Annotated in this window: 102 protein-coding genes and 1 pseudogene (1 of these 103 only partly in view); 58 read left to right on the top strand and 45 right to left on the bottom strand. The window is 71.5% G+C overall.

Going from position 1 to position 114540, the window contains the following annotated elements; genetic code table 11:
* The 5 genes from ACF1A1_RS34915 to ACF1A1_RS34895 form a co-directional block, all read right to left on the bottom strand.
* Positions 1 to 277, bottom strand: the beginning of a protein-coding gene (locus ACF1A1_RS34915; protein ID WP_392005495.1) for a trypsin-like serine protease. Its footprint begins 1490 nt before the window's first position; only the first 277 of its 1767 coding nucleotides appear in the window; its start codon is at positions 275 to 277; the stop codon falls past the left edge of the window.
* Positions 278 to 614: 337 nt separating this feature from the next.
* Positions 615 to 788, bottom strand: a complete 174-nt coding sequence (locus ACF1A1_RS34910; RefSeq protein WP_392005590.1) for a hypothetical protein — start codon at positions 786 to 788, stop codon at positions 615 to 617.
* A gap of 149 nt (positions 789 to 937) precedes the next feature.
* Positions 938 to 1945, bottom strand: coding sequence for an RNA polymerase sigma-70 factor (locus ACF1A1_RS34905; RefSeq protein WP_392005493.1), 1008 nt, complete (start codon positions 1943 to 1945; stop codon positions 938 to 940).
* 293 nt (positions 1946 to 2238) lie between these two features.
* The gene (locus ACF1A1_RS34900) at positions 2239 to 3438 is read right to left on the bottom strand and encodes an NAD(P)/FAD-dependent oxidoreductase (RefSeq protein ID WP_392005491.1); all 1200 of its coding nucleotides are present in this window, start codon (positions 3436 to 3438) and stop codon (positions 2239 to 2241) included.
* A gap of 414 nt (positions 3439 to 3852) precedes the next feature.
* Complete coding sequence (locus ACF1A1_RS34895; protein ID WP_392005489.1) at positions 3853 to 7347, bottom strand: DNRLRE domain-containing protein; 3495 nt, start codon at positions 7345 to 7347, stop codon at positions 3853 to 3855.
* 399 nt (positions 7348 to 7746) lie between these two features.
* On the opposite strand from ACF1A1_RS34895, the gene ACF1A1_RS34890 reads away from it, so the two are divergent.
* On the top strand, positions 7747 to 16026 hold the full coding sequence (locus ACF1A1_RS34890) for a ricin-type beta-trefoil lectin domain protein (protein WP_392005584.1): 8280 nt from the start codon (positions 7747 to 7749) through the stop codon (positions 16024 to 16026).
* Between the two features lie 108 nt (positions 16027 to 16134).
* A complete protein-coding gene (locus tag ACF1A1_RS34885; protein ID WP_392005487.1) occupies positions 16135 to 16659 on the top strand; it encodes an SUKH-4 family immunity protein in 525 nt (174 codons plus the stop codon).
* 53 nt (positions 16660 to 16712) lie between these two features.
* Here the strand turns inward: ACF1A1_RS34885 and ACF1A1_RS34880 are convergent, their stop codons facing one another.
* Both ACF1A1_RS34880 and ACF1A1_RS34875 read right to left on the bottom strand, forming a co-directional pair.
* A complete protein-coding gene (locus ACF1A1_RS34880) occupies positions 16713 to 16928 on the bottom strand; it encodes a DUF397 domain-containing protein (RefSeq protein WP_392005485.1) in 216 nt (71 codons plus the stop codon).
* An 8-nt stretch (positions 16929 to 16936) separates the two neighbouring features.
* Positions 16937 to 17791 carry a helix-turn-helix domain-containing protein gene (locus ACF1A1_RS34875; protein WP_392005483.1) on the bottom strand — a complete coding sequence of 285 codons (855 nt, stop codon included), beginning with the start codon at positions 17789 to 17791 and terminating at the stop codon, positions 16937 to 16939.
* Positions 17792 to 17994: 203 nt separating this feature from the next.
* Here ACF1A1_RS34875 and ACF1A1_RS34870 point away from each other — a divergent pair, with 203 nt between their 5' ends.
* Positions 17995 to 18396, top strand: a complete 402-nt coding sequence (locus ACF1A1_RS34870; RefSeq protein ID WP_392005481.1) for an ATP-binding protein — start codon at positions 17995 to 17997, stop codon at positions 18394 to 18396.
* Between the two features lie 33 nt (positions 18397 to 18429).
* Positions 18430 to 18792: a hypothetical protein gene (locus tag ACF1A1_RS34865; RefSeq protein ID WP_392005479.1), complete on the top strand. Its 363-nt coding sequence runs from the start codon at positions 18430 to 18432 to the stop codon at positions 18790 to 18792.
* Positions 18793 to 18813: 21 nt separating this feature from the next.
* Here ACF1A1_RS34865 and ACF1A1_RS34860 read toward each other — a convergent pair whose 3' ends face one another.
* Positions 18814 to 19773, bottom strand: a complete 960-nt coding sequence (locus ACF1A1_RS34860) for a D-2-hydroxyacid dehydrogenase family protein (protein ID WP_392005477.1) — start codon at positions 19771 to 19773, stop codon at positions 18814 to 18816.
* 204 nt (positions 19774 to 19977) lie between these two features.
* Here ACF1A1_RS34860 and ACF1A1_RS34855 point away from each other — a divergent pair, with 204 nt between their 5' ends.
* Positions 19978 to 20871, top strand: coding sequence for a glycosyltransferase family 2 protein (locus ACF1A1_RS34855; protein ID WP_392005475.1), 894 nt, complete (start codon positions 19978 to 19980; stop codon positions 20869 to 20871).
* 150 nt (positions 20872 to 21021) lie between these two features.
* Here ACF1A1_RS34855 and ACF1A1_RS34850 read toward each other — a convergent pair whose 3' ends face one another.
* On the bottom strand, positions 21022 to 22707 hold the full coding sequence (locus ACF1A1_RS34850; protein ID WP_392005474.1) for a bifunctional 3'-5' exonuclease/DNA polymerase: 1686 nt from the start codon (positions 22705 to 22707) through the stop codon (positions 21022 to 21024).
* Positions 22708 to 22815: 108 nt separating this feature from the next.
* Positions 22816 to 23547, bottom strand: a complete 732-nt coding sequence (locus ACF1A1_RS34845; RefSeq protein WP_392005472.1) for a Clp protease N-terminal domain-containing protein — start codon at positions 23545 to 23547, stop codon at positions 22816 to 22818.
* A gap of 184 nt (positions 23548 to 23731) precedes the next feature.
* Between ACF1A1_RS34845 and ACF1A1_RS34840 the strand changes: the two genes are divergently transcribed.
* Positions 23732 to 24841 (top strand): DUF2786 domain-containing protein, encoded by a 1110-nt coding sequence (locus tag ACF1A1_RS34840; RefSeq protein ID WP_392005470.1) that lies wholly within the window; start codon positions 23732 to 23734, stop codon positions 24839 to 24841.
* A gap of 42 nt (positions 24842 to 24883) precedes the next feature.
* On the opposite strand, the gene ACF1A1_RS34835 is transcribed toward ACF1A1_RS34840, so the two are convergent.
* The 4 genes from ACF1A1_RS34835 to rpmB all read right to left on the bottom strand — a co-directional run bounded on the left by ACF1A1_RS34835 (position 24884) and on the right by rpmB (position 27237).
* Positions 24884 to 25414 (bottom strand): DUF4232 domain-containing protein, encoded by a 531-nt coding sequence (locus ACF1A1_RS34835; RefSeq protein ID WP_392005468.1) that lies wholly within the window; start codon positions 25412 to 25414, stop codon positions 24884 to 24886.
* Positions 25415 to 25662: 248 nt separating this feature from the next.
* Positions 25663 to 26133 (bottom strand): hypothetical protein, encoded by a 471-nt coding sequence (locus ACF1A1_RS34830; protein ID WP_392005466.1) that lies wholly within the window; start codon positions 26131 to 26133, stop codon positions 25663 to 25665.
* A gap of 506 nt (positions 26134 to 26639) precedes the next feature.
* On the bottom strand, positions 26640 to 26945 hold the full coding sequence (gene rpsN, locus ACF1A1_RS34825) for a 30S ribosomal protein S14 (RefSeq protein WP_392005464.1): 306 nt from the start codon (positions 26943 to 26945) through the stop codon (positions 26640 to 26642).
* Positions 26946 to 27000: 55 nt separating this feature from the next.
* Positions 27001 to 27237 carry a 50S ribosomal protein L28 gene (gene rpmB / locus ACF1A1_RS34820; RefSeq protein WP_392005462.1) on the bottom strand — a complete coding sequence of 79 codons (237 nt, stop codon included), beginning with the start codon at positions 27235 to 27237 and terminating at the stop codon, positions 27001 to 27003.
* 62 nt (positions 27238 to 27299) lie between these two features.
* On the opposite strand from rpmB, the gene rpmG reads away from it, so the two are divergent.
* The 5 genes from rpmG to ACF1A1_RS34795 all read left to right on the top strand — a co-directional run bounded on the left by rpmG (position 27300) and on the right by ACF1A1_RS34795 (position 30185).
* Complete coding sequence (gene rpmG, locus ACF1A1_RS34815) at positions 27300 to 27464, top strand: 50S ribosomal protein L33 (protein WP_003999141.1); 165 nt, start codon at positions 27300 to 27302, stop codon at positions 27462 to 27464.
* A gap of 8 nt (positions 27465 to 27472) precedes the next feature.
* Positions 27473 to 27727, top strand: a complete 255-nt coding sequence (locus tag ACF1A1_RS34810) for a type B 50S ribosomal protein L31 (protein ID WP_392005460.1) — start codon at positions 27473 to 27475, stop codon at positions 27725 to 27727.
* Entirely contained in the window at positions 27724 to 28920 is a 1197-nt protein-coding gene (locus ACF1A1_RS34805; RefSeq protein ID WP_392005458.1) for a CobW family GTP-binding protein, read from the top strand. The genes ACF1A1_RS34810 and ACF1A1_RS34805 overlap by 4 nt, the downstream gene beginning before the upstream one ends.
* A gap of 4 nt (positions 28921 to 28924) precedes the next feature.
* Entirely contained in the window at positions 28925 to 29158 is a 234-nt protein-coding gene (gene rpsR / locus ACF1A1_RS34800; protein WP_392005457.1) for a 30S ribosomal protein S18, read from the top strand.
* Positions 29159 to 29924: 766 nt separating this feature from the next.
* Complete coding sequence (locus ACF1A1_RS34795) at positions 29925 to 30185, top strand: DUF397 domain-containing protein (protein ID WP_392005455.1); 261 nt, start codon at positions 29925 to 29927, stop codon at positions 30183 to 30185.
* A gap of 96 nt (positions 30186 to 30281) precedes the next feature.
* Here the strand turns inward: ACF1A1_RS34795 and ACF1A1_RS34790 are convergent, their stop codons facing one another.
* A complete protein-coding gene (locus ACF1A1_RS34790; RefSeq protein ID WP_392005453.1) occupies positions 30282 to 30767 on the bottom strand; it encodes an ATP-binding protein in 486 nt (161 codons plus the stop codon).
* A gap of 375 nt (positions 30768 to 31142) precedes the next feature.
* On the opposite strand from ACF1A1_RS34790, the gene ACF1A1_RS34785 reads away from it, so the two are divergent.
* From ACF1A1_RS34785 to ACF1A1_RS34765, 5 genes are all read left to right on the top strand, one after another.
* Positions 31143 to 31967: a helix-turn-helix domain-containing protein gene (locus ACF1A1_RS34785; protein ID WP_392005582.1), complete on the top strand. Its 825-nt coding sequence runs from the start codon at positions 31143 to 31145 to the stop codon at positions 31965 to 31967.
* A 109-nt stretch (positions 31968 to 32076) separates the two neighbouring features.
* On the top strand, positions 32077 to 33537 hold the full coding sequence (locus tag ACF1A1_RS34780; protein WP_392005452.1) for an aldehyde dehydrogenase family protein: 1461 nt from the start codon (positions 32077 to 32079) through the stop codon (positions 33535 to 33537).
* 185 nt (positions 33538 to 33722) lie between these two features.
* Positions 33723 to 34364 carry a PadR family transcriptional regulator gene (locus tag ACF1A1_RS34775; RefSeq protein WP_392005450.1) on the top strand — a complete coding sequence of 214 codons (642 nt, stop codon included), beginning with the start codon at positions 33723 to 33725 and terminating at the stop codon, positions 34362 to 34364.
* 93 nt (positions 34365 to 34457) lie between these two features.
* Complete coding sequence (locus ACF1A1_RS34770; protein ID WP_392005448.1) at positions 34458 to 35414, top strand: ATP-binding cassette domain-containing protein; 957 nt, start codon at positions 34458 to 34460, stop codon at positions 35412 to 35414.
* Complete coding sequence (locus tag ACF1A1_RS34765) at positions 35411 to 36169, top strand: ABC transporter permease (RefSeq protein WP_392005447.1); 759 nt, start codon at positions 35411 to 35413, stop codon at positions 36167 to 36169. Before ACF1A1_RS34770 ends, ACF1A1_RS34765 begins: the two co-directional genes overlap by 4 nt.
* Here the strand turns inward: ACF1A1_RS34765 and ACF1A1_RS34760 are convergent, their stop codons facing one another.
* Together ACF1A1_RS34760 and ACF1A1_RS34755 are read right to left on the bottom strand one after the other, a co-directional pair.
* Positions 36170 to 37567, bottom strand: coding sequence for a glutamate decarboxylase (locus ACF1A1_RS34760; RefSeq protein WP_392005445.1), 1398 nt, complete (start codon positions 37565 to 37567; stop codon positions 36170 to 36172).
* A 49-nt stretch (positions 37568 to 37616) separates the two neighbouring features.
* Positions 37617 to 38898 (bottom strand): annotated as a pseudogene (locus ACF1A1_RS34755) (ion channel protein).
* Between the two features lie 223 nt (positions 38899 to 39121).
* Between ACF1A1_RS34755 and ACF1A1_RS34750 the strand changes: the two are divergent.
* Positions 39122 to 39886 carry a MerR family transcriptional regulator gene (locus ACF1A1_RS34750; RefSeq protein ID WP_392005443.1) on the top strand — a complete coding sequence of 255 codons (765 nt, stop codon included), beginning with the start codon at positions 39122 to 39124 and terminating at the stop codon, positions 39884 to 39886.
* 15 nt (positions 39887 to 39901) lie between these two features.
* Here the strand turns inward: ACF1A1_RS34750 and ACF1A1_RS34745 are convergent, their stop codons facing one another.
* Positions 39902 to 40267, bottom strand: coding sequence for a YbjQ family protein (locus ACF1A1_RS34745; protein WP_392005441.1), 366 nt, complete (start codon positions 40265 to 40267; stop codon positions 39902 to 39904).
* Positions 40268 to 40398: 131 nt separating this feature from the next.
* On the opposite strand from ACF1A1_RS34745, the gene ACF1A1_RS34740 reads away from it, so the two are divergent.
* The gene (locus ACF1A1_RS34740) at positions 40399 to 41322 is read left to right on the top strand and encodes a DedA family protein (RefSeq protein ID WP_392005440.1); all 924 of its coding nucleotides are present in this window, start codon (positions 40399 to 40401) and stop codon (positions 41320 to 41322) included.
* 133 nt (positions 41323 to 41455) lie between these two features.
* Here ACF1A1_RS34740 and ACF1A1_RS34735 read toward each other — a convergent pair whose 3' ends face one another.
* On the bottom strand, positions 41456 to 43117 hold the full coding sequence (locus ACF1A1_RS34735; protein WP_392005438.1) for a threonine/serine exporter ThrE family protein: 1662 nt from the start codon (positions 43115 to 43117) through the stop codon (positions 41456 to 41458).
* A 114-nt stretch (positions 43118 to 43231) separates the two neighbouring features.
* A complete protein-coding gene (locus ACF1A1_RS34730) occupies positions 43232 to 43723 on the bottom strand; it encodes an inorganic diphosphatase (RefSeq protein ID WP_121791090.1) in 492 nt (163 codons plus the stop codon).
* A gap of 79 nt (positions 43724 to 43802) precedes the next feature.
* Between ACF1A1_RS34730 and dacB the strand changes: the two genes are divergently transcribed.
* The 6 genes from dacB (at position 43803) to folE (ending at position 51960) form a co-directional block, all read left to right on the top strand.
* Complete coding sequence (gene dacB / locus ACF1A1_RS34725) at positions 43803 to 45449, top strand: D-alanyl-D-alanine carboxypeptidase/D-alanyl-D-alanine-endopeptidase (protein WP_392005436.1); 1647 nt, start codon at positions 43803 to 43805, stop codon at positions 45447 to 45449.
* Between the two features lie 510 nt (positions 45450 to 45959).
* The gene (locus ACF1A1_RS34720; protein ID WP_392005434.1) at positions 45960 to 47090 is read left to right on the top strand and encodes a zinc-dependent metalloprotease; all 1131 of its coding nucleotides are present in this window, start codon (positions 45960 to 45962) and stop codon (positions 47088 to 47090) included.
* A gap of 224 nt (positions 47091 to 47314) precedes the next feature.
* Entirely contained in the window at positions 47315 to 48367 is a 1053-nt protein-coding gene (gene tilS / locus ACF1A1_RS34715) for a tRNA lysidine(34) synthetase TilS (protein WP_392005432.1), read from the top strand.
* A 61-nt stretch (positions 48368 to 48428) separates the two neighbouring features.
* Positions 48429 to 48989 carry a hypoxanthine phosphoribosyltransferase gene (gene hpt, locus ACF1A1_RS34710; protein ID WP_392005580.1) on the top strand — a complete coding sequence of 187 codons (561 nt, stop codon included), beginning with the start codon at positions 48429 to 48431 and terminating at the stop codon, positions 48987 to 48989.
* A 182-nt stretch (positions 48990 to 49171) separates the two neighbouring features.
* Complete coding sequence (gene ftsH, locus ACF1A1_RS34705) at positions 49172 to 51211, top strand: ATP-dependent zinc metalloprotease FtsH (protein ID WP_392005430.1); 2040 nt, start codon at positions 49172 to 49174, stop codon at positions 51209 to 51211.
* 143 nt (positions 51212 to 51354) lie between these two features.
* The gene (folE, locus tag ACF1A1_RS34700; protein WP_392005428.1) at positions 51355 to 51960 is read left to right on the top strand and encodes a GTP cyclohydrolase I FolE; all 606 of its coding nucleotides are present in this window, start codon (positions 51355 to 51357) and stop codon (positions 51958 to 51960) included.
* 97 nt (positions 51961 to 52057) lie between these two features.
* On the opposite strand, the gene ACF1A1_RS34695 is transcribed toward folE, so the two are convergent.
* From ACF1A1_RS34695 to ACF1A1_RS34670, 6 genes are all read right to left on the bottom strand, one after another.
* On the bottom strand, positions 52058 to 52543 hold the full coding sequence (locus ACF1A1_RS34695) for a DUF3180 domain-containing protein (RefSeq protein WP_392005426.1): 486 nt from the start codon (positions 52541 to 52543) through the stop codon (positions 52058 to 52060).
* A 69-nt stretch (positions 52544 to 52612) separates the two neighbouring features.
* On the bottom strand, positions 52613 to 53224 hold the full coding sequence (gene folK / locus ACF1A1_RS34690) for a 2-amino-4-hydroxy-6-hydroxymethyldihydropteridine diphosphokinase (RefSeq protein WP_392005425.1): 612 nt from the start codon (positions 53222 to 53224) through the stop codon (positions 52613 to 52615).
* The gene (gene folB / locus ACF1A1_RS34685) at positions 53221 to 53580 is read right to left on the bottom strand and encodes a dihydroneopterin aldolase (protein WP_392005423.1); all 360 of its coding nucleotides are present in this window, start codon (positions 53578 to 53580) and stop codon (positions 53221 to 53223) included. Before folB ends, folK begins: the two co-directional genes overlap by 4 nt.
* Positions 53581 to 53863: 283 nt before the next feature.
* A complete protein-coding gene (locus tag ACF1A1_RS34680) occupies positions 53864 to 54367 on the bottom strand; it encodes a nuclear transport factor 2 family protein (protein WP_392005422.1) in 504 nt (167 codons plus the stop codon).
* Positions 54364 to 55374, bottom strand: coding sequence for a dihydropteroate synthase (gene folP / locus ACF1A1_RS34675; RefSeq protein ID WP_392005420.1), 1011 nt, complete (start codon positions 55372 to 55374; stop codon positions 54364 to 54366). Before folP ends, ACF1A1_RS34680 begins: the two co-directional genes overlap by 4 nt.
* Before the next feature lie 187 nt (positions 55375 to 55561).
* Positions 55562 to 57373: a phosphatidylglycerol lysyltransferase domain-containing protein gene (locus ACF1A1_RS34670; protein WP_392005418.1), complete on the bottom strand. Its 1812-nt coding sequence runs from the start codon at positions 57371 to 57373 to the stop codon at positions 55562 to 55564.
* Between the two features lie 232 nt (positions 57374 to 57605).
* Between ACF1A1_RS34670 and ACF1A1_RS34665 the strand changes: the two genes are divergently transcribed.
* Both ACF1A1_RS34665 and ACF1A1_RS34660 read left to right on the top strand, forming a co-directional pair.
* Complete coding sequence (locus ACF1A1_RS34665) at positions 57606 to 58730, top strand: alpha/beta hydrolase (protein WP_392005416.1); 1125 nt, start codon at positions 57606 to 57608, stop codon at positions 58728 to 58730.
* A 153-nt stretch (positions 58731 to 58883) separates the two neighbouring features.
* Positions 58884 to 60518, top strand: a complete 1635-nt coding sequence (locus tag ACF1A1_RS34660) for a hypothetical protein (RefSeq protein WP_392005414.1) — start codon at positions 58884 to 58886, stop codon at positions 60516 to 60518.
* 78 nt (positions 60519 to 60596) lie between these two features.
* Here the strand turns inward: ACF1A1_RS34660 and ACF1A1_RS34655 are convergent, their stop codons facing one another.
* Both ACF1A1_RS34655 and ACF1A1_RS34650 read right to left on the bottom strand, forming a co-directional pair.
* Positions 60597 to 61940 (bottom strand): PH domain-containing protein, encoded by a 1344-nt coding sequence (locus ACF1A1_RS34655; RefSeq protein WP_392005412.1) that lies wholly within the window; start codon positions 61938 to 61940, stop codon positions 60597 to 60599.
* Positions 61937 to 62440, bottom strand: coding sequence for a PH domain-containing protein (locus tag ACF1A1_RS34650; protein WP_392005410.1), 504 nt, complete (start codon positions 62438 to 62440; stop codon positions 61937 to 61939). Before ACF1A1_RS34650 ends, ACF1A1_RS34655 begins: the two co-directional genes overlap by 4 nt.
* Positions 62441 to 62471: 31 nt before the next feature.
* Between ACF1A1_RS34650 and ACF1A1_RS34645 the strand changes: the two genes are divergently transcribed.
* Entirely contained in the window at positions 62472 to 63623 is a 1152-nt protein-coding gene (locus tag ACF1A1_RS34645) for an NADH-quinone oxidoreductase subunit D (protein WP_392005408.1), read from the top strand.
* Between the two features lie 11 nt (positions 63624 to 63634).
* On the opposite strand, the gene ACF1A1_RS34640 is transcribed toward ACF1A1_RS34645, so the two are convergent.
* Positions 63635 to 64720 (bottom strand): SAM-dependent methyltransferase, encoded by a 1086-nt coding sequence (locus ACF1A1_RS34640; RefSeq protein ID WP_392005407.1) that lies wholly within the window; start codon positions 64718 to 64720, stop codon positions 63635 to 63637.
* 118 nt (positions 64721 to 64838) lie between these two features.
* Between ACF1A1_RS34640 and ACF1A1_RS34635 the strand changes: the two genes are divergently transcribed.
* The 3 genes from ACF1A1_RS34635 (at position 64839) to ACF1A1_RS34625 (ending at position 67581) form a co-directional block, all read left to right on the top strand.
* Entirely contained in the window at positions 64839 to 66041 is a 1203-nt protein-coding gene (locus tag ACF1A1_RS34635; RefSeq protein ID WP_392005405.1) for a sensor histidine kinase, read from the top strand.
* A gap of 101 nt (positions 66042 to 66142) precedes the next feature.
* Entirely contained in the window at positions 66143 to 66811 is a 669-nt protein-coding gene (locus tag ACF1A1_RS34630) for a response regulator (protein ID WP_392005403.1), read from the top strand.
* A gap of 50 nt (positions 66812 to 66861) precedes the next feature.
* On the top strand, positions 66862 to 67581 hold the full coding sequence (locus ACF1A1_RS34625; RefSeq protein WP_392005401.1) for an AAA family ATPase: 720 nt from the start codon (positions 66862 to 66864) through the stop codon (positions 67579 to 67581).
* A gap of 40 nt (positions 67582 to 67621) precedes the next feature.
* Here ACF1A1_RS34625 and ACF1A1_RS34620 read toward each other — a convergent pair whose 3' ends face one another.
* Complete coding sequence (locus tag ACF1A1_RS34620; protein WP_392005399.1) at positions 67622 to 68728, bottom strand: DUF5937 family protein; 1107 nt, start codon at positions 68726 to 68728, stop codon at positions 67622 to 67624.
* Positions 68729 to 68887: 159 nt separating this feature from the next.
* Between ACF1A1_RS34620 and ACF1A1_RS34615 the strand changes: the two genes are divergently transcribed.
* Entirely contained in the window at positions 68888 to 69103 is a 216-nt protein-coding gene (locus ACF1A1_RS34615; RefSeq protein ID WP_392005397.1) for a hypothetical protein, read from the top strand.
* Positions 69104 to 69113: 10 nt separating this feature from the next.
* Here the strand turns inward: ACF1A1_RS34615 and ACF1A1_RS34610 are convergent, their stop codons facing one another.
* Positions 69114 to 70331: a threonine aldolase family protein gene (locus tag ACF1A1_RS34610; protein ID WP_392005395.1), complete on the bottom strand. Its 1218-nt coding sequence runs from the start codon at positions 70329 to 70331 to the stop codon at positions 69114 to 69116.
* Between the two features lie 293 nt (positions 70332 to 70624).
* On the opposite strand from ACF1A1_RS34610, the gene ACF1A1_RS34605 reads away from it, so the two are divergent.
* The 10 genes from ACF1A1_RS34605 (at position 70625) to ACF1A1_RS34560 (ending at position 79113) form a co-directional block, all read left to right on the top strand.
* Entirely contained in the window at positions 70625 to 71554 is a 930-nt protein-coding gene (locus ACF1A1_RS34605) for a Rossmann-like and DUF2520 domain-containing protein (protein WP_392005393.1), read from the top strand.
* Positions 71551 to 72543, top strand: coding sequence for a pantoate--beta-alanine ligase (panC, locus tag ACF1A1_RS34600; protein WP_392005391.1), 993 nt, complete (start codon positions 71551 to 71553; stop codon positions 72541 to 72543). Before ACF1A1_RS34605 ends, panC begins: the two co-directional genes overlap by 4 nt.
* Positions 72540 to 74255 carry an L-aspartate oxidase gene (locus ACF1A1_RS34595; protein ID WP_392005389.1) on the top strand — a complete coding sequence of 572 codons (1716 nt, stop codon included), beginning with the start codon at positions 72540 to 72542 and terminating at the stop codon, positions 74253 to 74255. Before panC ends, ACF1A1_RS34595 begins: the two co-directional genes overlap by 4 nt.
* 5 nt (positions 74256 to 74260) lie before the next feature.
* Positions 74261 to 75253, top strand: coding sequence for a carboxylating nicotinate-nucleotide diphosphorylase (gene nadC, locus ACF1A1_RS34590; protein WP_392005387.1), 993 nt, complete (start codon positions 74261 to 74263; stop codon positions 75251 to 75253).
* Positions 75254 to 75268: 15 nt separating this feature from the next.
* Positions 75269 to 76066: a type III pantothenate kinase gene (locus ACF1A1_RS34585; RefSeq protein ID WP_392005385.1), complete on the top strand. Its 798-nt coding sequence runs from the start codon at positions 75269 to 75271 to the stop codon at positions 76064 to 76066.
* Positions 76067 to 76420: 354 nt separating this feature from the next.
* Positions 76421 to 77161 (top strand): hypothetical protein, encoded by a 741-nt coding sequence (locus ACF1A1_RS34580; RefSeq protein ID WP_392005383.1) that lies wholly within the window; start codon positions 76421 to 76423, stop codon positions 77159 to 77161.
* A gap of 106 nt (positions 77162 to 77267) precedes the next feature.
* Positions 77268 to 77447: a hypothetical protein gene (locus ACF1A1_RS34575; protein WP_392005381.1), complete on the top strand. Its 180-nt coding sequence runs from the start codon at positions 77268 to 77270 to the stop codon at positions 77445 to 77447.
* Positions 77448 to 77585: 138 nt separating this feature from the next.
* On the top strand, positions 77586 to 78008 hold the full coding sequence (locus tag ACF1A1_RS34570; RefSeq protein WP_392005380.1) for a BlaI/MecI/CopY family transcriptional regulator: 423 nt from the start codon (positions 77586 to 77588) through the stop codon (positions 78006 to 78008).
* Between the two features lie 9 nt (positions 78009 to 78017).
* Entirely contained in the window at positions 78018 to 78551 is a 534-nt protein-coding gene (locus tag ACF1A1_RS34565) for an amino-acid N-acetyltransferase (protein WP_392005378.1), read from the top strand.
* Positions 78552 to 78777: 226 nt separating this feature from the next.
* Positions 78778 to 79113: an Lsr2 family protein gene (locus ACF1A1_RS34560; protein ID WP_344387920.1), complete on the top strand. Its 336-nt coding sequence runs from the start codon at positions 78778 to 78780 to the stop codon at positions 79111 to 79113.
* Here ACF1A1_RS34560 and ACF1A1_RS34555 read toward each other — a convergent pair.
* Positions 79092 to 79730 (bottom strand): SCO3374 family protein, encoded by a 639-nt coding sequence (locus ACF1A1_RS34555; RefSeq protein WP_392005376.1) that lies wholly within the window; start codon positions 79728 to 79730, stop codon positions 79092 to 79094. The genes ACF1A1_RS34560 and ACF1A1_RS34555 overlap by 22 nt on opposite strands.
* Before the next feature lie 430 nt (positions 79731 to 80160).
* On the opposite strand from ACF1A1_RS34555, the gene ACF1A1_RS34550 reads away from it, so the two are divergent.
* Positions 80161 to 82686, top strand: a complete 2526-nt coding sequence (locus ACF1A1_RS34550; protein ID WP_392005374.1) for an ATP-dependent Clp protease ATP-binding subunit — start codon at positions 80161 to 80163, stop codon at positions 82684 to 82686.
* 101 nt (positions 82687 to 82787) lie between these two features.
* Here the strand turns inward: ACF1A1_RS34550 and ACF1A1_RS34545 are convergent, their stop codons facing one another.
* Positions 82788 to 83429, bottom strand: a complete 642-nt coding sequence (locus ACF1A1_RS34545; RefSeq protein WP_392005372.1) for an HAD family acid phosphatase — start codon at positions 83427 to 83429, stop codon at positions 82788 to 82790.
* Positions 83430 to 83949: 520 nt separating this feature from the next.
* Between ACF1A1_RS34545 and ACF1A1_RS34540 the strand changes: the two genes are divergently transcribed.
* Complete coding sequence (locus tag ACF1A1_RS34540; protein ID WP_392005370.1) at positions 83950 to 84543, top strand: M23 family metallopeptidase; 594 nt, start codon at positions 83950 to 83952, stop codon at positions 84541 to 84543.
* Between the two features lie 34 nt (positions 84544 to 84577).
* On the opposite strand, the gene ACF1A1_RS34535 is transcribed toward ACF1A1_RS34540, so the two are convergent.
* Entirely contained in the window at positions 84578 to 85171 is a 594-nt protein-coding gene (locus ACF1A1_RS34535; protein WP_392005368.1) for a TetR/AcrR family transcriptional regulator, read from the bottom strand.
* 167 nt (positions 85172 to 85338) lie between these two features.
* Between ACF1A1_RS34535 and ACF1A1_RS34530 the strand changes: the two genes are divergently transcribed.
* On the top strand, positions 85339 to 86928 hold the full coding sequence (locus ACF1A1_RS34530) for an MDR family MFS transporter (RefSeq protein WP_392005366.1): 1590 nt from the start codon (positions 85339 to 85341) through the stop codon (positions 86926 to 86928).
* A gap of 605 nt (positions 86929 to 87533) precedes the next feature.
* Here the strand turns inward: ACF1A1_RS34530 and cseC are convergent.
* The 5 genes from cseC to ACF1A1_RS34505 form a co-directional block, all read right to left on the bottom strand.
* Complete coding sequence (gene cseC, locus ACF1A1_RS34525; RefSeq protein ID WP_392005364.1) at positions 87534 to 88877, bottom strand: two-component system sensor histidine kinase CseC; 1344 nt, start codon at positions 88875 to 88877, stop codon at positions 87534 to 87536.
* Positions 88878 to 88890: 13 nt separating this feature from the next.
* Positions 88891 to 89592 (bottom strand): two-component system response regulator CseB, encoded by a 702-nt coding sequence (gene cseB / locus ACF1A1_RS34520; RefSeq protein WP_392005362.1) that lies wholly within the window; start codon positions 89590 to 89592, stop codon positions 88891 to 88893.
* Between the two features lie 374 nt (positions 89593 to 89966).
* On the bottom strand, positions 89967 to 90629 hold the full coding sequence (locus ACF1A1_RS34515; RefSeq protein ID WP_392005360.1) for a hypothetical protein: 663 nt from the start codon (positions 90627 to 90629) through the stop codon (positions 89967 to 89969).
* On the bottom strand, positions 90614 to 91156 hold the full coding sequence (locus ACF1A1_RS34510; RefSeq protein WP_360335196.1) for a SigE family RNA polymerase sigma factor: 543 nt from the start codon (positions 91154 to 91156) through the stop codon (positions 90614 to 90616). The genes ACF1A1_RS34515 and ACF1A1_RS34510 overlap by 16 nt, the downstream gene beginning before the upstream one ends.
* A gap of 301 nt (positions 91157 to 91457) precedes the next feature.
* Entirely contained in the window at positions 91458 to 92453 is a 996-nt protein-coding gene (locus ACF1A1_RS34505) for an A/G-specific adenine glycosylase (RefSeq protein ID WP_392005358.1), read from the bottom strand.
* Positions 92454 to 92767: 314 nt separating this feature from the next.
* Here ACF1A1_RS34505 and ACF1A1_RS34500 point away from each other — a divergent pair, with 314 nt between their 5' ends.
* The gene (locus ACF1A1_RS34500) at positions 92768 to 93589 is read left to right on the top strand and encodes a hypothetical protein (protein WP_392005356.1); all 822 of its coding nucleotides are present in this window, start codon (positions 92768 to 92770) and stop codon (positions 93587 to 93589) included.
* An 82-nt stretch (positions 93590 to 93671) separates the two neighbouring features.
* Here the strand turns inward: ACF1A1_RS34500 and disA are convergent, their stop codons facing one another.
* Both disA and radA read right to left on the bottom strand, forming a co-directional pair.
* The gene (gene disA, locus ACF1A1_RS34495; protein ID WP_392005355.1) at positions 93672 to 94796 is read right to left on the bottom strand and encodes a DNA integrity scanning diadenylate cyclase DisA; all 1125 of its coding nucleotides are present in this window, start codon (positions 94794 to 94796) and stop codon (positions 93672 to 93674) included.
* 80 nt (positions 94797 to 94876) lie between these two features.
* On the bottom strand, positions 94877 to 96286 hold the full coding sequence (radA, locus tag ACF1A1_RS34490; protein ID WP_392005353.1) for a DNA repair protein RadA: 1410 nt from the start codon (positions 96284 to 96286) through the stop codon (positions 94877 to 94879).
* A gap of 250 nt (positions 96287 to 96536) precedes the next feature.
* On the opposite strand from radA, the gene ACF1A1_RS34485 reads away from it, so the two are divergent.
* A complete protein-coding gene (locus tag ACF1A1_RS34485) occupies positions 96537 to 98264 on the top strand; it encodes an RNA polymerase sigma factor (RefSeq protein ID WP_392005351.1) in 1728 nt (575 codons plus the stop codon).
* Between the two features lie 93 nt (positions 98265 to 98357).
* Here ACF1A1_RS34485 and ACF1A1_RS34480 read toward each other — a convergent pair whose 3' ends face one another.
* On the bottom strand, positions 98358 to 99242 hold the full coding sequence (locus tag ACF1A1_RS34480; RefSeq protein ID WP_392005349.1) for a hypothetical protein: 885 nt from the start codon (positions 99240 to 99242) through the stop codon (positions 98358 to 98360).
* Between the two features lie 95 nt (positions 99243 to 99337).
* Between ACF1A1_RS34480 and ACF1A1_RS34475 the strand changes: the two genes are divergently transcribed.
* The 4 genes from ACF1A1_RS34475 (at position 99338) to ilvD (ending at position 104043) form a co-directional block, all read left to right on the top strand.
* Positions 99338 to 100270, top strand: coding sequence for a Ppx/GppA family phosphatase (locus ACF1A1_RS34475; protein ID WP_392005347.1), 933 nt, complete (start codon positions 99338 to 99340; stop codon positions 100268 to 100270).
* A 268-nt stretch (positions 100271 to 100538) separates the two neighbouring features.
* Positions 100539 to 101363 carry a sugar phosphate isomerase/epimerase family protein gene (locus ACF1A1_RS34470; protein WP_392005346.1) on the top strand — a complete coding sequence of 275 codons (825 nt, stop codon included), beginning with the start codon at positions 100539 to 100541 and terminating at the stop codon, positions 101361 to 101363.
* Positions 101360 to 101965 carry a TetR family transcriptional regulator gene (locus ACF1A1_RS34465; RefSeq protein ID WP_392005344.1) on the top strand — a complete coding sequence of 202 codons (606 nt, stop codon included), beginning with the start codon at positions 101360 to 101362 and terminating at the stop codon, positions 101963 to 101965. The genes ACF1A1_RS34470 and ACF1A1_RS34465 overlap by 4 nt, the downstream gene beginning before the upstream one ends.
* Positions 101966 to 102189: 224 nt before the next feature.
* Entirely contained in the window at positions 102190 to 104043 is a 1854-nt protein-coding gene (ilvD, locus tag ACF1A1_RS34460) for a dihydroxy-acid dehydratase (RefSeq protein WP_392005342.1), read from the top strand.
* Between the two features lie 103 nt (positions 104044 to 104146).
* On the opposite strand, the gene ACF1A1_RS34455 is transcribed toward ilvD, so the two are convergent.
* Complete coding sequence (locus tag ACF1A1_RS34455) at positions 104147 to 106339, bottom strand: PQQ-binding-like beta-propeller repeat protein (protein ID WP_392005341.1); 2193 nt, start codon at positions 106337 to 106339, stop codon at positions 104147 to 104149.
* Positions 106340 to 106521: 182 nt separating this feature from the next.
* Between ACF1A1_RS34455 and ACF1A1_RS34450 the strand changes: the two genes are divergently transcribed.
* The 7 genes from ACF1A1_RS34450 (at position 106522) to proC (ending at position 111314) form a co-directional block, all read left to right on the top strand.
* Positions 106522 to 106836, top strand: coding sequence for an SH3 domain-containing protein (locus tag ACF1A1_RS34450; protein WP_392005339.1), 315 nt, complete (start codon positions 106522 to 106524; stop codon positions 106834 to 106836).
* Positions 106837 to 106881: 45 nt separating this feature from the next.
* On the top strand, positions 106882 to 107403 hold the full coding sequence (locus tag ACF1A1_RS34445) for an EamA/RhaT family transporter (protein ID WP_392005337.1): 522 nt from the start codon (positions 106882 to 106884) through the stop codon (positions 107401 to 107403).
* 87 nt (positions 107404 to 107490) lie between these two features.
* Positions 107491 to 107760: a hypothetical protein gene (locus ACF1A1_RS34440; protein WP_392005336.1), complete on the top strand. Its 270-nt coding sequence runs from the start codon at positions 107491 to 107493 to the stop codon at positions 107758 to 107760.
* An 84-nt stretch (positions 107761 to 107844) separates the two neighbouring features.
* Entirely contained in the window at positions 107845 to 108609 is a 765-nt protein-coding gene (locus ACF1A1_RS34435; protein WP_392005334.1) for a class I SAM-dependent methyltransferase, read from the top strand.
* A 155-nt stretch (positions 108610 to 108764) separates the two neighbouring features.
* Positions 108765 to 109583 carry an ABC transporter ATP-binding protein gene (locus tag ACF1A1_RS34430; RefSeq protein WP_392005332.1) on the top strand — a complete coding sequence of 273 codons (819 nt, stop codon included), beginning with the start codon at positions 108765 to 108767 and terminating at the stop codon, positions 109581 to 109583.
* Positions 109580 to 110359, top strand: a complete 780-nt coding sequence (locus ACF1A1_RS34425; protein WP_392005331.1) for an ABC transporter permease — start codon at positions 109580 to 109582, stop codon at positions 110357 to 110359. The genes ACF1A1_RS34430 and ACF1A1_RS34425 overlap by 4 nt, the downstream gene beginning before the upstream one ends.
* Before the next feature lie 142 nt (positions 110360 to 110501).
* Entirely contained in the window at positions 110502 to 111314 is an 813-nt protein-coding gene (proC, locus tag ACF1A1_RS34420; RefSeq protein ID WP_392005329.1) for a pyrroline-5-carboxylate reductase, read from the top strand.
* 21 nt (positions 111315 to 111335) lie between these two features.
* Here the strand turns inward: proC and ACF1A1_RS34415 are convergent, their stop codons facing one another.
* A complete protein-coding gene (locus ACF1A1_RS34415) occupies positions 111336 to 111920 on the bottom strand; it encodes a cysteine hydrolase family protein (RefSeq protein WP_392005327.1) in 585 nt (194 codons plus the stop codon).
* 75 nt (positions 111921 to 111995) lie between these two features.
* Between ACF1A1_RS34415 and ACF1A1_RS34410 the strand changes: the two genes are divergently transcribed.
* Positions 111996 to 112994 (top strand): GlxA family transcriptional regulator, encoded by a 999-nt coding sequence (locus tag ACF1A1_RS34410; protein ID WP_392005325.1) that lies wholly within the window; start codon positions 111996 to 111998, stop codon positions 112992 to 112994.
* Here the strand turns inward: ACF1A1_RS34410 and trpS are convergent.
* A complete protein-coding gene (trpS, locus tag ACF1A1_RS34405; protein ID WP_392005323.1) occupies positions 112934 to 113959 on the bottom strand; it encodes a tryptophan--tRNA ligase in 1026 nt (341 codons plus the stop codon). The genes ACF1A1_RS34410 and trpS overlap by 61 nt on opposite strands.
* Positions 113960 to 114540 lie beyond the last annotated feature (581 nt).

Below are 114540 nucleotides of genomic sequence, written 5' to 3'. Positions count from 1 at the left end.
AGATGGTGGTCTCCTTGCCGCCGATGATGCGCGTGGACGGCGCGGTGGTCTGGGCCGACCGCGGCGCGGTGACGAGCTTCTGCTTGCTCGCCTCGTCGGCCTTCATCGCCTCGACCGTGCGGGAGCGCAGTTCGTTCTGGGAGAGCGGAGCGGCCTTCTGCTGGGAGGCGGTGATCTCCGGACGCTCGCCGGCTTCCGCGGCGTGCGAGCCGGACATCATCAGCGCCGTGCCGCCCAGGGCGAGCGCGGCGGCGACGGCCGGTACCGCAAGTTTCATGCGGCGCTTGTGCCGACCACCACGGGTGCGTATCTGCACGCGGTAACCCCTCGGGTTGTACCGGCAGAGCGCAAACGCCCCACCGGTGGAAACTGGGTCATCGGTGGGGCGCGAAGAACATGCGGGCAGGCCTGAGCTGAGACCCCCCGGCCTCTCACGGCACTGCGGTGGAATCCCCCCCCACCTCGATTGGGTGATGATACGCGCGTCAACTGGCGATTTGCCAGTGGCGGGTGGGGTCACGGACAAAACGAGTTCGCCCCGTCACCTTTGAGGTGACGGGGCGAACTCGTCACGCGGTTGCACGGCTGCGTCGAGCCGCGTACCGAAGACGACATCAGTCGCCGTTGCCGGGCGCGGGCGTCGTCTTCTGGATCCGCATCGGGAACTCGACGTTCGACCTGGTCTGCTTCATCTTGTCGAGGAGCAGCTCGAGCGCCTGCTGCTGGGCGAGCGCGTGCAGCGCCCGCAGACATTCGATGGGGTCGGAGCAGACCAGGTCGGATGTCATCTGGCCTGGTCTTTTGTGTTGTGCATCCCTGATGCTCGGTCGGGCTGCGGGGACGCGGGGCGAGGAGGGGAGCGCTGGCCTCGTCTCCGCCGCCGCCCACCCCGAGCGCGTCGTCGACGGCTTCAAGGAGGACCCCTCCGATCGAAGCGTCAGGAACTCGTGGCCAGGGCGATATCGATTCTGTTGTGGCTGCATGTGCCACTGTGCTCGTCGAGGCGAGCGGTGTGTGTTTCGCATGTGGCTTTCCGTTGCCGTCGGTGTTCATCGCAGGCGAGTGGGGTCTCCGATTCGATGTGGGACAGCTTTTCCGGGTTGCGGACGTAGTAGAGGCCGGTGATGTGGGTGTCCTCGACGCGGACCGCCACGACGCCGTCGATCCGGCCGTCCAGGCGTACGACGAGTGCCGGGTTGCCGTTGACCACGGTGGGGTGGCACGTGATCGTGCTGTCGGTCTTGCCGGAGCCGCCGATGATGTAGCGGGCCACCTTGTCGGCGCCGGTGATCGGGCGTCGGGCGGCCTGCTTGATGCCGCCGCCGTCGCTCAGCAGGACGACCTCGGGGGCGAGCACGTCAAGGAGGCCCTGTAGGTCACCGGTCTCGAACGCGCGCTGGAACGACTCCACCGCCGCCCGGGTCTGGCTCGGGGAGACCACCTGGCGGGGGCGGCGGGCATCGACGTGCCGGCGGGCGCGGTGCGCGATCTGGCGGACGGCCGCGGGGCTCTTGTCGATGGCGGCCGCGATCTCGTCGTAGCCGACGTCGAAGACCTCGCGCAGCACGAAGACGGCGCGCTCCGTCGGCGACAGCGTCTCGAGGACGAGCATGAGCGCCATCGACATGCTCTCGGCGAGTTCGACGTCCTGGGCCACGTCCGGCGCGGTGAGCAGCGGCTCGGGCAGCCAGGGGCCGACGTACGCCTCCTTGCGGCGCGTCATGGTGCGCAGCCGGTTGAGCGACTGGCGGGTCGTGATGCGGACCAGGTAGGCGCGCCGGTCTCGCACCTGCGCCATGTCGACCTCGACCCACCGCAGCCAGGTTTCCTGGAGGACGTCCTCGGCGTCGGCCGCCGATCCGAGCATCTCGTACGCGACGGTGAAGAGCAGGTTGCGGTGGGCGAGGAACGTCTCCGTCGCCGGGTCAGTGGCGTGGTCGCTCATGTCTCGACCCTTCTCCTTCACGGCCGGCCCTGGTTGCCGCCGGCAGTCACGCCGGCATCCAGAGCACGGTCCTTGTCGTGGGCAGCCGTTCGGACCGACCCATCTGTCCGGTGCGGTCGGGAGTGGGACACCACCCGGCGCACGGCTGTGACACGCCAGGTCGACGACGATCCGTTGCTCGCGGGGCCGCTGATGAACGCATGCGTGCGGCGGTGCCCCGAGACGAGGGGCGTCGTCGCACGCATGCGCTCCGCATCCTTTGTGGCCGCACCGGATCGACCACGAGTGCCGGGCTAGGCCGCCCGTCCGGCGGTGACCGGGGCCTCGCCGGGCTTGGCCTGGAGCAACTGCCGGCGCTTGTCGTCCTTGACCCAGCGGTTGCGCCTACCGGGCTTGCGCGCCTCGTACGCCAGTTGCTCGACGGTGTGCTTGACCACGAACTCCTTGAGCTTCGCCCCCGGGCGGCCGCCGAGGTAGAGCCTTATCGCGGTGTCGTTCCTGCGGGCGAACTGGAAGATGCCGGCGCGGCGCCCCAGGCTGATGCACTGGCCGGCGAACCCCACGTCGACGGTCGCGGGCCGCGCGCCCGCGATGCGGCTGAGCACCGTCTCGGCGGCCTGCGGACCCAGCTGGATCGCGGACTGGCAGCCCATCCGGAACGGCAGGCCCGACGGTGCCGCCGAATCCCCGGCCGCGACGATGCGCACGTCGTCCACGCTCGTCAACGTCTCGTCGGTGAGCAGGCGGCCCAAGGCGTCGGTGCTCAGCCCGCTGCGCGTGGCCAGGTCCGGCACGCCGAACCCGGCGGTCCAGACGGTCACCTCGCTCGGCACCTCGCGGCCGCCGCCGAGCCGCACGGCGTCGCGCGTCACCGCCGTCACCTTCGTGTCGGGGCCTTCGAGCACGGTCACCCCGAGCCCGGCCAGCCGCCCGGCAACCGAGCGTCGCCCCCGGGGATGCAGGTACGGGCCGAGCACCCCGCCGCAGACCAGGGTCACGGTACGGCCCGCCTCGGCCAGCTCGGCAGCGGTCTCGATGCCGGTGGGACCGGCTCCGACGACCGTCACCGCGGCCGTTGCCGACGCGGCGTCGACGACCGGCCGCAGCCGCTCCGCCTCCTCCAGGGTGGCGATCGGGTACGCGAACTCCGCCGCCCCGGGCACCCGCGGGTCGGCGCTGCCACTGCCCACCGCGTAGATCAGGTAGTCGTAGCCGACCGTGCCGCCCGACGCCAGCGTCACGCCGCGTCCGGCCGCGTCGATCCGTGTCACGGTGTCGACCACCAGCCGGACGCCGTCGGCCAGGACCTTCCGGAAGTCGACGACCGCGTCGTCGGACCCGCCGACCAGTTGGTGCAGGCGGAGCCGCTCGACGAAGGTCGGGCGCGGGTTGATCAGGGTCACGGTCACGTCGTCGCGCTGCGTCAGACGATTGGCCGCCATGACGCCGGCGTATCCGCCGCCGATCACGACCACATCGGTGTTCCCGCTCACGGTGTCTCCTCCGTTTCTTGGGGGTCGACCTCAAGACACCGGAGGACCCCACCGCTGTGACACGGTGTGAGGCAGATCACGATGGAAGGGCTCGGTCACCCGAGCCAAGGGGCTTGGGAGAGCTCTGTCTTCCCGCCCGTCTGCTTCTGATTTCCGGGCAGTGTCCGAACGCCGGCCGCCGGAAAGGGCTTTGCCCCCGGTTCACGGAAGGGGCTCCGCCCCCACTTCGCGGAAGGGTTCCGCCGGGCTCCGCCCCCGGTCCATGGAAAGGGCTCCGCCCCCCTGCACGGAAAGGGCTCCGCCCCCCTGCACGGAAAGGGCTCCGCCCCCCTGCACGGAAAGGGCTCCGCCCCCACCCGGCGGGGTGGGGGGCGGAGCCCTTTCCGTCACTGACGTGCGCGTGCGCGCCCGAGGTCAGCCCAGTCGCTTGATCGTGTCGTAACCGCTCGACCTCAGCGTGGTCGCCGAGCCGAGGCTGGTGGCGCCGCCCTCGTAGAGGAGCAGGGCTCCGGCCGCGTTGGTCGCCCAGATGTCGGGGATGTCGTTGTCGGTGGCGTCGGGCGTGCCGTAGAGCAGGGGGAAGGCGGCGCGGGTGAAGGTGCCGGAGACGTAGGTGTCGTCGCCGTCCAGGCTCCAGGCCGACTGGCCCAGGCTCTTGAGGACCGTGCCCACGCCGTCGCTGTCGAGGATGCCCTTGCGCAGGATGATGTTGCCGGCCGCGGTGCGGTAGGTCATGTCTGCCGCGCCGTCGTCGTTGTAGTCCGCGATGGCCACGAAGTCCCGCTCGGCGTCGGCCCAGGCGGTGGTGGTCATCTGGGTGGCCTCGCTGAACGACCCGCCCGTGTAGCCGCTGAAGACCCACAGCTCGGCGCCGTCGACTCCGGCCGCCGCGAACAGCTCGGGCTGGCCGTCGCCGGTGATGTCGCCGGCCGACTTGATCTCCGAGAAGGTGGAGGGGGCGGGCGCGTTGGCGGGCAGGCGCACCTCGACACGCTTGCTGACGTCGATGGCGCCGTAGCCGTCGCCGGGGTAGATGAACAGGCGGCCGTCGGGGGTGCGTACGACCCAGTCGGTGGCGCCGTCGGCGGGGGCGAAGTCGCCGTTGTGGGTGACCAGGGCGTACGTGCCGGTGCCGTCCCAGATGTGCGGGGCGGTGCCGCCGTCCTTGATCAGGGTGCCCTTGTTGTGGGTGCCGAACGCGCTGGACATCCACTGGCCGTACTGGGACACCGAGTCGATCCAGAGGTTGCCGGCGGCGGTGACGTGCGCGAGGTCGGGGCTGCCGTCGCCGTTCAGGTCGCCGGGGCCGTCCGGGGTCGAACGCGGCTGGACGTAGAAGAAGTACTTACGGGGGTTGGGGGAGATGTTGCCCGCCGAGTCGACGGACTTCACGTACAGGGTGTTGGGGCCGGCGGCGGGCGGCTTGATGCCGGTGATGGTGGCCGTCTTGATGGGTGTGGTGCAGGCCTTGGTGAGGCCGCCCGTGGTGCCCTGCGTTCCGGCGCAGGCCCAGCCGGCGTAGTCGGTGAGGTTGATCGAGTAGACGAACTTCACGATGTCGGCTTCCGTGGAGGAACCGACGGCGAAGGTGAAGCTGCCGGTGTTGCCGAAGGGCTTGAGGGACCAGACGTCGGGCTCGCTGTCCCCGTCGTCGTCACCGGGGAACTCCGTCGAGACGACCGGGGCGGGGGAGTCGGGCAGGTCGGTGTCGTAGGTGAAGCGGCACACGCCGTCACCGCCGGTGGGTGCCCACCCGCTGCTGACCTTGGCGTCCCAGGCGCGCACCCGCCACGAGTACGTGATGCCGTTGGACAGGTAGGACTTGATCGAGATGCCGCCGACCTCGCCGTCGTCCACGGCCTTGGTGAAGGTCCTCGTCGTGGTGTCCTGCTTGCCCGTCTGCCAGAGCTGGAACTCCAGCTTGGCGAGGTCGCTGTCCGGGTCGGTGGCCTTGCCGCTGATGGTGATGGTGTCGGCCTTGCCGATCTTGATGTACGGGGACGCGCTGGTGTCACAGGAGCCGGGGCTCATGGTGACGGACGTCGGGGTGTTCGGCTTCCGGTTGTAGGTGATGCTCAGCGTCGGGGAGCCGCCGCCCTCGGCCTGGAACTTCTTCCAGGAGTAGGTGTCCGTCTCCAGGCTGCTGGAGGACGTCGTCGGCGCGGAGGACGAAGTGGAGGCGACCAGGCCCAGGTTGAAGCTGGTCCAGCCGTTGTCGGCGGCCTCCTGGGCCATCGAGGTGATGGTGAAGTTGACGTAGGCGTCCGGGCAGGAGCTGTTGGACTTCCAGCCGTACGCGAAGGACTTGGAGGTGATCTTCCGCTTCCAGGCGGGCTGCCGGTTCCAGGTGGTCTTGGAGCTGAAGCCGTCCGTGCGCCACAGCTGCACCGTGCGCTTGCTGCACGACCAGGAGTGGGTCTCCAAAACCTTCAGGGTGCTGCTGGAGACGTCCGCGCCCTTGATGGAGTTCTTCAGCTGCATGCGGAAGAACGAGCGGGCGGTGCCCCAGGTCTGCGCCTCGAAGCCGACACGGGCTTCCTTGGTGTCCTCGTTGTAGTTGGCGCCGTCGTAGAAGCTGGAGTTCGGGTACCGCTTGTACACCGTGGTCCAGTTGGCGCGGATGCCGGTCGTGGAGGGGTCGAGGAACAGCGGGTAGGTCAGGCCCTCGGTGTCCGCGAGGTAGGTGCCCGGCGGGGTGATGGTCAGCACGCCGTCCTGGTAGGCGGCGGCGGCCGTGGCCGCGTGGGCGCCCTCGCCGGGGCCGTTCACGGCGGGCAGGGCGAGGGTGTCGGTGGCGGCGGCGGGCACGCCGTAGGCGGCGGGTTCGGCGCCCGGTTCCGTGGTCCGCGGTGCGTCCGGGTCCTCGTTCGGGACCTTGTCGGCGGCGTCGCCGGTGTCCTCGCGCGCGGGCCCCTCCTCCACGATCTCCGGGTCCTCGTTGGTGCCGGTCGCGGCTTCCGGGTCGGTCGCGGCGGTGTCCGCGGCGTGCGTGCCGGCGGAGTCCCACAGGAACGGCGTGGGGGAGACGGCGACCTCGGTGCCCGCGCTGTCCTTGGCCATCAGCACGTCGGTGGCGGGGTCGAGGGTGAAGGAGAGGGTGGGCGAGGTGACGCGGTAGCGCGGCGGCTCGGCGGCGAGCTTGGCGGCGGCCTCGGGCGTGTGCACGACCAGGACGTGGGTGTAGCCGGTGTCACGCGCGGACAGCATCAGGTCCACGCCGGGCAGGACGCCCTCGTACAGGGCGCGGTTGTCCTCGACGACCGGCTCGGGCAGCGTGCCGGGCCAGTCCATCCGGATCTCGTTGCCGTCGGCGGTCATGGTCAGCAGCGGCGTCCAGGAGGGCGCGTCGTCGATCTGCCGCGCCGTGCCGCTCCGGCTGCCGGTGCGGAAGACGGCCGACTGGACGGTGCTGCCGGAGGTGCGTGCCGCCGCCTTGCCGGCCGGGGCGCGGTCGGGGTCACCGGCTGCGAAGGTCACCGGATAGGGGCTGTTGACGGTGCGCCAGCCCTTGCCGCCGCGCTTCAGCGTGGTGTCGATCGGCGCCCATTCTCCCTTGGCGTTCTTCGCGCGCAGGGGGGCGACGGATGACGTGTAGGTGAACGTCCCGTCGGGGTTGGCGTACGTCGTGGAGAACTCGTCGGCCAGCGTGGCGACTTCGACCTGCTTGCCGCTCTTGCGCGCCCGGAGCTGGGCCTCGTCCTCGTCGACCGGTTGCGCGGCGCGCTTGGTCCTGGCGTCGGAGGCGCCCGGGCTGTCGTCCCGCAGCGCGAGCACGGCCGCGCCGCCGGCCAGCACCGCCAGCGCGACGGCGGCCGCGATCGGTCGCCGGACTCGCCATCGTCCGGGGGGACTTGGCTCGGATGTCGTCGCCGGTGCGGTCGCTCCGGCGGCGCTGTCGTGGTCGCTCACGGGCCCTTCTCCAACAGGCTGGGCCGCGGTGCGGCGGTACCGCTTGCGGCATGGCTCTTCCGGGGGTGCCCTCGGGCCTGGTGACAAGCCGTGATGAGCGCGCGACGCGCCGGATTGGGCGGTTGGAGTATGAACAGCTCATCCCGGCCAGATCAACACCCCTCGGACGGTCCACCGTTGGCAACGTCCGCGCAAAGAGTCCCGGAAGACTCCTGGGGTGATTTTTTGCCGCTCTTTGTCTTGAATTGATCAGTGACATAGCTAACACACATTCAGCACACCTTGACGCGGATCTTCACGGTGTCTTTATTTCGTGCTCAGTCTGTAAGTCGTTGATCACCATGTGCCATCGGTCCGAACGTTTCTGATGGTTTGTGACTCGGGAAGGGTCGATTGGCCGTGCGTGCGGTGCTGTCGTGGTCCGGCAGGGGTTCGCTGGCGAGAACGCCGCAAGAGCGCCTGATCCGTCGTAGAACTCGGGTCGGCCTGATAGCCGGCCTCGTCCTTGCCCTCAATGTCACCCTCCTGCCCAGCGCGATGGCGTTCGGCCCCGGCGACCCCCGTACGGCGGTCGACCTCGCCGACCTCCAGGAGACGGACGCCGTACCGGTCGACGCCGACAAGACCGACAATCTCGAAGAGCTCGCCGGCAACGCCGCGACCGAACCGAAGCAGGCGTACACACCGGCGGCGGTCGCCGAGGTGCCCGAGGCCACCGGCATCAAGACCGTCGACAACCTCGCCGCGGGCGGCACGACCGAGGTCGCCCGGTCGGCCGACGGAACCCTGAGCGTCGGCGTCGGAGCGCCGGACGGTGCGACGCCCGCGCAGGTCGACGCCCTCGAAGGCCAGTGGTCCGTCGCCGCCGCATCCGAGGACCAGGCCCTGGCCAACGGCGCCCAGGGCCTGATGCTCGCCGTCGACGCGCCGGACACCGCCACGGGAAACGCGGTCGTCTCCCTCGACGCCACCAAGCTCGCGGAGACCTACAGCGCCCAGTGGCTGGACCGGCTCTCCTTCACCCTCATGCCGTCCTGCTACGCCACCACGCCCGAGCTGGAGGAGTGCTCCACGGGCATCCCGGTGACCACCGACGTCGAGCGCACCGGCGACACCGTCACCGTGCCGCTGGACGCCGGCGACTCCTCGGGCTCCGAGGCGGACCCCGGTGAGGACAGCGCGACCGACGAGGTCACGCAATCCACGGACGCCACCGCGCAGGTCCCGGAGACCCTGGTCAACGTCACCCTGGACACCGCCGCCCTCCAGACGGTCTCCGGCAGCGCCTCCACCTCGACCACCAACCCCGCCGTGAGCACCGGGAACGACTCCACGGTGAGCTCCGCGGTCTGGCGCGGCGGCCGTGCCGCCGACGCCGTGCAGCAGATCGCCGACTCCTCCGGCGGCGGACTGCTCGTCGGCAGTTCCTACGGCGCCGGCTCCGGCGGCGACTTCGGCGCCAGCCCCATCGTCTCTGCGGGTTCCTGGACGGCCGGCGGCTCCTCCGGCGCCTTCACGTACTCGTACACGATGGCCGGACCGCAGGTCCCCGCGGGCCCGGCTCCCAACGTCACCCTCAGCTACAACTCGCAGACCTCGGACGGCCGTACGTCCTCCACCAACAACCAGGTCTCCTGGGTCGGCGAGGGCTGGGACTACAACCCCGGCTCCATCACGCGCACCTTCGTGGGCTGCGCGGCCGACACGGCCAACGCCAACAACAAGGGCCACTTCACCGGCGACCAGTGCTGGGGCTCGTCCAACGCGGTGCTCTCCCTCAACGGGACCACCACCGAGCTGGTGCGCGACGACACCACCAAGGAGTGGAAGGGCGCCCGCGGCGAGAACATGCGGGTCGAGCTGCTGACCGAGGCCGACTACAAGGAGGTCATCGCCAAGGCGCTCGGCAAGCAGGCCGCGGACATCACCTTCAGCTCCAACAACGGTGACGACAACGGCGAGTTCTGGCGCGTCACCACCGACGACGGCACCCAGTACTTCTTCGGTCTCAACCGGCTGCCCGGCTGGTCGTCCGGCAAGGACGAGACCAACTCGGTGCTGAACGTGCCGGTCGCCGGCAACCACGACAGCGACCCCTGCTACCAGGCCAAGTTCGCGGACTCCTTCTGCAACCAGGGCTGGCGCTTCCAGCTCGACTACGTCGTGGACACCACCGGCAACGCGATGACGCTGTGGTGGGAGAAGGAGAAGAACGCCTACGCGCGGAACATGAAGGAAGCCGGCGCGGTCGCCTACGACCGGGGCGGCTACCTGACCCACATCGACTACGGGCAGCGGGCCGGCACCCTCTTCTCCGAAGAGCCCCTCGGCCGGATGAAGTTCACCGCCAAGGAGCGCTGCTTCGACGACCCCGCCCTCAAGGTGGAGTGCTCGAACGCCAACTTCGACTCCAAGCAGTCCGACCGCACCCGGCCCTGGCTCGACACCCCCGCCGACCTCGCCTGCGTGACCGGCAAGAAGTGCACCACGTACGGCCCGACCTTCTGGTCGCGCAAGCGCCTGGCCTCGGTCGACGCGTGCACCCAGCGCGAGCAGGGCGTGCGCCTGACCGAGTACTCCTCCGACGCCGACGGCAACGAGACGGGCCAGCGCAACGCCTGTGGCGTGGACGGCGACTCGGCCACCACGACGCTGCTGTCCAAGGTGGACTCCTGGACCCTGAAGCAGTCCTTCCCCTGGAACCTGACGGGCGAGTACACCGCGCTCTGGCTGGAGTCCATCGCCCGCACCGGCTACGCGGTGGACGGTTCCACCTCCCGCCTCAACCCGGTCTCCTTCGGCCACAACGAGACGGCGCTGCCCAACCGCGTCAAGGAGAGCTCCTCCGACAGGAACCCGCTGTTCGCCCGGCTGCGCATCCAGGACGTCGTCTCCGAGTACGGCGGCCGCACGCACGTCGACTACAAGGCTCCCGAGGGCAAGTGCCTCAGCGGTGCGGACCGCCCGGCCATCGACAAGAACCACTCGCTCTGCTACCCGGCGTACTGGCACGCCGACGGCGAGCTGGAGGACAAGCGCCTCTCCTGGTTCCACAAGTACGTCGTCGACAAGATCACCGAGTTCCCGCGCCTCGCCGACGCGCAGGACATCGTGACGACGTACGAGTACTCCACCGACGGTGACGCCGTCGACGGCGCGCTGTGGGCCAAGAGCCAGTCCGAGTTCTCCCGCCCCAAGAAGCGCACCTGGGACGACTTCCGCGGCTTCCCGACCGTCACCACGACCACCGGCACCACGGACGCCGTGGGCGGCAGCGTCGCCTCCAAGTCGGTCACCCGCTACTTCCGCGGCATGAGCGACGACGTCCTCGCCGACGACACCCCGGGGACGGCGTCCGACGACGTCAAGCGCTCCGTCGTGACGACCGACATCACGGGCGCGACGCTCAAGACCGACCGCAAGGCGTACGCCGGCATGGTCGCCGAGTCGCTGACCTACCCCGACGCCGGCGCCGACACGACCACCGGCTGGATCTCCCGCACCGTCAACATCCCCGACGACCCGGTCCGCCTGGCCACCCGCAACCGCACCGACGGTCCGGACGTCGTCTCCGAGCGCGTCACGCTCGGCAGGACCTCGACCATCACCAAGGCCTCGGGCAAGGGCGCGGACGGCGCGACCCTGCGGACGGTGACCACCGAGACCGACTACGACGCCACGTACGGCCTGCCGACCAAGGTCCGCGAGTACGGCGACGTGGCCGCCACCGGCGACGAGTCGTGCACCGTGACCTCGTACGTACACAACACCTCGGGCACCAACCACCTCGTCGGCCTGGTCGCCCAGACCGTCACCACCACCGGCACCAGCACCTGCTCCACGGACCTGTCCAGCTCGACGGGCTCGACCCTGGTCAGCGCCTCGCGCATGTTCTACGACGGCGCGACCTCGCACACCGCCACGCCCACCAAGGGCCTGGTGACCAGGACGGTCGCGCCGACCGGCGCCGGCACGGGCTGGGAGACGACCAACCCCGAGTCGCGGACGGAGTACGACTCGACCGGCCGCGTCGTCAAGGTCACCGACCCCACGGGCGTGGTCAACCTGACCAAGTACACGCCGGACAGCGGCCAGGTCTACCGGATCGACACGGTCACCGGCAGCAAGGTCGTCGACGGCGCGGAGACCGGCTTCACCCAGATCACCACCCTGGAGCCCGGCCGCGGCACCACCATCAGGTCGACCGACGCCAACAACCGCTCCACGACGTACGAGTACGACCCGCTCGGCCGCGCCGTCGCCGCCTGGGACCCGACCCAGCCGACCACGGACGACCCGACCGTCAAGTACACCTACAACACGGACCCGGGCAAGCCGGTGTCCGTGGTCGCGGAGTCCCTGTCGGAGAACCCGAGCGCCGCCGCCGGCGACGGCGCGTACGAGAGCTCCACCACGATCTACGACGGCCTGGGCCGCGAACGGCAGAGCCAGACCCCGGCGGTCGACGGCGGCCGCCTGATCACCGACACCCTGCACAACGCCGCCGGTCAGGTGCGCTACACCCGCAACGCCTACTACATGGAGGGCGACCCGGACACCGAGCTGGTCGTCCCCGCCTCCGAGTCGCTGGTCCCCAACGCCACCTCGTACACGTACGACGGCCTGGGCCGCGTGCTCACGGTCACGCCGGTGCACAGCTCCTTCGCGCAGACGGGTCAGACGTACTACAAGAGCGACGGGACGGTGGCGCACACCAGCACCGACCGCCGCACCCGCTACGAGTACGGCCTCGACTACACGGTCATCCGCCAGCCGAAGGGCACGCCCGCCTCCCGGGTGTGGACGGACGCGCTGGGCCGCACCGTGCGCCAGGACACCTTCAGCGACACCTCGCTGACCGAGGCCGGCGCGATCAGCACGACCTACGCGTACGACCTCCGCGGCGACATGGTGACCAGCACCGACGACGTCGGCCACACCCGCACCTGGAAGTACGACGCGCTGGGCCGGGTCACCGACACCACCGACCCGGACACCGGCGCCACGCACACCGACTACGACGCGTACGGCCGAGTGGACAAGTCGACCGACGCCCGTGGCCAGACCGTCTCGTACACCTATGAGCGCCTGAACCGCGTCGAGCAGGTCAAGGTCACCCCGAAGGGCTCCACCACCGCCACCCTCGCCCAGTCGTACGTGTACGACGCCGCGACCGGCGGCAAGGGCCAGCTCTCCTCGGCGACCCGCTACACCGACGGCAAGGCGTACACCACCTCCGTCGCCGGTTACACGGCCGACTACCAGCCCACGGCGATGACCACGGCCCTGCCCCCGGGCTCCACCGCGGGCCTGACCGCCGAAGGCTTCGCCACCCAGTACACCTACACGTACGACTACAACAGCGACGGCCAGCTGGAGAAGTACACCGCCCCGGCGGCCGGCGGCCTCAGCGCCGAGGCCGTGATCACCCGGTACAACAAGGCCGGCCTGCCGACCTCGGTCTCCGGCCAGGACTGGTACACGTCCGAGGTCTCCTACTCGCCCTACGGCCAGGTGCTCCGCTCCACCGTCGGTGAGCAGGGCCGCCGCCTGTGGCAGGAGAGCACCTTCAACGAGTCGACCGGTGAGCTGCTCACCAGCAGGCTCGTCCGGGAGGACGCGACCGACAAGACGCTCGTCCCCGACAACTATGTGAGCACCCGCTCCTACGCGTACGACCCGTCGGGCAACGTCACGTCCATCAAGGACAAGACGGGCGCGGCCACCGACCAGCAGTGCTTCAAGTACGACACGCTGGGCCAGCTGAAGGAGGCGTGGACGACGCCGGGCGGCGGCGCCTGCGTCGCCACGGGCAAGACCACCGCGGAGCCGGTCTACTCCGACCGCACGGTCAACGTGTCCTCCGGCAACTCCGGCTACTGGCAGTCGTACGAGTACGACGTCCTCGGCAACCGCACCAAGAAGACGGCGTACAAGGCCGACCCGACCTTCGACGCGACGACCGGGGCGCGCGTCACCAAGGGCGACGTCGTCACCGACTACAAGTACGGCACCAGCGACACGGCGAAGAACGACCAGCCGCACACGCTGACCTCGTCCACCACGACCACGACCACCACGCCGGCGACGGGGTCGGACCTGACGGTCACGACGCGCTCGACGCAGACCTACGACAGCGGGGGCCGGCTGGAGACCCGCTCCACCGGCGGTGACACGGCCCAGACCCTGACCTGGACGTGGGACGGCAAGGTCGAGTCCGTGACCGGCTTCGGCGCGGACGGCTCCGGGGCCTGGGTGGGCACCGGTGACCTGTGCCTGGACCTCGCCGGTTCCAGCACCACCGCCGGCACCGCCATCCAGATCTACGTCTGCAACGGCAGCAAGGCGCAGAACTTCCGGCTCCAGGCCACCGACACCAACAACGACGGCACGGTCGAGGACGCCACCATCGGTCAGCTGGTCGTCGGCGGACAGTGCGTCCAGCCGAGCAGCGTCGCCGCCGGTTCGGCCGTCCAGATCAAGGCCTGCGACAAGACCGTGGCGGCGCAGCGCTGGCAGACCCTGAGCACCGGCCAGATCAAGGTCGCCTCGACGGAACTGTGCCTGTCGGCCCCGGCGTCGACGGTCGGCACGGACCTCACCCTCGCGGCCTGCAACTCGACCGTGGCCACCCAGCTGTGGAAGCCCGCCTCGAAGACGAGTTACGTCTACGACGCCATGGGCAACCGCCTGCTGGAGCGCACCAGCGCGGGCGCGGTGCTGAACCTGCCCGACACGAAGGTGTCCCTGACCACCGCGGGCAGGGTCCGCTACGCCGAGCGCTCCTACGAGGGCGTCGGCGGCCCGACGGTGATCCGCTACCGCGAGAACAGCAACACCACGGCCGGCGTCAGCGAGCACCTGTTCGCCCAGTCGACCGACCTCAACGGCACCCCGCTGGCGGAGGTCCGCCTCGACAGTGGCATGGCCGTGCGCGTCGCGAAGAAGGACCCGTGGGGCGAGGACCGCGCCGCGAACCTCTCTCCGCGCTCACACACCGGTTTCCACACGGGTGACGACGACGCCGAGACGGGTCTGACCCACCTGGGCGCCCGCGAGTACGACCCCGGAACCGGCCGCTTCATATCGGCGGACCCGGTCCTCGACCAGAGCGACCCTCTGCAGGCGAACGGCTACTCGTACGCCAACAACAACCCCGTGACGCACGCGGACCCGAGCGGTCTGACGTCCTCGGCCTCCAGCTTCGACGCCTCGATCGCGGCGCTGGACAAGAAGATCGCCGAGTACCAGAAGACCCTGAACCGCTCCATCGGCGACGTGATCCTCGCGACCGGCTGGGCCGTGTTCAAGGAGTTCATCGGCTGGAACGACGTCGTCGGCTGCTTCTCCCAGGGCGACCTGTGGGCCTGCGGCAGCCTCCTGATGGACGCCATCCCGTGGACCGCCGTCTTCTCCAAGGGCAAGAGGATGTGGGGCGCCTTCAAGGCGACCCTGGGCGCGGTGAAGGCGTTCCGCGCGGCGAAGCGGGCGGCCGAGGCCGGCATCAAGGCCGCGAAGGCGGCCAAGGCGGCGCTGATCAAGGCCAAGAAGGCCGCGGAGGCGGCTGCCGCTGAGGCCAAACGCAAGGCACGCGCGGCGGCCAAGGCGGCGGCCGAGGCGGCCAAGAAGAAGGCCCACACCGGCTCCAAGGGCGCCAGAGGCAACCCGGTCCAGGTCAAGGCCCGCACCCAGGCCCAGACCAAGGGCACGAAGGGCGGCGGCAAGGCCGAGAACAAGTCCGGCGGCTCGCGGAACGGGTCCGGCAAGGAGGACTCGGGCGGAGACGGTGGGTCCGGCGGTGATGGTGGTGGAGAAGGAGCCACCTGTAACAGCTTCACGCCGGAAACCAAGGTCCTGATGGCCGACGGCACCGCCAAGCAGATCAAGGACGTCAAGGCCGGTGACAAGGTCCTGGCGACCGACCCGGAGACGGGCGAGACCGCGGCGGAGACGGTCACTGCCGAGATTCTGGGCAAGGGCGTCAAGCATCTGGTCAAGGTCACCATCGACACCGACGGCAAGAAGGGCTCGAAGACCGCCGAGGTCACTGCGACGGACAAGCACCCCTTCTGGGTCCCGGAACTCGGCGACTGGATCGACGCAACCGACCTCAAGTCGGGCGAATGGCTGCGCACCAGCGCCGGCACGCTCGTGCAGATCACGGCGGTCAAGCGTTGGACGGCGCTGGATGCGACGGTGCACAACCTCACCGTCAGCATGCTGCACACGTACTACGTGCTGGCGGGGGCCACTCCGGTCCTGGTACACAACGTCAACAGCTGTCAGGTTGATTACGGATCGACAGATCTGAGCATGATGGCAATTGACGCCCGAAAGGCGAATGGCTGGACGAGAAGTGCGCGCAATGTCTCCGTCTGGGAATACAAGGACGGCAACGGAGATTTGCAGACGGTCGTGACAAGAAGTGGGCCGAAGCATGCCGAGAGGAAGGCCTGGGATCAGCTTCAGGCGCTGGGCGTGGATGCTGGCTCCGTCACGCGCGTGTACACAGAGCTTGAGCCCTGCACCTACGGATACTGCACTGTCTTCTTGAATCAGTTCACGAACGCCTCGGTGACGCACAGCTTTGAATATGGCGCCACCTCTGCGTCGCGACGATCAGGAATCAATGCGCTCAAACGGGGGCTGACGAAAATCAGGAGAGGGGTCTTCGACTGACTCCGCATCCTTCCTGAGTGAGGCGAAGCCGGACCGACGAGGTGAAAACGCCACCTCGCTGGTCCGGCTTCACTGGCGTTTGGCGGCCTGGATGATAGAGTCCGCGCTATGGGTCAAGGTAATCTTGCAACGGTCGGCGACGTCGTCAGGGCTGTTGACGCCAGCCGTATTCGTGACATCTCCGATGCACTTATGGCGGTCCTGAAAGATTCCGCGCTTCCTAGTGCCGTTGAGGGGATGTTCTATACAGATCCGTCCGTCATGCTTGCTCCGGTCGAGGTGCGTGGGCTGACGCACCTCACGCTGGGTAAAAATGAGGAGGATATTGCTGGGCGATACCTCCTCTCGGAGGCGGGAGAGGTGTTTATCCAGGGGCCGGAGGGGGATGAGCTGCGCTTTGTGAACGCAAGGCTGGATCACTTCTTCGCGTTCATGAGTGCATGGAACGGATTCGTGTCGAATCCCGCCCCGGTCGATTCTTCAGGTGATGTGGACGAAGATGCCGTGATTGAGGAGGGGATGCGCTTGAAGGAATCCCTGGAGAGGGTGGATGGAGCGGCATTCTCCGACGAGGAGACGTGGTGGTCGAACGTCTTCGACGAAGTTGAGTTGGGCGTGTTGGGGCCGCTCTGATGGTGGCTTCCCTGGGCATGCCTGTCTGCATGTTGCTCGCGTTGCAGCAGAGGTCAGACTGCTTCGCAGGGGGTGGGCGTGGTCACGGCTTCCGTGCGTATGCCTGCGAGGAGGTGGGCGACGGTCGCCGGCGTGGTCGTGAGGACCGTGGCCGGGGTGTCGCTCTCGCGGAGGTGGAGGGTGGTGGGGGTGGCGGCGAGTTCGAGGCAGTTGGAGCCGTCACCTCCACCGGAGAAGGATGACTTCTGCCAGCTGTCGGGACGGGACATGGCGCGCCTCACAGTTCCTTTGCGAGTCGGTGGATGAAGTCACGCGAACGCTCAGGTTCGAGTGACACGGCCTCGATTTTACGGAAGAGCGTTCGAAAGGCTCCCAGTTGGGATGCGGAATCGACGAACGCTGTCCCGTTGGCCCCCGCGTCACGTACGACCGTGTCCAACTTGGGCACCGCACCACCCGCATACATCATCGTGGCCCATGCTCCACCGAAGCCGTCCAGGTCGAAGGGGATGACCCGTACGGTGAGGTGGTCTGCCGCGGAGAGTTCCAGGGCACGGGTGAGCTGAGCGCGCATGGCGGCTCGGTCCCCGACTCTGATGCGCAGCGCGGCCTCATGGATGACAGCTTCGTAGGGGATGGGCGTCGGCCCCTCGATGACCTCCCTTCGCTTCACACGGTGCTGTACTCGCAACTCGATCTCCGAGCGCGGCAGCTCAGGAACTCGGTACGAAAAGACACCGCGGGCGTAGTCCTCCGTCTGAAGAAGGCCTGGGATGTTCAGGAACTCCAGGTCCAGCCGGTAGGTCGCATGATGCTCCAGCTCGGCGATGTCCAGGAACGGAGTGGGCAGCTTGCCCCGGTACTCCTCCCACCAGCCCCGAGTGCGGTCGGTCGCCATTACGGTCAGCGCCTCGATCAACTCCTCGTCCTCGCAGGAGTAATGGGCGGCGAGGCTGCGTAGACGCTCCTCGCTCACCCCGGCGGTTCCGGCTTCCATCTGGCTCATCTGCGCCGAGTCGGATCCGATCAAGGCGGCTGCTTCACGCGCCTTCAGACCGGCAGCCTCGCGAAGTTTTCGCAGTTCAGCACCCAAACGTTCCTGGCGTGCCGTGGGCTGCCGCCTGCGTGGCATCGCTGCCTCCTCGTCGCCAACTGCGCTGCACAAGTGACCCGTTCGAGGGGCAGATTACGGCAACGGCTTGCGGCGTCCCAAATTTTACTCGTACCGTCGGTGGCGCATCGCTCACTCTGCGGAAGCGCACCGCCCCGTCCAGCCACGACGGCTGCGGCACTGCCACCGCGCCCTCAATCACCCACACCGAACGGAGTTCCGTCATGTCCGAACCCTGGGAGTACTCCCTCTACATCCCTACCGACCCCAGAGCCGTCACCGTCTCCCGCCGCACCCTCCGCCTGATCCTCACCCTCCATGGCCTGACCCACCTGGCCGACACCGCCGAGCTGCTGGCCTCGGAGCTGGTCTCCAACGCCGTACTGCACACCAAGGGCCCCGCCTGCCTGCGCGTCCGCCACCGCGACGGCGTCCTGCAGATCGGTGCCTGGGATGCCGACCCCGAACCTCCCGAGCCGCCGGGCAAGTTCGAGGAGCTGGCGAACGCCGAGAGCGGGCGGGGCGTCGCCCTCGTGCGTGCCTGCGCCGACGTGTGGGGCTGGCATCCGCTGTCCCGCCTGGGGCACCGCGGCAAGCTGGTGTGGTGCGAACTCCCGGCGGCGTAGCTCGTTGATCACGTCGGACAGAAAGGAGAGCCGATGGTCGGCTCGTCGCACGAGGCGCGACACCAAGGTCCGGCAGGTGAGGAGGGACGTGACGTCACCGTCGGTGCCCAGGGAGACCGGCGGGTTCCCTGGCGGCTGCCTGAGTACATCTGGCAGGACTGGATGCGCCAGATGTGGCTCGAACTGGCGGAAGAGGCCTTCAGAGAGGGCTACGAGGAAAGTTTCCGTGCGCGTCTGGAGCAGTCGGTGATTCTCCGGCTCTTCTTCTGGCGGAGCATCGAGGTGCCGCCGTCCGTCAGGAAGAAGGTGCGGGAAACCGAAGACCTGGCGCAGCTCCGGCTCTGGCGTGAACGCGCCTACCACGTCACCGACCCGGAACACCTCTTCCAGCCCTGAGGACCTCGGGTGCTCGGCCCCTCAGCCCAGCACCCGCACCGGCGCCCCCGCCAGATACGCCCGGATCCCCTCCACCGCCTGCCCGTAGTACCGCTCGTAGTTCGCGCGCGACACGTACCCCAGGTGGGGAGTCGCCAGCAGGCGTGGAGCCGTCCGCATCGGATGGTCGGCCGGCAGCGGCTCCACGTCGAAGACGTCGACCCCCGCCCCCGCGATCCGCCCCTCCCGCAGCGCCGCCAGCAGCGCGTCCTGGTCGACGATCGCCGCCCGCGAGGTGTTGATCAGGTACGCCGTCGGCTTGAGGAGAGCCAGCTCGGCCGCCCCGATCAGCCCTCGCGTCCGCTCGCTCAGCGCGAGGTGGACGGAGACGAAGTCGCTCACGGAGAGCAACTCCTCCTTGGAGGAGGCGCGCCGCACGCCGACCTCCGCCGTCCGCTCCTCCGTGAGGTTCTGGCTCCACGCGCTCACCTCCATGCCGAAGGCCAGCCCCACCCGGGCGACGAGGCTGCCGATCTTCCCCAGGCCCAGCAGACCCAGCCGGCGCCCGTGCAGGTCGGCGCCCACCGTCGACTGCCACGGGCCGCCCTCCCGTAGCGCGGTGTTCTCCTGCACCAGCCCACGCGCGAGGCCCAGCAACAGTGCCCACGTCAGCTCCACCGGTGGGGTCGACGAGCTCTCCGTGCCGCACACGGTCACGCCGTTCGCCTTCGCCGCCGCGTAGTCGATCACCGAGTTGCGCATGCCGGAGGCGATCAGCAGGCGCAGTCGGGGGAGCCGGTCCAGCACGGTGGCCGGGAAGGGGACGCGCTCGCGCAGGGTCACGACACAGTCGAAGCCGGCCAGAGCGGAGACAAGTTCGTCCTCACTCCCGAAGTGCTCGGTGAAGGAGACGACCTCCAGCTCCTCGCCCGGCACCGACCAGTCGGCGACCGACGTCGCGACGTTCTGGTAGTCGTCGAGTACGGCACAGCGGAAGGGCATGGCGGGTCCTTCGGGCGCGCGGATGCGGGCGGGCGTTTCATCTGATCATCTCCGGACGGCCTTCGTCGGCGAAACCGCCGCAAACTCGGCGCGAAGTGAAGCAGTGCCCAGGCAACCTCCCCATCTGAGGCAACATCTAGGTGAACGACGGGCCCCACGGGAACGGGCCGTGGCCGCCGTCGCGGGCCGGACGGAGTGTGGGACGTGGTGGAGCCGAGGATCGCCGTTGCCGTGGTGACGATGGGCAATCGGCCCGCCGAGGTCGACGCCCTGCTGGAGTCCGTGGCCAAACAGGACCTCCCGCCCGCGCGCATCGTGATCGTCGGCAACGGCTGCCGGCTGCCCGAGTTCGCCCGCCGGCTCTCCCTGCCCGGCGAGGTCACCGTCATCGAGACCGACGAGAACCTCGGCTGCCCCGGCGGCCGCAACGTCGCCCTCGCCCGCCTCCGCGAGTACGGCGACGTCGACGTGGTCGTCGACCTGGACGACGACGGACTGCTCGTCGACGCCGACGTCCTGCGCCGCGTACGCGACCTGTACGCCGCCGACCCGCGCCTGGGCATCGTCGGCTTCCGCATCGCCGACGAGAACGGCGAGACCCAGCGCCGGCACGTGCCCAGGGTCGGCGCCTCCGACCCGATGCAGGGCGGATACGTCACCGGCTTCCTCGGGGGTGGCCACGCGCTCAGCATGGCCATGCTCGCGGAGACCGGCGACTGGCCCGCCGAGTTCTTCTTCGCGCACGAGGAGACCGACCTGGCCTGGCGCGCCACGGACGCCGGCTGGAAAATCCTCTACGCGCCCGAACTGCTCCTCCGGCACCCCAAGACCTCGCCCGCCCGGCACGCCATCTACCACCGCGTCACCGCCCGCAACCGCGTCTGGCTGGTCCGGCGCAACCTCCCGCTGCCGCTCATCCCCGTCCACCTGGGCGTGTGGATCGCCGTCACGCTGCTGCGCACCCGCTCGCTCGGCGGGCTCAAGGCCTGGTTCGGCGGGTTCGCGGAGGGCGTGCGCAAGCCGGCGGGCGAACGGCGGCCCATGCGCTGGAGCACGGTGTGGCGACTGACCCGGCTGGGCCGGCCCCCGGTCATCTGAGTCGTCCGGCGCGCCGTCGGAACCCGCTTGCCCCTCCCGCCGCGGTCGTCGGTGGCGGCCGGTTCGCCGTGGGGGCCAGCCGCGCTGGACGGGGCGGACGAGAAGACGGTCGTACGGAAGCTCGGGGAGCCGCTCACCGACGGGGGCTGGTCACTTGGCGTCGGCATAGCACTCCACCACGGCCGTCGTGAACGGAAACCGCACCGGGGTCTCGCCGAACGTCAGCCGTCCGGCCAGCTCCGCCGCCTCGCGGATCGCCGCCACGACCGCCTCGGCCTCCTCCTGCGGGCAGTGCACGATCACCTCGTCGTGCTGGAAGAAGACCAGCTCGGCCGCCATGTCAGCGCAGCTGCGGCGCAGCGCGGCGAGGAGCAGCAGGGTCCAGTCGGCGGCGCTGCCCTGGACGACGAAGTTGCGGGCGAAGCGGCCGCGGGCGCGGGCGTCGGAGGAGGCGTACCCGGGCACCCACGGCCGGCCCTCGGTCTCGTCGTCCCCCGAGGGGATGCCCGCCTCCTCCGCCGTGCCGTCGGTCGCCCCGGCCGCGGGCGGACAGGTCCGCCCCAGCCAGGTGCGCACGAGCCGCCCCTCCTCGCCGGCCCGGGCCGCCTCGTCGACGTAGGCCACCGCGCGCGGGAAGCGGCGGCGCAGCGCGGCGAGGTTCTTCAGGCCGTCGCCGGAGGTCTGGCCGTAGACCGCGCCGAGCACGGCGAGCTTGGCCTGGGCACGGTCGCCCGAGAAGGCGCGGTCGGAGACGGACTGGTACAGGTCGCTCTCGCGGCCCGCCACCTCCATCAGCCCGGGATCGCGGGAGATCGCCGCGAGCACCCGCGGTTCCATCTGGTCGGCGTCGGCGACGACGAGCCGCCAGCCGGGGTCGGCGACCACGGCCCGCCGGATCACCTTGGGGATCTGCAGGGCGCCCCCGCCGTTGGTCACCCATCGCCCGGTGACCGTCCCGCCCGCCAGGAACTCGGGCCGGAACCGGCTCTCGCGCACCCAGTCGTGCAGCCAGGCCCAGCCATGGGCCACCCAGATCCGGTAGAGCTTCTTGTACTCGACCAGCGGCTTCACCGCCGGATGGTCGATCGACTCGATCTCCCAGCGCCGCGTGGACCTGATCCTGATCCCGGCCTGCGCGAAGGCCTTGATCACGTCGGCGGGCAGATCCGGCCGCACCCGGCGCCCGAAGGCGGCCGACACCTCGTCGGCGAGCTCCGCCAGCCGCCGGGGCTCGCCCCCGCCGGCATACCGCTCGCCGAGCAGGTCGTGCAGCACCGCACGGTGCACGTCGGCGCTCCACGGCAGCCCCGCCCGGTTCATCTCGGCGGCCACCAGCATCCCCGCCGACTCGGCCGCCGTCAGCAGTCGCATCCGCTCCGGGTGCTCCGCCCGGTCGTGCCGCCGCTGCTGCTCGGCGTACACGGCGAGCAGGTCGGCGAGCGGCAGCCCCGCGTCCTGCGGTTCGAACAGCGGGGACTGCGCGCCGGGAGCGGCGGAGCGCTGCGGCGGGTCCGGCGGTACGGGCCCGCCGCGCAGCCGGGCCAGGGCGGCGGCGGCCGAACGGGGCTCGCCGTACCGCCCCTCGTGGCCGAGCAGGAGGGTCTCGGCGTCCTCGACGTCGTAGCACCGCTCGACTCGCACCCCCGCGGCGAGCAGACGCGGATACACCTCGGCCGTCGAACGCCAGACCCACCGCGTGACACCGGGCCGCCCCCGCACCGCCGCCACCAGATCCGGCTCCCGCACCACCGGCCCCACAGGCAGCCCGTCACCCCCGAGGGCGACCAGCTCCACACCACCGCCCTCGACCGGAGCAACCACCCACCGATCGACCATGCCGCGAGTCTGCCAGGGGGGTCTGACAACGCCCCGGTGTGACGGCCGCGGCCGCCGCCGGCCCTGGCCCCGGCGCACGCGAGCGCGCCTGCGACAGCCGCTCGGCCCCTACTCCTCCTCCCGCGTCTTCAGCAGCTCCGCCAGTACCCGCTCGACGTACTGCTCGACGCCGGTCTTCTCGACGCCGAGCCCGCTCAGGACGCCCTTGCCGTTCTCGAACTCCAGGAGGGCCAGGAGGATGTGCTCGGTGCCGATGTAGTTGTGGCCGAGGCGGAGGGCTTCGCGGAAGGTGAGTTCCAGGACCTTCTTGGCGTCCGAGCCGTAGGGGATGAGCTCGGGCACCTCCGCGGCGGCGGGCGGCAGCGCGGCCGTCGCGGCCTCGCGCACCACGTCCGGGGAGGCGCCCTGCTCGGCGAGGGCCTTCGCCGCGAGGCCCTCCGGCTCGGCGAGCAGGCCGAGGACGAGATGGACGGGCAGACCCTCGGGGGTGCGGGCGGTCCTGGCCTCGTTGTGGGCCGCCATGACCACGTTCCGCGCGCGCGGGGTGTACCGGCTGAAGCCCTGGCTCGGGTCGAGGTCGGCCGACTCCTTCGGCACGAACCTCTTCTGCGCGGCCTGCCGGGTCACGCCCATGCTCTTGCCGATGTCCGTCCAGGAAGCGCCCGAGCGCCGGGCCTGGTCGACGAAGTGGCCGATCAGGTGGTCGGCCACGTCCCCGAGGTGCTCGGCCGCGATGACCGCGTCCTGGAGCTGGTCGAGCGGTTCCGGATGCACCTGCTTGATGGCGTCGATGAGGTCGTCGAGCCGGATGGACGACGTGGGGTCCTGTCGTGAGGTCATGTGTCAACCGTAGGTTGACACCCGTCGGTCGTCAACCTTGAGTTGACAGTGCTCGCGGTCGCCCTGCCCCGCCCGGCGGCCCTGGACACGGCACTGTCCCTGGTGAACGCCGGAAGCGGGCCGACGAGCCCCTGACCCGGTCATCGGCGACAGCGACGTCACGCGCGCGTGACACCATCACCGGATGAGCAGTACGTCCCCCACCGTCGACCGCGCCTTCCGGGCCGCCCTCTACGAATCCGGCGACGCCGCCCTCGACACGGGTGCGTCCCTCCTCGCCGCCGACCCCGCGGCGGACGCCGAACTCGCCCGCCGGGGCGAGGAGTTCGTGGCGGCGGCCTGGCGGCGCGGCTGGCAGCCCGCGGACGTCGTACGGCTCGTGCGGCGCGACCTGGAGGAGGCCCACGTACGTCTGCTCGCCTCCCTGATCCGCACACAGGCGCGGCAGGAGCCCCCGCGCGGCCGGCGCTGGACGGCTCAGCTGGAGGAGCTCACCGCCGAGTCCCCGCCCCGCGCCGACCGCTTCTCCCACGCCACCACGGTCCTGGAGCTGTACCGCCTGCTGCTGCGCCTGCCCACCCTCGACCCGCTCCAGGAGCCGCGGCGGGGCCGGCAGCCCCGCTCCGACTCGCGCATGCTCACCCGCATCCGCGCGCTGCTCGCCAAGGCGGAGGCGACGGGGTATCCGGAGGAGGCGGAGGCGCTCACCGCGAAGGCGCAGGAGCTGATGACCCGGCACAGCGTCGACGAGGCCCTGCTCGACGCCCAGGCGCCGGCCCCGGACGCCCCCGGCGCCTGCCGCATCGGCGTGGAGCCGCCGTACGAGCAGGCCAAGGCGGTGCTGCTGGACGCGGTCGCCGACGCCAACCACTGCCGCGCGGTCTGGAACGAACCCTTCTGCTTCTCCACGGTGGTCGGTTTCGAGGCCGACCTGGAGGTGGTGGAGCTGCTCTACACCTCCCTGCTGGTGCAGGCCCAGACCGCGATGACCAAGGCGGAGGCGGCCCAGCGAACCGCCGGCCGCAAGCGCACCAAGACCTTCCGGCAGTCCTTCCTCGCGGCCTACGCCCACCGCATCGGCGCCCGCCTGACCACCGCCGCCGACACCCAGCTCACCGACGACCTGCTCCCGGTCCTCGCCTCCCGCGACCTCGCGGTCACCGCCGCGACGGACCGGATGTTCCCGGAGACGACCACCACCCGCCTGCGCGGCGTCACCGACGAGGCGGGCTGGACGCAGGGCGTGGAGGCGGCGGACAGGGCCCGGATGAGTACCAGGCCCCGCCTGCCCTGACGGGGTGGCGCACCGGCCTGCCGACGCAGGCCTGTCCGACGCTCAGTCGCCCGCCTGCTGGAAGGCGCTCACCGAGGCGTCCGGGGTCTTCTCGTCCTTCAGGGCGACATCGCCGTACGACCAGGGGAAGTCCTGGTCCGCCGAGCCCTCCGACAGCCCGTACTTCACCGTCTTCACGGCGAGGCTCTGCGAGCCGCCCTCCTCGGCACGCACGTACGTGATCGTGAAGGAGGCGGTGCCCTGCTCCGGCAGGGTCAGCTTCGGGGCCTCGGCGGCCTCGTCCCGGGGGACGGCGGTGGTGCTGTCGCCGGCCTCGAGTTCGACCTTCGGGAAACCCTCCAGGGTGCACTCGGCGCCCTTGTTGGTGAGGGTGACGGTGACGTTGCCGGTGTCCCCGGCGGCGGGGGCGGCGTTGACCGGGCCGACCTCCATGCCCAGGTCACCGACGGCGCAGGCGGAGCCGGAGGCGGCCTTGCTCTTCTCGCCACCGGAGGAGCTGTCGTCCCCGCCGCCGCAGGCGGTGAGGACGAACGCGGCGGCGAGGGCGGTGACGGTGATCGGAACGGCGCGCATGTGGGGATCCCTTGGATGACGTGACGGTGCTTGGAGGATCATCACGCATGCCCACCCCCAACCACCGCACACCCCCGTCTCCCCGACGCCCGACCACGAGGCCGCCCACGACGTCCGCCCACGGGGCACCGTTACGGCGTCCGTCCACGGTGTTCGGCTACGGCGTCCGACCACGGCGTACGGTTACGACGCCCGCCCGCGGCGCCCGCCCACGGCGCCCGCCCCCGGCACCCGACCAGGGCGTCCGGCTACGAGCCCAGGCCAGCCGTCGGCAGCCCCGACGGCCACTGACCGCCCTCCGCCTTGGTGTACGTCTCCTTGCCGACCCCGCCGTCCCAGGTCACCTGGAGGGACTTCGCGTCGACGGAGTCGACCATGCCGGTCGTGCGGTCCTTCGTACCCGTCGTGCACTTCAGACGGATCATCCGCATGCCCGCCTCCTCGCCGGCGGTCCCACTGCACACGGTCCCGCCGGTCGCGAAGAGGGCGGCCTGCTCACCGGTGACGATCAGGGCGACGGCCTTGCCGTCCGTGGTGGCGAGCCAGCTGCCCTCCAGCTCGCGGGAGGCCGTCGCGGAGACCGAGCCGCCCGTGGCGTCCGCGCTCGCCGTGGTACGGGGCGTGGCCGACGGCTTGCCGTCCGAGCCGCCGTCGTCGCCGCTGCACGCGGTCAGCGCGAGCGCGCCCGCCAACGCGGCGGCCACGGCGGCGGCCCGCACCGCCCGACGGGACGTCCCGCGCGCGGGAGGCGAAAAAGGCGACGGGCGAGAGGAGGGCGCGGAGCGCGAGAAGTTCGCCGTAGTCACTGCTGCTCCCAAGCGATAGCCGGACGGCCCGGTCGGCCGGAAGGTCCGCAGCAAGCTACCAGCCCGCCCCCCACCGACGGCCACCCCCCGAACGCCGACCAGAACGCGGTCCGCCTAGCGGAGGGTGACGCTGCCGGGGCGTCCGCCGTGTCCTGGCCGTCGGCCGCGGGACGGTGCCTGCCGGGACGTCTGCCACACCCTTGGCCGTCGGCCTCAGGCCTCGGCCTCCGGCCGGTGCCTGCCGGGACCTCTGCCATGTCCTGGCCGCCAGCCGCCGGGTGGCGCCCGCCGCGACGACTTCCGCCCCGGCAGCCAACCTTCGGCGGCGCCCGCCGCAACGACATCCGCCCCCGTGCCCACCCCCGCCCGTCAGGCCGACATCCGCCCCCGGCAGGCCCCCGTCCCCGCCGACACCCCGCTTACCAGGAAGACTTCCGCACCCCCGGCAAATACCCCGCGTGCGCCTGCTCCCGCAGGCTCACCCGTGAGAGGCCGAACGTCCGGAAGTATCCGCGCGGCCGTCCGTCCACCTGGTCGCGGTTGCGGACCCGCGTGGCGCTCGCGTCCCGGGGCTGTCGGCGCAGCTCGCGCTGCGCGTCCAGCCGTTCGGCCTCGGTCGACGACGGCCGGCGGATGATCTCCTTCAGCTCGGCCCGCCGCTCGGCGTACCGCGCGACGACCTCCTGCCGCTTCTCGTTCTTCGCGATCTTGCTCTTCTTCGCCATGTCGGCTCCTCAGCTCATCAGTCCCGCAGACCCCGCAGAAGTCCCCAGCCGCCGCTCAGACCTTCACCCCCCGCGCCCGGATCCGGGCCACGGCCGCCTCGACGCCGATCGCGTCGACGGTCTTGATCCCCTTCGTGCTCAGCCGCAGCCGTACGTGACGGCCCTCGCTGGGCAGCCAGTACCGCTTGGACTGGATGTTCGGGTCGAAGCGGCGCGAAGTGCGCCGGTGGGAGTGGGAGATGCGGTTGCCGAAGCCGGGCTGGGCGCCGGTCAGCATGCAGTGCGCGGACACGGGTGACGTACCTCTCCTCGAACGTTGCTGTTAATGGAATTCATTTTCAGTAAGATACCAGCATGGCACGCAACGAACTGCGCCCGGTCATCAAGCTCCGCTCCACGGCAGGGACCGGCTACACCTACGTCACCCGCAAGAACCGCCGTAACGACCCGGACCGCATGACCCTGCGCAAGTACGACCCCGTCGTCGGCCGTCACGTCGACTTCCGAGAGGAGCGCTGACCACCGCCATGCGCAAGGGAATCCACCCGGCCTACGGTCCCGTCGTCTTCCGTGACCGTGCCGCGAACCACGCCTTCCTCACCCGCTCGACCATGACCAGCGAGAAGACGATCGAGTGGGAGGACGGCAACACCTACCCGGTCGTGGACGTCGAGATCTCGAACGTCAGCCACCCCTTCTACACCGGCACCGCCCGCGTCCTGGACACCGCCGGCCGCGTGGAGCGCTTCGAGCTCCGGTACGGGAAGCGGGGCAAGGCGTGAGCCTGTCGGTGGTGATCGTCGGCGGGCTGCACGCGGAGGCCCGCAAGGCGACCGTCGAGCGGCTGCTCGCCGACGTGCCCGGCAGTGTGGTCCTCCACCACGACCTGGCCACGGCCGCCGCCGGCACGGTCGTACGGACCGTCCGGGACGCCACCGGCATCCTCTCCGCCGGTGAGGCGCCCCTCGTCAACGACTGCGCCTGCTGCGCCCTGCGCGAGGACCTCGTGCCCGAACTGCGCCGCCTCGCCGACGACGGCACCACCCGGCTCGCGGTCGTCGAACTGTGGGACTCCGTCGAACCCAAGGCCATGGCCGAGGTGGTCGTCGCCGGCGACCTCACCGTCACCGGTGTGATCACCGCCGTCGACCCGGCGCTGCTGCTGCCCTGCCTCGGCAACGGCGACGATCTCGCCGACGCCGGCCTCGCCGCGGCCGCCACCGACCAGCGGACCGTCGCCGACACCTTCGCCCGGCAACTGGAGTACGCCCCGGTCCTGGCCGTCGTCGACTCCCCGGAGGCCGACGACGAGGACCACGAGCTGCTGGCCCAGCTCCATCCGACGGCCCGCCGGGTCCCCGTCCCGGGCGGCCACCTGGGGGACCCGGCGGGCGCACCCGCCCCGGCCGCCGCACACGCGGTCGCGCCCGGCGCCCGCTCAGCGCTGGCCGAGGCCGCCCTCGCCGGCTTCGACGTGGAGGCGGCCGCCGCCGCCCAGCACCCGGCCTGCGCCCTGCTCCCCGCCGAGGCCGACGCGCACGGCGTCTCCACCCTCGTCTGGCACCGCCGCCGCCCCTTCCACCCGGAGCGGCTGTACGCGGCGCTGGAGGACCTGACGTGTGCCGCCGCCCGTAGCCGGGGCCGGTTCTGGCTCGCCGACAAGTCCGACGTGCTGCTCCACTGGGACGCGGCCGGCGGAGCGCTGTGCGTGGAGTCGGCCGGGCCCTGGCTGGCCTCCCTCCCCGACGCGGCCTGGGACATGGTCCCGCCCGTGCGCCGCGCCGCCGCCGCGCTGGACTGGCACCCCGAGCACGGCGACCGCTGCCAGCACCTGGTCTTCACGTCCCCCGGCCTCGACCGGGACGGCCTCGAACGGCTGCTGGAGTCCTGCCTGCTCACCGACACCGAGTACGCCGCCGGGCGCGACGCCTGGAAGCGGCTGCCGCCCGCCTTCGACACCCTCCTGGAGGTCTGACCCCATGCCCCGCAAGAGCGACCGCAAGCCCGCCAAGAGCCGGCCCAACCCGCTGGACCAGGCCGAGATCACGTACATCGACTACAAGGACACGGACCTGCTGCGGAAGTTCATCTCCGACCGCGGCAAGATCCGCAGCCGCCGGGTCACCCGTGTCTCGGCCCAGCAGCAGCGCCAGCTGGCCCGCGCGATCAAGAACGCCCGCGAGATGGCCCTCCTGCCGTACAGCAGCCGCTGACCGCGCCGACGGCATCAGCACGGATCGGCCACCTCCGTACGGACGGACCCGCCGACGTCGTACGACGTCACTGTCGTTCGTATGAGCGAAATTACGCCAACCGTCCCAGTCGACTGGCCGCATCCTCCGGTTCGATATCCGCCAACCGGCCCTGAGCCTCCCCGTGTTCGGGCTGGGTCCGACCTCGCCCCCGTGGACGATCCCACCGTCCTCCACGGGGGCGAGCGCTTGTCGCGACCTCCGCGGCGGGGTGGCCGTCCGGCCCTGCTCGCACCGGGGGTGTGGGGAGGGACGGGAGGTCGGCCGGCTCGGGGCGAGGGGCCGGTGGAGGTTGCCGGCGCCGCGCCCGCCGCGCCGAGTGGACGGCCGCGGTCCGCCCAGGCGGGGCCCCGTACGGTCGGGCCCTACGGCGCTCACGCCCCGTCGTCCGCCGAACCGGGTCCGCGACGGCGGAACACGAACGCCATCCGGTGCGTCTCCTCCTGTGCACGAGTGGTTCGATCCGGACTACCTCGCACGGCGGCCGTGCCGCAGGCCGACCACGAGGACCAGCGGCCGCATGGGCCGCAGGCTTCGGGGCAGACGCGCGAGGGCTCGAAGCATCGAAAGATTTCGGTAAAGCGGGCGTCAAAGCTGTAACCACGCAAGCACCCGGCGTGCACGTGCATCTGCTCCTGCATCTGCATATGAACGGGGCTATGATCCGGAAACAGTTGACCATGGCACCAATGGCCACACGAGCCAGTGCACCACCAGGGAGCGACCTGTGGACCACGACGTTGACGGGGGGCACGACGTGTACAACGGCATGGCGGCCACACAGTTGTCCGGGGTTGCCTGGCAGAAGAGCCGACACAGCAACTCGCAGGGTTCCTGCGTCGAGTTCGCGCGGCTGCCCGGCGGTGACGTGGCCGTGCGCAACTCGCGTTTCCCGGACGGCCCCGCTCTCGTCTACACGCGGGCCGAGATCGAGGCGATGCTGCTGGGCGTCAAGGACGGCGAGTTCGACCACCTGATCGCGAGCTGACATCCGCCCGCTCCGGCGTGCGGCGCGCCGGAGAAATCGGTGGAAAAGCCGTGACGACGCGCGTAGAACCTCGGCACCAGAAGGTGCCGAGGTTCGTCATTCGCCGGCCGTGCGCAGCCGGAACAGCGCCCAGACGACCTTGCCGCCCAGCGCGCCGGTCAGCGGGTGCCAGCCCCAGCCGTCGGTGAACGAGTCGACCAGGAACAGGCCCCGGCCGGACTCGGCGGCGAAGTCGTCCGCCTCGCGCGGCAGCGGGCTGTCGTGACTGGGATCGCGCACCGCGCACACCAGCCGCTCGGTCCACCGCATCAGGTGCAGCCGCACCGGCGGCGCCTGCTCGCCGACCCCGCAGAAGGTGGAGTCGGGCGACAGTCCGTGCCGCAGGGCGTTGGTCACCAGTTCGGAGACGACCAGACAGACGTCGTCGAAGCGGTCGCCGACGTCCCACTGGGCGAGCGTTCTGCGGGTGAACTGCCGTGCCTCGCGCACGGCTTCGAAGCGGGCGGGCAGTGCGCAGGAGGCCGCGTTGGAGACGGCCGCGGGATCAAGCGGCGGAAGGCCCTGCCGTAACGGCTCGAGCATGGTTGATCCATTCGTCCCCATGCGAGGCACTCCCGGGATTCGCGGTCGTTGCGATGCAGCGGTGGCGCGGGACCATGGTTTCCGATGCGCAGGGCAGATGCAAGGGCAGATGCACGTGCACGTGACCGAAATGGACCTGACCGTACCGCTTCTGGGCCATTTTTTCCGCCATCTTCTCGCCGTTCATGGGCACTTCCCTTGCTTTCTTCTCACTCTTCCCTTGCGCCGCGCTGTACGTATCCTTTGGCTTCATTCCATCTCTGTAATCGGACGAGTACTGCTCGAAGTGTTTTAGTGGCAGACTGCGGGCCCTGAAGACGGTTGGGGAGGCTGGCGAAGGTGAGCGCGGGAGAGCCCGGATCGGTGGTGCGGCGGATGCTGCTCGGTTCGCAACTACGGCGACTGCGTGAGGCGCGCGGCATCACGCGCGAGGCGGCCGGGTACTCGATCCGGGCGTCGGAGTCGAAGATCAGCCGGATGGAACTGGGCCGGGTGAGCTTCAAGACGCGGGACGTCGAAGACCTGCTGACGCTGTACGGCATCACGGAGGAGTCGGAGCGCCAGGCACTCGTCTCCCTCGCCCGCGAGGCCAACGTGGCCGGCTGGTGGCACAGTTACTCGGACGTGCTGCCCAACTGGTTCCCCACCTACGTCGGCCTGGAGGGCGCGGCCTCGCTGATCCGGGCGTACGAGGTGCAGTTCGTGCACGGTCTGCTGCAGACCGAGGCGTACGCGCACGCGGTCGTGCGGCGGGGCATGAAGGGCGCGAGCACGGCCGACGTCGACCGGCGGGTGGCGCTGCGCCTTGAGCGGCAGAAGTACCTCGTGGCCGAGAACGCCCCCGACTTCCACATCGTCCTCGACGAGGCCGCCCTGCGCCGGCCCTACGGCGACCGCGAGGTGATGCGCGGGCAGTTCCAGCACCTGATCGACATCTCCGAACGCCCCAACGTGCGGCTCCAGATCATGCCGTTCGGCTTCGGCGGGCACTCCGGGGAGAGCGGTGCCTTCACCATCCTGAGCTTCCCGGAGTCCGACCTGTCGGACGTCGTCTATCTGGAGCAGCTCACCAGCGCCCTCTACCTGGACAAACGCGAGGACGTCGCCCAGTACGAACAGGCGCTGAAGGAACTCCAGCAGGACAGCCCCGGACCCGACGAGAGCCGGGACCTGCTGCGCGGCCTGCTCCAGCTTTCCTAGGGTTTCCCCTCGAGAAACCCAGGCGCACCCCAACTCCTGTGCAACACACGTACGATGACGTGCGATCAGCTCGTGACGTCGATCGCAGCGCAGGGGATTGAGGGATCACATGTCGTCCTACTTCACCGACCTGGCCCAGCAGTACATCGACGGTGAGTGGCGCCCGGGGACAGGCTCCTGGGACATCATCGACCTCAACCCCTACGACGGCGAGAAGCTGGCCTCGATCACGATAGCCACGGTCGACGAGGTCGATCAGGCCTACCAGGCGGCCGCCCGCGCGCAGAAGGCCTGGGCCGCGACCAACGCCTACGCCCGCCGGGCCGTCTTCGAGAAGGTGCTGCGCCTGATCGAGGACCGCGAGCAGGAGATCGCCGAGGTGATCATCGCCGAACTCGGCGGCACCGGCCTGAAGGCCGCCTTCGAGCTCCACCTCGCCAAGGAGTTCCTGCGCGAGTCGATCCACCTGGCGCTGCGCCCCGAGGGCCGGATCATCCCCTCGCCGGTCGACGGCAAGGAGAACCGCGTCTACCGCGTGCCGGTCGGTGTCGTCGGCGTGATCAGCCCCTTCAACTTCCCCTTCCTGCTGTCGCTGAAGTCCGTCGCGCCCGCCCTGGCGCTCGGCAACGCCGTGGTCCTCAAGCCCCACCAGGACACCCCGATCGTCGGCGGCACACTGGTCGCGAAGCTCTTCGAGGACGCGGGCCTGCCCGCCGGCCTGCTGAACGTCGTCCTCACCGACGTCGCCGAGATCGGCGACGCCTTCATCGAGCACCCGGTCCCGCGGGTCATCTCCTTCACCGGCTCCGACAAGGTCGGCCGCCACGTCGCCACCGTCTGCGCCGCGCAGTTCAAGCGCGTCATCCTCGAGCTGGGCGGCAACAGCGCCCTCGTGGTCCTCGACGACGCCGACATCGACTACGCGGTCGACGCGGCCGTCTTCAGCCGTTACGTCCACCAGGGCCAGGTCTGCATGGCCGCCAACCGCGTCCTGGTCGACCGTTCGATCGCCGACGAGTTCACCGAGAAGTTCGTCGCCAAGGTGCGGTCCCTCAAGGCCGGCGACCCGCGCGACCCGCGGACGGTGATCGGCCCGCTCATCAACTCCTCGCAGGCCGAGGCCGTCTCGGGCACCGTCCAGCAGGCGATAGCCGAGGGCGCGACGGCCCTGGTGCACGGCACCACCACCGACAACCTCGTCGAGCCCTCCGTCCTCACCGACGTCCCCGCCGACTCCCCTCTCCTGCGTCAGGAGATCTTCGGCCCGGTCGCCTTCCTCATCCCCTTCGACGGCGAGGAGGAGGCCGTCCGCCTCGTCAACGACACCCCGTACGGCCTCAGTGGCGCCGTCCACACCGGCGACATCGAGCGCGGCGTCCGCTTCGCCCAGCAGATCGACACCGGAATGTTCCACGTCAACGACGGCACCGTCCACGACGAGCCCCTCGTCCCCTTCGGCGGCGAGAAGAACTCGGGCGTCGGCCGCCTGAACGGCGAGACGACGCTGGACGCCTTCACGACGACGAAGTGGATCTCGGTGCAGCACGGCCGGAGCGGGTTCCCGTTCTGAGCGGGTCTCTCGACCCGGCGGTCCCGCAGCCTTGACCGCCTCGATCCGGAGGCGCGCACACTCCGCTTCGACCACGCCGGGCGTGGGAGGCCCGACCGGGCGCCCGGTCGTCCCGCGACGGACGGACGGTTCCAGACCGCGGCCGCCGGCCCTCGCCCGGCGACCGAGGTCATAACCTGGGCCCCATGTCAGCGATCCGTCTCCTCGTGCTCGGCGCCGTCCGCCAGCACGGGCGGGCCCATGGCTACCAGGTGCGCAACGACCTGGAGTACTGGGGCGCCCACGAGTGGTCCACCGCCAAACCGGGTTCGATCTACCACGCCCTGAAGCAGATGGCGAAGCAGGGACTGCTGCTCGCGCACGAGATCGCCCCGTCCACCGCCGGCGGCCCGCCCCGCACGGAGTACGAGATCACCGAGCGGGGCACCGAGGAGTTCTTCCGGCTGGTGCGCGAGGCGCTGACCTCCTACGACCAGAAGATGGACATCAAGTCGGCGGCCATCGGCTTCATCGTCGACCTGCCGCGCACCGAGGCGGTGGCGCTCCTGAAGGAGCGGATCCGGGGGATCGAGGAGTGGCGTTCCGCCGTCACCGAGCACTATGTGCCCGAGCAGGGCCCGGAGCAGCTCGGTCACATCGGGGAGATCATGAACCTCTGGCTCCACACGGCCGACGCCGAGGCCGAGTGGACCCAGGGGCTCATCACCCGCATCGAGGGCGGTGCCTACACCTTCGCCGGTGAGGGCGAGCCCTTCGTCGGCGTCCTCCCGGAGGGCCGGCAGAACCCGTACGCGACGGGGGAGCGGCATCCCGGGGACGCTCACTAATCAAGTTTGACGAGTTGATGGAGCGGGGATACCTTGGGTGGGCCAGTAATCAAGTTTGATTAGTGGTTGACTCATGGAGATTCCGGGGGCGGCATGGCCGACACAGCGATCACCGTCAGCGACGTACGCAAGAGATACGGCGACACCCACGCACTGGACGGACTCGACCTCACCGTCGCCCGCGGCACCGTGCACGGGGTGCTCGGCCCGAACGGCGCGGGCAAGACCACCCTGGTCAGAATCCTTTCCACGCTGCTGCGACCCGACAGTGGCCGGGTCGAGGTGGCCGGGTACGACGTGGTGCGCCGGGCCCGGGAGGTCCGCCTGCGCATCGGCCTGCTCGGCCAGCACGCGGCGCTCGACGAGGGGCTGGGCGGCCGTCAGAACCTGGAGCTGTTCGGCCGGCTCCACCACCTCGGTGCCCGCCAGGCGCGCGTGCGCGCCGACGAACTCCTGGAGCGCTTCGACCTCACCGACACCGGCCGCAAACCCGTGCGCGCCTACAGCGGCGGCATGCGGCGCCGCCTGGACCTGGCCGCCTCCCTCATCACCGACCCGGAGGTGCTCTTCCTGGACGAGCCGACCACCGGCCTCGACCCGCGCGGCCGCACGGAGGTGTGGTCCGCCGTCCGCTCGCTGGTCGGCGGCGGCACGACGGTCGTGCTCACCACCCAGTACCTGGAGGAGGCCGACCAGCTCGCCGACCGCATCAGCGTCGTCGACCGCGGCCGGGTCATCGCCGAGGGCACCGCGGACGGGCTGAAGACCCTCACGGGCGGCGACCGCATCGACGTCGTCCTGCGCGACGAGGGCCACCTGGGCGCCGCCCTCGCCCTGCTGCCCGTGCCCGGGGACGACGTGTCCGTCGACCCCGACCGCCGCCTGCTCAGCGCCCCGGTCACCGACCGCATGGCCGCCCTGTCCGGCGTCGTCCGCGCCCTGGAGGAGGCCGGCATCGAGGCGGAGGACGTGGCCCTGCGCCGCCCCACCCTGGACGAGGTCTTCCTGCACCTGACGGGACCGGACGACCGTACGAAGGAGGCCGTGTGAGTACGTACGCGCTGACCGATTCCTGGACCATGACCCGGCGTGAACTCGCCCACTGGGCACGGCAGCCCGGCCGGCTGGTCGTCGGGCTGGTCTTCCCGGTGATGCTGCTGCTGATGTTCGGCTACCTGGTCGGCGGCGGGCGCGGGGTGCGCGGCGACTACCTCGACTACCTGGTCCCCGGCATGCTCGCGCTCACCATGGCCTTCGGTCTGGAGGGCACGATGCTCGCCGTGACCCAGGACCTCGACAAGGGGGTGATCGACCGCTTCCGGTCGATGCCGATGGCCGACGCGGCGGTCCTGGTGGGCCGTTCGGCGGCCGACATGCTCCAGTCGGTGCTGGGTCTGGCCGTGCTGATCGGCGTGAGCTGCGCGCTCGGCTGGCGCGCCCAGGGCGGCGTGGGTGCCTTCCTGGGCGCCGTCGGCCTGCTGCTCCTCTTCCGTTTCGCGATGCTGTGGATCGGCATCCACCTGGCGCTGGTCGCCGGCCGGCCGGAGATGGTCCAGGCCGTCCAGATCCTTGTCTGGCCGGTCGGATTCCTCTCCAACGCCTTCGCCACCCCCGAGTCCATGCCCGCCTGGCTGGGCGCGGCCGTCGACTGGAACCCGATGTCCCGGACGGCGTCGGCGGTACGGGACCTGTTCGGCCCGGCGGGACAGTCGGACCACGTGTGGGCGGCCGTCGCCTGGCCGCTGGCCCTGCTGGCGGTCTTCTTCCCGCTGGCGGTGCGGAGGTTCGCGCGCATGAGCCGGTAGTCAGTGGTGGAACCCGGTCGCCGCCTCCTTGTCCCGCGTCAGCGGATGCGGCTGCCGGCGCAGTTCCGGCAGCAGCCGGGTCAGGTCCTCCACGAACAGGTCGGCCAGGTCGGCCGAGAAGCCGTTGCGGCACACGACCCGCAGGACGGACAGGTCCTCGCGGTGCCGCGGGAAGGTGTACGCGGGCACCAGCCAGCCGCTCTCGCGCAACCGCCGCGAGACGTCGAAGACGTCGTACGCCTCGACGCCCGGGGCCGTGGTGAAGGCGAAGACGGGCAGCTCGTCGCCCCGGGTCAGCAGCCGGAAGTCGTCCAGCGCCGCCACCCGGGCGGCGATGCCCCGGGCCACGTCCCGCGTGGACTGCTGCACGGCCCGGTAGCCCTCCCGCCCCAGCCGCAGGAACGTGTAGTACTGCGCGACGACCTGGGCGCCGGGGCGGGAGAAGTTCAGCGCGAAGGTCGGCATGTCGCCGCCCAGGTAGTTCACACGGAAGACCAGCTCCTCGGGCAGGGCCTCCTGGTCGCGCCACAGCGCCCAGCCGACGCCGGGATAGACGAGCCCGTACTTGTGCCCCGAGGTGTTGATCGACGCCACGCGCGGGAGGCGGAAGTCCCACACCAGGTCCTCGTCGAGGAAGGGCGCGACCATCCCGCCCGACGCGGCGTCGACGTGCACCGGGACGTCGAGGCCGGTGCGCTCCTGGAGGGCGTCCAGGGCCGCGCACAGGTCCGCGATCGGCTCGTAGGAACCGTCGAAGGTGGAGCCGAGGATGCCGACGACCCCGATGGTGTTCTCGTCGCACAGCTCGGCGGCGGCCTGCGGGTCGAGATGGAAGCGGTCGCCCTCCATGGGGATCTGACGGGGCTCCACCTCCCAGAAGGTGCAGAACTTGTCCCAGCACACCTGGACGTTGACACCCATCACCAGGTTGGGCCGGGCGCCCGGCGTCGGGTTCCGCCTGCTCCAGCGCCGCTTGAGGGCCATCCCGGCGAGCATGCACGCCTCGCTCGACCCGGTCGTCGAACAGCCCACGGCCGCCGACGGGTCGGGCGCGTTCCACAGGTCGGCGAGCATCGCCACACAGCGCCGCTCCAGCTCGGCGGTGCGCGGGTACTCGTCCTTGTCGATCATGTTCTTGTCCCGGCACTCCGCCATCAGCACCCCGGCCTGCGGCTCCATCCACGTGGTGACGAACGTGGCCAGGTTCAGCCGGGAGTTGCCGTCCAGCATCAGCTCGTCGTGCACCAGCTGGTACGCCGTCGACGGCGGCGTCGGGGTGTCCGGCAGCCGGTGCTTGGGCGGCGCCTCGGTCATGCCGGCGACCGGGTCCGCCACGCCGTAGAACGGGTTGACGGACAGCGGGCGCTCATCGGGCCCGGGACCCTCGTGCAGCGGCATGGACGTCACTCCTCAAAGGATGAAAGAGGCTCAAAGGGATCAACGGTGCTCAACGGACCGGGGTTCCGTCCTCCCGCAACTGCATCTGCGGCCGCCCCGTCACCAGCAGCCAGGCCGGCAGCGAGGCGATGCAGAGCAGGGCGAGGACGGCGGGTGAGGAGACCAGGACGGCGGCGACGAACAGACTCACCCAGCCCTGCCGGGTGATGGCGAGGAGCACACCGAGTACGCCCGCCGCCACACCCACCGCGGGGTGCACCGCCGGCACGAGCGCGTGGGCGGTGAGACCGAGGGCGGCACCGACGAAGACGGCCGGGAAGATCCGCCCGCCCCGGAAGCCGCAGGACGCGGCCACCACCAGCGCCGCCAGTTTCACCACCGTCATCGTGGCGAACTCTCCCGCCGACCAGCCCTCGGGATCGCGCGCCAGCTCCCCGATCTCGTCCATCCCCTTGAAGAGCGTCAGATGACCGCCGAGCCGCCAGCAGGCCCAGCACCAGCCCGCCGGCCGGCAGCGCCACCAGGGGGTGCCGCAGCCGCGCGAACGCGCCGTGGGCGTACGGAAGGGCGCGCACGGCGCACATACCGAGCAGCGCGCCCACGGAGGCGAGCACGAGCGCCGCCGACAGGTCGCCCCAGCCCGGCCGCCCGAACGCGGGCAGGCGCAGGTCGAAGGCCGGCCGCGCCACCAGGGTGGTCGTCATCGCCCCGGCCGCGGCGGCGACGAGGGGCGCGAACACGTTGTCCCACAGCGGCCCCTCGGTCCGCCGCCCCGCCAGCGCCTCGGAGATCAGCAGCGCCGCCGCCACCGGTGTCCCGAACAGCGCGCCGATCGTCGCCGCCTCCGCGAGCGCCGGCCACACCCCGCCCGGCATCCGCGGCAGCAGCCGCCGGCCCAGCCAGTAGGCGAGCCCGACGTTCACGGCGATGACCGGGTTCTCCGGACCGAGGCTCGGCCCGCCCGCCAGCATCAGCATCGTCGCCAGCAACAGGCCCGGCAGGACGACGGGCGGCAGCACGGGCGCGTCCAGCCCGGTGGTCGCCGGGTCGGGCCCCGCGTGCCCCGGCGCCTTCCACACCACCAGCCCGACCAGCACCCCGGTCGCGGTCAGCACGACCAGCATCCACAACACCGAGTAACGGCCCACGCCCAGCGCGTCCGGCAGGCTCCGCCACAGCACGTCCCGCAGCCGCTCGGCCGCGGCGCTCACCAGCAGGAGCAGCAGACTCGCCGCCACCCCGACGACCAGAGCGGGCAGGATCGACGCCGACAGGGCGCGCGCCGGGGTCGCCGGAGCGGGGAGCGCCTGCCGCGGGGTGTCCTGGGCCACGGGCTCACGATAAGCGGACAAAGGGTGCAAATCTGACGCAACATCCGGAGAGAAGCGGGAGAGAAGCCGGCGGGCAGCCGGAGGGAAACCGGCGGGAAGCCGGAGAGAGCCCGAAGCGGGACCGGAGAAGAGCCGGAGAGGAAACCGGCGAGAGAACCGGGCTTGCACCTCACGTCACGTGAGGACCCACTGTGGAGCGCGTACCGAGAAGGGAGCGGACGAAGTGAGCTACTCCGTCGGACAGGTGGCCGGCTTCGCCGGAGTCACGGTGCGCACCCTGCACCACTACGACGACATCGGCCTGCTCGTCCCGAGCGAGCGCAGCCACGCGGGTCACCGGCGCTACGGCGACGCCGACCTCGACCGGCTGCAACAGATCCTGTTCTACCGGGAGCTCGGCTTCCCGCTCGACGAGGTCGCGACCCTGCTCGACGACCCGGACGTCGACCCGCGCGCGCACCTGCGCCGCCAGCACGAACTGCTGACCGCCCGGATCGAGAAGCTGCGGAAGATGGCCGCGGCCGTGGAGCACGCCATGGAGGCACGCGAGATGGGCATCAACCTGACCCCCGAGGAACGCTTCGAGGTCTTCGGCGACAAGGACCCCGAGCAGTACGCCGAGGAGGCGGAACGGCGCTGGGGCGGCACCGAGGCCTACGCCGAGTCGCAGCGCCGGGCCGCCGGCTACACCAAGGACGACTGGAAGCGCATGCAGGCCGAGGTGGCCGCCTGGAGCGAGCGCTACGACGCCGTCATGGCCGCCGGTGAACCGCCCACCGCGGAGGCGGCCATGGACCTGGCCGAGGAGCACCGGCAGCACATCTGCGGGTGGTTCTACGAGTGCCCGTACGAGGTGCACCAGGGGCTCGGCGAGATGTACGTCGCCGACGAGCGCTTCAAGGCGTTCTACGACTCCATGCGCCCGGGCCTCGCCGAGCACCTGAAGGAGGCGATCGCCGCCAACGCGGCCCGGCACACCGCGTCGTGAGGTCGCGGCCCGGGGTCACTCCCGGGCCAGGACCACCGCCGTCCCGTACGCGCACACCTCGGTCCCCACGTCCGCGGCCTCCGTCACGTCGAAGCGGAACGCCAGTACGGCGTTGGCCCCACGCGCGCGTGCCTGCTCGACCAGACGCTCCATGGCCTGGTTGCGGGTCTGGACGAGGGTCTTGGTGAGGCCCCTGAGCTCACCGCCGATCATCGACTTCAGACCCGCCCCGATCTGGCTGCCGAGGTGCCGCGAGCGCACGGTCAGCCCGAAGACCTCACCGATGACCTGCTCGACCCGGTGTCCGGGTACGTCGTTCGTGGTGACGACCAGTACGTCCGGCTGAGGGCCCTGCCCGCCGCCGTATTCCTCGATGCCCATGCCCACAGGTTTGCCCAATCGGGGGCACAGTGCATCCTGGGGAGCCCCATGGAACCTGGGGAGAGTCGGCTGCGTTGATACGTTTGGGCAGCCAGTCCCAGCCCGTACCCCACAGCAGGAGCCACATCCCCGTGACCACGCTTGCGCTAGGCCCCGAGTGGCTCAGCCCGGACTACCTGATCGAGACCTTCAGCCTCCCCGGCATCCTGCTGATCGTCTTCGCCGAGTCCGGCCTCTTCGCCTTCCTCCCCGGCGACTCCCTGCTGTTCACGGCGGGCCTCTTCGTGGCCGAGGGGCAGTACATCAGCCAGCCCCTGTGGCTGGTCTGCACGCTCATCGTGATCGCCGCCGTCGTCGGCGACCAAGTGGGCTACATGATCGGCAAGTTCCTCGGTCCCCGGCTCTTCAACCGGCCCAACTCCAAGCTCTTCAAACAGGAGAACCTGGAGAAGGCCCACGAGTTCATGGAGAAGTACGGCCCCAAGGCGATCGTCCTGGCCCGCTTCGTGCCCATCGTGCGCACTTTCGCGCCCATCGTCGCGGGCGCCGGCAGCATGAAGTACCGCACGTTCCTGTCGTACAACATCATCGGCGGCATCGCCTGGGGCTCGGGCGTCACCCTCGCGGGCTACTGGCTCGGCCAGATCGAGCTCATCAAGACGAACGTCGAGGCGATCCTCGTCCTCATCGTGATCCTCTCCGTCGTCCCGATCATCATCGAGTACGTGCGCGAGCGGGGTAAGAAGAAGCGCGCGGCGGCGGAACAGCCCTCGGGCCCCGCCCAGTCCCAGGCCCACGCGCCGGTCATGGACGACGCCACGACCCAGCTCCGCCGCATCGACGAGCACGAGCCGTACGGCAACCAGCCGCAGCAGCAGAGCTACGACCGGTCCCAGGGCTATGACCAGGGCCAGTACTACGGCGAGCAGTACCCCCAGCAGCAGGCCTACCCCCAGCAGCCGTACCCGCAGCAGCAGGACTGGCAGCCCCAGCAGCAGCCGTACGGCGGCCAGCAGCACCAGAACGGCCAGTACCCGCACAACCAGGGTTACTGAAACGCCCCGAGGGCCAACGCCCAAGGGGCGCGGGGCCGCATCGCCATGCGGCCCCGCCGCGCGGGTGAGACACACAACACGGCACCCGCAGCCGCCCATCGGCACGGGCCACCGGCTCGGACGGCGCCGCCGCTCAGAATCCCCGCGTCCGCTTGGCCGCCCGCCTCTTCTCGGCGGAGCCGATCCGCAGGAACAACCGGGAGATCTCCGAGCCCAGGTTGACCCCGATGGCGATGGCCATGGCCAGCGCCGCGGCCTTCGTCAAGGACACCAACCCGGCGTCGACCTCGTTCTGCGCGATCGCCAACAGCCCGAAATAGGTCGCCGACCCGGGCAGCAGGGGCCCGATCGCCGCCGTCGTGTAGGGCAGCGCCGACGCGAACCGGTAGCGCGACAGCAACTGCCCGAACAGCCCCACCACCCCCGCCGCGACGGCTGTGGAGGCGACCGGCGAGATGCCGGCGGCGTCGTGCATGGCCCCGTACACCGACCAGGCGACACCGCCGTTCAGCGTCACGGCCAGCACGGTGGATCGTTCCTGCTGGAGCAGCACCGCGAAGGTCAGCGACAGCAGCATCGAGGCGCCGATCTGCCACAGCGGCCGCGGGGTGGCGCCGAGGGCGGCGTCGGGGTTGAGATGGGCGCCGAGCTGCACACCGAGGTACAGCATCACCAGCACACCGACGACGATGCCCACGAAGAAGTACGTGACCTCCAGCAGGCGCGCCGCCGCGGTGATGTAGAAGCCGGTCAGACCGTCCTGGACGCCCGCCACGAGCGCCCGTCCGGGCAGCAGCGCGAACAGTCCGCCGGTGATGACCGCGGAGGCCTTCACGTCGACGTGCGTCAGCGTCAGCGCGACCCCTATCGCGGCCGGCGGCATCGCGGCCACCAGGAACTGGTAGAACTCCGGCAGCCCGCGCCCCGCGCACAGCCAGGCGAGCCGGTCGCCGAGCATCGCGCCGAGCGCGGCGGCCACGAACACGATGACGTCACCGCCGACGAGCACCGAGGCCGCGCCCGCCAGCAGCCCGCTCGCCGAGGTCAGCACCCAGGTGGGGTAGGGGTGCCGGTTGCGGCGGATCTCCGCGAGCCGCCGGTAGGCCTCCTCCAGGGAGATGTTCGTCTCCGGGTCGCTGAGGTCGTCCACCAGCTGGAAGACGGCCGCCAGCCGCGTGTAGTCGGTGCCCCGGCGCCGCACGGTCCGTGACGCCGTCACCGGGTCGTCCACCAGGGACGGCTGGTAGGAGATCGACAGCAGGGTGAAGGTGACGTTCGGCTCGCAGCGGTCGAGCCCGTACGAGCGGCAGACCGCGAACATCGCGGCCTCGACGTCCTCGGCGCCCTCCCCGCCCGCCAGCAGCAGCTCGCCGATACGCAGTGTCAGGTCGAGCACGCGCGGGACGGCCGGACCGCCCTCCTCCGCCTTGGGCACCCGCTCCGGCGCGGGCCGCTCGGCCACCGGCATGCGCAGCATCGTGCGCATCCGGTCCTGCCAGGGCACGTCCTTGGTCAGGCTGACCACCGGTATGCCCTCGGGGGGCGTGAACGCGACCGGGGCGTGCCGGGCGCTGTACGTACTCGGCGGAGTGAACGCCGACCCCTCGGGCTCCCCCGAGGCCGGCTGCGGGGCGTCCAGCCCCTCCGGAACGGCGAACTCCGACGTGGTCTCGGGATCACCCCCCACCCGGGGCACGGCCAGCCCCCGCGGGATCGCGAACTCGGAGGTGATCTCGGGATCGAACGTGCTCCTCGCCTCGTCCGACTGCGGCTTGCGGTCCTCCGCCTCCGTCACTGAGCAACGCTCCCTGAACGACACATTCCGTAGGCCTCAGTATGCGCAGACGTCCTCCACGGACATGCGAAAGGGGCCGCACACGCACGCGTGCGGCCCCTCGGTCACAGGAGGTCAGTGACCGCCCTGCTCCTTGAAGCGCTTGTACGACCGCTCGATCTCGATCTCGGCGTCGGTGCGGCCGACCCAGTTGGCGCCCTCGACGGACTTGCCGGGCTCCAGGTCCTTGTAGACCTCGAAGAAGTGCTGGATCTCCAGGCGGTCGAACTCCGACACGTGGTGGATGTCACGCAGGTGCTCCACGCGCGGGTCGGTCGCCGGGACACACAGCAGCTTGTCGTCGCCGCCGGCCTCGTCCGTCATGCGGAACATGCCGATCGCGCGGCAGCGGATGAGGCAGCCCGGGAAGGTCGGCTCGTCCAGGATGACCAGCGCGTCCAGCGGGTCGCCGTCCTCGCCGAGGGTGTTCTCGACGAAGCCGTAGTCGGTCGGGTAGGCGGTCGAGGTGAAGAGTCGACGGTCCAGGCGGATCCGACCGGTCTCGTGGTCCACCTCGTACTTGTTCCGCGAACCCTTCGGGATCTCGATCGTGACGTCGAACTCCACCGGTGGCTCCTCCATGATCAGCACATAGTTCTGGTGGTTAAGTGTCCCTCACGCAGGTGTGTGATCGCGAAAGGGGCTGGTGGTCGTGCCAGAGCTGAGGCCTTGGCGGGCCGCGAGACCGCATGTGGTGCGGGCCGCGGACGCCGTACGACCGCGTCTGGCACGGGCCGCAGGGATCGTACGACCCCGTCTCGCACGCGCCGCGGCGGCCGCGAAGCCGCGGGTCGCACGGCTCACGCAGGCGGCGAAACCGCAGCTCGCGCGGATCACGAGGTCGAAGGCCGACCGGGCCTGGCCGTACACCGCGGGTGCGGCGACCGCCGGACTGGCGCTGGCCGTCGGCGTGGTGACCGCCGCCGGCCCCTGGGACTCCACCGGTCAGCGTACGGCCGAGCGCCAGCGGGCCGCCGCACTGGAGCGGGCGGGTGGCAGAGATCACGGCCGTACGACCGAAGCGTCCGGTACGTCCGGTGCGGCGGCCGACGCTCCGCGGCCCGCCCCCAGCGCCGCCTCCGTCCTCACCGGCCTCGGCGGCGCCACGACCACCGTGAAGTCCGCCCCCGCGACCACCGCCCTCGCCCGCGTCCTGGACCCCCTTCTCGCCGACCCGGCCCTCGGCGCCCGCCGTACGGCCGCGGTCGTCGACGTGGCCACCGGCAGGCGCCTGTACGGCGCCGCGGCCGACGAGGCGCTCACCCCGGCCTCCACCACCAAGATCGCCACCGCGGTCGCCGCGCTCGCCACGATGGGCGCCGACCACCGCCTCACCACCCGCGTCGCCTTCGAACCCGGCACGAAGGAAGTCGTGCTGGTCGGCGGCGGCGACCCCACCCTCACCGCCCGCGCGGACGCCGAGGGCTTCGCCGGCCTCCGCACCCTCGCCGCCGCCACCGCCACCGCCCTGAAGAAACGGGGCATCACCCGGGCGACGCTCTCCTACGACACGACCCTGTACGCCGGTTCCGAAGTTCACCCCATCGGGGCCAACCCCAACCTCGCCCGCGTCACCGCCCTCACCGCCGACGAGGGCCGCACCGACGACTCGACGAGCGGCCCGGTGACCCGCGTACCGGACCCGGCGGCCGACGCGACGCGGAAGTTCGCGGACTTCCTGCGGGCGCACGGCGTCACGACCACGGCCCCCGGCCCGTCGAAGGCGACCGCGAGGGCGGAAACCCTCGCCACGGTCTCCTCCCCGCCCCTGTCCACCCTGGTCGAGCGCATGCTGACCAACAGCGACAACGACATCGCCGAGGCGCTCGCCCGCCAGACGGCCGTCGCGACCGGCGTGCGCGCCGACTTCGCCGGCGCCGGCAAGGCGATCCACACCCAGTTGTCGCGCCTCGGGCTGCCCATGACCGGCGTCGAGTTCAGGGACGGCAGCGGTCTCGACCGCGGGGACCGTCTGACGGCGAACCTCCTGACGGCCCTCCTCGCCAAGGCCGGCGACCCGGCCCACCCCGACCTCCGCCCGGCCCTCACCGGCCTGCCCGTCGCCGGCTTCACCGGCACCCTCAGCACCCGCTACACCGACGGCGCGGCCGGCGTCGTCCGCGCCAAGACCGGCACCCTGACCGGCGTCAACACCCTGGCCGGCACCGTCGTCGACCAGGACGGCCGCCTCCTCGCCTTCGCCCTCCTCACCTCCCACACCACGGACCCCACCGCGGCCCAGTCGGCACTGGACCGGGCGGCCACGGCGTTGGCGGGATGCGGGTGCCGGTGAGACCGGGCCCGTAAGGGGGCGGGCACTCCTTGGGCCGCTCATCGCCGGTGGGGCGTGCCGGCCTGCGCGACCACGCCTTCGTCCCCACCTGTGGTCCAACGCGACGGCACCCCCGACCGCTCGACCCTCTCGGCGGACGCACCGCTGCCGGCCGGTGCAGTCGGGCCGTCCCTCCGCGGGTGTCGCGGTGGTGGCCCCGACCACTCCGGCCGTCCCTCCGCGGGTGTCGCGGTGGTGGCCCCGACCACTCCGGCCGTCCCTTCGCGGGCGGCACCCGTCGCATGCGGCCGGTGGTGCCGACCGGGTCGTCGGCGGCCGGTGGTGCCGGCCGGGTCGTCGGCGGTGGCCACCGGCCCAGCGGTCACCGGCCACCAAGCCGGCCCAACCCCCACCCCGACGGCCCCCGCAACACCGCTCACCCGCCCAACCTCCCCGCCCCCAACCCGGACGCGCCCCCCACCAACCTCCCGCGACCTGCCCCCAGCGGCAGCGCTCACGTACGGTTGACACATGACGAGCATCGGTGGTGCCTCTTCCGGGATGGTCGACTGGAATCTCGCGGTCGCGACCGCGACCCGGCTCGTACGGCCGGGTCCCGAGGTGAGCCGCGACGAGGCACGCGCCGTCGTCGCGGAACTACGTCGGCACGCCAAGGCCTCGGAGGGACACGTCCGGGGCTTCACTCGTATGGGCACCGAGGAGATCCACGACACGCCCGTCCTCGTCGTCGACCGCCCCGGCTGGGTCCGGGCGAACGTCGCCGGCTTCCGCGAGATCCTCAAGCCCCTCCTCGACAAGATGCAGGAGCGCCGCGGCAACGGCCCGGGCGGCACGGTCCTCGGAGCCGTCGGCGGCAAGGTCACCGGCGTGGAGCTCGGCATGCTGCTGTCGTTCCTGGCCTCCCGCGTCCTCGGCCAGTACGAGACCTTCGCCCCGCCCACCCGCGACCTGCCCGCCGGCGGCAACGGCGGCGGCCGCCTCCTCCTCGTGGCGCCGAACATCGTCCACGTGGAGCGCGAACTCGACGTCGACCCGCACGACTTCCGCCTCTGGGTGTGCCTGCACGAGGAGACGCACCGCACCCAGTTCTCCTCGGTGCCCTGGCTGCGCGACCACCTCGAGGGTGAAATCCAGTCGTTCCTGGCCGAGACCGACGTCGACCCCATGACCTTCCTGGAACGCGTCCGGGAAGCCGCCCAGTCCCTCGCCGGCGGCCGCCCCGAGGGCGAGGAGGACGACGGCGGCCGCTCCCTGGTCGAACTCGTGCAGAGCCCCGCCCAACGCGAGATCCTCGCCCGCCTCACCGCCGTGATGTCCCTCCTGGAGGGCCACGCCGACTTCGTCATGGACGGAGTGGGTCCAGACGTCGTACCGACCGTCTCCGAGATCCGCGAGAAGTTCCAGCAGCGCCGCGCCAAGGGCGCCTCCCGGCTGGACATGGCCCTGCGCAAGCTGCTGGGTCTGGACGCCAAACTCCGGCAGTACAAGGAGGGCGAACGCTTCGTGCGGGCGGTCGTCGACCAGGTCGGCATGGACGGCTTCAACCGCGTGTGGACCTCCCCCAACACCCTCCCGACCAAGGCCGAGATCGCCAAACCGGCGGACTGGGTCGCACGGGTGCACCGCAAGGCCGAGTCGTGAGCGCCCACGGCCCGGCGTGATCCCCTCGTGATCCGTCGTGAATCCCGGTGAGCCGGATTCCGGCAGACGGCAGGCACACGCCCCCGCAATCACCCGTCCGAGGGACCGTGAGCCCCGTGCAGGCGTGCAATGCTCGGGGAACGGCCCGGTTCTGTCACCATCTACACACTCTGCGTGACCGAGCTCGGGATCACCCCCCGAAAACTTCATGAAGGGAACCGGACATGGGTCCCCATCCTGCGGTCGCGGCGATACGCCTGGCGGTCCGCCGCGTCCTCCACGACCTCCTCATCGAACACGCCGGCACGGAACACACCGGCACCCCCGACGCCTCCCCGGGCGTCCCCCCGCACGAGCGCCCCGCCCCGCCGCTCGTGCTCGTGGCGTGCTCCGGCGGCGCCGACTCCATGGCGCTCGCCTCCGCCCTCGCCTTCGAAGCCCCCAGACTCGGCATCCGCGCCGGCGGCATCACCGTCGACCACGGTCTGCAGCCCGGCTCCGACCTGCGCGCCGAGGAAGTCGTCCTGCGCCTGCGCGAACTCGGCCTCGACCCGGTCGAGTCCATTGCCGTGACCGTCGGCCGCCAAGGCGGCCCCGAGGCCGCCGCCCGCGACGCCCGCTACGCCGCCCTCGACACCGCCGCCGAACGCCACGGCGCCGCCGCCGTCCTGCTCGGCCACACCCGCGACGACCAGGCCGAAACCGTCCTCCTCGGCCTCGCCCGCGGCTCGGGCATCCGCTCCCTGTCCGGAATGGCCGCGGTCTCGGGGGCCGGCGGCCGTTACCGCCGCCCCTTCCTCGGACTCGACCGGCAGACCGCCCGCAAGGCCTGCATGGTCCAGTCCCTGCCGGTCTGGGACGACCCGCACAACGCCGACCCCGCCTACACCCGCTCCCGGCTGCGCCACGAAGGCCTGCCCGCTCTGGAGAAGGCCCTCGGCAAGGGCGTCGTCGAGGCCCTCGCCCGGACCGCCCAGCTCTCCCGTGACGACGCCGACGCCCTCGACGCCTGGGCCCGCCAGGCCGAGGCCGCCGTACGGGACTCCGCGGGCCTGCTGGAGTGCGCCAAGCTCTACGCCCTCCCGCCCGCCGTGCGCCGCCGCATCCTGCGGAGAGCCGCCATCGAGGCGGGCGCCCCGGCCGGTTCGCTGTTCGCCCGGCACATCGAGGAGGTCGACCGGCTGATCACCGGCTGGCGCGGCCAGGGGGCCATCAATCTCCCCGGCAAAGTCGTCGCCCAGCGGCAGGGTGGCAGACTGGTGATTCGGCAAGGCTGAATCCCGACCCCTCCGAGCAGATCGGGGAGGGGCCGGCCAGCCGGTGGGACGACCGAAAGTGATGCGGGTGGACGCGAAAGACATGGGTGCCGACCTCAAGCAGGTACTCATCACCAAGGAAGAGATCGACGCGAAGCTGGTGGAGCTGGCTGCGAAGATCGACGCGGAGTACGCGGGCAAGGACCTGCTGATCGTCGGCGTCCTCAAGGGCGCGGTGATGGTCATGGCGGACCTCGCCCGGGCGCTGTCCACCCCCGTCACCATGGACTGGATGGCCGTGTCGTCGTACGGCGCGGGCACCCAGTCCTCCGGTGTCGTGCGGATCCTCAAGGACCTCGACACCGACATCAAGGGCAAGCACGTCCTCATCGTCGAGGACATCATCGACTCCGGCCTGACCCTGTCCTGGCTGCTCTCGAACCTCGGCTCCCGCGAGCCCGCCTCGCTCAAGGTGTGCACGCTGCTGCGCAAGCCCGAGGCCGCCAAGGTCGCCATCGACGTCGAATGGGTCGGTTTCGACATTCCCAACGAGTTCGTCGTGGGCTATGGCCTCGACTATGCCGAGAAGTACCGCAACCTCCCGTTCGTCGGTACGCTCGCGCCCCACGTCTACGGCGGCTGAGCCACAAGGAGTCCCTTGTAGGACGATCGGGAACCCCAGCGGGTTTCACACCGTTGAAGCATGCAGACGGGTTCCTCAGCCGTCCCGTGCGGCTTTGGGTGCCAATGCTGGGGTACCGTCAGAAGAACTGTCTTATCAAACTCACTATGGCAGGAGGGACGGGGCGACACCGCTCCGTATGGATGGACGTGAAGCGATACTTCCGTGGGCCGGTCATGTGGATCGTGCTGGCCGTCCTTGCCGTGGTCGTGTTGATGCAGGTCGTCGGCTCGTCCGGCGGCTACAAGACGGTGGACACCGGCCAGGTCGTGGCAGCGATCAACGACAACAAGGTCGAGTCGGCCAAGCTCACCACCGGTGACGAGCAGACCATCAAGGTCACGCTCAAGGACGGCGAAAAGGTCGAGGGCAGCTCGAAGGTCCAGGCCAGCTACATCGGCGACCAGGGCGTGACCATCGCCAACACGCTGCAGACCAAGTACCAGGACAAGCAGATCACGGACGGCTACACCGTGTCGCCGTCCAAGCAGAACCCCATCGTGGGCATCCTGCTCTCCCTGCTCCCCTTCGTCCTCATCGTGGTCGTCTTCCTGTTCCTGATGAACCAGATGCAGGGCGGCGGCTCCCGGGTCATGAACTTCGGGAAGTCCAAGGCGAAGCTCATCACCAAGGACACCCCGAAGACGACGTTCGCGGACGTCGCCGGCTCGGACGAGGCCGTCGAGGAGCTCCACGAGATCAAGGAGTTCCTGCAGGAACCTGCGAAGTTCCAGGCCGTCGGCGCCAAGATCCCCAAGGGCGTTCTGCTCTACGGGCCTCCCGGCACCGGCAAGACCCTGCTCGCGCGCGCCGTCGCCGGCGAGGCGGGCGTCCCCTTCTACTCGATCTCCGGTTCCGACTTCGTCGAGATGTTCGTCGGTGTCGGTGCCTCCCGAGTCCGTGACCTCTTCGAGCAGGCCAAGGCGAACGCCCCGGCGATCGTCTTCGTCGACGAGATCGACGCGGTCGGCCGCCACCGCGGCGCCGGCCTCGGCGGTGGTCACGACGAGCGCGAGCAGACGCTGAACCAGCTGCTCGTCGAGATGGACGGCTTCGACGTCAAGGGCGGTGTGATCCTCATCGCCGCCACGAACCGGCCCGACATCCTCGACCCGGCGCTGCTGCGTCCCGGCCGCTTCGACCGCCAGATCGCGGTCGACCGCCCCGACATGCAGGGCCGTCTGGAGATCCTCAAGGTTCACCAGAAGGGCAAGCCGGTCGCGCCCGACGTCGACCTCGCGGCGGTCGCCCGCCGCACGCCGGGCTTCACCGGCGCGGACCTGTCGAACGTGCTGAACGAGGCGGCGCTGCTCACGGCCCGCTCCGACAGGAAGCTGATCGACAACCACATGCTGGACGAGGCCATCGACCGCGTCGTGGCGGGCCCGCAGAAGCGGACCCGGATCATGTCGGACAAGGAGAAGAAGATCACCGCGTACCACGAGGGCGGCCACGCCCTGGTCGCGGCGGCTTCCCCCAACTCCGACCCGGTCCACAAGATCACGATCCTGTCCCGGGGCCGCGCCCTCGGCTACACGATGGTGCTCCCGGACGAGGACAAGTACTCGACCACGCGCAACGAGATGCTCGACCAGCTCGCCTACATGCTGGGCGGCCGCGCGGCCGAGGAACTGGTCTTCCACGACCCGACGACCGGCGCCGCGAACGACATCGAGAAGGCCACCGCCACGGCCCGCGCGATGGTCACGCAGTACGGCATGACCGAGCGTCTCGGCGCCATCAAGTTCGGCGGCGACAACACCGAGCCGTTCCTCGGACGTGAGATGGCCCACCAGCGCGACTACTCGGAAGAGGTCGCCGCGCTGGTCGACGAAGAGGTCAAGAAGCTCATCGAGAACGCGCACAACGAGGCCTGGGAGATCCTGGTCGAGAACCGCGACGTCCTCGACAACCTGGTGCTCCAGCTGCTGGAGAAGGAGACCCTCGGCAAGGAGGAGATCGCCGAGATCTTCGCCCCGATCGTCAAGCGCCCGCCCCGGCCCGCCTGGACCGGTTCCTCGCGGCGCACGCCGTCCACCCGACCGCCGGTGCTCTCTCCGAAGGAGCTCGCACTGACCAACGGTGCCAACGGCGCGTCTCCGGCGATCACCACCGCCAAGTCCACCGCGGTGGACCCGGCCCCGGTGGCCGAGCCGGCCCCCGAGGAGCGTCCGGAGAGCTGACGCTCCGGGCCCCTGGTGGCCCATCAGGCCCGGAATGGAATGCCGCGCCCCCCTGGTTTTAGCCTGGGGGGCGCGGCATTTTGGTCATGCCGCACGCACCACGCGTGATCCACACGCGACCCGCTCAGGAACGAGGCACCAGAATGACCGACCCCGTGACGCTCGACGGCGAGGGCTCCATCGGCGATTTCGACGAGAAGCGGGCCGAGAACGCCATACGCGAACTGCTGATCGCGGTCGGCGAGGACCCGGACCGTGAGGGGCTCAGGGAGACCCCGGCGCGGGTGGCGCGGGCGTACAAGGAGATCTTCGCGGGATTGTGGCAGCAGCCGGAAGACGTGCTGACGACGACGTTCGACCTGGGGCACGACGAGATGGTGCTCGTCAAGGACATCGAGGTGTACTCGACCTGTGAGCACCACCTGGTGCCGTTCCGGGGTGTCGCGCACGTGGGGTACATCCCGTCCACCAGCGGGAAGATCACGGGCCTGTCCAAGCTGGCCCGTCTCGTGGACGTCTACGCCCGCCGTCCGCAGGTGCAGGAACGACTCACCACGCAGATAGCGGACTCCCTGATGGAGATCCTCGAGCCGCGCGGCGTCATCGTCGTCGTGGAGTGCGAGCACATGTGCATGTCCATGCGGGGCATCCGCAAGCCCGGCGCGAAGACCATCACGTCGGCGGTGCGCGGGCAGCTGCGGGACATGGCGACGCGCAACGAGGCGATGAGCCTGATCATGGCGCGCTGACGCGGCGGGAAGCCCAGCAGCCCCGCGGCGGGGACGTCCGGCGGCTGGTACCGGGGTCGTCCGGCGGCCGGCGTCTGTGCCTCGGCCGGTTCACGCCTTACGCCGCCGAAGCCGCCCCCGTGCTGTCGTCGTCGTCCTCCGGGAGTCTGCAGACCCGCTCCAGGAAGAGTGCCGCCGCTATGACGGCGACGCCGGCCAGGACCGAGAAGCCGGCGTAGACGGCCTGGTCGCGGCGGGCGGGGATGTCGAGGGACTCCAGAAGGAAGACGCCCGTGCCGCCGTACATGCCGGCGACGAGGGCGGCGACCAGGGCGCTGGACTGGCCGAAGACGACCGCGCGGGCCGCCATCAGGGGATCGACGCCCTTGGCCTCGGGTCGGCGTTCGCGCTGGGCCTTGAGGCGGGCGCGCAGCGAGAGGGCCGTGGCCAGCAGGATCGCGGCGATCGCGGCGAGGACGATGGGGGCGGCCAGCGGGACGCTGGGGAGGGTACCGATCGAGTTCCAGAGGCGGGCGCCCGCCCAGGACAGGACACCGGCGACGACGAAGACGCCGACCAGCATCCTGATGCGCAGCTCTCTCACGGTGTCCCTTCGGTTCCCCCGATCCCGCGGGCGGTGTCCGCGGGACTCTGGTCCTGTCGACCTTAACGACTACTCGGGCAGCCGGAGTTCCAGGTCCGTGCGGGGTGCCACACCGTCGCGTGTGACGGTCTCGAGGAGGCCGGCGACCGTCCCGTGACCGGGCAGCTGGGCGGCGGGCTCCACGTCGTGCCACGGCGCGAGGACGAAGGCGCGTTCGTGTGCGCGCGGATGGGGGAGCGTGAGGTGCGGGTCGTCGGAGACGACGTCGGCGTACGCGACGATGTCGACGTCGAGGGTGCGCGCGCCCCAGCGCTCGTCACGGACCCGGTGGAAGGCCTCCTCGACCGCGTGTGCCCGCTCCAGGAGCGAGGACGGGGGCAGGGTCGTCTTGAGGATCACGACCGCGTTGAAGTACGAGGGCTGGCTGCCCGGCTCGACACCCCACGGCTCCGTCTCGTACACGGGGGAGACGGCCTTGACGCGCAGGCCCGGGGTGTCCTCCAGGGCGTCGATGGCGCCCTGGAGGGTCTCCAGCCGGTTGCCCAGGTTGGAGCCGATGGAGATGACGGCCCGCTGCGGGTTGTGGAGGGTGGTGTCGGCGGCGTCGACCTTCTCGACGACGGAGGCGGGTACCGGCTGTACGGTCGGGTCGCTGTGACCCTCGGTGAAGGACGCGGTCATACTCGGCTCCGGGTGATGGTGACGGTCACGTCGTCGAAGGGGACCGTGATCGGCGCGTCCGGTTTGTGGACGCAGACCTCGACCTGCTGGACCACTTCGTGCTTCAGACAGACCTGGGCGATGCGCTCGGCGAGCGTCTCGACGAGGTCGACGGGCTCGCCCTCGACGACGGCCACGACCTCCTCCGCCACGATGCCGTAGTGCACGGTCTTCGCCAGGTCGTCGTCGGCCGCGGCCGGACGGGTGTCCAGGCCGAGGACGAGGTCCACGATGAAGGTCTGGCCCTCCTCGCGCTCCTTGGGGAACACGCCGTGGTACCCGCGGGCCTTCAGGCCGCGCAGCGCGACACGATCCACGCGAATCACTCCTGCAATCGTCGGTGACGGCCGGTCCGTACCGTGTGCGGGCGGCACACCGGCCTCGAACGAATCTACCTGCGAGCACCGACAGGACCGGGTCATGGGGGGCGTCGGCCCGGTCGGCGTCAGCAGGTTTCACCGTACGTTTCCCCTGGGGAACCCGGCGGCTCACGGACCGGTAGCCGCGCCTACCCACGGTGGGTGATTCCAACCACTTCCTCGTCCCCGTGGGTCCCCGCGGGCGCGGCGGCGCGGTTCACCCACCGTGTCGCGCACCCGCTCAGGAGGGGCTCTCCTCGTCCTCCTCCTCGTCGTTCTCGGCCAGGACCGGGGAGGCGTGGTGCGACCACAGTTTCCAGCCGTCGGGTGTGCGGCGGAACACGTTCGTGGCCACCACCAGCTGGCCCACGAGCGGACCCAGCTCCTCGCCGGCCTCCGGGGCGGGGCCGCCGCTGAGGATGTTCTCGGTGCAGGTCACCAGGGCGGTGTCACCGGTGACGGACACATGCGTATCGGTGAGGAAGAACTGGATGTAGTCGGTGTTCGCCATGATCAGCGCGTACGACCTCAGCACCTCGCCACGGCCGGTGAGCACGGGCCAGCCCGGGTGCACGCAGGAGATCACGCCCACGTCCGCCGGATCGTGGTACTCCTCGTCGACGCCCAGGTCGGCCGGGGTGAGCCAGAGTGAGGACACCGTTTCGAAGTCGCCCTGTTCCAGCGCCTCGTAGAAGGCGGTGTTGGCGGCCTCGACCTGCTCGACGTCGGTGTGGGGGGCGCTCACCGGGTTCCTTCTGCGCCATCGGGGGTGTGCGGGGTCTGGAGGGCGTGCGCCGACCCGGGAGCGGGGGCGTGCGGGGCCTGGGCGCCGGGCGCGCCTGCCGGGGAGTGCGCCTCGTACTCGGTCGCGGTGAGGGGTGCCTCCGCTGACATGCGCGCCCCTTCCACGGCGCGCGCGACCCGCACCGCGTCGGCCGTCGCGCGCACCTCGTGCACGCGCACCGCCCACGCTCCGGCGTACGCCGCGAGTGCGGAGACCGCGGCCGTGGCGGCGTCGCGCTCCCGGGCGGGCGGCGGTGCGCCCTCCGGCCCCGCCAGCACGCGGCCGAGGAACCGCTTGCGGGAGGCGGCGACCAGCAGGGGGTGCCCCAGGGCGTGCAGCCGGTCGAGGTGGGCGAGCAGGGAGAGGTCGTGGTCGGCCCCCTTGGAGAAGCCGAGGCCGGGGTCGACGACGATGCGCTCGGGGGCGATACCGCCGGCCAGGACGGCGTCCACGCGCGCGTGGAGTTCGTCGACGACCTCGCGGACGACGTCGTCGTAGACGCCCTTGACGTTGCCGCCTTCCAGGAAGCCGCGCCAGTGCATGACGACGAAGGGCGCGCCGGCGTCGGCGACGACCGGGACCATCTCGGGGTCGGCGAGGCCGCCGCTGACGTCGTTGACCAGGGCGGCGCCGGCCGCGAGGGCCTGGGCGGCGACGGAGGCGCGCATGGTGTCGACGGAGACGACGACGCCCTCGGAGGCGAGGCCGCGGACGACGGGGATGACGCGGCGGAGTTCCTCGGCCTCGTCGACGCGGGTCGCGCCGGGGCGGGTGGACTCACCGCCGACGTCGACGAGGTCCGCGCCCTCGGCGACCAGTTGCAGGCCGTGCTTGACGGCGGCCGTCGTGTCGAACCAGCGGCCGCCGTCGGAGAAGGAGTCGGGGGTGACGTTGACGACTCCCATGACCGCGCTGCGGTCCCATTCCGGAAGGCCGGCGACGCGCCCGCGTCCGCTCTGCTTGCTCATACGTTCAGCGTAGGCCCCGGAGGGGACCACGATCGTGCGGCCCGGGCGGAAGCCCCGGGGCTGGGGGGCGAGGCTTCCACCCGGGCCGGTCTTCCCGGCGAGGGCCCCAGTGCGTCGCGGCCGGCTCGCGTCTTCCGGATCGGCCCGACTCGGGGCTGCGGCGCCGGGATGATCCGGAAGACACGGCTCAGGCCGCCCGCATGTCCCGCTCCGCCAACTGGTGCGTGCACGCGCGTGCGGGGGAGGAACGGCGGCGCAGGAAGCGCGGCAGGGGGAGGGCGAGGTTGACGAAGCCCTCGGCCTGCATGGCGGCGAAGCCTATGCGGGGCAGGTCGCCGGAGGCCCGGTAGACGACGAAGCGGGGCTCCCAGCGGGGCTGGAACTTGGCGTTGAACTTGTACAGCGACTCGATCTGGAACCAGCGTGAGAGGAACACCAGCAGTCCGCGCCAGGCGCGCAGCACCGGCCCCGCGCCGATCTTCTCGCCGCGCGCCAGCGCCGAGCGGAACATGGCGAAGTTCAGCGACACGCGCGTGATGCCGAACTTCGGGGCGGCCTGGAGCGCGGCGACGATCAGCAGTTCGTTCATGCCCGGGTCGGCCGAGCGGTCACGGCGCATCAGGTCGAGGGAGACGCCGTCCGTGCCCCAGGGCACGAAGTGCAGGATCGCCTTCAGGTCGCCGTAGGGCCCGGGTTCGGCGTCCGCCTTGTGGGCGGTGGCGATGAGGCAGTCGGCGTCGGCGGGGTCGCCCACCCGGCCGAGGGCCATCGAGAAGCCGCGTTCGGTGTCGGTGCCCCGCCAGTCCTCGGCGGCGCGCCGGACGCGCTCCAGTTCGGCCTCGCCGAGGTCACGGACACGTCGTACCCGGGTCTCGTAACCGGCGCGCTCGATGCGCTTGACCATCTGACGCACGTTGCGCATCGCGCGGCCGGCGAGCGAGAAATCCGCGACGTCCACCACCGCCTCGTCGCCCAGTTCGAGGGCGTCGAGGCCGGTCTCCCGGGTCCACACCTCGCCGCCCGTCTCCGAGCAGCCCATGACCGCGGGGGTCCAGGAGTGCGCCTTGGCCTCGTCCATGAACCGCTCGATGGCGCCGGGCCAGGCCTCGACGTCGCCTATGGGGTCGCCGCTGGCGAGCATCACGCCGGAGACGACGCGATAGGTCACCGCCGCCTTGCCGCTGGGGGAGAACACGACGGCCTTGTCGCGACGCAGGGCGAAGTGGCCGAGGGAGTCGCGGCCCCCGTGCTTCTCCAGCAGGGCCCGCAGCCGGGCCTCGTCGTCCTCGGTGAGGCGGGCGGCCGGGTGTTCGGGGCGGAAGGCGAGGTAGATGGTGGTGACGGCGGTGAGCAGGCCGAGGGCGCCGAGGGAGAAGGCGACCGTCCAGGAGGTGTTGCCCTGGTAGTCGACCGGCCCCTCGAAGCCGAAGAGGCCGTACAGGACGTGGGTGATGCGGTCGGCCAGGCTGGGATCGCCGATCAGGCGGCCGGGGTGGGCGCTGACGATGACCAGGCCCAGCAGGAGCGACCCCGCGCCCATGAGGACGAAGTTGGCGAGCGCCCGCCAGCGGCTGCGCGGGTCGGGCAGGGCCCTGAACTGGTCGCGGTGGACCAGCAGGGGTATCAGGAGCGCGACGGAGATGAGCGCGCCGACGACCGAGTGCCGGTAGGTGAACTGCGCGACGGCGCCCGCCGGGAGCAGGGCGACCGCCGCCCGCCACGCGCGCCGCTTGCCGCGCTTGAGACCGTGCGCGAGGAGCAGCAGCAGGACGCCCGCGCTGAGCGAGAGCGCGGCCGCGAACGGGCCGAGCGCGCCGGGCAGCACCTCGGCGAGGGTGTGCATACGGCTGTGCCGGAACCGCGGGAAGACTCCTGCGGCGACGTCCAGCAGACCCACCAGGGCGCAGGCTCTGCCGACGAGGGCGGGGACGGACTCGGGGCGCGGGCCCCGGATCAGCTTGCGCACCCGGCTTGATCGGCTCGGAACCCCGCCCGACATTTCCCCATCTTCCCTGACAGACATCGCATCCCGTAGTTCCGCGAGAGACCTTGAACCCGGTGCCGATTGGGGCATCCGGCGACATTGCGCCCTCTAGGACGGTGTCTCGGGGAGGGAGGTTCACTCGTCTCCTCAAAGCTGTTGAAAAGGCCAGGGAAAGTCCGGGACAAGCCCTCGCGGAGGAGCGAGGGAGCGCGGGAGCCCGGACGGGAAGCGCAGGCAGGAACACCACATGGGTCTTACGAGCAACACAGCGCTGCTGCTGGCAGTCCTGTCCGCCGTACTGCTGTTCGTCGGCACGGTGTGGCAGTGGCCGCGCCTCGCGGGGCGCGGCTGGCGTGCCGTCAGCGGGCGCGTGGGCCTGCTGTTCGCCACCCAGCTGGCCCTCTTCGCGGCGGTCGGGCTCGCCGCCAACCAGGCGTTCGGGTTCTACGCCAGCTGGGCGGACCTGTTCGGCCAGGAGGACGACCAGGGCGTCGTCGTCGACCACGCGGGGGGCGGCCCGGCCGGCCCGCTCCAGGTGGTCGACACCCGGCGGGTGACGGGCGGGGGCAGTGGCCGGCCGCGGTTCGGCGGGCAGATACAGCAGGTCGCGATCACCGGCCGTACGACGCGCATCGCCACGCCCGCGTACGTCTACCTGCCGCCGGAGTACTTCGATCCGGGCCAGCGCACGCGTAGGTTCCCGGCGGCCGTGGTCCTCACCGGCTATCCCGGTACGGCGCAGGCGCTCGTGGACAAGCTGAAATACCCGCACACCGCGCGCGAGCTCGCCGCGGACGGCCGTATGCAGCCGATGATCCTGGTGATGCTGCGGCCGACGGTGGCGCCGCCGCGCGACACGGAGTGCGTGGACGTCCCGGGCGGGCCGCAGACCGAGTCGTTCTTCGCCAAGGACCTGCCCGACGCCGTCGCCGCCCAGTACCGGGTGAGCGAAAAGCCCGGCAGCTGGGGCATCATCGGCAACTCCACGGGCGGTTACTGCGCGCTGAAGCTGGCCATGCACCACCCCGAGGTCTACGCGGCGGGCGCCGGCCTGTCCGCGTACTACAAGGCGCCGACCGACCCGACCACCGGCGACCTCTTCCACGACGACGACACGCTGCGCAACGAGGCGGACCTGCGCTGGTTCGTGAAGCACCGGCCCGCGCCGGACACCTCGCTGCTCGTCACCAGCAGCAAGGTCGGAGAATCCAACTACAAGGCCACGCTGAAGTTCATTGACCAGGTGAAGGCGACGAGCAGGACAAGGATCTCGTCGATCATCCTCGAAAGCGGCGGGCACAACTTCAACACGTGGCGGCGTGAGATCCCGCCGACGCTGGAGTGGATCAGCGGGCGGCTGAGCGGCCGGTGACGTCGGGCGACGGCCACGCCGACCATAAACGATCTTGATTGTTGTCGAATTCGGCGACGTCTCTGTTTCCTGATGCTCGGTGAACGCTTCCTATGGCTGTGTTTTTACGGGGCGGGGCGCCAACATTCGCCTACGCGCGGTAAGTTTCTGGCCATGCCACGTGGACGTCACCGCCATTCCCCGCCTTTGCACAGGCTGCTGCCACCTTCGGCGATCGCAGGCGTCTCCCTCGTCTGCGCCCTCGGCCCCTGGGTGTTCTCGGAGCAACTGGTGCTCCGGGTGCTCGCCGCGGCCGCCGCGGTGACGGCGATCCTCGGCGCGGTCGTCATGCGCCGCTGGGACATCCAGGCCGGCAAACAGGTCGCCGACCTCACGCGCGCGCGTGCGAGCGACGAGTGGCGCTACGAGGAACGCGTCGCCGAGCTGGAGAGCGACCTCGACGAATCGCGTGAGCTGCGCGTGAAGCTGGAGCAGCGCCTGCGGGCCAAGCGCGCCGAACTGGCCGGCCTGCGCAACGAGCACGCGGCACTGCTGCGCCGCTACGCCACGGCGGAGACCGAGCGGGCGAGCGCCCTGGAGGGCCGCCGCCTGCTCGAGATCGAGACCACGACCCCGTCGCGTGCCCTGCCGCCCGCGCGTGCCGCCGAGGAGGCGCCCGGCGCGGGGACGGGCGCGGTCGCCACGCTGGAGGCCCCCGCGGCCGACACCGCCGAGGCGCACACCCCCAAGAGCGCGAAGACCGTCGAGAACGCGGAGACCGTCCAGGGCGAGTCGCCCGACGGTGAGACGCCCGACACCGAGGCGGCCAAGGACGCCGGGACCGCCGACGACGGGCCGAAGGCTGCGGCGGTCTTCTCCCCGGCGGGCTCCCAGTTGTTCGTACGGGCCCAGGCGGCGCTGGCCCGGTTCGACGTCGACGCGGCCGGGCCGGCGAAGCCGGTGACGCCCGCGAAGAGCGACGAGCCCGCCGGGGCGGAGCCCGCGCGGAGCGCCCCCGCGGAGACCGGCGGCGACGCGGAGGCCGCGCAGGAGGACGAGGCCGAGGGGAAGCCCGAGGCGGTCGACGAGCACACGCGCGCGGCCGCCCCCGACACGGCCGCCGAGGAGAACGGAACCCCGGCGGGACAGACCGCTCCGGAAGAGGCCACCGCCCGGCCGCAGAGCGACGGGGGCGCGGACGCCCCGCGGGAGCCGGAAGCCGCGCCGTCCGCGACCGCCGGTCGGCCCGTGGACGCCGTGGACGCCGTGAACTCCGTGGCCTCCGAGGCCGGCGTGGGCCCCGAGGCCCCCGCCGTGGGACCGGAGACTTCCGCAGCTTCCGAGACCGCCGTGGCCGAAGCCGCCGCCCTCGAGGCCGCCGCTTCCCAGGCGTCCGCCGGCGAGGCCGCCGCTCCCCAGGCCGCCGCCTCCGGTACCGGCGCGCTCGTCCAGCGCCCCGCCGGCCCCGTGCAGCGTTCCTCCGGGCGCCTCTCCGGGCACTTCACCGTGCCGACCGCCGTGGCCGTCGTACCGGCCGCGCAGCCGGTGCGGCGTCCGGTGACCGACGGCGGGTTCGACTTCTTCGGTACGCAGAAGCCGTCGGCGTCCGAGGCGCTGGAGGCCGTACAGAACGAGGACCTCGCCGACGTCGTCGGCCAGGAGGCGCTCGCGCTCCACAAGGCCGAGTCCGAGGCGGAGTTCAAGCCGGTGGACGAGGAGGCGCGCGGGATCGGCCAGGTGATCGACCTGACCGCGCACGACGAGACCGAGCAGATCGACGTCGAGGGGCTGCGCAGCGCCGTCTCCTGACCGCTCCCCAGGGCCCACCCCGCCGTCTTCCGTACGGCGGGGCGGGCCCTTCGCCATGTGCGCGAACTCTCCGGCGGCCTACGCCATCCACCGCTCGGGCCGCGCGTCCCGGCGCCCGGTCCGCGACCGCTCCGCCTGACCCCGCAGCAGCTCCGCGGCCTCCTGCACGTCCCGCAGACGCGCTGTCACCGTCTTGTTCGCGCCCGTGTCCACGTGCACGTCCGCGAGACGCCAGAGCCGCTGCCAGGGCCCCTGCGCGAGCCGCACGCTCTGCACCTTGGCGTGCGGGACGAGTGCCACGCTCCGGCGCAGCAGCCCGTGCCGCGCGGCGAACACCGTGTCGGTGACGGCGATGCCGTAACCCCGCCACCAGAGCGGGAGGCAGCGCCCGGCGCGGTGCGGGGGCCGGGACAGCGAGGCCGTCGCCGGGACGGTCGCCCCGGGCAGCACGTGCGCGACGACGGCTTCCGCCGCCTCGCGCGGGGCCACCGGCACGAGCACGGAGTTGGCCGAGCCGGCCACGTCCAGCTCGACCCGCACCCAGCCGCGCCGCCGCCACAGCAACGGCTCGACGATCCGCACGGTCTGCACCCGCCCCGGGGGCACCGTCTCGTGCGCACGGTCCAGCAGGCCGTGGTCGATCCGCAGCCCGTCCGGCGACTCGCCGACCGTCCAGTCGTACTCGCCCACGAACCGCCCCACGCTGCTCGCGCCCGCCGCGCCGAGCAGCGGCACACCGGTCGCGAGGACCGTCCACACACTGTGGGTGGCCAGCCACAGCACCGGTGGCACGACCAGCGCGGCGGCGAGCGCGCCCCAGGTGGCGCCGGTCAGCACCAGGGCGATCGCCAGCTCGCGCGCCGGCACGCGCAACAGTTCGCGCGCGGGCGCCTCGCCGACTTCGCGCGCGGCCTCCGGCGCGAAGCCCGCCGCGCGCGCGAGCAGCTCCGCGCGCAGTGCGCGAGCCTCGGCCTCACCGAGGAAGGCGAGTTCGTCCTTCTTGTCGGCGCCGACGACGTCGAGCCGCAGTTTCGCGACGCCGGCGATCCGCGCGAGCAGCGGCCGGGTGACGTCGACCGCCTGGATGCGCTCCAGCCGGATGTGCGCGGTGCGCCGGAACACCAGGCCGGTCCGTATGCGCAGTTCGGTGTCCGTGACCGCGAAGTGCGTGAACCACCAGGACAGGAACCCGTACAGGGCGGCCGCCGGGACGACCACGGCGAGCGCGACCAGCAGGGTCGTCGTGGTCAGCCGCGTCAGCTGCTCCTGCGTCCGGTTCGGGTCGTGCGCCGCCCAGCCGACGACCACCGCGACGGGCGCCCAGGCCCGTCTGAACGGCGTGACGGGGTGCAGCCTGCGCTCGGCGAGGACCCGCTCCGCGAGCGCGTCGCGTACGCCGTCGTCGACGCCCGGCGCCGTCACAGCCCCGCCGATCGGGCCTCACCGAGTGCGGTGAGCCGGTCCCGCAGCCGTTCCGCCTCGGCCGGGTCCAGGCCGGGGATCGTCGCGTCGGTCGCGGCGGCCGCGGTGTGCAGCTGGACGCTGGCCAGCCCGAAGTACCGCTCGACGGGACCGGAGGTCACCTCGACGAGCTGCATCCGCCCGTACGGCACGACCGTCTCCTCGCGCCACAGCACGCCCCGGCTGATCAGCAGGTCGTCGGCGCGCTCCGCGTACCGCCAGGAGCGCCAGTTGCGGCCCAGCACGACCCAGCCGAAGCCGGCCCCCGCCGACGGCAGCAGCGCGAACGCGGCCCACGCGGGGCCGACGAGCCAGCCGAGCAGCACCGCGAGGCCGACGGCCGCCAGTCCCAGCCACACCACCAGCAACAGCCGTCGCATCCGCAGCAACCCCGGCGGCAGCCCGGTCCACACGGGCCCGGCCCCCGTCGCCTCCACGTCAGTCGTGCTCCCCGTTTCCATACGGCCAGCGTACGTAGGGGAGACTGGGTCCATGACTCCTACGACGGAGACCACGGTCGGGATCGGCGGTGCCGCGGAGAGCACCGACATGGTGCTCAACATCGGCCCCCAGCACCCCTCCACGCACGGCGTGCTGCGGCTGCGGCTCGTGCTGGACGGCGAGCGCATCCAGCACGCGGAGCCGGTGATCGGCTACATGCACCGCGGCGCGGAGAAGCTGTTCGAGGCGCGCGACTACCGGCAGATCATCATGCTGGCCAACCGCCACGACTGGCTCTCGGCCTTCTCGAACGAGCTGGGCGTGGTCCTCGCCGTGGAGCGCATGCTCGGCATGGAGGTCCCCCCGCGCGCGGTGTGGACGCGCACGCTCCTCGCGGAGCTGAACCGGGTGCTCAACCACCTGATGTTCCTCGGCTCGTACCCGCTGGAGCTGGGCGGCATCACGCCCGTCTTCTACGCCTTCCGCGAGCGCGAGGTGCTCCAGCACGTCATGGAGGAGGTCTCCGGCGGGCGCATGCACTACATGTTCAACCGCGTCGGCGGCCTCAAGGAGGACCTGCCGGCCGGATGGACCTCCCGCGCGCGGGGCGCCGTCGCCGCCGTGCGCTCGCGCATGGACGTCTTCGACGACCTCGTGCTCGGCAACGAGATCTTCCGGGGGCGCACCCGCGACGTGGGCAACCTGACGCCCCGGGCCGTGCACGCGTACGGCGTCAGCGGGCCGATCGCGCGCGCCTCGGGCGTCGACTTCGACCTGCGCCGCGACGAGCCCTACCTGGCGTACGGCGAACTCCAGGACACCCTGAAGGTGGTGACCCGGACCGAGGGCGACTGCCTGGCCCGCTTCGAGTGCCTCCTGGACCAGGCGCACAACGCCCTCGACCTCGCGGACGCCTGCCTGGACCGCCTCGCCGACCTCCCGCCCGGCCCGGTCAACCAGCGGCTGCCGAAGGTCCTCAAGGCGCCCGAGGGGCACACGTACGCGTGGACCGAGAACCCCCTCGGCATCAACGGCTACTACCTCGTCAGCAAGGGCGAGAAGACCCCGCACCGGCTGAAGCTGCGCTCGGCCTCGTACAACAACATCCAGGCGCTCACCGAGCTGCTGCCGGGCACGCTGGTCGCGGACATGGTGGCCATCCTGGGCTCGATGTTCTTCGTGGTCGGGGACATCGACAAGTAGGGGCGGGCCGGTCAGCCGGGCGGTCGTGGCGGGTCCGGATCGCCGGCCGGCCGCCCGGGGAGCGGGTCCGCGATCCCCACCGGCTGGAGCAGCCACCCGAAGTCGCCCAGCCCGCCCGGCGCGGTGAGCTCGGCGGCCTCTCCGGCGCTCGCGAGGGCGCGCACGTACGCGGAGGGGTTCGTGGACGCGAGCGCGAGCGGGGGCCGTACGCCTTCGATGTCGAGGGCGCGCAGGGCGGCGCGTTGGTCGAGCAGGCGCGCACCGGGGGACGTGTACGCCGGTGTGCCCGCCGCCGTGGCCGGGGCGGCACCCGCTTCCGCGCACGCGTCCAGCGCCACATGCGCCGTGATGTCGCACGAACCGTCCGGCACGGGCGCCGTCTCCCGCCCCTCCCGGAAGCCGGTCAGCGTCCCGAACGGAGGGCGCGCGTCCCGCGTGTGCGCGTAGTCCACCGCCACCACGAGCCCCCGTGCCACACGGGAGACGGCGGACGCCCAGGCGGTGTCCCGGGGAAGCCCGATCTCCGCCCGCAGACCCTCCTCGCCCGGCAGCGGCCACCACCGCGTGAGCCACCTGGCCTCCGCGCCGGACACCGGCTCCCCGAGCCGCTCGGTCCCGTCGTCCCGGACGAGCACCAGCCGCGCCACGCCCGCGGAGTCGACCTCGGCGACCTCGACGGGCACGTTGTCCAGCCACTCGTTGGCGAACAGCAACCCGGTGACCTGCGGCGGAGGCTCGGGCAGCCACTCGATCCGGCGGGCCAGGCCCGCCGGGCGGGCGGCCACCTCGACGGCGTACGCGCGCGTGCGGGCGGCCACGTCGGCGGGGAGCGCGGCGAGCACCCCGGTGACCAGTTCGCCACGTCCGGCGGCCATGTCGACGAAGTCGAGCGACGCGGGCCGGCCGAGCGCCTCGTCGACCCGGCACAGCAGCCGGGCCACGGCCCCGGCGAACAGCGGGGACGCGTGCACGGACGTCCGGAAGTGCCCGGCCGGTCCCTCCGGCCGCAGGTAGAAACCGTCCGGTCCGTACAGGGCGTCCCGCGCCGCCGCCCGCCAGCCGCGCCACTCGCCGGGATCCGTCACATCTGCCACCACCTGGCCAGACTATGCGCACAGCTGATCACGGCCTCCACCTTGCGGAGTACGCGGGTCGGCCCCGGATCGGCCCTCCGGTTGACCCTTGCACGCATTTCCCTTCCCTACGCTGGGTTACGTGCAGCGCCTCTATGACTTCCTCCGCAGGCACCCGACCGGGGTGGACGCCTTCTGGGCCGTCGCCCTGCTCGGCATCTCGCTCATGGTGGAGACGACACGGCAGGAGGCCACGGGCAGGGACTCCTCGGCACTGGTCGTCCCGGTCGTGCTCCTGTTGTGCCTGGTCATCGCGCTGCGTCGCCGTATGCCCGAGAGGATGCTGCTGCTGGCCGGCGCGCTCGGGCTGGCCCAGCTCGTCCTGGACGTGCCGACGACGGCCGCCGACTTCGCCTTCCTGGTGATCGTCTACACGGTCGCCGCGACCGGCGCCCGCTGGGCCTCGCGGCTCGCGCTCGGCATGGGCCTGAGCGCCGCGAGCCTGGCGCAGCTGCGCTGGCCCGAGCAGGACTCGAGCGTCGCGGGCTATCTCGCGATCATCGTCTTCCAGACGGTGCCGTTCGCCCTCGCCTGGGTGCTCGGCGACTCCATACGCACCCGGCGCGCCTACTTCGCGCAGCTGGAGGAGCGCGCGGCGCGTCTGGAGAAGGAGCGCGAGGCGCAGGCCAAGGTCGCGGTCGCCGCCGAGCGCGCCCGTATCGCGCGCGAGCTGCACGACGTCGTCGCGCACAACGTGTCGGTGATGGTGGTGCAGGCCGACGGCGCCGCCTACGTCCTCGACGCCGCACCCGACCAGGCCAAGAAGGCCCTGGAGACGATCTCCTCCACCGGCCGCCAGGCCCTCGCCGAGATGCGCCGCCTGCTGGGCGTACTGCGCACCGGCGAGCACCAGGAGGGCGGCGAGTACGTGCCGCAGCCCGACGTCGAGCAGATCGAGGACCTCGTCGAGCAGTGCCGCGGCTCCGGACTGCCCGTGGACTTCAGGATCGAGGGCACCCCGCGGCCGCTGCCCAGCGGCGTCGAGCTCACCGCGTACCGCATCGTGCAGGAGGCGCTGACCAACACGCGCAAGCACGGCGGGCCGAACGCGGGCGCCAGCGTGCGCCTGGTCTACTTCGACGACGGCCTCGGCCTGCTCGTCGAGGACGACGGCAAGGGCGCCCCGCACGAGCTGTACGAGGAGGGCGGCGCCGACGGCCAGGGCCACGGTCTGATCGGGATGCGCGAGCGGGTCGGCATGGTCGGCGGCACCCTGGACGCGGGCCCGCGTCCAGGCGGAGGATTCCGCATCAGCGCCCTGCTCCCGCTCAAACCGGCGCATTGACGCCGACGCACGCTCCCTGTTGACACCTGTCACACCCCCGCCGGCAACGGCACCCACACGACAGAGCCGGCAACGGCCCACGAAGGATGGAAGAGGACTCGATGGCGATCCGCGTGATGCTCGTCGACGACCAGGTGCTGCTGCGCACCGGGTTCCGGATGGTGCTCGCCGCCCAGCCGGACATGGAGGTCGTGGCGGAGGCGGGCGACGGCGTCGAGGCCCTCCAGGTGGTGCGTTCCACGGCGGTCGACGTGGTGCTGATGGACGTGCGCATGCCGAAGCTGGACGGCGTGGAGGCCACCCGGCGCATCTGCGAGGAGGCCGACCCGCCGAAGGTGCTGATCCTGACCACCTTCGACCTCGACGAGTACGCCTTCTCGGGGCTGAAGGCGGGTGCCTCCGGATTCATGCTCAAGGACGTGCCGCCCGGCGAACTGCTCGCCGCCATCCGTTCCGTGCACAGCGGTGACGCGGTCGTCGCCCCCTCCACCACCCGCCGCCTCCTGGACCGGTTCGCCCCGATGCTGCCCAGCGCGGGCAAGGAGCCGCAGCACAAGGAGCTGGAACGGCTCACCGAGCGGGAGCGCGAGGTCATGGTGCTGGTCGCCCAGGGGCTGTCCAACGGCGAGATCGCGGCCCGGCTGGTGTTGTCCGAGGCCACCGTCAAGACCCACGTGGGCCGCATCCTGACCAAGCTGGGCCTGCGGGACCGCGTGCAGGTGGTGGTCCTGGCGTACGAGACGGGCCTGGTGCGGGCCGGCGGGCACTGAACCGGGGGGAACGCCCCTCGCGCGCCACCGGAGCCCACTAGGGTCTGCACATGCTCCTGTGGATCAACGGCCCGTTCGGGGGCGGTAAGACCCAGACGGCACACGAGATCCAGCGCCGCCTGCCCGGCAGCGTCGTCTGCGACCCCGAGCACGCCGGCTTCGGCCTGCGCCGCATGCTGCCGCCCGAACTGCGGGGCACCCGCGGCGGGACGCCGCTGGTCGAGGACTTCCAGGACCTGGTCTCCTGGCGGCAGGGCGTCGTCGAGGTCCTCGACCTGGTGCTGACCCGGCACGACGGCGTGGTCATCGCCCCCATGACGGTCACCGATCCGCGGTACTTCGACGAGACCGTCGGCCGGCTGCGTGAACTCGGCCACGACGTCCGCCACTTCACACTCCTCGCGGAGCGGGAGACCGTGCTGAGGCGCCTGCGTGAACGTCGCTTCGTGGACCTCCTCCAGTACGCCGTCGGCAGGAGAACCGGGAAGAAGTCCGGCGAGGAGTCCGGCGAGGAGGCCGGGAAGAAACCCAGGGGCAACGCCGGTCACGGCCGCGAGAGTTGGGCCGTCCGGCAGCTCGACCACTGCCTGGAGCGACTGCGTGAGCCGGAGTTCGCCGAGCACCTGTGGACGGACCACTCGACCGTGCCGAAGACGGCGGACCGCATCGCCGTCCTGGCCGGGCTGACCCTGAGGCCGCACACCGGGGGCGCGCTGCGGACGCGGCTGCGGCAGGCACGGGTGGGACTGCGGCACATCCGCTTCGACTGACGGCAGGCCGGACGGCCGGTCCGACGGCAGGCCGGCGCCGCTAGCGGAGTATCCCTTCGAGGAAGTCGCTGCCCAGCCGGGCCACCACCGTCACGTCCAACTGGTGCAGCACGTACCGCCCGCGTCGGCGCGTGGTGACCAGGCCCGCCTTCTTCAGGACGCCGAGGTGCCGGGATATCTCGGGCGCCGTCATGCCGTGCACCTGGGCCAGCTCGGTCGTGGTGTAGGCGCTGCGGGCCAGAAGCCGGCAGATCCGCATCCTCACCGGGTGGGACAGGGCGGTCATCCGCAGCGTCAGCTGCTCGACGGAGGGCGGCGAGGCCAGCTCCGGCGAGCCGACCGGGTAGTGCAGCACCGGCTGCCAGCCGTACCGGTGCAGCACCATCAGGTGCGGCCAGCCGAGGCTCGTCGGTACGCACAGCAGCCCCCCGTCCGCCGTGGCGGTGCGGCCCTCGACGAGCTTGTCCACCGTGATCCGCCGGGTGTGCTCGTCCAGTGTCACGGCGGAGGAGACCGAGGCCAGCGCTTCCGCGAGACCCTTGTGGTGCAGCAGCTCCGTCTTGTGGCGGGCGTCCGCGGCGAGCGGATGACGGACCCGGGCCCAGACATCGGCGAAGAAGGCCTCGTCGCAGTCCTCGAGGAACTGCCTCAGCCAGGCACGCACGCGGGGCGGGTCGTCGAGCAGCCGTCGGGTGAAGCGCACCTGGCGGGGTCCGCGCGTGGCCGCCAGGTCCAGGGCGCGGCGGTGCAGGGCCGGGTCGGAGAGGACGCCGGAACCCGGCAGGTCGTACCCGGGCGCGCAGGTGAACTCCAGGGCCGAGTCCACGAACTGCTCGTCCGTCAGCTTGTCCAGGAGGTCCAGCTCCTCGGCGAGCGTGGCACCCGGGAGCGTGCTTCCGCCGGGGATACCGGCGTAGGGCAGGAAGATGTCCGAGAACGTCGTCCGCCACAGGAAGTCGGCCTCGCACATCCGGTCGGCCAGATGCGAGTCCAGGCGCGCGGTGACGCTCGTGACCCAGCCCTGGAGGCGGGGGTGGTGCCCCGGCTCGGACAGCGCGTGCAGCGCCATGCCGAGCTCGGCCAGGGGGGAGGGCACGATCGCGACCCTCTCCGGCCGCAGTCCCGTGATGTCGATGCTCACGCTCATGCCCTCATGGTGCCCGCCGCCACTGACAACGCCGTCGTCGATTGACGGCCGCCGTCAATCGGCGCGACGCGGCGCACCGGCCCGGCGCAGTCTGGGGACACCGGGGCGACCGCGGAGCCTTCCGGATCCCTGTTCCCACGTCCCGAAGAGGCACCGGCCATGAGCATCACGCAGCAGCACGTCCTCGACGTCCACCGCGCCCGGCGGCACGGCGAGCCCGCCCCGCCCGCTCCCGGCGCACACGACTGGCAGGTGATGCGCGAACTGCGCGACCGCCACCAGTTGCGCGCCGCCCTCGCGGGCCGCCCGGCCCACGGACGCGTACGAAGGGCCCTGAGCCGGCTGCTGGCCCCGCGCCCGCGCTCTGCCCGCTGACCTCCTCGCGCTACCCGCCGACCTCCTCCGTCGTCACCTCGGTCACCCGCGCGACGAAGTCGGCGACCGCCGCCCGCACGTCGTCCGCCGTCCAGGCCAGGCCGTCGGCGCGCACGGTGACCTCGGTGACGCCGAGGCCCGGCCCGCCCCGGTTCCAGGGGACGCCGAAGAGCAGCGTCCCCGTCTCCTCGGCCTGCCGCACCGCCGCCTCGTTGAGCACGTCCTCGTCGTAGGGCAGCCAGACCTGGAACTCGTGTGTGTGCGGCTCCCCGGGATGCACACGCGCCCACGGCACGCCCGCCTCGGCGAAACCCTCACGGAGCGCTGCGGCCACCACGCGCGCGTGGGCGACGTACTCCGGCAGCCGGGGCAGTTCCCGTTCCAGGCCGGCGAGTGCCGACAGCGCCGTCGGGAACTGCTGGAAGACCGTGCCGCCGTACCGGTGCCGCCAGGCCCTGGCCTCCTCCACCAGCGTCCCCGGGCCGGCGAGGGCGGCGCCGCCGAAGCCGTCGAGGGACTTGTAGAACGACACGTAGACGCTGTCGGCCAGGCCCGCTATCTCCTCCAGGGGGCGGCCGAAGTGGACGGTGGACTCCCACAGGCGCGCGCCGTCGAAGTGGACCACCGCGTCGCGTGCGCGTGCCGCCTCCACGACCTCGGTGAGTTCCTCCCAGGAAGGCAGCAGGAAACCGGCGTCCCTGAGCGGAAGCTCCAGCATCAGCGCCCCGAAAGGCTCCTCGAACGCGCGCACCTCATCGGCCGTCGGCGGCCGGGGCTCGCTGGTCAGACGCACCGGGCGCAACCCGCTGACCATGCTGAACGCCCCCCGTTCGTGCACCTCTGGGTGGGACAGCCCGTGCAGCGCGACCATAGGGTTGCCGGTGCGGCCCGCCCAGCAGCGCAGGGCGATCTGCTGGGCCATCGTGCCCGTCGGGAAGAACGCGGCGGCCTCCGTGCCCAGCAGGGTGGCCACGCGCCTCTCCAGGACCTCCACGATGCCGTTGCCGTACAGGTCGCCGGGCTGGTCCAGGTCGTACACCTGGGGTGCCTCCTCCCGCAGCAGGTCGAGCCGTTCGCGGAGCGTCCTGCGGGAGCCCGCGCGCGACAGGAGGCGCTCCGCCGTCCCGTGGGCGGCCGCGCGCCGCTCCCGCAGCCGCTCCCGCGCCGACCGTTCGGTGCCCTCTCCCGAGCCCTGTCCCGTGCCCTGTCCCGCCGTCTCCGTCGTCATGCCCAGGATCATGCCGCGCGCCGCCCGCGCGGGGCACACGCATCCGCGCACGGCCGTGCGGCACATCCACTTCCGCGCAGCCGCTTCCGCACATCCACACCCGCGCACCCGTCATGCGCAGCCATTCCGCAGGGTCATTCCGCGCAGCCGATACGCGGCGGGGACGGTCCGTCCGCCGTCCCCCGGGAACCCACAGCCTGTGGACAACCGGACGCCCCGCGAACCGATCGCGTTAACATGACGAGAAATCGTCCGGTACCCAGAGCGGACTGGAACGGGAAGGCCGCCGTCGAGTGAGTACTAGCCACCAGCCAGACCCCAAGGACCGGCCCGCGCGGCTCAGCGTCGGCGTCGTCGGCGCCGGGCGCGTGGGCCCCGCGCTCGCCGCGTCGCTCCAACTCGCCGGACACCGCCCGGTCGCCGTCTCCGGCGTCTCCGACGCCTCCCGGCGGCGGGCCGCCCTGATGCTGCCCGACGTGCCGCTCGTCCCGCCCGCCGAGGTCCTCGAGCGCGCCGACCTGGTCCTGCTGACCGTGCCCGACGACACCCTGCCCGGACTCGTCGAGGGGCTCGCCGACACCGGCGCCGTACGGCCCGGGCAACTGCTCGTGCACACCTCCGGGCGGTACGGCGCGCGCGTCCTCGACCCCGCCCTGCGCGCGGGCGCGCTGCCGCTGGCCCTGCACCCGGCGATGACCTTCACCGGCACGCCCGTGGACGTCCAGCGCCTGGCCGGCTGCTCGTTCGGCGTCACCGCGCCCGACGAGCTGCGGCTGGCCGCCGAGGCCCTCGTCATCGAGATGGGCGGCGAACCGGAGTGGATCGCCGAGGAGAGCCGGCCGCTCTACCACGCGGCCCTCGCCCTGGGCGCCAACCACCTGGTCACGCTGGTCGCGCAGTCCATGGAGCTGCTGCGCGCGGCCGGCGTGGAGGCCCCCGACCGGATGCTCGGCCCGCTGCTGGGCGCCGCCCTGGACAACGCGCTGCGCTCCGGCGACGCGGCGCTCACCGGCCCCGTCGCGCGCGGTGACGCCGGCACGGTCGCCGCGCACGTCTCCGAACTGCGCAAGCACGCACCGCAGACCGTGGGCGGCTACCTGGCGATGGCCCGGGCGACCGCCGACCGCGCGCTCGCCCACGGACTGCTCAAGCCGGAGCTCGCCGAGGACCTCCTCGGGGTACTCGCCAACGGGACCAACGGCGCCGAGGGAGAAGCCGGATGACCACGACCCTGCTGCGCACCGCCGACGAACTGCACGCACGCACGCGTGCGGGCCGCCGGGCCGTCGTGATGACGATGGGCGCCCTGCACGAGGGCCACGCCACCCTCGTCCGCACCGCCCGCGAGATCGCCGGACCGGAGGGCGAGGTCGTCGTCACGGTCTTCGTCAACCCGTTGCAGTTCGGCGCGGGCGAGGACCTCGACCGCTATCCGCGCACCCTGGACGCCGACGTCAAGATCGCCGAACAGGCCGGTGCGGACGTCGTGTTCGCCCCGTCGGTGGACGAGGTCTACCCCGGCGGCGAGCCCCAGGTCCGCATCAGCGCGGGCCCCATGGGAGAGCGCCTGGAGGGCGCCTCGCGCCCCGGCCACTTCGACGGCATGCTCACCGTCGTCGCCAAGCTGCTGCACCTCACCCGGCCCGACGTGGCCCTGTACGGGCAGAAGGACGCCCAGCAGCTCGCCCTGATCCGCCGCATGGTGCGGGACCTGAACTTCGGCGTCGAGATCGTCGCCGTACCGACCGTGCGCGAGGACGACGGACTGGCCCTGTCCAGCCGCAACCGCTACCTCTCCCCGGCCGAGCGGCGCACCGCGCTCGCGCTCTCCCAGGCACTGTTCGCGGGCCGCGACCGGCACGCCGCGCAGGAGGCGCTGCGGGCACGCGCGCGCGAGGTGCCCGCCACGTACGCGCGCGCCGAGGCGCTCAGCGCCATAGGGGAGTCCCGCGCGGCCGCCGACGCGCACGCCGTCGCCAAGGCCGTCCCCGGCGCCCCGGCGGCCGTCCGCGCCGCCGCCCGCCTCGTCCTCGACGAGGCCGCCCGGCTGAACCCGCCGCTGCGACTGGACTACCTCGCGCTCGTCGACCCGTCCGACTTCACCGAGATCGGGGACGACTTCACCGGCGAGGCCGTCCTCGCCGTCGCCGCCCGGGTCGGGACGACCCGGCTGATCGACAACCTTCCCCTCACCTTCGGAGCCGCCTCGTGACCAGCACAGGCATACGACTGCACGCGCCCGCGCCCGGGTGGTCCATCTCCGCGGACGTCGTGGTCGTCGGCTCCGGAGTCGCCGGCCTCACCGCCGCCCTGCGCTGCGAGGCCGCCGGCCTGACGACGGTCGTCGTCACCAAGGCCCGCCTGGACGACGGCTCCACCCGCTGGGCGCAGGGCGGCATCGCCGCGGCCCTCGGCGAGGGCGACACCCCCGAACAGCACCTGGACGACACGCTGGTGGCGGGCGCGGGCCTGTGCGACGAGGAAGCGGTGCGGATCCTGGTCACCGAGGGCCCCGACGCCGTACGGCGCCTCATCGAGACCGGCGCCCACTTCGACGAGTCCTCCGAAGGCGGACTGGAACTGACCCGCGAGGGCGGCCACCACCGCCGCCGCATCGCGCACGCCGGCGGCGACGCGACCGGCGCGGAGATCTCCCGCGCGCTCGTCGAGGCGGTCCGCGCGCGTGGCGTGCGCACGGTCGAGAACGCGCTCGTCCTGGACCTGCTCACCGACGCCGACGGCCGCACCGCGGGCGTGACGCTGCACGTCATGGGCGAGGGCCAGCACGACGGCGTGGGCGCCGTGCACGCCCCCGCGGTCGTCCTGGCGACCGGCGGCATGGGCCAGGTCTTCTCCGCGACCACCAACCCGTCCGTGTCCACGGGCGACGGCGTGGCCCTCGCCCTGCGCGCGGGCGCGGAGGTCAGCGACCTCGAGTTCGTCCAGTTCCACCCGACCGTGCTCTTCCTCGGTTCCGACGCCGAGGGCCAGCAGCCCCTCGTCTCCGAGGCGGTGCGCGGCGAGGGAGCCCACCTGGTCGACGCGGACGGCGTGCGCTTCATGCTCGGGCAGCACGAGCTGGCCGAACTCGCGCCCCGGGACATCGTCGCCAAGGGCATCATGCGCCGCATGCAGGAGCAGGACACCGAGCACATGTTCCTCGACGCCCGCCACTTCGGCGCCGAGATGTGGGAGCACCGCTTCCCGACGATCCTGGCCGCCTGCCGCGCGAACGGCATCGACCCGGTCACCGAGCCCGTCCCGGTCGCCCCGGCCGCCCACTACGCCTCCGGAGGCGTGCGCACCGACTCGCACGGCCGCACCACCGTCCCGGGCCTGTACGCGTGCGGCGAGGTCGCCTGCACCGGCGTGCACGGCGCGAACCGGCTCGCCTCCAACTCCCTCCTGGAGGGCCTGGTCTACGCCGAGCGCATCGCCGCCGACATCGCGGACAGCCGGGCGGCGGACGGCCTCGACGCGCGCGTGCCCGCGCCGGTCGAGCACCCCGAGAGGCCCGCGCACCCGCTCCTCGGCGCCGAGGCCCGCTTCGCCATCCAGCGGATCATGACCGACGGCGCGGGCGTCCTGCGCTCCGCCGAGTCGCTGGAGAAGGCCGCCGACCAGCTTCAGCGGCTGCACGCCGAGGCCCGCGACGCCCTCGACGAGAACGGCAAGACCGCCGAGCCCGGCGTCGACACCTGGGAGGCCACCAACCTCCTGTGCGTGGCCCGCGTCCTGGTCGCCGCCGCGCGACTGCGGGAGGAGACCCGCGGCTGCCACTGGCGCGAGGACCACGCCGAGCGCGACGACACGAACTGGCACCGCCACATCGTCGTACGGCTGAATCCGGACCGGACTCTCGCCGTACACACCACCGATACCGCAGACTTCCCCCCTACCCGGCAGCACCAGCAGGAGCAGTGACAGAAGTGAGCACCCCCGAGGACCTTCCCCTCGTCCAGAGCGGCGGCTGCGGCGACGGCTGTGCCTGTGGCGCCGACGCCGGCATCGACGGCGACGAGGAGTACCTGGAGTGCGGGCTCGACCCCGCGCTCGCCCAGCTCCTGGCCGACGCGGGCCTCGACCCGCTCGAGGTCGAGGACATCGCCAACGTCGCCATCCAGGAGGACCTGGACCACGGCGTGGACGTGACGACGGTCGCGACCATCCCCGAGGAAGCGGTCGCCACCGCCGACTTCACCGCGCGCGAGGCGGGCGTGGTGGCGGGCCTCCGTGTCGCCGAGGCGGTGATGTCGGTCGTCTGCTCGGACGAGTTCGAGGTCGAGCGGCACGTGGAGGACGGCGACCGCGTGGAGGCCGGCCAGAAGCTGCTGTCGGTCACCACGCGCACGCGTGACCTGCTCACCGCCGAGCGCAGCGCCCTCAACCTGCTGTGCCGCCTGTCCGGCATCGCCACCGCCACGCGCGCGTGGGCGGACGTCCTGGAGGGCACCGGGGCACGCGTGCGTGACACCAGGAAGACCACCCCGGGCCTGCGCGCCCTGGAGAAGTTCGCCGTCCGCTGTGGCGGCGGGGTCAACCACCGCATGTCGCTCTCCGACGCGGCCCTGGTCAAGGACAACCACGTGGTCGCCGCGGGCGGCGTCGCCCGGGCCTTCGAAGCCGTACGGGAAGCCTTCCCGGACGTGCCGATCGAGGTCGAGGTCGACACCCTGCACCAGCTGCGCGAGGTCGTGGAGGCCGGCGCCGACCTGATCCTCCTGGACAACTTCACCCCCAACGAGTGCGCGGAGGCCGTCGGCATCGTCGGCGGGCGCGCCATGCTGGAGGCGTCCGGCCGGCTGACCCTGGACAACGCGAAGGCGTACGCCGACAGCGGCGTCGACTTCCTGGCCGTGGGCGCCCTGACCCACTCCTCGCCGATCCTCGACATCGGCCTGGATCTGCGAGCGGCGGAGTAGGAGCGCGAACCGGCCATGCTGCTGACGATCGACGTGGGGAACACGCACACGGTGCTCGGCCTGTTCGACGGTGAGGACATCGTCGAGCACTGGCGGATCTCGACGGACGCCCGCCGTACGGCCGACGAGCTCGCGGTCCTGCTCCAGGGCCTGATGGGCATGCACCCCCTCCTCGGGGTGGAACTGGGCGACGGCATCGACGGCATCGCGATCTGCGCGACCGTCCCGTCGGTGCTGCACGAGCTGCGCGAGGTGACCCGCCGCTACTACGGCGACGTGCCCGCGGTACTCGTCGAACCCGGAGTCAAGACCGGCGTACCGATCCTCTTCGACAACCCCAAGGAGGTCGGCGCCGACCGCATCATCAACGCGGTCGCGGCGAACGAGCTCTACGGCGGCCCCGCGATCGTCGTCGACTTCGGCACGGCGACGACGTTCGACGCGATCAGCGCGCGCGGGGAGTACGTGGGCGGCGTCATCGCCCCCGGCATCGAGATCTCCGTCGAGGCGTTGGGCATCAAGGCCGCGCAACTGCGCAAGATCGAGGTGGCCCGCCCCCGCAGCGTCATCGGCAAGAACACGGTCGAGGCGATGCAGGCCGGCGTGGTCTACGGCTTCGCGGGCCAGGTCGACGGGGTCGTCAGCCGGATGGCCCGGGAGCTGGCGGAAGACCCGGACGACGTGACGGTGATCGCCACGGGCGGCCTCGCGCCGATGGTGCTGGGCGAGTCCTCGGTGATCGACGAACACGAGCCGTGGCTGACGCTGATCGGCCTGCGACTGGTCTACGAACGGAACGTCTCCCGCATGTGAGCGTGCGAGCCCGCCCACGCCCACCGGCACACGGACTCGCGCACCGGCACGGACCCGCGCACTGGCACGGACCCGCGCACTGGCACGGACTCGCGCACTGGCACGGACTCGCGCACTGGCACGGACCCGCGCACCGGCACGGACCCGCGCACCGGGAGAGCGCGTCACCGGCGGGAGCGCGGGCCCCGGGGCGGGAGCGCACCCCTCCAGCCCGTGGCCCGCGCCGCCGCCTGGGCCTCACCTCCCTCCCATGGGCCCCGACGGCGGGGCGCGGCGCGGACCACCGGGCGGAATCGGGCGCGCCACACCCATCCCTTATGTCGAATTTGTCTGATTAGCGCGTATCGTCGCCGCATGCCCACGCCATACGGATCCCGCGGCGGCATGGCGTTCGGTGCGGAGGAGCTGCGTGTGCTCCGCCGCGCTCTCGCCCTCGCCCTCCACCCCGGCCCCGCCTCGGCCGAGGACGTCCAGGACTGCCATCGCCTCGCCGAGTCCCTCGACGAGGCGATGCGCGAGGCGGCTCGGCTGCGGGCCTTCCTGGTGGCCGACCTCGCCCGGTACCGCGCCGCCCTCCCCGGCACCGCGGCCGGCTTCCTCGCGCTCCTGGAGGAGGTGCTGGCCACCGGCTACCGGCCCGAGCCCGACGACCTCGCCGCCCTGCGCGCCCTGCGCGGCAATCCGACGGCGGCCGCCCTCCTGGCCCGCTGCCAGGTCCTCGCCGAACAGGCCGTGCGCGCCCGTCTCGCGCGCTGTGCGGCCCCCCGGGCCACTCCCGAGGCACCTCTGATGCCGGCGTCCCGTACGCGCTTCCTGGCCCTGCCCGGGGGCCTCTCCGGCGCAGGGGAGGCGCAGGCGGACGGCCGCGCCGCCGTCGATGTCGCCGTGGCCGCCGACGGCCCGGAGGGAGAGCCGCAGAAGAAACCCGCCGAGAAGCCCGCCGCACCCCGCCCCGCTCCCGGGCCCGTCCCCGTGAAGCCCTCCGCTCCCGAGCCGACACGCCGGCCCATCCCCACGCCGGGCGAGGTCTTCCCGCGGCGTAAGCCGGCCCAGCCGCCCGCCGACCCCGGACAGCAGCGGCTCGCGGTCTGCTGAGAGGCGCCACCAGGGCAGCGTCACGGCACCGTCGGGCACCGTGGGGCCGCCGTCGGCAGGCCGACCCCGTCCCGATGCCCGCTTCCTCCCTGGCTACCCTGGATCCATGGACTATGTCTCCGCGCTCGTGCCCCCCGTCGTCATGGCCGTGTTCTTCATCGGTGTGATCAGGGTGATCGTGAAGACCCAGGGCGGGGCCAACAAGGCCAAGGAGGACGCCGCCGTCGACGCCGCCCTCGCGCGCGCGGACGGCGCCCGCCAGGGCTCCGCGAACACCGACGCCTGATCCCGGGCGCCCCTCCGGGCGTACGGCCCCCGCCGCAGGGAGTCGTACGCCCTTTTTGTTCGTGTTTGTCGATGAAAGTTCACGTCCGGCACGCCATGGGTGGGATCTGCCACTATTGTCTGAGGTGTGCCTCGCCCATTGGGAGAACTCGAAGACGCGGTCATGACGCGGGTGTGGAAGTGGAACCGCCCGGTGACCGTTCGGGAAGTCCTGGAAGACCTTCAGCGGGAACGGTCCATCGCGTACACCACGGTGATGACCGTTTTGGACAATCTCCATCAGAAGGGCTGGGTGCGCCGTGAGGCGGAAGGCCGGGCCTATCGATATGAGGCGGTCTCCACCCGCGCCGCCTACGCCGCAGCCCTGATGAACGACGCCTGGGCGCAGAGCGACAACCCCGCCGCCGCTCTCGTCGCCTTCTTCGGGATGATGAGCGACGAACAGCGAGGGGCCCTGCGGGACGCGGTACGCATCGTCCAGGGCCCGGAAACATCCGAACCAGCACAAGCGGGGAGTACCGGGGAGAACCCCGGCTCGGTGACGGAGACCGGCGGGCGATAGCGTCCGCACATGTCAGCAGAGAGTCCCGAAGTCAGCGCTAAAGCCATCACCGTCCGGCGGGCCCGGACCAGCGATGTCCCGGCGGTGCGCCGTCTCCTTGACGCCTACGTCCGCGAGGGCATCCTGCTCGACAAAGCGACGGTGACTCTTTACGAGGACATCCAGGAGTTCTGGGTCGCCGAACGCGACGACAACGCCGAGGTGGTCGGCTGCGGTGCCCTGCACGTCATGTGGGAAGACCTGGCGGAAGTCCGCACTCTCGCGGTGAAGCCCGGCCTGAAGGGCGCCGGCGTCGGTCACCAGTTGTTGGAGAAGTTGCTGCACACCGCGCGCTGGCTCGGCGTTCGCCGCGTTTTCTGCCTGACCTTCGAAGTGGACTTCTTCGGCAAGCACGGCTTCGTGGAGATCGGCGAGACGCCGGTTGACACCGATGTCTACGCGGAGCTCTTGCGTTCCTATGACGAGGGCGTCGCGGAGTTCCTCGGACTCGAACGAGTGAAACCGAACACCTTGGGCAACAGCCGGATGCTTCTGCATCTGTGATCGTCGAGTCCATTCCGGACCGACCTGGCTTGCCCGGTGCCTCTATGTCCGAAACGCGTACGTTTCCGGGTGGAGGGCGGACCGCAGGTCTCTCCCGGGGGTTTGTGTTTTTGCAGCAAAAGCGGTTTGCTTTCCGACGTACTGCAGTACTGCATATAACAGGGGGCGGCGAAACGGCGGACGCCGCGGACCCCGAGTCCTCACGTTATCGATGAAAGGAAATCCGGTGGCACAGAAGGTTCAGGTCCTTCTTGTCGACGACCTCGACGGCGGCGAGGCGGACGAGACCGTGACGTTCGCGTTGGACGGCAAGACCTACGAGATCGATCTGACGACGGCCAATGCGGACAAGCTGCGCGGCCTTCTCGACCCCTATGTGAAGGGCGGTCGTCGTACCGGAGGCCGTGCCGCGGGCGGACGTGGAAAGGCGCGCGCCGCTTCCGGCGGCAGCCAGGACACCGCGCAGATCCGCGCATGGGCGAAGGAGAACGGTTACGAGGTCAACGACCGTGGCCGCGTTCCCGCGTCCATTCGCGAGGCCTACGAGAAGGCCAACGCCTGAGGGCACGCGCGCCGCAGCCGGACACGGTGACAGTGCGTCGCCAGCGTGTCCACCAGGCGCACCAGATCGGGGGCGCCCCCACCGCCCCCCAAGGCCGACACCGTCGGCAGCGAGGCCTCGACCTCGCATCCGGCCTCGGGGGGCCGCACCCACACGGCGGCCCCCTGCACAGGCCAGGAGGACTCCAGGCCCGGGGGCAAGGGCGCCTCGACGACGCCACCCGCCCCGGTCGCCGACAGGTCCAGCGGCAGTGCGCCCCACTCCAGCCACCGCAGGATCCCCGGCAGCTCCTCCGCGCTCCCCGCGGCCACCAGCAGCCGCATCCGGTCACCCCGTACGGCCACCGGAGAGCCCGGCGCCAGGCGCCGCAGCGCCGCGCGACCCGCCTCGGCCGGCACGTCCAGGACGTCGAAGCGCAGCCCCACGGACAGCCCCACCGGCTCCCCGGGCACCGTCGCCCACCCCAGTTCGTTCTCGTACCAGCCGCGGATGCGGCCGGCCGGGTCGAAGGGACGGGCGCCGGCCGAATCGGCCGGGTCGAGCGGGCGGCGGGGGAGGGGAAGCGTGGATGTCCGGGAGGTGGCCGGGGGAGCGACCGGCGGGGCTGAGCCAACCATGCCAAGTGCAACCGTCCGGGAGCCCCCGGAGTTACGGTGGGTGTTCCGTCGAATGCGCAGCGTGCCGAAAAGGGAGGCGCGCGGGGGTGTCGGGAGGCGCAAGGTTGTTCGCCCATAGCGGAGGGAACCGGTGCGCGCGGCATGGAGTGTCAGTCCCAGCGGGTAAGACATCCCTAGTGGGAGGGGGCGACACGCAGGAAAGGCCGTCTCACGTTCGCCATCGGCGTACTGATGGTGGGGGTAACTGCCTGGCCTGCGGGAACATCGTCTCGCACCATCGGGTTGGAGCAGATGTCGGCGTTCGGGGTCAGGAGGCCATCGACGGTGTCGGCAGTTGGAATGAGCGGTCCCCGCTTGCGGGACTAAGCTGCGGAAGGACAGGGAGGGGAAGTTCCCCCCACTGCCTGACCGCTCTGAGGAGCGATTAACGATGTTCGAGAGGTTCACCGACCGCGCGCGGCGGGTTGTCGTCCTGGCTCAGGAAGAAGCCCGGATGCTCAACCACAACTACATCGGCACCGAGCACATCCTCCTGGGCCTGATCCACGAGGGTGAGGGTGTCGCCGCCAAGGCCCTTGAGAGCCTCGGGATTTCGCTCGAGGCGGTCCGCCAGCAGGTGGAGGAGATCATCGGCCAGGGCCAGCAGGCTCCGTCGGGCCACATTCCCTTCACCCCCCGTGCCAAGAAGGTCCTGGAGCTGTCGCTCCGCGAGGCCCTTCAGCTGGGCCACAACTACATCGGCACGGAGCACATCCTGCTCGGCCTGATCCGCGAGGGCGAGGGCGTCGCCGCCCAGGTCCTGGTCAAGCTGGGCGCAGATCTGAACCGCGTGCGGCAGCAGGTGATCCAGCTGCTCTCCGGTTACCAGGGCAAGGAGACCGCCACCGCCGGCGGGCCTGCCGAGGGCACCCCCTCGACGTCCCTGGTCCTCGACCAGTTCGGCCGGAACCTCACCCAGGCCGCTCGTGAGTCCAAGCTCGACCCGGTCATCGGGCGCGAGAAGGAGATCGAGCGGGTCATGCAGGTGCTGTCCCGCCGTACCAAGAACAACCCGGTCCTGATCGGTGAGCCCGGCGTCGGCAAGACCGCCGTCGTCGAGGGTCTCGCGCAGGCCATCGTCAAGGGCGAGGTGCCCGAGACCCTCAAGGACAAGCACCTCTACACCCTGGACCTCGGCGCGCTGGTCGCCGGCTCCCGCTACCGCGGTGACTTCGAGGAGCGCCTGAAGAAGGTGCTCAAGGAGATCCGCACCCGCGGCGACATCATCCTGTTCATCGACGAGCTGCACACGCTGGTCGGTGCGGGTGCCGCCGAGGGCGCCATCGACGCCGCTTCCATCCTGAAGCCGATGCTGGCCCGCGGTGAGCTGCAGACCATCGGTGCGACGACGCTGGACGAGTACCGCAAGCACCTGGAGAAGGACGCGGCCCTGGAGCGCCGCTTCCAGCCCATCCAGGTCGCGGAGCCGTCCCTGCCGCACACCATCGAGATCCTCAAGGGCCTGCGCGACCGGTACGAGGCGCACCACCGCGTCTCCATCACCGACGAGGCGCTGGTCCAGGCCGCCACCCTGGCCGACCGGTACATCTCGGACCGCTTCCTGCCGGACAAGGCGATCGACCTGATCGACGAGGCCGGTTCCCGGATGCGCATCCGCCGGATGACCGCTCCGCCGGACCTGCGCGAGTTCGACGAGAAGATCGCCGGCGTCCGCCGCGACAAGGAGTCCGCGATCGACTCGCAGGACTTCGAGAAGGCCGCCTCCCTCCGCGACAAGGAGAAGCAGCTCCTGGCCGCCAAGGCCAAGCGGGAGAAGGAGTGGAAGGCCGGCGACATGGACGTCGTCGCCGAGGTCGACGGAGAGCTGATCGCCGAGGTCCTCGCGACCGCCACCGGCATCCCGGTCTTCAAGCTGACCGAGGAGGAGTCCAGCCGCCTGCTCCGCATGGAGGACGAGCTCCACAAGCGGGTCATCGGCCAGAACGACGCCGTCAAGGCGCTGTCGAAGGCGATCCGCCGTACGCGCGCCGGTCTGAAGGACCCGAAGCGTCCGGGTGGTTCGTTCATCTTCGCCGGCCCGTCCGGTGTCGGTAAGACCGAGCTGTCCAAGGCGCTCGCCGAGTTCCTCTTCGGCGACGAGGACGCGCTGATCTCCCTCGACATGTCGGAGTTCAGCGAGAAGCACACGGTGTCGCGTCTCTTCGGTTCGCCCCCCGGATACGTGGGCTACGAAGAGGGCGGCCAGCTGACCGAGAAGGTCCGCCGCAAGCCGTTCTCCGTCGTCCTCTTCGACGAGGTCGAGAAGGCCCACCCGGACATCTTCAACTCGCTGTTGCAGATCCTGGAGGACGGTCGTCTGACCGACTCCCAGGGCCGGGTCGTGGACTTCAAGAACACGGTCATCATCATGACGACCAACCTCGGCACGCGGGACATCTCCAAGGGCTTCAACCTCGGCTTCGCGGCCGCGGGTGACACGAAGACCAACTACGAGCGCATGAAGAACAAGGTCTCGGACGAGCTCAAGCAGCACTTCCGGCCCGAGTTCCTCAACCGCGTCGACGACGTGGTCGTCTTCCCGCAGCTGACGCAGGCGGACATCCTGCGGATCGTCGACCTGATGATCAGCAAGGTGGACGAGCGCCTGAAGGACCGGGACATGGGCATCGAGCTCTCCCAGTCCTCCAAGGAGCTGCTGGCCCAGAAGGGTTACGACCCGGTGCTGGGTGCGCGTCCGCTGCGTCGCACCATCCAGCGCGAGATCGAGGACACGCTCTCGGAGAAGATCCTCTTCGGCGAGCTGCGCCCCGGTCACATCGTGGTCGTGGACACCGAGGGCGAGGGCGAAGCCAAGACCTTCACCTTCCGCGGCGAGGAGAAGTCGGCGCTGCCGGACGTCCCGCCGATCGAGCAGGCGGCCGGCGGTGCCGGGCCGAACCTGAGCAAGGACGTGTGATCCTCCGGGGGTTCGCCTGACGGACCCTCGGGACCCTTGAAGAAAGGGGCCGGTGCTTTCGAGCACCGGCCCCTTTCGTGTCACTGCCTACGTGTCACTGCCTACGACAACTGTCCGTCGTAGTCAGGCAGCTTGAAGGTCTTCTCGGCGTGGCCGCCGGACAGGTCGGTGGGGCTGTTGCCGATGTTCGCGATGATCGTGTAGCCCTTGTTCTCGATGTCGACGCGCTGGGCGGTCTTGTAGGCGGCGACGTCCTTGAAGAGGTCCAGGAAGCCGCGGACGTAGAGGCCCGAGACCTGGTAGCCGACGTACTTGAGGTTGTAGTCGGTGACCCCGCCGATGATGCCCGGGCGGGCGGTGACGAAGAACAGCGAGACACCGTGCTGCTGGGCGTACTCGGCGACGTCGAGGACCGGCTGGTTGGCCGGCTGCGGGTAGCTGAAGCCGAAGTCGGTCTCCAGCGTGGTGTTGTCGATGTCGAGGACGATGGCCTGCTTCTCGCCCGGCTTCGTGGCGGCAATGCGCTGCTTCAGGTACGGCAGGGCCTGGTCCATCACGGCCTGGCAGTCCGCCTGCCAGGTGTCGTAGTCGACGTCTTCGGCGGCGGTGGAGGCGGCTGTGGCGACGGCGGAGGTGCCGGTGGCCGTCGCGGCCTGGGCGCCGGCCGGGACGGCCATCGCGGTGACGGCGGCCGTGGCCACGGCGGTCATGGTGATGCGGCGCGTCCAGGTACCTCTGTTCATGTGTGGGGGTCCTCTCGCGTCCATGGCGCTGGGGGTGTCGTGGGCATGCTCATCGGTGGGGATGGCTTGAGGGGAACCAGCGGGTTACTGGACGGTAGCCGGGCATGAGAGGTCGGTCACACCCTCGTGCAGGCGAACGTGACGCGGGTCACAACTCGCAGAAGGCGTACGGGAGTAGCGCCCATCACATTCCGAAGTCCCTTGCGGCGGGCGACCGGTGACATGCCGCACAGGCGATTTGTCCGTTACTAGGGGGAATAGTGGAAATCGCGATTCGGACAAAAGGCGCTAAAGCCTTGGAACCTTGCGGGCCCTCCAGGCTTCCTGCGTGGATCGGCGCAGATTTGGGGCGAAAAGGCGAACTGTCAAGAAGTACGCATTTTTGACGGGAGATACTAGCTTCCGTCGTAGATCACACGTTTGGGGCTTTACGGACCTCGGGGTTACCAAGGGATGGCCCATCCGGCGGACGTCTGCACGTCGGGTGGTTTTCTCTGCCCCCGGCCCCCATGAGGTTTCGATGTTCCAGCGCGTCACGTCCCGTTCTTTCCGTACGTCCCAGCTCCGCACCCGCGTGGCCGTCGGGGCCGCCGCTCTCGGCGCCTCGGTCGTGCTGGGGAGCGGAGTGGCGTCGGCCGTCCAGCCCGCCGCTCAGCCCGTCGCCGCCAAGCCCGCCGCGAAGGCGGCCGCGGCCACCTCCTGGGTCAAGCCGGTCGCGCACTACACGAAGTCCGCCAGCTTCGCCCAGGCCGGCGGCATGTGGCAGTCCACCCACAGCGGCCAGGACTTCGCCGTGCCGAGCGGCACCAAGGTCGTCGCCGCCCACGGCGGCACCGTCGTCAAGGCCGGCGGCAACGGCGCCGGCGACGGCCCCGCCTACGGCAACGCCGTCGTCATCAGGCACGGCAACGGCACGTACTCCCAGTACGCCCACCTGTCGCAGATCGACGTGAGGGCCGGCCAGATCGTCAAGACCGGTCAGCGCATCGCCCTGTCCGGCAACACCGGCAACTCCAGCGGCCCGCACCTGCACTTCGAGATCCGTACGACCGCCAACTACGGCTCGGCCGTCGACCCGGTCAAGTTCCTGCGCGGCAAGGGCCTGTCCATCTGACAGGGCTCTGCTCCCGGGCCGATACGGCTCTGCGCTAGGGCCGTGTGCCCCGGTGGGCCTGGGTGATCAGATCGACGGCGACCTCGAGGACGGCTTCGCGCTTCTCCTCGGGGTCGCCGTCGAGGTCGTGCAGGAAGTGCATGCCGGCGTGCAGCGTGAAGATGGCGCTGATGCAACGGACCTGGTCCGTGAGGGGGGCGTCCGGGTCGATGACGATGTCGCGCAGGCCGCGCATGCGGTCCTTGAAGGAATCGCCGATCTGCAACTCCCGTACCGTCGCCTGGTTCTCCTGCATGAAGCGGAAGAGCGGGGCGGCCTCGCTGAGTGCCTGGCTGTAGCGGCGTACGAGTTCCTGCTTGGTCTCCAGGGTGTGCGGCTGGTTCCTGCCCCACTCGATCAGGTCTTCGATCGGCTTCGTCAGATCCGCGAAGATGCTGACGATGATCTCTTCCTTGGTCTTGAAGTGGTAGTAGAGGGCCGCCTTCGTGACCTCCAGCCGCTCCGCGATCTCGCGCAGTGAGGTCTTCTCGTAGCCCTGCTCGGCGAAGAGTTCGAGCGCCACGTCCTGGATGCGCTGGCGGGTGTTCCCGCGGCGCTGCTGCTTGGTGCCGTCCATGGTGACGTCCATCCTCGTCCTCCGCGGGCTCCCGCGGAAACCCCCCGCCGTTCGGGGAGCAAACTTACCTGCCGCCCGGCTGGAACTTACTTGACGACCGGCTAGTTACCGGTCTACTTTCCCGAGTGTACTGAACTAGCCGGGCGGCAAGTAAGTAGTGGCCTGGGGGAGTGGGAACGATGGCGGACACACGCACCGTTGAGACGGACACCGGAACACCGGACACAGACCAGAAGAGCGTGCGGGTCGTGATGCTCGCGCTGATGGTCACGATGATGCTCGCGATGCTCGACAACATGATCGTGGGCACGGCGATGCCGACGATCGTGGGCGAGCTCGGCGGCCTGGAGCACCTGTCGTGGGTGGTGACGGCGTACACCCTCGCGACCGCCGCCTCCACCCCGATCTGGGGCAAGCTCGGCGACATGTACGGGCGCAAGGGCGTCTTCCTCGGCTCGATCGTGATCTTCCTGCTCGGGTCGGCGGCGAGCGGTATGGCCCAGGACATGGGCCAGCTGATCGCCTTCCGCGCGGTCCAGGGCCTGGGCGCCGGCGGGCTCATGGTCGGCGTCATGGCGATCATCGGCGACCTGGTTCCCCCGCGGGAGCGCGGCAGGTACCAGGGCATGATGGCCGGCGTGATGGCCATCGCGATGATCGGCGGACCGCTGGTCGGCGGCACCATCACCGACCACTGGGGCTGGCGCTGGGCCTTCTACATCAACCTGCCGCTCGGCGTGGTGGCCCTCGGCCTCATCACCGTCGTCCTGCACCTGCCGAAGAAGCGGTCCCAGGCACGCATCGACTACCTCGGCGCCGCGCTGCTGACCGTCGGCATCACCGCCATCGTGCTGGTCACCACCTGGGGCGGCACGGAGTACGCCTGGAGTTCCGCGCGGATCATGGAGCTGGCCGGAATCGGTGTCGCCGCGCTGGTCGGGTTCGTGTTCTGGCAGACCAGGGCCGCCGAGCCGATCGTGCCGCTGCACATCTTCCGCAGCCGCAACTTCACTCTGATGTCCCTGATCGGCTTCATCGCCGGCTTCGTGATGTTCGGCGCGACCCTCTTCCTGCCGCTGTACCAGCAGTCCGTGCAGGGTGCGTCCGCGACCAACTCCGGGCTGCTGCTCCTGCCGATGCTCGGGGCGATGCTCGTGACCTCGATGGTCGCGGGCCGGATCACCACCAGCAGCGGCCGCTACAAGGTCTTCCCGATCGTCGGCGGCGTCCTGATGACCGTCGGGCTGTACCTGCTGTCCACGATGGGCACCGGGACCTCCCGGTTCACCTCCGGCATCTTCATGGCCGTCCTGGGCCTCGGTATGGGCTGCCTGATGCAGATCACCATGCTGGTCGCGCAGAACAGCGTGGAGATGAAGGACATGGGCGTCGCCTCCTCGTCGACCACCCTCTTCCGCACGCTCGGCTCCTCCTTCGGCGTCGCGATCATGGGCGCGCTGTTCAACAGCCGGGTCGAGGACGTCATGGCCGAGCGGGCCGGCGCACTGGGCTCGAAGGTCACCGAGCAGTCCGCGCAAGTGGACGCGGCCGGCCTCGCCAGGCTTCCGGCGGCTGCGCGGGAGGCATACCAGTACGCGGTGTCCGACGGCACGCACGCGGCGTTCGTCCTCGGGGCCGCGGTGTCCGTGATCGCGCTGGTGGCGGCCGTCTTCGTCAAGGAGGTCCCGCTGCGGGGAGCGGGCCCGAAGGAGGACGGGACGACGGGTGGGGCGACCACGCCGAAGGTGCCTACGGTGGAGGCCGTCTGACCCGGCGGGGAGCGGGCCGCCGCCGCTGGTGAGGGCGGTGGCCGCTCTGCTGGTGAGGGCGGTGGACGCTCCGGTGGTGCAAGCCGGTGGCCGCTCGGGTGGTGCAGGGCGGTGGCCCCCGATGTCGCTCGACGTTCGCAATGCCGCACAACGTCGCGATGTCCGTACACCGAGGCCCCCGGCGGGTGTCCGCCCCGGGGGCCTCTTCTCTGAACGGGCCTTCGGGGAGGGGCGGCAGGACAAGGCCCGGGGGCGGGGCGGCCGGACAGGTCTGCCTGCCGGGAAGGTTCTCCCGCTGGACGGGGCCCGCCGGGGCCGGGAGCGGTTGGACGGGGCCCGCCGGGACGGGACGGCGGCTGGCTCTGCCCGGTCGGTGGCACGGGCTTTGCGGGGCGCGTGCCACATCGGCCTTTAGGCAAGACGTGGCTACCCGTCCGAGTGGCACAGGCCCGGCATCGGCGCCCCGGCCCGTCCGAGTGGCACAGGCCCGGCATCGGCGCCCCGGCCCGTCCGAGTCGCACAGGCCCGTCATCTGAGCCCCTACCCGTCCGAGTGGCACCGGCCCGTCATCGGATGCTCCGGCCCGTCCGAGTGGCACCGGCCCGTCAAGGCAGCATCGGATAGCTTCCCGTGTTCGTCGGTGCGTGTTCCGGGAGCCACAGGACGGCGACGGCTCCCTCGGCGGGTATGTGCTCCGGTGCCCCGGCCGGGCGTACGTTGCGGAAGGTCAGGCGGGCGCCCAGGACGCGGGCCTGTCCGGCCGCGATGGTCAGGCCGAGTCCGTGGCCGTGGCCGGCGCGGTCGCGGCTGCCGGTGCGGAAGCGGCTCGGGCCCTCGGCGAGCAGGTCCTCGGGGAAGCCGGAGCCGTGGTCACGGACGCGGATGACCCGGCCCTCGACGGTGACCTGGATCGGCGGTTTGCCGTGCCGGGCGGCGTTGGCGAGCAGGTTGAACAGCACGCGCTCCAGGCGCCGGGGGTCGGTGGTGACCATCGACTCGTGCACCACGCGGACCTCGACGTCCGGGTCCTTGGCGGCGACGCGCCGGGTGACGAACTCACCCAGCAGGATGTCCTGCAACTCGGCGCGCTCCGAAGCACCGTCGAGGCGGGCCACCTCCAGGACGTCCTCCACGAGGGTGCGCATGGCCTTCGCCCGGTCCAGGACCAGCTCCGTGGGCCGGCCGGGCGGCAGCAGCTCGGCGGCCGTGAGCAGGCCCGTCACGGGCGTGCGCAGCTCGTGTGCGATGTCGGCCGTGACCCTGCGCTCGGCCTCCAGCCGCTGCCGCAGCGCGTCCGCCATGGCGTCCACCGCGCTCGCCAGGTCGTCGGTCTCGTCCCGGACGACCCCGCCGATGGCGTCCCGTACGCGGACGTCCGTCTCCCCCTTGGCGACCTGGTGCGCGGCGGCCGCCGCCTTGCGCAGCCGGCGGGACAGCTGCCCGCCGATGAGCACGCCCAGCGCGCTGCCGCCGAGGACGACCGCGATGGAGCCGATCAGCAGGGCCTGGTCGAGGTCGTAGAGGATGTCGGTGCTGCGGTCGGTGAAGCCGGTGTGCAGGGAGAGCACATGGCCGTCCTTGACCGGTACGGCCGCCCAGATGTCGGGTACGCCGCCCGGACGGTCGGAGACGAAGGTCGCCCGGCGGCCCTCCTGGACCTTCTGCCGCAGCTCCGGTGGCAGATTCGGGTCGTCGATCTTGATGCTGGGGAAGTTGGAGCGCCCGGACTGCTCGTAGTTGCGCTGGGCGATCTGGACGCGCTCGTCCGCGAGGTCGCGCGCGTTGTCCAGCATGGACACCCGGGCGGCGTTGTGCACGACCAGGCTGAGCGCGATCGCCACCAGCGCGCCGACCAGTGCGATGGCCGCGCTCAGCTTCCACCGCAGGCCGGTGCGGATGTCCGCGCGCTCCACGCGGGCCGGAACCAGGTGCCGCAACATCCCCCGCATACCCCTGCCTCGCTCAGGCCTTCAGCTTGTAGCCGAAGCCACGGACGGTCTCGATGCGGTCCTGGCCGATCTTGGTCCGCAGCCGCTGCACATGGACGTCGACGACGCGGGTGTCTCCGCCCCAGCCGTAGTCCCACACGCGCTCCAGCAGCTTGTCCCGCGACAGAACCGTGCCCGGAGCCGAGGAGAACTCCAGCAGCAGGCGCATCTCGGTCGGAGTGAGGGCCACGGGCTGTCCGGCCCGGCGCACCTCCATGCCCTCGGTGTCGATCTCCAGATCGCCGAAGGTCAGCACACCGCCCGCCGGTGAGGAACCCGCCTCGGTCCGGTCGCCGCCGCCGGCGTGGCCGAAGCGGCGCAGGACGGCGCGGATGCGGGCGACCAGGACGGCGCCGTCGAACGGCTTGGTCACGTAGTCGTCGGCGCCGGCCTCCAGGCCGAGGACGACATCGATGGAGTCGGCGCGCGCGGAGAGCATGATCACCGGCACGGTGGACTCGTCACGGATGCGCCGGCACAGGCTCACGCCGTCCAGGCCGGGCACCATGACGTCCAGCAGCGCGATGTCGGGGCGGTCGGCCCGGAACGCCTCCAGGCCGGACAGGCCGTCGGGCATCGCGGTGACCACGAAGCCGTCCCGCTCCAGGGCGAGCTGGGTGGCCTCGCGGATGACATCGTCGTCCTCGACGAACAGGACGTGGGTCTGATCTGCCATCCCGGTGCTCTCAGTCCTCGTGGGTGTCGGTCGTACGGGTCTGGGTCGTACAGGTCTTGGTCGTGCGGGTCTTGGTCGTGCGGGCGTCGGCTGCGCGGCCTGGTCGTGCGGCTGTCGGTTGCGGGGTCCTGGTCGTGCGGGTCTCGGTCGTGGGTGCGGGTCGTACGGATGTGGCTCGTACGGCGTGCCGAGCGTATGTCTGTCGGTCGGCCGTCCGTTCGCCGGTGGGTCGTCTCTTGGTGGGACGCCCGGAGCGCGTGGTGCGTTCACTCGTTCATCGGTCCGGGCGGTCCGAACGGTTCACGCGCCGGGAGAATCTTTTTCGGGATTCCTTCTCGACCGGCCGTCGCTACTCCTGCTCGACCGGCCTTCGGTCAGCCGCTCTCGGGCGCCGGCGTCGCATCCTCGCCGACGACGCTGCTGTAGTCGTTGTGCCAGCTGTACTCCTTGACGAAGTGGTCCCTGGCCCAGCGGTACGTGAGCACGTTCTCACCGGACGGGCTGGAGAACGGGTCGCCCTCCTCGTACACCTGCTTGGTGACCACCAGGTCGCCGCGGTCGATCTCCGCGTAGACCGGGGGCTCCTCGGCCTTGAACACGTTCTGGTAGCGGCCGTCCTCCTCGCGGTACACGTACGCGCCCACGCCGACCGCGTCTCCGCAGGTCAGCACGTTCACGACGATGTCGCTGTGGGCGCCGCCGGTGAGGTCGCCGTAGGAGACGTCGACCGGGTACTCGTCGCCGACGCACGGCTTCAGCCCGCGCTTGACCTCCGCCGAGACCTCGGGGTCGTCCTTGACGAGCCGGACCGCGTCCTGCCGGTCGGGGGTGTCGGTGGGGGCGGCCGACGGCGAGGCCGTGGCGGCGCCGGCGGCCGCGTCGGCGTGGGCCGGCCCCTCGTCGCGGGCGCCGGTGCCGCCGGTGGCGCACGCGGAGACGAAAAGGGCGAGGGCGGCGAGCACGGCCACCGCCGTGATCGCCGCCTGGAAGGTCCCTCGGGCCGGTGTGGGCCCGGCCTCGGTCAGGCCGCCGCGCAACGCTCCCGCTCCTCACGCTCCAGCGCGCGTGCGTCCAGATCGCGGGCTTCCAGCTCCTCGCGGAGCCGGGCGAGCGCCCGGTGCAGCGTGCTCTTGACCGTTCCGGCCGACATGCCGAGGGCGGCGGCCGTCTCCTCCGTGGACATCTGCTCCCAGTGTCGCAGCACCACGACACTGCGCTGCTTCGGAGCGAGCACCTTCATCGCGTCCATCAGCAGGGCCCGGTCCGCGTGCTGCTCGGTGGAGTCGTCCACGGAGGCGTCCGGGAGCTGCTCGGTGGGCACTTCCTCCAGCTTGCGGGCCCGCCACCACTCGGTCCGCGTGTTGATCATGACCCGGCGCAGGTAGGCGTCGGCCAGCCGCTTGTCCGCGATGCCCTCCCAGCGGCCGTACGTCCGCGCCAGCGCCGTCTGGAGCAGGTCCTGCGCGTCGACAGGGTCCGGCACCAGTCGGCGGGCGCTGCGCAGCAGCGCGTCCTGCCGGGTACGCACGTACTCCTCGAACTCGAGCACCTCGCTCTGCGCCATGATCAACCGCCTCCGTGTCCCCGTTCCGGCCGGCTCTCGCCGCCGGTTTCCCGCTTGTGGTCTGTGGCCCTCGTGCCGCTGCCGGGCACGCGAACGAAGCTACGGAGGTGTTGTCACGGCACTGTCCGAGGCAGCCTGCGGCTAGCGCTCAGCTGTCCGTCGGTTGTGTAACGGAAATGGGTTCGGGGTAAGGAAGGGAGCCGAATGGTGGGGGGATCAGGTGTTTTGTCCGGCGGGTGACTGTGACAGAAGCGGGGGGTGGGTCGTGAGAGAGGCCGAGCGCCTGTGATGTGACGATGTGTCAGGTCAGTGGCAGACGGTACAGACCACCGGGCAGCGGCTCCACCAGACCGTCCGCGACGAGACCGTCCAGGGCACGCGCGCGTTGCACCGGCTCGTGCCACACCCGGTCGAGGACCGCCTGCGGCACGGGCGCGTGCGCGTCCCTGAGAACGGCGAGCAGCTTGCCGCGCACCTGCCGGTCCGTACCGGCGTACGTCTGGCCCCGGCGCGCCGGGCCCTCGTGCTCCGGCTTGCCCGCGAGCCGCCAGGCGCACTGCGTGGCGATCGGGCAGCGGTGACAGGTCTCGTTCCTGGCGGTGCAGACGAGCGCGCCGAGTTCCATGGACGCGGCGGCCCACCGGGCGGCGGTCCCCTCGTCCTCGGGGAGCAGGGCGCGGGCCAGTCTGCGCTCGGCGGCCGTGGTGGCGTTCGGCGGATACTGCACGCCGCTCACCGCGCGCGCGAAGACCCGGCGCACGTTGGTGTCGAGGACGGCGTGCCGCTGGCCGTACGCGAAGGAGGCGACGGCGGCGGCCGTGTACTCCCCGATGCCGGGCAGCGCCAGCAACTGCGCGTGGTCCGACGGTACGTCGCCGCCGTGCCGTTCCGTTATGGCCACCGCGGCGCCGTGCAGCCGCAGGGCGCGGCGCGGGTAGCCGAGCCGGCCCCACGCGCGGACGGCCTCACCAGGGGCCTCCGCGGCGAGGTCGGCGGGGCGCGGCCAGCGGGCGAGCCACTGCTCGTAGACCGGCAGGACGCGGTTGACCGGCGTCTGCTGGAGCATGAACTCGCTGACCATCACACCCCACGCGCCGGCCTCGGGGCGCCGCCAGGGCAGGTCGCGGGCGTTGTCCTCGAACCAGTCGATGACGGGGGAGTGCAGGTGCGCGCCGGAGGGTTCCCGCGCGATTGTTCCGTCGGTGGCTCCGGAGGGCGACTGCTCTCCGAGGAGGGGGTCGGAGACGGGGTCGGTGTCGGTGGGGCTGCTGTGCGGGGGCTTCGTGGGGGCAGTCATGGCCTTTCGATCCTGCCATGCGCACAGCGGCACGCGCGCGTACCGCCACCCGGCGGCGTGGGGCGCGAGGGCGCCCCGGGACGCGCGACCCGTAGCCGTGGCCAGAGGTGCAAGGAACGCGAATGCGAAAGGCCGGCGCGATCACGGACCGTGCGCGGCGGCTTACGTCTCGTCACGTCCTGCGACTGTCCGTGCGTGCGAGGGGCGCAAGCCGGGGGCGGGAGCGCCGTGTCCGGGATGATGATCCGGAAAAGTTGTGGTCCGGGCGGCGGGTGGGGCCAGGGAACGCGGCGATCTCTCGTACAGTTTGCGCCGTGGGATCTCTGCGCAATCCGGTCGGGCCGCTTCCCTCCTCCATCTACTGGCGACGGAGGGTCGTACTGCTGTCCGTGGTCGCCCTGTTGGCGCTGACGATCACCTGGATCGTCACGTCGGGCGGGGGCGGCGGCAAGAACGGTGCGGACGGGGGCAACGGCAAGAATCCCGCCTCCTCCATCACGCCGGGACCGTCCGGATCCGGGCCCGCGATCAGCCAAAACCCGGGCGGACGCGACGAGTCGAGCGACGAGGACACCGGTGGGTCCGGTTCGGGCTCGGACACCGGAACGGGCGACGGCTCCGGATCGGGTGACGCCGGCACGGGCAGCGGTGGCGCCACGGCGGGCACCGGTGGCTCCGACGACGGCTCCAACGGCAGTGACTCCTCCACGACGCTGCCGGCGGGGACCACCCTGCCCAACTGCACCGCCAGCGTGGTCACGTTGAGCCTGCGCAGTGTCCGCAACACGTACTCGCCGGACCAGACGCCCACGTTCCAGCTGACGGCGAAGAACTCCTCCGGGAGCGACTGCAAGGTCGATTTCGGGCCCAGGGCAGCGGTGTTGACGATCACTCAGGCGGGCGCCGCGGAGGGCTACTGGTCGTCCGCCGACTGCCCCAAGGTGTCCGGCGGTCTGCTGTACCGCGTGCCGGCCGGCGGCAGCTTCACCTACACCCTGAAGTGGGACCGCAGGCCCAGCGCACCCGAGTGCGCGACGCCTCCGGCGGGGGTGGCCGGAGCCGGGACGTACCTGGTGGAGGCGAAGGTGCCGGGGTTTGCGAAGGCGCAGACGTCGTTCGTGCTGGAGGCCGACTGAGGCAGGGACGACGGGAGCGCCCACACGGTGAACCGGGGCGCGGCCCGGCGCCTTGGGGCGCCGCCCGTCCCCGCCCCCTCGGTCAGACGTACCGCTCCAGGATCGAGGACTCGGCAAGCCGCGACAGTCCCTCGCGGACGCTGCGCGCCCGCGCCTCGCCCACGCCGTCGACCGTCTGGAGGTCGTCGACGCTCGCGGCGAGCAGCTTCTGGAGACTGCCGAAGTGTTCCACCAGCCGGTCGATGATCGCGCCGGGCAGGCGCGGGACCTTGGCCAGGAGACGGAAACCGCGCGGGGAGACCGCCGAGTCGAGGGCCTCGGGGGAACCGGTGTAGCCCAACGCGCGGGCCACCGTGGACAGTTCGAGCAGCTCGGCGTGGCTGAGGGCGTCCAGCTCGTACAGGGCCTCGTCGACCGTGCGGGAGCGCTTGGCCGTCGGCGCCGGTACGTAGTCCCGGACCACCAGTTCGCGCTCCGGCTCCACGCCCGCGATCAACTCGTCCAGCTGAAGAGCGAGGAGGCGGCCGTCGGTGCCCAGTTCGACCACGTATTCGGCGATTTCGGTGGCGATGCGGCGCACCATCTCCAGGCGCTGCGCCACCGCGGAGACGTCCCGGACCGTCACCAGGTCCTCGATCTCCAGCGCTGACAACGTTCCCGCGACCTCGTCCAGGCGGAGCTTGTAGCGCTCCAGGGTCGCCAGCGCCTGGTTCGCGCGGGACAGGATCGCCGCCGAGTCCTCGAGGACACGGCGCTGGCCGTCGACGTACAGGGCGATGAGCCGCATGGACTGCGAGACCGAGACCACCGGGAAGCCGACCTGCTTGGAGACCCGGTCCGCCGTACGGTGCCGGGTGCCCGTCTCCTCCGTGGGGATCGTCGCGTCGGGCACGAACTGCACGCCCGCCCGCAGGATCTTCGACAGGTCGGAGGAGAGCACGATGCCGCCGTCGAGCTTGCACAGCTCACGCAGGCGCGTCGCGGTGAACTCGACGTCCAGGACGAAGCCGCCCGTGCACATCGACTCGACCGTCTTGTCGGAGCCCAGCACGATGAGTCCGCCGGTGTTGCCGCGGAGAACCCGCTCGAGGCCGTCACGCAGGGCCGTGCCGGGAGCCACCGCGCTCAGCGAGGCGCGCATCAGGCCGTCGGCACCGGAACTCCCACCGGACTTTCCGGGAGCTGCCGCCCGGTCGTTGGCTGCCACTGCACTCCTCCGGTCGCAGGTTCTGGGGGTTCCCGTTTCGCGCACTCGGTTCGTACGGACGGGCGAGACCTGGGCAAAGTCTACCGGCGCTCCTCCTCGTCCCGCGGGGCGTCTCGGCGACGGGAGCGCGGCAGCACCCGCAGGGCGTCCCCTATGTCCGCGACTTCCAGGACCTTCATCCCGGAAGGGACCTTTCCCGGATCACCCGGCACGAGCGCGTGCGTGAAGCCCAGACGGTGGGCCTCGGCGAGCCTGCGCTGGACGCCCGTGACCCGTCTGACCTCGCCCGCGAGCCCCACTTCGCCGATCGCGACGAGGTTCTTGGGCAGCGGGGTGTCGCTCGCCGCGGAGGCCAGCGCGAGGGCGATGGCCAGGTCCGCAGCGGGCTCCGACAGCTTCACCCCGCCGACCGTCGCGGAGTAGATGTCCCGCTTGCCGAGCGCGCTGATCCGGCCGCGCTGCTCCAGCACCGCGAGCATCATCGAGACGCGGGAGGTCTCCAGGCCGGACGTCGTACGGCGGGGGGAGGGGATCTGCGAGTCGACCGTGAGCGCCTGCACTTCGGCGACCAGGGGGCGGCGGCCCTCCAGGGTGACCGTCAGACAGGTGCCGGGCACCGGTTCGTCACGACGAGTCAGGAAAAGTCCGCTTGGGTCGGTAAGGCCCGTGATGCCCTCGTCGTGCAGTTCGAAGCAGCCGACCTCGTCGGTGGCGCCGTAGCGGTTCTTGACGCCCCGCACCAGGCGCAGGCGCGCGTGCCGGTCGCCCTCGAAGTGCAGGACGACGTCCACCAGGTGCTCGAGGAGGCGCGGCCCGGCGATCGCGCCGTCCTTGGTGACGTGGCCCACGAGGAGGGTGGACATCCCGCGCTCCTTGGAGGCCCGGATCAGGGCCCCCGCCACTTCCCGCACCTGCGCCATGCCACCGGGCGCGCCGTCGATCTCCGGGGAGGCCACCGTCTGCACCGAGTCGAGGATCAGCAGCGACGGCTTCACGGCGTCCAAATGTCCCAGGACGGCCGCCAGATCGGTCTCGGCGGCGAGATACAGGTGGTCGTCGATGGCGCCGATGCGGTCGGCGCGCAGGCGGACCTGGCTCGCGGACTCCTCGCCCGTGACGTAGAGCGTGGGGTGTTCGTCGCTCGCCGACTTGGCGGCCACGTCGAGCAGCAGCGTGGACTTGCCGACGCCCGGCTCGCCGGCGATGAGGGCCACCGCGCCGGGAACCAGCCCGCCGCCGAGGACGCGGTCCAGCTCGGGCACGCCGGTGGGGCGGGCGGTGGCCTGCCGGCCGTCGACCTGGCCGATGGGCACGGCGGAGGTGGTGACGCGTCCCGGCGTCGTCGTACGGACCGCGGGCGCGCCGTACTCCTCGACCGTGCCCCAGGCCTGGCATTCGGGGCAGCGGCCGAGCCACTTGGCCGTCTGCCAGCCGCATTCCGTGCAGCGGTAGGACGGTCGGTCCTTGGTGGTCTTCGTACGGGCAGCCATGGGGAAACCGTAGCCGCCGGGACCGACAACGGGCCGTGCCCGTGGACGAGCGGGGTCCGGACCGGGCCGGGAGCGCGAGGTCGCGGCGGCCGCACGGGCGCACGCACCCCCTGCGAACCGGCCACCCCGTCACGAACGAGCCACGGAACCACCGGTTCGCATCCCCTTATGAGGGATCGTTTCACCCATACGGATTAAAAGGACGCAAGGGGGCAGAAGAGGCCGTTCCTCGGCGCCTACGGTCGCACGGATGATGAGCAGCAGCCCGCAGACCTCGACCCGCACGACCGGCGCACACCGGGCGCACCGGGAGGCGCGCGACCGCGCTGCGGCGCGCACGCTGGCGCAGCGCCCGCCCGCGCGCTACGAGCCGTACCTGGACGGCCTGTTCACCTACTGCCTGTCCGTCCTGTGCGACCACGACGCGGCCACGTCGGCGCTCGTGGACGCCCTGGCGCTCGCGGAGCGCCGCGGGCAGCGCGTCCCGGCCGCCGGGGACCGCAAAGCCTGGTTGTACGCGCTGGCCCGCTGGGCGTGCCTGCGCAAGCTGGCCGAGGCCAAGCAGAAACGTCAGGGAACGCACGCGGCGGGACGCCACGGCGGCCCCCGGGACACCGGCGCGGCGCCCGCCGACCCAGCCGTGCCCGACGGGGCCCATGAGCAGCGGAGACGCCAACTCGCCCGGCTCGCCTGGCCGGAGGCGGCCGGCACCACCCCCGAGCAGCGCGAGGCGCTCGAACTCGCCGTACGCCACCACCTCACCCCCCACGAGGTCGCCGCCGTCCTCGGCAAGGACCAGGCCGCGGCCCGTGAGCTGCTCGCCTCCGCCGCCTGCGAGGTCGAACGCACCCGCGCGGCCCTCGCCGTCGTCGAGACCGGCGGCTGCCCCGGTGTGACCCGCCTCACCGGGGATCACCAGTTCGTGCTCGGCGCCGCCCTGCGCCGCGAACTCGTCCGGCACGTCGACGACTGCCCGCGCTGCCGCCGGGCCGCCGAGCGCGCGGTCCCCGGCCGCTGGCCCGGCGCGGGTGTCACACCCGCCGAGCTGCCCGTCCTGGAAGCGCCCCGCGCGCAGCTGCACACCGCCATGACGCGCCTCCCGCGCGCGCGGGGCGCCGCGGCGCCCCGCTTCGACCGGCGGGGCTTCCCGATGGACCCCAAGGACCGCGCCGCCCGCCGGGACCGCCTCCGCGCGCGTGCCGTCACGACGACCGTCGTCGCCACGGTGGTCGCCGCGCCGGTGCTCGCCCTGTGGGCCGCCTACCGGGGCACCCCGACCGCCGAGGCCGACGGCCGCCCGGCCACGGCCCACGAGGCCCCCGACCCCGGTGCCCTCGACGGCGGGACGGCCGGCGGCTACGAGAACGCCGGGAACGCCAGCACCCGGCCCGGTTCCGGCTTCACCAGGGGAAACGATCCGGACGTCTCCGTCGAGGTCATCGGCGTCGCGGGGCTCGGCGGGAACGGCGCGGGGAGCCTCTCCGTGACCGCCGCCAACAGCGGCGACACCACCCTGATCACCCTCACCGCGTCCCCGGACGCGCACGGGCCGGTCCGCTGGGCGGCGGACACTCAGAACTCCTGGCTCTACCTGAGCCGCTTCACGGGCACGCTCGAACCCGGCGACTCGGTGACGATCAAGGTGTACGTCGACCACCTGCGCGAGCCCTCCGGCCACTGGCACGCGCGCGTGGCGATCGCCCCGGCGGGCGCCGTCGTCTCCATCGAGGGCTACGGCATCGCGCCGGCGCCCTCGGCCCCCGGACCCGGGCCGGGCACCCCCAGCGACCCGCCCGCCCCGTCGGACCCGCGCCCGGAGCCGACCCCGACGGCCCCGGCCACCACCGAGCCCACGCCGAGCGGGCCGCCGCCCACGCCCGACCCGGAGCCCACGCCCAGCGACTCGTCGCCGCCCGACCCGGGAGGCTCGGCCCCGCCGCCCGGCGACGGCGGCGAGCCCCGCCCCGGCACGCCCTGAGGCGCCCTGGGCGGGGCCGTCGGCCGTGCAGAGGCCGAAGGGCCCTGGGGCCGGTCGAGGCTGGTCGAGAAGCCCTGGGGCCGGTCCTGGAGGTCAGACCACCGGATCCACGCGGTCCACCGGATCCGCCGGATGCGGCGCCAGCAGCGGCAGCTGCGAAGCGAGCCGCTCCTCGCACAGCTCGACCAGACGGTCGTAGCCGGCCTTGCCCATCAGTTCGGTCAGCTCCGCCCGGTAGGAGACGTACACCGGCTCGCCGGCGCCGTGCGCCGAGGTCGCCGACGTGCACCACCAGTGCAGGTCGTGACCGCCCGGACCCCAGCCGCGGCGGTCGTACTCGCCGATCGACACCTGGAGCACGCGCGTGTCGTCGGGCCGGTCGATCCAGTCGTACGTACGCCGCACCGGGAGCTGCCAGCAGACGTCCGGCTTGGTCTCCAGGGGCTCGCGGCCCTCCCGGAGCGCCAGGATGTGCAGCGAACAGCCGGCGCCGCCCGCGAAGCCGGGGCGGTTCTGGAAGATGCACGAGCCGTTGAACGGACGGGTCTGGCGGGAGCCGTCCTCGTCCTCCGACACCCAGCCGCCCCGAGCGCCCTCGTCGTGGTGCTGCCAGATATCGGGAGTGAGCCGCGCCACATGCTCGGCGACCCGCTTCTCGTCGTCCTCGTCGGAGAAGTGGGCACCCAGCGTGCAGCAGCCGTCGTCCGCGCGGCCCGCCTGGATGCCCTGGCAGCCGCTGCCGAAGATGCAGTTCCAGCGAGAGGTCAGCCATGTCAGATCGCAGCGGAACACCTGCTCGTCGTCCGCCGGATCAGGAAACTCCACCCACGCGCGCGCGAAGTCGAGCCCCTTCTCGTCGGCGACCAGGGCCTTCCTCGACTTCTTCGACGACTTCGGCTGCGAAGCGCCGTTGGTGGATCTGGCCGTCTTGGCAGCCTTGTCGGCCTTTTCGTCCTTCGCCTTTTTCGTCTTTGGCACGCGTCCAGGGTAAGTCGCCCGGCCCCGCTCACAGCACTGTCTCAGGATGCGCACCGGGCATTGAGCGCGCGACCACTGGCAGTAGCGTGCCCTACATGAGACTCGGTGTCCTCGACGTGGGATCGAACACGGTGCATCTGCTGGTGGTGGACGCGCACCCCGGCGCCTGCCCGCTCCCCGCGCACTCGTACAAGGTGGAGTTGCGCCTCGCCGAGCTCCTCGACGAGAGCGGGGCGATCGGTCCCGAGGGCGTCGACAAACTGATCACCGTCATCAAGGAGGCCCTCCAGGCCGCCGAGGACAAGGGCGTCGAGGACGTACTGCCGTTCGCGACCTCCGCGGTGCGCGAGGCCGGCAACGCCGACGAGGTCCTCGCGCGGGTGCAGGCCGAGACCGGCGTCGAGCTTCAGGTCCTCGCCGGCGAGGAGGAGGCCCGGCTCACCTTTCTCGCCGCCCGCCGCTGGTTCGGCTGGTCGGCCGGCAAGCTGCTGGTCCTCGACATCGGCGGCGGCTCCCTGGAGATCGCGTACGGCATCGACGAGGAGCCCGACGCGGCCGTCTCGCTCCCGCTCGGCGCGGGCCGCCTCACGGCCGGCTGGCTGCCCGGCGACCCACCCGACCCCGAGCACATACGGGCGCTGCGCCGGCACGCGCGCGCGGAGATCGCCCGCACGGTGGGGGAGTTCAGCCGCTTCGGCGCCCCCGACCACGTCGTCGCCACGTCGAAGACCTTCAAGCAGCTCGCCCGCCTCGCCGGCGCCGCCCGCTCGGCCGACGGCCCGTACGTCCAGCGCGAGCTCAAGCGGGAGTCCCTGGAGGCCTGGGTCCCGCGCCTGGCCGGTATGACCGCCGCCGAGCGCGCGGAGCTGCCGGGGGTCTCCGAGGGCCGCGCGAACCAGCTCCTGGCGGGTGCGCTGGTCGCCGAGGGGGCGATGGACCTGTTCGGGGTCGAGACGCTGGAGATCTGCCCCTGGGCGCTGCGCGAGGGCGTCATCCTGCGGCGGCTGGACCACATGCCGACGGTGTGAGCGGGCGCGGCCTCGGCACCCTGGTGCCAATGGTGCCTGTGAGGGCGTGAGGTCAACGGGGCCGCCGACTCATGCCGTACGCCCCTGTGAAACCCGACACCCTCTCCCCAGCGCGCAGTAGCCCCCGTCGGCCCGCACCATCGAGCCCCTCCCGCCCCACCCACGAGCCACCACCGGCCACGCGCGCGTGGCCGGTTCGCCCGCCCCGGCGCAGCCGGCGCGGCGCCCCGCTCCCCGGTGCCGAGCGTGGGACCGTACGCTGTCCCTCGTGGCAGAACCAGTGGTGCGCATCCCGGATGCGAAGGTCGCCCTGTCGACGGCCTCGGTCTATCCGGAGACGACGGCGACGGCCTTCGAGATCGCCGCGCGCCTCGGGTACGACGGCGTCGAGGTCATGGTGTGGAACGACCCGGTCAGTCAGGACATCGACGCGCTGCGCCGGCTCAGCGACTACCACCAGGTCCCGATCCTGGCCGTCCACGCCCCCTGCCTGCTCATCACCCAGCGGGTGTGGTCGACCGACCCGTGGGTGAAGTTGCAGCGGGCGCGCGCCGCGGCGGAGAAGCTCGGGGCGAGCACCGTCGTGGTCCACCCGCCCTTCCGCTGGCAGCGGCAGTACGCCCGTGACTTCGTCCAGGGGATCTGGCGGATGGCGAACGAGACGGATGTGCGGTTCGCCGTCGAGAACATGTACCCCTGGCGCTACCGCGACCGCGAGATGCTCGCGTACGCGCCGGACTGGGACGTGACGAAGGACGACTACCGGCACTTCACGATCGATCTCAGTCATGCCTCGACGGCCCGCACGGACGCGATCCACATGCTCGACCGCATGGGCGACCGCCTCGGGCACGTCCACCTCGCCGACGGCAACGGCTCCGCCAAGGACGAGCACCTCGTCCCCGGCCGCGGCTCCCAGCCCTGCGCCGAACTGCTGGAGCGCCTCGCGCTGAGCGGCTTCGACGGGCACATCGTCATCGAGGTCAACACGCGGCGCGCGATGTCCGGCGCCGAACGTGAGGCCGATCTCGCCGAGGCCCTGGCCTTCACGCGCCTGCACCTGGCCTCGGCGGCGAAGGTCCCCCGCCGGTGACCGACACGGGCGCGCGCCGCCGTGGCCGCCCCCGGCGCACCGAGTCCGTCGGCACCCGCGACCGCATCCTCACCGCGGCCCGCGAGGAGTTCTCCGAGCGGGGCTACGAGAAGACGTCCGTCCGCGGCATCGCCAAGGCCGCCGGGGTCGACTCGGCACTCGTCCACCACTACTTCGGCACCAAGGAGCAGGTCTTCGAAGCGGCCGTCGAGGTCGCCTTCGCGCCCGCGCTGCACGCCCCGGAGGCGGTGGCCGACGGCTCCCCGGACGGCGTCGGCGAGCGCCTGACCCGCTTCGTCCTCGGCATCTGGGAGGACCCCACCACCCGTACGCCCCTGCTGGCGATCGTCCGCTCGGCGGTCAACAACGAGACCGCCGCGGCGGTCTTCCGCCGCCTGGTCGCCACCCAGCTGCTGCGCCGCATCGCCGCGCCGCTCGACCTCCCGGACGCGGAACTGCGCGCCGAGCTGGCGGCCGCGCAGCTGGTCGGTACGGCGATGCTGCGGTACGTGATCAAGGTGGAGCCGTTGGCCTCGGCGGACCTGGAGCAGATCGTCGCGCGGGTGGCGCCGGTGGTGCAGGGGCACCTGACCGGCCCCTGAAGACCTCTGACCGCCCCTTCCCAGAAGGCTTTCGACCGTCCCCCCGAGGACCGTCCGACGCCCGGGAAGACGGTCCGACCGCCCCGCGCACGGCGCCTCACCACCCGCCTCCTCCCCTCGTCCCTCCGAGACACGCATCCCGCATTCCGGACACCCCGTCCCGGCTCCTGGATGACCGGCGTACGCTCGGTAGCAGCCCTATCTGTCTGAAGGAGCGAGCGACGATGCCCCAGCTGAGGTCCCGCACAGTCACCCACGGCCGCAACATGGCGGGCGCCCGCGCCCTTATGCGCGCCTCCGGTGTACCCGGTGCGGACATCGGCCGGAAGCCGATCATCGCGGTCGCCAACAGCTTCACGGAGTTCGTGCCCGGCCACACGCACCTCCAGCCCGTCGGCCGGATCGTCAGCGAGGCGATCACGGAGGCCGGCGGCATCCCGCGCGAGTTCAACACCATCGCCGTCGACGACGGCATCGCGATGGGCCACGGAGGCATGCTCTACAGCCTCCCCTCCCGCGACCTGATCGCGGACAGCGTGGAGTACATGGTCGAGGCGCACTGTGCCGACGCCCTGGTCTGCATCTCCAACTGCGACAAGATCACCCCGGGCATGCTGAACGCCGCCCTGCGGCTCAACATCCCCACGGTCTTCGTCTCCGGCGGCCCGATGGAGTCCGGCCGCGCCACCCTCGTCGACGGCACCGTCCGCACGCTCGACCTGGTCGACGCGATCTCCGACGCCGTCAACGACAAGATCTCGGACGAGGACATCCTCCGTATCGAGGAGAACGCCTGTCCGACCTGCGGCAGCTGTTCCGGCATGTTCACCGCCAACTCGATGAACTGTCTGACCGAGGCCATCGGCCTCTCCCTCCCCGGCAACGGCTCGGTCCTCGCCACCCACACCGCGCGCAAGCAGCTGTACGTCGACGCCGCCCGCACGGTCATGGACCTCACCCGCCGCTACTACGAGCAGGACGACGAGACCGTCCTGCCGCGCAACATCGCCACCTTCGCCGCCTTCGAGAACGCGATGGCCCTGGACATCGCCATGGGCGGGTCGACCAACACGATCCTGCACCTGCTGGCGGCGGCCCAGGAGGCGGACGTCCCCTTCGGCCTGAACGAGATCGACGCGGTCTCCCGCCGGGTGCCGTGCCTGGCCAAGGTGGCGCCCAACGTCGCGAAGAACCGCACGTACTACATGGAGGACGTGCACCGCGCCGGCGGCATCCCGGCCCTCCTCGGCGAGCTGCACCGTGCTGGCCTGCTCAACGAGGACGTGCACGCGGTCCACAGCCCGTCCCTGGCGGACTGGCTGAAGACGTGGGACGTCCGCGGCGGCTCCCCGTCGCCCGAGGCGGTCGAGCTGTGGCACGCGGCCCCCGGCTGCGTCCGCTCCGCCGACGCCTTCTCCCAGTCGGAGCGCTGGGAGGCCCTCGACGACGACGCCGAGAACGGCTGCATCCGCTCCGCCGAGCACGCGTACTCCAAGGACGGCGGCCTGGCCGTCCTCAAGGGCAACCTCGCCGTCGACGGCTGCGTGGTGAAGACGGCCGGCGTCGACGAGTCGATCTGGACCTTCGAGGGCCCGGCGGTCGTCTGCGAGTCGCAGGAGGCGGCCGTCCAGAAGATCCTCGCCCAGCAGGTGAAGGAAGGCGACGTGGTCGTCATCCGCTACGAGGGCCCCAAGGGCGGCCCCGGCATGCAGGAGATGCTCTACCCGACCTCGTACCTGAAGGGCCGCGGCCTGGGCAAGGCCTGCGCCCTGATCACCGACGGCCGCTTCTCCGGCGGCACCTCGGGCCTGTCCATCGGCCACGCCTCCCCCGAGGCGGCCGCCGGCGGCACCATCGCCCTCGTCGAGGACGGCGACCGCATCCGCATCGACATCCCGAACCGCACGATCGAGTTGCTCGTCGACGAGGCGGAACTCGCGCGCCGCGAGCAGGCGTTGAACGGCGTGTACGCCCCGAAGAACCGCGACCGCAAGGTCTCCGCCGCCCTGCGCGCCTACGCGGCCATGGCCACGAGCGCCGACAAGGGCGCGGTCCGGGACGTGTCCAAGCTGGGCTGACGCCCACGACCGCCCACCACGCCCACGACCGCCGATGGGGCCGCCTCCGGGAGGCGGCCCCTTGGCGTGGCACCCGGCCGGTGGAGTCGGCGGGCCGACGGGGTCACCAGGCCGAGGGGTCGGTCCCGTCCACGGCGAACACGGTCCCGTCGGGGGCGCCGGCGTGGACGCGGGAACCCACCACCTGCGGCGCGGGGAGCGTGGTCACGACCTCGTCGGAGTTCGCCCCGAGCCGCAGTGACGTCTGCCCGATGAGCTTCCCCCCGTCGGCGTCCACGGCGAGGAGACGGCCGTCGGGGGCGCTGAAGTACACGTGCTCACCGTCGGCCGTCGGCACCGAACCCCGGCTCACGGCCGTCTGCAGGGACCACAGCCGCTTCTCCGCGAGCGTGTCGACGGCCACCAGCGAACCGTCGTAGGTCAGCAGGTAGACGCGGTCCCCGTGCACGGCCGCGCTCGCCTGCTGGAGCGCCACGGTCAGCGCCACCCGCCGCGACACCTTCGTCTCGGGGTAGAAGCGGACCACGGCGTCGGCCTTGCCGTACTCCCCGCCGCCGGACAGCAGGACGAGGCTGTCGCGTGCGGCGCCCACCGGGGTCAGCGTGCCGTTGAGCCACTCCTCCCAGCGCACGTCACCGCCGGCGGGGTCCACGGCCGTGATCCGCGTACGCCCGTCGCCGGACGTGCTCGTCACGTACGCCAGCGGGTCGCCGGGGAACGACACGAAGTACGGCCGGCCGGCGCCCGGAATCCGCCGGCTCCACTCGGTCCGGCCCGAGGCGGCGTCCACACCGGTCACCGTGCCGTCGGCCGCGGTCAGCAGCAGCGTGCCGCCGGCGAACCGGATGCCCGGGTACGCCGACACGTCCCGCTGCCAGCGCGTCTCGCCCGACGACGGGTCGAGGGCCTCCACCCGCTTGCCGGAGTGGGTGAGCACGTGCGCCAGCCCGCCCGCGAGCACGGGAGCCTCGCCGCGCTCGTCACCGGAGGAGAGGGGGCGCCGCCACAGCACCCGTCCGGTGGACGCGTCGAGTGCGGAGACCTGCCCCGACTGGGCGCAGACCAGCCGCTTCGCGTCGTACGCACACCGGGGCATGCCGCCCGCCGCCTCCGCGGCCGGCTGTGTAGCCCAGGGGCTGAAGGTGTCCGAGGCCGACCGCGTCCCGCCCGTTTTCCGACCGGTGCTGTCCGTATCGGCGCCCAGCAGCGGGACGGAGGCGAGGCCTCCGCCGACGAGGAGGACCAGTGCGCCGACGGCGAGGCCGACACGTCCGCGCCTGCGCCGTGGCGCACCCTGCGCCGACCCGGTGCCCCCGGTGCTTCCGGTGTCCCGTGCGGCCTCCGGCGCGTCCGGCCGGGACACGTCCGGCTGCCAGATGTCCGGCTGGGGCTCCTCCGGTTGCGAGGCGTCCGGCTGCGCTCCGTCCATCGCCCGCTGCGCCGGTATGAACGCCTGCGTGTCGTACGAGGCCGCCACCGACCGCAGTTCCCGCATCAGCTCGTCGGGCGTGGGCCGTTCCTCGGGCTCCTTGGCGAGACAGCGCCGCACCAGCGGCGCCAGGCTCTCCGGTACGCCCGTGAGGTCGGGCTCGTCGTGCACGACCTGGTAGGCGACGACGTACGGACTGTCGGAGTCGAAGGGCCCCCGTCCGGTCGCCGCGTGCACCAGCACGGACCCGAGCGCGAAGATGTCGGCGGCCGGCCCCACCTCCCGTGGCCGGCGGAACTGCTCCGGCGCCATGAAGGGCGGCGTACCGATCAACTTCCCGGTCTCGGTGCGCAGTTCGCTGTCCTTCGGCCGGGAGATGCCGAAGTCGATGACCTTCGGACCGTCCTCGGCGAGCAGGACGTTGCTGGGCTTCAGGTCCCGGTGCACGACCCCGACCCGGTGGATGTCGCGCAGCGCCTCGGCGAGCCCGGCCATCAGCCGCCGCAACTCGCCCGCGCCCATGGGCCCGTTCCGCTTCACGTGTTCCGACAACGTCGGCCCCGGGATGAACAGCGTGGCCATCCACGGTCGTCCGGCCTCCGGGTCGGCGTCGACGACGGGTGCGGTGAAGGCGCCGCTGACCCTCCGCGCGGCCGCCACCTCCTGCCGGAACCGCCCCCTGAACTCGGGATCCCTCGCGAATTCGGCGTGTACGACCTTCACCGCGAGCTTCATCCCGGAGGTGCTGTGGGCCAGGTGGACCACGCCCATGCCACCGGAGCCCAGGCAGGCCTCCAGGCGGTAGTGGCCGACGTATTCCGGAAGTTCCGCTTCCGCGCCCGAACCGGTGTTGCGCTGTGGCGTCATGGACCACCCCCGTGCTGCTTCGGCCGTGCGCGCGACGCACGGAGCCTAGTCGATGACTCGTGGGAGACCGAGGCGACTTGCTAGCCTCCGCGTACGAGTTGCGCACATGTGTTTCATGTCGTGATTCGGGGGAATCAACGGGTCCCCATGGCAGTCATGGGGTGTAACGGGGGAGGTTTTGCATGTCTGTCGACCGTGTGGAAGAGGTGGAGAGCGGCGACGAGGCGGAGGCCGTCGCGGCGGCGGCCCTGACGTACTACCCGGTCGCGCCCGGCGTCCGGCTGAACGTCCGCAGCGGCCCCGGCACCAGCTACCCGATCGTGAAGGTCCTGCCCGAGGGCACCAAGGTGCCGATCTTCTGCCAGACCCCGGGCACCACGGTGACCGGCCCGTACGGCACCACCAACATCTGGGACAACATCGCCGACAGCCAGTTCGTCTCGGACGCGTACGTGAGGACGGGCAGCGACGGCTACATCGCGCCGCGCTGCGCCTGACCACCCCCCGGGGAGCCCGCCCCCGTCCGGCGCCATAATCGTCCCGTGAGCGACGAAAACGGCACCGCGGACATCCCGGCGGGCTTCCCGGGCCCGGGCGCCCCCACGGGGCCCCGCCCCGAGCCCCTCCGCTTCTTCGGCACCAGCTGGGTGGACCACGACCACGGCTACACGGTCCGCCGTATCGCCGTGGCCGCCGGCTCGCTCCTCGCCGCGGCCGTCTCCTGCCTCGTCCTCCGCCTCGCCTACGAGGGCCTGGCCATCGCCGACATCGGCGGCTTCGTGACCCTGCTGGTCGTCGTGATGTTCGCGACCTGCAGCGCGCTCGCCTTCCGGCACACCTGGGAGAGCTTCGGCAAGCGCCCCGACCCCGACCGCCAGGCCTCCCTGCGCGGCCTGCTGGCCGTCGGCTTCGTCGGCGCCCTGCTCGCCTACTTCTTCCGCTCCCTCACCGAGGCCCCGGGCGAGAGACTCCACCGCCAGGAGTACGAGACGGCCCGCGCCCACCACGAGCGCCGCACGACCCGCCGTACCGGCAACCCGTCGAAGAAGCGCCGCCGCTCCTGACCGCTCCGAGCCGCGGTCCCCGCACCGCCCCGCCCGTGCTCGCAGGTGCCGCGTGCTCGGAGGTGCCGATCGACGCCTCTGGTGCCGATGGGCTTCCGCGGTGCGGCGCTGCAGGGCGTCCCCGGTGGAGGAGTCGAGATCGACCCCGCCTCGGGGACGGTCACGCCGGCCGACGACCGCCGCTCGACCGCGATCGCCTGCTCTCTCCCGCCGGCCTTCACGGAGCACTTCCCACCCTCCGCCGGCCCGTGGCGGGCCGAGACCACCACCGACACCCTCACCCTGACCGCCCCGAACGGCGACACCCTCCTCCTCCACGCCAAAACCCGGCCCGGCAGCCCCTCTGCCTCTCCCTGACTCCCTGACTCCCGTCCCCGTCCCAGTCGAACCGGCTCGGAAAAACCCGTTCCGCTCCCCGCCCGCCCCCGCCACCATGACCCCATGACGGCCCCCTCCCACACCAGTCGAGCCCACTCCTTCAACGCCGCCGCGGCCCAGTACGCCGCCAACCGCCCCTCCTACCCGACCACCCTCCTCGACGCGGTCGAGGACCTGGCCGGCCGCCGTCTCGCCGGCGCCCGCGTCGCCGACATCGGCGCGGGCACGGGCATCGCGACCGCGCTCCTGCACGCCCGCGGCGCCGACGTCCTCGCCGTCGAACCCGGGGACGGCATGGCGGCGCAGTTCCGCCACGCCCTTCCCGACGTGCCGATCGTCCGCGGCGACGGAAACCACCTCCCCCTCGCGACCGCCTCCCTCGACTTCCTCACCTACGCGCAGTCCTGGCACTGGACCGACCCGGCCCGCTCGGTGCCGGAGGCCCTGCGCGTGCTGCGCCCGGGCGGCGCCCTGGCACTGTGGTGGAACGCGAGCGCCCTCGACGTGCCGTGGATCAACGCGCAGGCGCGCCGCATCGAGCGTCACTTCGGCAGCGACCAGGTCATCGGCAAGAACAACGACACCACCGCGCTCGCCGACCCCACCGGCCGCTTCGACTTCGCCCGCCGCCGGGTCCGCTGGAGCCGCCGCGTCCCCGTCGACACGCACCTGGCCAACATCGGCAGCCACTCGATCTTCCTGGTCCACGGCGAGGAGAGCGCCGCCGCCTTCCTCACCGAGGAGCGCCGCCACCTCCTGGCCGCCTTCCCCGACGGCACCCTGGAGGAGACCTACGACGTGGACCTGCTGCTGGCCACCCTCCCCTGACCTCCGGCACCTTCCGCGCGGCGGCCCCCTCCAGGGCCGCCGCGCACGCGTGATCACCTACCGCGGTCCACCCGGCTCCCACCGCACCTCCCGATTCCGCGCCGCGCCGCGCACGCCACTTGACGACGCCTCTTCCCGGAGAGAATATTCATCACATGATGAATATTGATGGGCCGGAACCGTCACCCGATCCGCCGCCCCCCACCGGCCACACGCCCGCCGTACGCGCCCGCGCCCTCACCGTCGTCCGAGGCCCCCGCACGGTCCTGCGCTCCCTCGACTTCACCGTCCCGCGCGGGCAGATCACCGGCCTCCTCGGCCCCTCCGGCTGCGGCAAGTCGACCCTCATGCGCGCGATCGTCGGCACCCAGGCCAAGGTCACCGGCACCCTGGACGTCCTCGGCCACCCCGCGGGCCACCCCACCCTCCGCACCCGCGTCGGCTACGTCACCCAGGCCCCCTCCGTCTACGACGACCTGACGGTCCGCCAGAACCTCGACTACTTCGCCGCGATCCTCGACCCGGGCCACGCGGCAGCCGAACGCCGCCACGAGAACGTCACCCGGGCCATCGCCGACGTCGACCTGACCAGCCACGCCGACGCCCTCGCCGGCAACCTCTCCGGCGGCCAGCGCAACCGCGTCTCCCTCGCCGTGGCCCTCCTCGGCGCCCCCGAACTCCTCGTCCTCGACGAACCGACCGTCGGCCTCGACCCCGTCCTGCGCCGCGACCTCTGGCACCTCTTCCACGACATCGCGGCCACCCGCGGAGCGACCCTCCTCGTCTCCTCCCACGTCATGGACGAGGCCGAGCGCTGCCACCGCCTGCTGCTGATGCGCGAGGGCGAGATCCTCGCCGACGACACCCTCGACGCCCTGCGCACCCGCACCGACTCCGACACCGTCGAAGCGGCCTTCCTCCACCTCGTCGACGAGGCGACCGAAGCCGCCCGCGCGAAGGAGCAGACCCCATGACCCTGACCCCACCGACCACCCCCGCGCCGACCACCCCCTTCAACCTCTCCCGCACCACCGCCACGGCAGCCCGCGTCCTGCGCCAACTCCGCCACGACCCGCGCACCATCGCCCTGATGATCCTCATCCCGTGCGTGATGCTGTTCCTGCTCCGCTACGTCTTCGACGGCAACCCCCGCACCTTCGACAGCATCGGCGCCTCCCTCCTCGGGATCTTCCCGCTGATCACGATGTTCCTGGTGACCTCCATCGCGACCCTGCGCGAACGCACCTCCGGCACCCTCGAACGTCTCCTCGCCCTCCCCCTCGGCAAAGCCGACCTGATCGCCGGCTACGCCCTCGCCTTCGGCGCCCTCGCGATCGTCCAGTCCGCCCTCGCCACCGGCCTGGCGGTCTGGTTCCTCGACCTGGACGTCACGGGCAGCCCCTGGCTCCTGCTCCTGGTCGCCCTCCTCGACGCCCTGCTCGGCACCGCCCTCGGCCTCTTCGTCTCGGCGTTCGCGGCCTCGGAGTTCCAGGCGGTCCAGTTCATGCCGGCGGTGATCTTCCCCCAGCTCCTCCTCTGCGGCCTCTTCACCCCCCGCGACGCCATGCACCCGGCCCTCGAAGCCCTCTCCAACGTCCTCCCCATGTCCTACGCCGTCGACGGCATGAACGAGGTCCTCACCCACACGGACGTGACCACCGACTTCATCCGCGACGTGCTGGTCGTGGCGGGCTGCGCGCTGCTGGTCCTGGGCCTGGGAGCGGCCACCTTGCGCCGCCGGACCGCGTGAACCGCCGACCCGCGCCGGCGCCCGGCTGCCCGGCCCCTCCCCGCCCGGGCCGACGTCCCGCCCACCGGACACCCGCGCCGCACACCCACGCCCGGTGCGAGGATGTACCCCGGACGACGCACCCCTGGAGGGCACCCGCACCATGACCCAGAAAGTCGCAGTCCTCGGCACCGGCAAGATCGGCGAAGCCCTGCTCAGCGGAATGCTCCGAGGCGGCTGGCCCCCCGCCGACCTCCTCGTCACCGCCCGCCGCGCCGACCGCGCCGAGGAACTCCGCACCCGCTACGGCGTCACCCCGGTCACCAACGCCGAAGCCGCCAAGACCGCGGACACCCTCATCCTCACGGTCAAGCCGCAGGACATGGGCACCCTCCTCGACGAACTCGCCCCCCACGTCCCCGCCGGCCGCCTGGTCATCAGCGGAGCCGCCGGCATCACCACCTCCTTCATCGAGGACCGCCTCACCAGCGGCGTCCCCGTCATCCGCGTCATGACGAACACCCCCGCCCTCGTCGACGAGGCCATGTCCGTCATCTCCGCCGGCAGCCACGCCAGCGAGGCCGACCTCGCCCACACCGAGGAGATCTTCGGCGCCGTGGGCAAGACCCTCCGCGTCCCCGAGTCCCAGCAGGACGCCTGCACCGCCCTCTCCGGCTCCGGCCCGGCGTACTTCTTCTACCTGGTCGAAGCCATGACGGACGCCGGCATCCTGCTCGGCCTGCCCCGCGACAAGGCCCACGACCTCATCGTCCAGTCCGCGATCGGCGCCGCCACGATGCTCCGCGACAGCGGCGAACACCCCGTCAAACTCCGCGAGAACGTCACCTCCCCGGCCGGCACCACCATCAACGCCATCCGCGAACTCGAGAACCACGGCGTACGAGCCGCCCTCATCGCCGCCCTCGAAGCCGCCCGCGACCGCAGCCGCGAACTGGCCGCCGGCAAGAAGGACTGACCCCCCCCGGGCCGCGGCCGGTCACTCCGCCGCGGCCACGACCTCCTCCGTGGTCACCACCCGCGCGAACCCGCCCCCGTGCAGCGACACCGCCGACGCCCGCGCCACCTCCTCGGCACTCCGCCGCCAGCCGAACGGTCCCGCCAGGCCGAAGGTGTACGTGGCGTCGTACGCGACCACCACGTCGTACCCCAGGTTCCCGCCCATCCGCGCGGTCGTCTCCACGCACATGTTGGTCTGGATCCCGGCCACCACGACCTGTGAGATCCCCTCCGCCTTCAGCCAGGCGTCCAGATCCGGAGTCCCGTAGAAGGCCGAGTTCACCGTCTTCGTGACGAACAGCTCCGGCCCCGCCCCCTTCCCACGCCGCTCCTCCACGTACCCCTTGAGGCCGTTCCCCTCGTACCCCGCCCGCAGCGGCGACCCCGGCTGCGACGAGTCGTGCCGTACGAAGACGACCGGCCGCCCCGACGCCTGCCACACGTCGATGAGCGCAGCGATGTTGTCATCGGCCCCCGGGTTGTTCCGGGGCCCCCAGAAGTCGGCCTCGTCGAAGCCCTTCTGCACGTCCACGACCAGCAGCGCCGCGTTCTGTGAAATCTCCATGCCGACGATCCTGCCGCCGGACCGGCACCCGTCCCAGAGGGCGGAAAGACAGCGATCGATGGTTTACTGCCGGCCATGGAGACCCCGTACCGCGTCGCCCTCGTGGCCTTCCCCGGCATCCGCGCCTTCGACGTCTCCGTCATCACCGAGGTCTGGGGCACCGACCGCACCGACCGCGGTACCCCCGCCTTCGACCTGCGCCGCGTCGCCACCGACACCACCACCCCCGTCCCGATGCGCGGCGGCCTCGCCCTCCACCCCGACCGCACCCTCGCCTGGCTCTCCCGCGCCGACCTGATCCTGATCCCCGGCCTCGACGACCACCTCACCCCCGCACCCGCCCCCGTCCTCGACGCCCTCCGCCGCGCCCACGCCCGCGGCACCACCATCGCCGCCCTCTGCGGCGGAGCCTTCACCCTCGCCCAGGCCGGCCTCCTCGACGGCCGCCGCGCGATCACCCACTGGAACCTCGTCGACCTCCTCCGGGCCCACCACCCCCACGTCACCGTCGTCCCCGACGCGCTCTTCATCGAGGACGACAACATCTGGACCGCCGCCGGCACCGCGGCCGGCATCGACCTCTGCCTCCACCTCGTCCGCACGGCACACGGAGCCGAGGCAGCCGCCACCATCGCCCGTTCGATGGTCACCGCCCCCTTCCGCACCGGCACCCAGGCCCAGTTCATCGAGCACCCCACCCCGCACACACACCGCGACGCCGACACCCTCGCCGCCGTCCGCGAACACGCCCTGCGCCACCTCCACGAACCACTCACCGTCGCCGGCCTGGCGGCCCACGCCGGCATGTCCCCGCGCACCTTCGCCCGCCACTTCACCGCGGAGACCGGCACCACCCCGCTGCGCTGGCTCCTCGACCAGCGCCTCGCCGCAGCCCAGAAACTCCTCGAACGCACCGACCTCCCCATGCCCGAGGTCGCCCGCCGCGCCGGCTTCGGCAGCGAGGTCACGATGCGCCAGCACTTCGCATCGCGCCTCGCCACCAGCCCACGCGCCTACCGGGCCGCGTTCAGCACCGGCTCCGCCACCGGCGGCAGCAGCCCGATGGCGCGATAAGCGGCATCCACCACCGGCCGGGCCATCGCCCGGGCCTTCTCCGCACCCTCCCGCAGCACCCCCTCCACATACACAGGATCAGCGCACAACTCCTTGTGCCTGGCCTGCACCGGCCGGAGGGCCTCCACCACAGCCTCGGCGGTGTCCTGCTTCAAAGAGCCGTACGACTGGTATACGAGCGCCAGCGCCTCCGGGTTCCCACCCGTGCACGCGGCGAGGATCTCCAGCAGGTTCGCGATCCCGGGCCGCTGCTCCCGGTCGTACACGACCTCCTGGCCGCTGTCGGTCACGGCCCGCATGACCTTCTTCCGCACGACATCCGGTTCATCCAGCAGATAGACGATCCCCGAACCGCCGTCGTCGCTCTTCCCCATCTTCGACGTCGGCTCCTGGAGGTTCATCACCCGCGCGGCCACCGCCGGATGCGTCGCCCTCGGCACCACGAACGCCTGCCCGTACCGCTGGTTGAACCGCAGCGCCAGATCCCGGGTGAGCTCCACGTGCTGAGCCTGGTCGTCCCCCACCGGCACCTCGTCCGTCCCGTACGCCAGGATGTCCGCCGCCATCAGCACCGGATAGGTCAGCAGCGACAGCCGCACGCTCCCACCCCGCGCCCGCTCCCGCGCGGCCTTCTCCTTGTACTGGATCATCCGCCGCATCTCGCCGTCGGTGGCCACACACTCCAGCAGGTACGACAGCCGTGCGTGCTCGTCCACGTGACTCTGCACGAACAGCGTGCACAGCTCCGGATCCAGCCCCGCCGCCAGCAGCAGGGTGGCCGTCTGCCGACTGAGCCGACGCACCCGCGCCGGATCGTGGTCGACGGTCAGCGCATGCAGATCGACGACGCAGAACAACGCGTCCGCCCGGTGCTGATCGACCGCGGCCCACTGCCGCATGGCCCCCAGATAGTTCCCCAGCGTCAGATGCCCGGTGGGCTTGACCCCGCTGAAGACCCGCTTCATCTCTCCACCTCCAGGTCGAGCCGCCGCACCGGCCGGCCGCCCCCAGGAGGGAGAAACAAGAACGGCCGCCGAAGCGGCGGCCGTTGAGTGCATACGTGAGTCCGGCCGCCGTCAGGCGGCCCACCACTGCTGGGTGCACGTACGCGTAGTCATGGCCCACAGAGTACGCCTCAGGGGTGCCCGAGGGACATGAGTTGACACGGCCAGGACAGATACGTACTGTTCTCCGGGTTGTCCGACGTGAGCGCCGACCACGGTCGGTCCCCGGACAGCCATTCCGCAAGTACCAACCACTCCTCGGTGAGTAGTCGATTCGGCTGCCGTCGTGCAGTTGGCATGCGTATTCGCGAAATGAGGAATCCGCGTTCGAAAGAACGCAGGCCCCGATTGGCTTCGGGCGCCGGGAATCCGCTAAAGTCTCACTCGTCGGAACGGCCCAACGGCCGGGAAGGCACCCCCTCCGCCGGGGAATCGGAGCCGAAAGGCTCTGATAGAGTCGGAACCGCCGGAAAGGAAACCGCGAAACAAAAGCGGGAACCTGGAAAGCACCGAGGAAATCGGATCGAGAAAAGATCTGATAG

Origin of the sequence: Streptomyces sp. NPDC014995, from assembly GCF_043080745.1 — a bacterium.
In the GTDB taxonomy this organism is placed as follows: Bacteria; Actinomycetota; Actinomycetes; order Streptomycetales; family Streptomycetaceae; genus Streptomyces.
Note: the sequence above shows the minus strand (reverse complement) of the source record. Positions and strands in the feature narration are given on the sequence as shown.

Coding starts and splice junctions, on each gene's coding strand:
- tilS (WP_392005432.1), top strand. CDS start 47,315: ATGGGTCCCCATCCTGCGGTCGCGGCGATACGCCTGGCGGTCCGCCGC.
- panC (WP_392005391.1), top strand. CDS start 71,551: ATGACCACGACCCTGCTGCGCACCGCCGACGAACTGCACGCACGCACG.
- ACF1A1_RS34450 (WP_392005339.1), top strand. CDS start 106,522: ATGTCTGTCGACCGTGTGGAAGAGGTGGAGAGCGGCGACGAGGCGGAG.
- ACF1A1_RS34630 (WP_392005403.1), top strand. CDS start 66,143: ATGGCGATCCGCGTGATGCTCGTCGACGACCAGGTGCTGCTGCGCACC.
- ACF1A1_RS34585 (WP_392005385.1), top strand. CDS start 75,269: ATGCTGCTGACGATCGACGTGGGGAACACGCACACGGTGCTCGGCCTG.
- ACF1A1_RS34845 (WP_392005472.1), bottom strand. CDS start 23,547: ATGACCTCACGACAGGACCCCACGTCGTCCATCCGGCTCGACGACCTC.
- ACF1A1_RS34410 (WP_392005325.1), top strand. CDS start 111,996: ATGGAGACCCCGTACCGCGTCGCCCTCGTGGCCTTCCCCGGCATCCGC.
- ACF1A1_RS34775 (WP_392005450.1), top strand. CDS start 33,723: ATGTCAGCGATCCGTCTCCTCGTGCTCGGCGCCGTCCGCCAGCACGGG.
- ACF1A1_RS34780 (WP_392005452.1), top strand. CDS start 32,077: ATGTCGTCCTACTTCACCGACCTGGCCCAGCAGTACATCGACGGTGAG.
- ACF1A1_RS34905 (WP_392005493.1), bottom strand. CDS start 1,945: ATGAGCGACCACGCCACTGACCCGGCGACGGAGACGTTCCTCGCCCAC.
- ACF1A1_RS34875 (WP_392005483.1), bottom strand. CDS start 17,791: ATGCCACGCAGGCGGCAGCCCACGGCACGCCAGGAACGTTTGGGTGCT.
- ACF1A1_RS34610 (WP_392005395.1), bottom strand. CDS start 70,331: ATGACGACGGAGACGGCGGGACAGGGCACGGGACAGGGCTCGGGAGAG.
- ACF1A1_RS34430 (WP_392005332.1), top strand. CDS start 108,765: ATGATGAATATTGATGGGCCGGAACCGTCACCCGATCCGCCGCCCCCC.
- ACF1A1_RS34565 (WP_392005378.1), top strand. CDS start 78,018: ATGTCAGCAGAGAGTCCCGAAGTCAGCGCTAAAGCCATCACCGTCCGG.
- ACF1A1_RS34850 (WP_392005474.1), bottom strand. CDS start 22,707: ATGGTCGATCGGTGGGTGGTTGCTCCGGTCGAGGGCGGTGGTGTGGAG.
- radA (WP_392005353.1), bottom strand. CDS start 96,286: ATGGCTGCCCGTACGAAGACCACCAAGGACCGACCGTCCTACCGCTGC.
- rpmG (WP_003999141.1), top strand. CDS start 27,300: ATGGCACGCAACGAACTGCGCCCGGTCATCAAGCTCCGCTCCACGGCA.
- ACF1A1_RS34910 (WP_392005590.1), bottom strand. CDS start 788: ATGACATCCGACCTGGTCTGCTCCGACCCCATCGAATGTCTGCGGGCG.
- ACF1A1_RS34575 (WP_392005381.1), top strand. CDS start 77,268: ATGGACTATGTCTCCGCGCTCGTGCCCCCCGTCGTCATGGCCGTGTTC.
- folK (WP_392005425.1), bottom strand. CDS start 53,224: ATGACCGCGTCCTTCACCGAGGGTCACAGCGACCCGACCGTACAGCCG.
- ACF1A1_RS34885 (WP_392005487.1), top strand. CDS start 16,135: ATGGGTCAAGGTAATCTTGCAACGGTCGGCGACGTCGTCAGGGCTGTT.
- ilvD (WP_392005342.1), top strand. CDS start 102,190: ATGCCCCAGCTGAGGTCCCGCACAGTCACCCACGGCCGCAACATGGCG.
- cseC (WP_392005364.1), bottom strand. CDS start 88,877: ATGCGGGGGATGTTGCGGCACCTGGTTCCGGCCCGCGTGGAGCGCGCG.
- cseB (WP_392005362.1), bottom strand. CDS start 89,592: ATGGCAGATCAGACCCACGTCCTGTTCGTCGAGGACGACGATGTCATC.
- rpsR (WP_392005457.1), top strand. CDS start 28,925: ATGCCCCGCAAGAGCGACCGCAAGCCCGCCAAGAGCCGGCCCAACCCG.
- ACF1A1_RS34665 (WP_392005416.1), top strand. CDS start 57,606: ATGGGTCTTACGAGCAACACAGCGCTGCTGCTGGCAGTCCTGTCCGCC.
- ACF1A1_RS34650 (WP_392005410.1), bottom strand. CDS start 62,440: ATGGAAACGGGGAGCACGACTGACGTGGAGGCGACGGGGGCCGGGCCC.
- ACF1A1_RS34660 (WP_392005414.1), top strand. CDS start 58,884: ATGCCACGTGGACGTCACCGCCATTCCCCGCCTTTGCACAGGCTGCTG.
- rpsN (WP_392005464.1), bottom strand. CDS start 26,945: ATGGCGAAGAAGAGCAAGATCGCGAAGAACGAGAAGCGGCAGGAGGTC.
- ACF1A1_RS34760 (WP_392005445.1), bottom strand. CDS start 37,567: ATGCCGCTGCACGAGGGTCCCGGGCCCGATGAGCGCCCGCTGTCCGTC.
- ftsH (WP_392005430.1), top strand. CDS start 49,172: ATGGACGTGAAGCGATACTTCCGTGGGCCGGTCATGTGGATCGTGCTG.
- ACF1A1_RS34510 (WP_360335196.1), bottom strand. CDS start 91,156: ATGGCGCAGAGCGAGGTGCTCGAGTTCGAGGAGTACGTGCGTACCCGG.
- hpt (WP_392005580.1), top strand. CDS start 48,429: ATGCGGGTGGACGCGAAAGACATGGGTGCCGACCTCAAGCAGGTACTC.
- ACF1A1_RS34415 (WP_392005327.1), bottom strand. CDS start 111,920: ATGGAGATTTCACAGAACGCGGCGCTGCTGGTCGTGGACGTGCAGAAG.
- ACF1A1_RS34615 (WP_392005397.1), top strand. CDS start 68,888: ATGAGCATCACGCAGCAGCACGTCCTCGACGTCCACCGCGCCCGGCGG.
- ACF1A1_RS34620 (WP_392005399.1), bottom strand. CDS start 68,728: ATGAGCGTGAGCATCGACATCACGGGACTGCGGCCGGAGAGGGTCGCG.
- ACF1A1_RS34535 (WP_392005368.1), bottom strand. CDS start 85,171: ATGGACGTCACCATGGACGGCACCAAGCAGCAGCGCCGCGGGAACACC.
- ACF1A1_RS34545 (WP_392005372.1), bottom strand. CDS start 83,429: ATGAACAGAGGTACCTGGACGCGCCGCATCACCATGACCGCCGTGGCC.
- folP (WP_392005420.1), bottom strand. CDS start 55,374: ATGAGCAAGCAGAGCGGACGCGGGCGCGTCGCCGGCCTTCCGGAATGG.
- proC (WP_392005329.1), top strand. CDS start 110,502: ATGACCCAGAAAGTCGCAGTCCTCGGCACCGGCAAGATCGGCGAAGCC.
- ACF1A1_RS34840 (WP_392005470.1), top strand. CDS start 23,732: ATGAGCAGTACGTCCCCCACCGTCGACCGCGCCTTCCGGGCCGCCCTC.
- ACF1A1_RS34440 (WP_392005336.1), top strand. CDS start 107,491: ATGGGCTTCCGCGGTGCGGCGCTGCAGGGCGTCCCCGGTGGAGGAGTC.
- ACF1A1_RS34625 (WP_392005401.1), top strand. CDS start 66,862: ATGCTCCTGTGGATCAACGGCCCGTTCGGGGGCGGTAAGACCCAGACG.
- ACF1A1_RS34880 (WP_392005485.1), bottom strand. CDS start 16,928: ATGTCCCGTCCCGACAGCTGGCAGAAGTCATCCTTCTCCGGTGGAGGT.
- ACF1A1_RS34810 (WP_392005460.1), top strand. CDS start 27,473: ATGCGCAAGGGAATCCACCCGGCCTACGGTCCCGTCGTCTTCCGTGAC.
- ACF1A1_RS34455 (WP_392005341.1), bottom strand. CDS start 106,339: ATGACGCCACAGCGCAACACCGGTTCGGGCGCGGAAGCGGAACTTCCG.
- ACF1A1_RS34505 (WP_392005358.1), bottom strand. CDS start 92,453: ATGACTGCCCCCACGAAGCCCCCGCACAGCAGCCCCACCGACACCGAC.
- ACF1A1_RS34670 (WP_392005418.1), bottom strand. CDS start 57,373: ATGTCGGGCGGGGTTCCGAGCCGATCAAGCCGGGTGCGCAAGCTGATC.
- ACF1A1_RS34770 (WP_392005448.1), top strand. CDS start 34,458: ATGGCCGACACAGCGATCACCGTCAGCGACGTACGCAAGAGATACGGC.
- ACF1A1_RS34645 (WP_392005408.1), top strand. CDS start 62,472: ATGACTCCTACGACGGAGACCACGGTCGGGATCGGCGGTGCCGCGGAG.
- ACF1A1_RS34835 (WP_392005468.1), bottom strand. CDS start 25,414: ATGCGCGCCGTTCCGATCACCGTCACCGCCCTCGCCGCCGCGTTCGTC.
- ACF1A1_RS34530 (WP_392005366.1), top strand. CDS start 85,339: ATGGCGGACACACGCACCGTTGAGACGGACACCGGAACACCGGACACA.
- ACF1A1_RS34865 (WP_392005479.1), top strand. CDS start 18,430: ATGGTCGGCTCGTCGCACGAGGCGCGACACCAAGGTCCGGCAGGTGAG.
- ACF1A1_RS34425 (WP_392005331.1), top strand. CDS start 109,580: ATGACCCTGACCCCACCGACCACCCCCGCGCCGACCACCCCCTTCAAC.
- ACF1A1_RS34485 (WP_392005351.1), top strand. CDS start 96,537: ATGATGAGCAGCAGCCCGCAGACCTCGACCCGCACGACCGGCGCACAC.
- ACF1A1_RS34555 (WP_392005376.1), bottom strand. CDS start 79,730: ATGGTTGGCTCAGCCCCGCCGGTCGCTCCCCCGGCCACCTCCCGGACA.
- ACF1A1_RS34580 (WP_392005383.1), top strand. CDS start 76,421: ATGCCCACGCCATACGGATCCCGCGGCGGCATGGCGTTCGGTGCGGAG.
- ACF1A1_RS34860 (WP_392005477.1), bottom strand. CDS start 19,773: ATGCCCTTCCGCTGTGCCGTACTCGACGACTACCAGAACGTCGCGACG.
- ACF1A1_RS34745 (WP_392005441.1), bottom strand. CDS start 40,267: ATGGGCATCGAGGAATACGGCGGCGGGCAGGGCCCTCAGCCGGACGTA.
- ACF1A1_RS34550 (WP_392005374.1), top strand. CDS start 80,161: ATGTTCGAGAGGTTCACCGACCGCGCGCGGCGGGTTGTCGTCCTGGCT.
- ACF1A1_RS34785 (WP_392005582.1), top strand. CDS start 31,143: ATGCTGCTCGGTTCGCAACTACGGCGACTGCGTGAGGCGCGCGGCATC.
- ACF1A1_RS34435 (WP_392005334.1), top strand. CDS start 107,845: ATGACGGCCCCCTCCCACACCAGTCGAGCCCACTCCTTCAACGCCGCC.
- trpS (WP_392005323.1), bottom strand. CDS start 113,959: ATGAAGCGGGTCTTCAGCGGGGTCAAGCCCACCGGGCATCTGACGCTG.
- ACF1A1_RS34790 (WP_392005453.1), bottom strand. CDS start 30,767: ATGCTCGAGCCGTTACGGCAGGGCCTTCCGCCGCTTGATCCCGCGGCC.
- ACF1A1_RS34475 (WP_392005347.1), top strand. CDS start 99,338: ATGAGACTCGGTGTCCTCGACGTGGGATCGAACACGGTGCATCTGCTG.
- ACF1A1_RS34720 (WP_392005434.1), top strand. CDS start 45,960: ATGACGAGCATCGGTGGTGCCTCTTCCGGGATGGTCGACTGGAATCTC.
- ACF1A1_RS34870 (WP_392005481.1), top strand. CDS start 17,995: ATGTCCGAACCCTGGGAGTACTCCCTCTACATCCCTACCGACCCCAGA.
- folE (WP_392005428.1), top strand. CDS start 51,355: ATGACCGACCCCGTGACGCTCGACGGCGAGGGCTCCATCGGCGATTTC.
- ACF1A1_RS34540 (WP_392005370.1), top strand. CDS start 83,950: ATGTTCCAGCGCGTCACGTCCCGTTCTTTCCGTACGTCCCAGCTCCGC.